General features: G+C 38.1%; 100 protein-coding genes, 2 tRNA genes and 1 pseudogene (1 of these 103 only partly in view). 62 read left to right on the top strand and 41 right to left on the bottom strand.

The features are described 5' to 3' along the window. On the top strand, positions 1-100 hold the final stretch of the coding sequence (locus IPO46_04315) for a TraB/GumN family protein (GenBank protein ID QQS63821.1). The gene continues 3,578 nt to the left of window position 1, outside the view; the window shows 100 of its 3,678 coding nt (coding positions 3,579-3,678); the start codon falls outside the window, past its left edge; its stop codon occupies positions 98-100. A gap of 10 nt (positions 101-110) precedes the next feature. Here IPO46_04315 and IPO46_04310 read toward each other — a convergent pair whose 3' ends face one another. Then, the gene (locus tag IPO46_04310) at positions 111-1,769 is read right to left on the bottom strand and encodes an ABC transporter ATP-binding protein (protein QQS63820.1); all 1,659 of its coding nucleotides are present in this window, start codon (positions 1,767-1,769) and stop codon (positions 111-113) included. A gap of 15 nt (positions 1,770-1,784) precedes the next feature. Then, positions 1,785-2,555, bottom strand: a complete 771-nt coding sequence (locus IPO46_04305) for an AMP nucleosidase (GenBank protein QQS63819.1) — start codon at positions 2,553-2,555, stop codon at positions 1,785-1,787. Between the two features lie 157 nt (positions 2,556-2,712). Between IPO46_04305 and IPO46_04300 the strand changes: the two genes are divergently transcribed. From IPO46_04300 to IPO46_04290, 3 genes are all read left to right on the top strand, one after another. Beyond that, entirely contained in the window at positions 2,713-4,254 is a 1,542-nt protein-coding gene (locus IPO46_04300) for a S8/S53 family peptidase (protein ID QQS63818.1), read from the top strand. 78 nt (positions 4,255-4,332) lie between these two features. Beyond that, positions 4,333-4,779 (top strand): type I restriction enzyme HsdR N-terminal domain-containing protein, encoded by a 447-nt coding sequence (locus IPO46_04295; protein ID QQS63817.1) that lies wholly within the window; start codon positions 4,333-4,335, stop codon positions 4,777-4,779. Between the two features lie 444 nt (positions 4,780-5,223). Beyond that, the gene (locus IPO46_04290) at positions 5,224-7,116 is read left to right on the top strand and encodes a T9SS type A sorting domain-containing protein (GenBank protein QQS63816.1); all 1,893 of its coding nucleotides are present in this window, start codon (positions 5,224-5,226) and stop codon (positions 7,114-7,116) included. 72 nt (positions 7,117-7,188) lie between these two features. Here the strand turns inward: IPO46_04290 and IPO46_04285 are convergent, their stop codons facing one another. The 3 genes from IPO46_04285 to rnr form a co-directional block, all read right to left on the bottom strand. Continuing rightward, positions 7,189-7,575, bottom strand: a complete 387-nt coding sequence (locus IPO46_04285; protein QQS63815.1) for an RNA-binding protein — start codon at positions 7,573-7,575, stop codon at positions 7,189-7,191. A gap of 332 nt (positions 7,576-7,907) precedes the next feature. Next, on the bottom strand, positions 7,908-8,873 hold the full coding sequence (locus IPO46_04280; protein ID QQS63814.1) for a polyprenyl synthetase family protein: 966 nt from the start codon (positions 8,871-8,873) through the stop codon (positions 7,908-7,910). Positions 8,874-8,911: 38 nt separating this feature from the next. Next, entirely contained in the window at positions 8,912-10,915 is a 2,004-nt protein-coding gene (gene rnr / locus IPO46_04275; protein ID QQS63813.1) for a ribonuclease R, read from the bottom strand. Between the two features lie 286 nt (positions 10,916-11,201). On the opposite strand from rnr, the gene aspS reads away from it, so the two are divergent. From aspS to IPO46_04235, 8 genes are all read left to right on the top strand, one after another. Continuing rightward, entirely contained in the window at positions 11,202-13,034 is a 1,833-nt protein-coding gene (gene aspS, locus IPO46_04270; protein QQS63812.1) for an aspartate--tRNA ligase, read from the top strand. Between the two features lie 179 nt (positions 13,035-13,213). Then, positions 13,214-14,413 carry a hypothetical protein gene (locus tag IPO46_04265; GenBank protein QQS63811.1) on the top strand — a complete coding sequence of 400 codons (1,200 nt, stop codon included), beginning with the start codon at positions 13,214-13,216 and terminating at the stop codon, positions 14,411-14,413. A 65-nt stretch (positions 14,414-14,478) separates the two neighbouring features. Further along, positions 14,479-15,741 (top strand): replication-associated recombination protein A, encoded by a 1,263-nt coding sequence (locus IPO46_04260; GenBank protein ID QQS63810.1) that lies wholly within the window; start codon positions 14,479-14,481, stop codon positions 15,739-15,741. 56 nt (positions 15,742-15,797) lie between these two features. After that, positions 15,798-16,247 carry a GNAT family N-acetyltransferase gene (locus IPO46_04255; protein QQS64317.1) on the top strand — a complete coding sequence of 150 codons (450 nt, stop codon included), beginning with the start codon at positions 15,798-15,800 and terminating at the stop codon, positions 16,245-16,247. Positions 16,248-16,356: 109 nt separating this feature from the next. Further along, positions 16,357-17,343 (top strand): hypothetical protein, encoded by a 987-nt coding sequence (locus IPO46_04250; protein ID QQS63809.1) that lies wholly within the window; start codon positions 16,357-16,359, stop codon positions 17,341-17,343. Positions 17,344-17,967: 624 nt separating this feature from the next. Beyond that, positions 17,968-18,816 (top strand): hypothetical protein, encoded by an 849-nt coding sequence (locus IPO46_04245; GenBank protein ID QQS63808.1) that lies wholly within the window; start codon positions 17,968-17,970, stop codon positions 18,814-18,816. Between the two features lie 10 nt (positions 18,817-18,826). After that, on the top strand, positions 18,827-19,651 hold the full coding sequence (locus tag IPO46_04240; protein ID QQS63807.1) for a hypothetical protein: 825 nt from the start codon (positions 18,827-18,829) through the stop codon (positions 19,649-19,651). A gap of 102 nt (positions 19,652-19,753) precedes the next feature. Then, entirely contained in the window at positions 19,754-19,969 is a 216-nt protein-coding gene (locus IPO46_04235; protein QQS63806.1) for a hypothetical protein, read from the top strand. A 118-nt stretch (positions 19,970-20,087) separates the two neighbouring features. On the opposite strand, the gene uvrA is transcribed toward IPO46_04235, so the two are convergent. Beyond that, complete coding sequence (gene uvrA / locus IPO46_04230; protein QQS63805.1) at positions 20,088-22,997, bottom strand: excinuclease ABC subunit UvrA; 2,910 nt, start codon at positions 22,995-22,997, stop codon at positions 20,088-20,090. Positions 22,998-23,246: 249 nt separating this feature from the next. On the opposite strand from uvrA, the gene rpsF reads away from it, so the two are divergent. The 8 genes from rpsF (at position 23,247) to IPO46_04190 (ending at position 30,337) form a co-directional block, all read left to right on the top strand. After that, the gene (rpsF, locus tag IPO46_04225; protein QQS63804.1) at positions 23,247-23,603 is read left to right on the top strand and encodes a 30S ribosomal protein S6; all 357 of its coding nucleotides are present in this window, start codon (positions 23,247-23,249) and stop codon (positions 23,601-23,603) included. A gap of 1 nt (position 23,604) precedes the next feature. Beyond that, positions 23,605-23,871 (top strand): 30S ribosomal protein S18, encoded by a 267-nt coding sequence (locus IPO46_04220; protein ID QQS63803.1) that lies wholly within the window; start codon positions 23,605-23,607, stop codon positions 23,869-23,871. Positions 23,872-23,954: 83 nt separating this feature from the next. Next, the gene (rplI, locus tag IPO46_04215) at positions 23,955-24,401 is read left to right on the top strand and encodes a 50S ribosomal protein L9 (GenBank protein ID QQS63802.1); all 447 of its coding nucleotides are present in this window, start codon (positions 23,955-23,957) and stop codon (positions 24,399-24,401) included. 146 nt (positions 24,402-24,547) lie between these two features. Further along, positions 24,548-26,314: an amino acid permease gene (locus IPO46_04210; protein ID QQS63801.1), complete on the top strand. Its 1,767-nt coding sequence runs from the start codon at positions 24,548-24,550 to the stop codon at positions 26,312-26,314. A 55-nt stretch (positions 26,315-26,369) separates the two neighbouring features. Continuing rightward, positions 26,370-27,389 carry a Smr/MutS family protein gene (locus tag IPO46_04205; protein QQS63800.1) on the top strand — a complete coding sequence of 340 codons (1,020 nt, stop codon included), beginning with the start codon at positions 26,370-26,372 and terminating at the stop codon, positions 27,387-27,389. 100 nt (positions 27,390-27,489) lie between these two features. Next, entirely contained in the window at positions 27,490-28,689 is a 1,200-nt protein-coding gene (locus tag IPO46_04200) for a hypothetical protein (GenBank protein ID QQS63799.1), read from the top strand. A 131-nt stretch (positions 28,690-28,820) separates the two neighbouring features. Then, on the top strand, positions 28,821-29,495 hold the full coding sequence (locus IPO46_04195) for a hypothetical protein (GenBank protein QQS63798.1): 675 nt from the start codon (positions 28,821-28,823) through the stop codon (positions 29,493-29,495). Positions 29,496-29,605: 110 nt separating this feature from the next. Next, positions 29,606-30,337 carry a hypothetical protein gene (locus IPO46_04190; GenBank protein QQS63797.1) on the top strand — a complete coding sequence of 244 codons (732 nt, stop codon included), beginning with the start codon at positions 29,606-29,608 and terminating at the stop codon, positions 30,335-30,337. Between the two features lie 136 nt (positions 30,338-30,473). On the opposite strand, the gene lon is transcribed toward IPO46_04190, so the two are convergent. After that, on the bottom strand, positions 30,474-32,870 hold the full coding sequence (lon, locus tag IPO46_04185; GenBank protein QQS63796.1) for an endopeptidase La: 2,397 nt from the start codon (positions 32,868-32,870) through the stop codon (positions 30,474-30,476). 123 nt (positions 32,871-32,993) lie between these two features. Next, positions 32,994-34,091 carry an Mrp/NBP35 family ATP-binding protein gene (locus IPO46_04180; protein QQS63795.1) on the bottom strand — a complete coding sequence of 366 codons (1,098 nt, stop codon included), beginning with the start codon at positions 34,089-34,091 and terminating at the stop codon, positions 32,994-32,996. A 162-nt stretch (positions 34,092-34,253) separates the two neighbouring features. Here IPO46_04180 and IPO46_04175 point away from each other — a divergent pair, with 162 nt between their 5' ends. After that, positions 34,254-34,895, top strand: coding sequence for a carboxypeptidase-like regulatory domain-containing protein (locus tag IPO46_04175; GenBank protein QQS63794.1), 642 nt, complete (start codon positions 34,254-34,256; stop codon positions 34,893-34,895). A 6-nt stretch (positions 34,896-34,901) separates the two neighbouring features. On the opposite strand, the gene IPO46_04170 is transcribed toward IPO46_04175, so the two are convergent. The 4 genes from IPO46_04170 to IPO46_04155 all read right to left on the bottom strand — a co-directional run bounded on the left by IPO46_04170 (position 34,902) and on the right by IPO46_04155 (position 39,416). After that, on the bottom strand, positions 34,902-35,402 hold the full coding sequence (locus IPO46_04170) for a GNAT family N-acetyltransferase (GenBank protein QQS63793.1): 501 nt from the start codon (positions 35,400-35,402) through the stop codon (positions 34,902-34,904). Beyond that, the gene (locus tag IPO46_04165) at positions 35,402-35,860 is read right to left on the bottom strand and encodes a hypothetical protein (GenBank protein QQS63792.1); all 459 of its coding nucleotides are present in this window, start codon (positions 35,858-35,860) and stop codon (positions 35,402-35,404) included. Before IPO46_04165 ends, IPO46_04170 begins: the two co-directional genes overlap by 1 nt. A 74-nt stretch (positions 35,861-35,934) precedes the next feature. After that, complete coding sequence (locus tag IPO46_04160; GenBank protein QQS63791.1) at positions 35,935-38,595, bottom strand: valine--tRNA ligase; 2,661 nt, start codon at positions 38,593-38,595, stop codon at positions 35,935-35,937. A gap of 59 nt (positions 38,596-38,654) precedes the next feature. Next, the gene (locus IPO46_04155; protein ID QQS63790.1) at positions 38,655-39,416 is read right to left on the bottom strand and encodes a YdcF family protein; all 762 of its coding nucleotides are present in this window, start codon (positions 39,414-39,416) and stop codon (positions 38,655-38,657) included. A gap of 65 nt (positions 39,417-39,481) precedes the next feature. On the opposite strand from IPO46_04155, the gene IPO46_04150 reads away from it, so the two are divergent. The 7 genes from IPO46_04150 (at position 39,482) to IPO46_04120 (ending at position 47,239) form a co-directional block, all read left to right on the top strand. Further along, entirely contained in the window at positions 39,482-40,921 is a 1,440-nt protein-coding gene (locus tag IPO46_04150) for an alpha-L-fucosidase (protein QQS63789.1), read from the top strand. Between the two features lie 84 nt (positions 40,922-41,005). Then, positions 41,006-42,364, top strand: coding sequence for a GIY-YIG nuclease family protein (locus IPO46_04145; GenBank protein ID QQS63788.1), 1,359 nt, complete (start codon positions 41,006-41,008; stop codon positions 42,362-42,364). Between the two features lie 108 nt (positions 42,365-42,472). Further along, on the top strand, positions 42,473-43,090 hold the full coding sequence (locus IPO46_04140) for an OmpH family outer membrane protein (protein ID QQS63787.1): 618 nt from the start codon (positions 42,473-42,475) through the stop codon (positions 43,088-43,090). A 76-nt stretch (positions 43,091-43,166) separates the two neighbouring features. Continuing rightward, positions 43,167-44,588 (top strand): amino acid permease, encoded by a 1,422-nt coding sequence (locus tag IPO46_04135; GenBank protein ID QQS63786.1) that lies wholly within the window; start codon positions 43,167-43,169, stop codon positions 44,586-44,588. After that, positions 44,588-45,583 (top strand): carbohydrate kinase, encoded by a 996-nt coding sequence (locus IPO46_04130; protein ID QQS63785.1) that lies wholly within the window; start codon positions 44,588-44,590, stop codon positions 45,581-45,583. Before IPO46_04135 ends, IPO46_04130 begins: the two co-directional genes overlap by 1 nt. Positions 45,584-45,613: 30 nt before the next feature. Further along, entirely contained in the window at positions 45,614-46,558 is a 945-nt protein-coding gene (locus IPO46_04125; protein QQS63784.1) for an isoaspartyl peptidase/L-asparaginase, read from the top strand. 12 nt (positions 46,559-46,570) lie between these two features. Beyond that, complete coding sequence (locus IPO46_04120; protein ID QQS63783.1) at positions 46,571-47,239, top strand: 2-C-methyl-D-erythritol 4-phosphate cytidylyltransferase; 669 nt, start codon at positions 46,571-46,573, stop codon at positions 47,237-47,239. An 11-nt stretch (positions 47,240-47,250) separates the two neighbouring features. On the opposite strand, the gene IPO46_04115 is transcribed toward IPO46_04120, so the two are convergent. The 8 genes from IPO46_04115 to IPO46_04080 form a co-directional block, all read right to left on the bottom strand. Beyond that, positions 47,251-48,141, bottom strand: a complete 891-nt coding sequence (locus IPO46_04115) for a hypothetical protein (protein ID QQS63782.1) — start codon at positions 48,139-48,141, stop codon at positions 47,251-47,253. 2 nt (positions 48,142-48,143) lie between these two features. Continuing rightward, complete coding sequence (locus IPO46_04110) at positions 48,144-48,764, bottom strand: hypothetical protein (GenBank protein QQS63781.1); 621 nt, start codon at positions 48,762-48,764, stop codon at positions 48,144-48,146. A 304-nt stretch (positions 48,765-49,068) separates the two neighbouring features. After that, positions 49,069-49,956, bottom strand: a complete 888-nt coding sequence (locus IPO46_04105) for a hypothetical protein (GenBank protein ID QQS63780.1) — start codon at positions 49,954-49,956, stop codon at positions 49,069-49,071. Continuing rightward, positions 49,893-50,891 carry a hypothetical protein gene (locus tag IPO46_04100; GenBank protein QQS63779.1) on the bottom strand — a complete coding sequence of 333 codons (999 nt, stop codon included), beginning with the start codon at positions 50,889-50,891 and terminating at the stop codon, positions 49,893-49,895. The genes IPO46_04105 and IPO46_04100 overlap by 64 nt, the downstream gene beginning before the upstream one ends. Before the next feature lie 54 nt (positions 50,892-50,945). After that, positions 50,946-51,905: a sugar transferase gene (locus tag IPO46_04095; GenBank protein ID QQS63778.1), complete on the bottom strand. Its 960-nt coding sequence runs from the start codon at positions 51,903-51,905 to the stop codon at positions 50,946-50,948. Then, positions 51,896-52,342 carry a hypothetical protein gene (locus tag IPO46_04090; protein QQS63777.1) on the bottom strand — a complete coding sequence of 149 codons (447 nt, stop codon included), beginning with the start codon at positions 52,340-52,342 and terminating at the stop codon, positions 51,896-51,898. The genes IPO46_04095 and IPO46_04090 overlap by 10 nt, the downstream gene beginning before the upstream one ends. A 27-nt stretch (positions 52,343-52,369) precedes the next feature. Next, a complete protein-coding gene (locus IPO46_04085) occupies positions 52,370-53,338 on the bottom strand; it encodes a Gfo/Idh/MocA family oxidoreductase (protein ID QQS63776.1) in 969 nt (322 codons plus the stop codon). 87 nt (positions 53,339-53,425) lie between these two features. Continuing rightward, positions 53,426-54,358 (bottom strand): acetyl-CoA carboxylase carboxyltransferase subunit alpha, encoded by a 933-nt coding sequence (locus IPO46_04080; GenBank protein QQS63775.1) that lies wholly within the window; start codon positions 54,356-54,358, stop codon positions 53,426-53,428. 271 nt (positions 54,359-54,629) lie between these two features. On the opposite strand from IPO46_04080, the gene IPO46_04075 reads away from it, so the two are divergent. After that, positions 54,630-54,703, top strand: a tRNA-Asp gene (locus IPO46_04075). A gap of 591 nt (positions 54,704-55,294) precedes the next feature. On the opposite strand, the gene IPO46_04070 is transcribed toward IPO46_04075, so the two are convergent. From IPO46_04070 to lpxB, 3 genes are all read right to left on the bottom strand, one after another. Then, positions 55,295-57,886, bottom strand: a complete 2,592-nt coding sequence (locus tag IPO46_04070; protein ID QQS63774.1) for a hypothetical protein — start codon at positions 57,884-57,886, stop codon at positions 55,295-55,297. A gap of 655 nt (positions 57,887-58,541) precedes the next feature. Continuing rightward, positions 58,542-59,015, bottom strand: coding sequence for a nucleoside deaminase (locus tag IPO46_04065; protein QQS63773.1), 474 nt, complete (start codon positions 59,013-59,015; stop codon positions 58,542-58,544). Positions 59,016-59,227: 212 nt separating this feature from the next. After that, a complete protein-coding gene (gene lpxB / locus IPO46_04060; GenBank protein QQS63772.1) occupies positions 59,228-60,361 on the bottom strand; it encodes a lipid-A-disaccharide synthase in 1,134 nt (377 codons plus the stop codon). A 184-nt stretch (positions 60,362-60,545) separates the two neighbouring features. Here lpxB and IPO46_04055 point away from each other — a divergent pair, with 184 nt between their 5' ends. The 4 genes from IPO46_04055 to IPO46_04040 all read left to right on the top strand — a co-directional run bounded on the left by IPO46_04055 (position 60,546) and on the right by IPO46_04040 (position 64,310). After that, positions 60,546-62,234: a L,D-transpeptidase family protein gene (locus IPO46_04055; GenBank protein ID QQS63771.1), complete on the top strand. Its 1,689-nt coding sequence runs from the start codon at positions 60,546-60,548 to the stop codon at positions 62,232-62,234. A gap of 22 nt (positions 62,235-62,256) precedes the next feature. Continuing rightward, complete coding sequence (locus tag IPO46_04050) at positions 62,257-62,694, top strand: septal ring lytic transglycosylase RlpA family protein (GenBank protein ID QQS63770.1); 438 nt, start codon at positions 62,257-62,259, stop codon at positions 62,692-62,694. 99 nt (positions 62,695-62,793) lie between these two features. Further along, entirely contained in the window at positions 62,794-64,119 is a 1,326-nt protein-coding gene (locus tag IPO46_04045) for an OmpA family protein (protein QQS63769.1), read from the top strand. Between the two features lie 117 nt (positions 64,120-64,236). After that, positions 64,237-64,310: transfer RNA gene (locus IPO46_04040), tRNA-Ala, on the top strand. Positions 64,311-64,602: 292 nt separating this feature from the next. On the opposite strand, the gene IPO46_04035 is transcribed toward IPO46_04040, so the two are convergent. Together IPO46_04035 and IPO46_04030 are read right to left on the bottom strand one after the other, a co-directional pair. Continuing rightward, positions 64,603-65,160 carry a DUF1573 domain-containing protein gene (locus tag IPO46_04035; protein QQS63768.1) on the bottom strand — a complete coding sequence of 186 codons (558 nt, stop codon included), beginning with the start codon at positions 65,158-65,160 and terminating at the stop codon, positions 64,603-64,605. A 31-nt stretch (positions 65,161-65,191) separates the two neighbouring features. Beyond that, positions 65,192-65,665, bottom strand: coding sequence for a DUF1573 domain-containing protein (locus IPO46_04030; protein ID QQS63767.1), 474 nt, complete (start codon positions 65,663-65,665; stop codon positions 65,192-65,194). Positions 65,666-65,789: 124 nt separating this feature from the next. On the opposite strand from IPO46_04030, the gene IPO46_04025 reads away from it, so the two are divergent. Then, positions 65,790-68,174 carry a transketolase gene (locus tag IPO46_04025; GenBank protein QQS63766.1) on the top strand — a complete coding sequence of 795 codons (2,385 nt, stop codon included), beginning with the start codon at positions 65,790-65,792 and terminating at the stop codon, positions 68,172-68,174. A gap of 58 nt (positions 68,175-68,232) precedes the next feature. Here the strand turns inward: IPO46_04025 and IPO46_04020 are convergent, their stop codons facing one another. Then, positions 68,233-69,489 (bottom strand): pyridoxal phosphate-dependent aminotransferase family protein, encoded by a 1,257-nt coding sequence (locus tag IPO46_04020; protein QQS63765.1) that lies wholly within the window; start codon positions 69,487-69,489, stop codon positions 68,233-68,235. 130 nt (positions 69,490-69,619) lie between these two features. On the opposite strand from IPO46_04020, the gene IPO46_04015 reads away from it, so the two are divergent. After that, the gene (locus IPO46_04015) at positions 69,620-71,251 is read left to right on the top strand and encodes an alkaline phosphatase family protein (GenBank protein ID QQS63764.1); all 1,632 of its coding nucleotides are present in this window, start codon (positions 69,620-69,622) and stop codon (positions 71,249-71,251) included. Positions 71,252-71,278: 27 nt separating this feature from the next. After that, positions 71,279-72,451, top strand: coding sequence for an amidohydrolase (locus IPO46_04010; GenBank protein QQS63763.1), 1,173 nt, complete (start codon positions 71,279-71,281; stop codon positions 72,449-72,451). A gap of 18 nt (positions 72,452-72,469) precedes the next feature. Here IPO46_04010 and IPO46_04005 read toward each other — a convergent pair whose 3' ends face one another. Continuing rightward, the gene (locus tag IPO46_04005; GenBank protein QQS63762.1) at positions 72,470-72,871 is read right to left on the bottom strand and encodes a hypothetical protein; all 402 of its coding nucleotides are present in this window, start codon (positions 72,869-72,871) and stop codon (positions 72,470-72,472) included. A 50-nt stretch (positions 72,872-72,921) separates the two neighbouring features. Further along, positions 72,922-73,398 (bottom strand): Lrp/AsnC family transcriptional regulator, encoded by a 477-nt coding sequence (locus IPO46_04000; protein QQS64316.1) that lies wholly within the window; start codon positions 73,396-73,398, stop codon positions 72,922-72,924. A 402-nt stretch (positions 73,399-73,800) separates the two neighbouring features. Here IPO46_04000 and IPO46_03995 point away from each other — a divergent pair, with 402 nt between their 5' ends. The 12 genes and pseudogenes from IPO46_03995 (at position 73,801) to IPO46_03940 (ending at position 85,606) form a co-directional block, all read left to right on the top strand. After that, positions 73,801-75,258: a CoA-acylating methylmalonate-semialdehyde dehydrogenase gene (locus IPO46_03995; protein QQS63761.1), complete on the top strand. Its 1,458-nt coding sequence runs from the start codon at positions 73,801-73,803 to the stop codon at positions 75,256-75,258. Positions 75,259-75,567: 309 nt separating this feature from the next. Continuing rightward, positions 75,568-76,911: an aminotransferase class III-fold pyridoxal phosphate-dependent enzyme gene (locus IPO46_03990; GenBank protein QQS63760.1), complete on the top strand. Its 1,344-nt coding sequence runs from the start codon at positions 75,568-75,570 to the stop codon at positions 76,909-76,911. A 57-nt stretch (positions 76,912-76,968) separates the two neighbouring features. After that, on the top strand, positions 76,969-78,414 hold the full coding sequence (locus IPO46_03985; GenBank protein QQS63759.1) for an NCS1 family nucleobase:cation symporter-1: 1,446 nt from the start codon (positions 76,969-76,971) through the stop codon (positions 78,412-78,414). A 78-nt stretch (positions 78,415-78,492) separates the two neighbouring features. After that, positions 78,493-79,872 carry a dihydropyrimidinase gene (hydA, locus tag IPO46_03980; GenBank protein ID QQS63758.1) on the top strand — a complete coding sequence of 460 codons (1,380 nt, stop codon included), beginning with the start codon at positions 78,493-78,495 and terminating at the stop codon, positions 79,870-79,872. Between the two features lie 78 nt (positions 79,873-79,950). Beyond that, a complete protein-coding gene (locus IPO46_03975; GenBank protein QQS63757.1) occupies positions 79,951-80,139 on the top strand; it encodes a four helix bundle protein in 189 nt (62 codons plus the stop codon). 178 nt (positions 80,140-80,317) lie between these two features. After that, positions 80,318-81,184, top strand: a complete 867-nt coding sequence (locus tag IPO46_03970) for an acyltransferase (protein QQS63756.1) — start codon at positions 80,318-80,320, stop codon at positions 81,182-81,184. Between the two features lie 81 nt (positions 81,185-81,265). Next, on the top strand, positions 81,266-82,615 hold the full coding sequence (locus IPO46_03965; protein QQS64315.1) for an NAD(P)-dependent oxidoreductase: 1,350 nt from the start codon (positions 81,266-81,268) through the stop codon (positions 82,613-82,615). Between the two features lie 19 nt (positions 82,616-82,634). Continuing rightward, a pseudogene (locus IPO46_03960) lies at positions 82,635-83,015 on the top strand (GxxExxY protein). 48 nt (positions 83,016-83,063) lie between these two features. Then, the gene (gene preA, locus IPO46_03955; protein QQS63755.1) at positions 83,064-84,332 is read left to right on the top strand and encodes an NAD-dependent dihydropyrimidine dehydrogenase subunit PreA; all 1,269 of its coding nucleotides are present in this window, start codon (positions 83,064-83,066) and stop codon (positions 84,330-84,332) included. A gap of 37 nt (positions 84,333-84,369) precedes the next feature. Continuing rightward, a complete protein-coding gene (locus tag IPO46_03950; protein QQS63754.1) occupies positions 84,370-84,951 on the top strand; it encodes a peptidylprolyl isomerase in 582 nt (193 codons plus the stop codon). Positions 84,952-84,962: 11 nt separating this feature from the next. Further along, a complete protein-coding gene (locus tag IPO46_03945; GenBank protein ID QQS63753.1) occupies positions 84,963-85,250 on the top strand; it encodes a DUF2752 domain-containing protein in 288 nt (95 codons plus the stop codon). Further along, positions 85,247-85,606: a TM2 domain-containing protein gene (locus IPO46_03940; GenBank protein ID QQS63752.1), complete on the top strand. Its 360-nt coding sequence runs from the start codon at positions 85,247-85,249 to the stop codon at positions 85,604-85,606. Before IPO46_03945 ends, IPO46_03940 begins: the two co-directional genes overlap by 4 nt. A 192-nt stretch (positions 85,607-85,798) precedes the next feature. Here the strand turns inward: IPO46_03940 and ftsY are convergent, their stop codons facing one another. The 4 genes from ftsY to rpmB form a co-directional block, all read right to left on the bottom strand. After that, a complete protein-coding gene (gene ftsY, locus IPO46_03935) occupies positions 85,799-86,761 on the bottom strand; it encodes a signal recognition particle-docking protein FtsY (protein QQS63751.1) in 963 nt (320 codons plus the stop codon). Between the two features lie 95 nt (positions 86,762-86,856). Continuing rightward, positions 86,857-87,027 carry a DUF4295 family protein gene (locus IPO46_03930; GenBank protein QQS63750.1) on the bottom strand — a complete coding sequence of 57 codons (171 nt, stop codon included), beginning with the start codon at positions 87,025-87,027 and terminating at the stop codon, positions 86,857-86,859. Between the two features lie 39 nt (positions 87,028-87,066). After that, positions 87,067-87,249, bottom strand: coding sequence for a 50S ribosomal protein L33 (gene rpmG / locus IPO46_03925; GenBank protein ID QQS63749.1), 183 nt, complete (start codon positions 87,247-87,249; stop codon positions 87,067-87,069). A 26-nt stretch (positions 87,250-87,275) separates the two neighbouring features. After that, the gene (gene rpmB / locus IPO46_03920) at positions 87,276-87,512 is read right to left on the bottom strand and encodes a 50S ribosomal protein L28 (protein ID QQS63748.1); all 237 of its coding nucleotides are present in this window, start codon (positions 87,510-87,512) and stop codon (positions 87,276-87,278) included. 124 nt (positions 87,513-87,636) lie between these two features. Between rpmB and IPO46_03915 the strand changes: the two genes are divergently transcribed. From IPO46_03915 to IPO46_03895, 5 genes are all read left to right on the top strand, one after another. After that, entirely contained in the window at positions 87,637-88,050 is a 414-nt protein-coding gene (locus IPO46_03915) for an OsmC family protein (GenBank protein ID QQS63747.1), read from the top strand. 88 nt (positions 88,051-88,138) lie between these two features. After that, a complete protein-coding gene (locus IPO46_03910; GenBank protein ID QQS63746.1) occupies positions 88,139-88,780 on the top strand; it encodes a TetR/AcrR family transcriptional regulator in 642 nt (213 codons plus the stop codon). Beyond that, a complete protein-coding gene (locus IPO46_03905) occupies positions 88,767-90,104 on the top strand; it encodes a TolC family protein (protein QQS63745.1) in 1,338 nt (445 codons plus the stop codon). Before IPO46_03910 ends, IPO46_03905 begins: the two co-directional genes overlap by 14 nt. 24 nt (positions 90,105-90,128) lie before the next feature. Then, positions 90,129-91,250 carry an HlyD family secretion protein gene (locus IPO46_03900; GenBank protein QQS63744.1) on the top strand — a complete coding sequence of 374 codons (1,122 nt, stop codon included), beginning with the start codon at positions 90,129-90,131 and terminating at the stop codon, positions 91,248-91,250. A 4-nt stretch (positions 91,251-91,254) separates the two neighbouring features. Next, positions 91,255-92,838, top strand: a complete 1,584-nt coding sequence (locus IPO46_03895; GenBank protein QQS63743.1) for a DHA2 family efflux MFS transporter permease subunit — start codon at positions 91,255-91,257, stop codon at positions 92,836-92,838. Positions 92,839-92,845: 7 nt separating this feature from the next. Here IPO46_03895 and IPO46_03890 read toward each other — a convergent pair whose 3' ends face one another. Next, positions 92,846-93,730: a DMT family transporter gene (locus IPO46_03890; GenBank protein QQS63742.1), complete on the bottom strand. Its 885-nt coding sequence runs from the start codon at positions 93,728-93,730 to the stop codon at positions 92,846-92,848. 126 nt (positions 93,731-93,856) lie between these two features. Between IPO46_03890 and IPO46_03885 the strand changes: the two genes are divergently transcribed. The 4 genes from IPO46_03885 to IPO46_03870 all read left to right on the top strand — a co-directional run bounded on the left by IPO46_03885 (position 93,857) and on the right by IPO46_03870 (position 99,781). Beyond that, positions 93,857-96,994, top strand: a complete 3,138-nt coding sequence (locus IPO46_03885; protein ID QQS63741.1) for a DUF2723 domain-containing protein — start codon at positions 93,857-93,859, stop codon at positions 96,992-96,994. 115 nt (positions 96,995-97,109) lie between these two features. After that, the gene (gene mltG, locus IPO46_03880; GenBank protein ID QQS63740.1) at positions 97,110-98,141 is read left to right on the top strand and encodes an endolytic transglycosylase MltG; all 1,032 of its coding nucleotides are present in this window, start codon (positions 97,110-97,112) and stop codon (positions 98,139-98,141) included. A gap of 2 nt (positions 98,142-98,143) precedes the next feature. After that, on the top strand, positions 98,144-99,085 hold the full coding sequence (locus tag IPO46_03875; protein ID QQS63739.1) for a YihY/virulence factor BrkB family protein: 942 nt from the start codon (positions 98,144-98,146) through the stop codon (positions 99,083-99,085). Positions 99,086-99,166: 81 nt separating this feature from the next. Further along, positions 99,167-99,781, top strand: coding sequence for a redoxin domain-containing protein (locus IPO46_03870; protein QQS63738.1), 615 nt, complete (start codon positions 99,167-99,169; stop codon positions 99,779-99,781). A gap of 54 nt (positions 99,782-99,835) precedes the next feature. Here the strand turns inward: IPO46_03870 and IPO46_03865 are convergent, their stop codons facing one another. Further along, the gene (locus IPO46_03865; GenBank protein ID QQS63737.1) at positions 99,836-100,582 is read right to left on the bottom strand and encodes an RNA methyltransferase; all 747 of its coding nucleotides are present in this window, start codon (positions 100,580-100,582) and stop codon (positions 99,836-99,838) included. Between the two features lie 13 nt (positions 100,583-100,595). Between IPO46_03865 and IPO46_03860 the strand changes: the two genes are divergently transcribed. Both IPO46_03860 and IPO46_03855 read left to right on the top strand, forming a co-directional pair. Next, a complete protein-coding gene (locus tag IPO46_03860; GenBank protein QQS63736.1) occupies positions 100,596-103,028 on the top strand; it encodes a BamA/TamA family outer membrane protein in 2,433 nt (810 codons plus the stop codon). A gap of 71 nt (positions 103,029-103,099) precedes the next feature. Continuing rightward, positions 103,100-103,810 carry a YebC/PmpR family DNA-binding transcriptional regulator gene (locus tag IPO46_03855; protein QQS63735.1) on the top strand — a complete coding sequence of 237 codons (711 nt, stop codon included), beginning with the start codon at positions 103,100-103,102 and terminating at the stop codon, positions 103,808-103,810. Between the two features lie 35 nt (positions 103,811-103,845). Here IPO46_03855 and IPO46_03850 read toward each other — a convergent pair whose 3' ends face one another. After that, positions 103,846-104,049: a dodecin domain-containing protein gene (locus IPO46_03850; protein ID QQS63734.1), complete on the bottom strand. Its 204-nt coding sequence runs from the start codon at positions 104,047-104,049 to the stop codon at positions 103,846-103,848. A 136-nt stretch (positions 104,050-104,185) separates the two neighbouring features. On the opposite strand from IPO46_03850, the gene nhaA reads away from it, so the two are divergent. Continuing rightward, a complete protein-coding gene (gene nhaA / locus IPO46_03845) occupies positions 104,186-105,331 on the top strand; it encodes a Na+/H+ antiporter NhaA (protein QQS64314.1) in 1,146 nt (381 codons plus the stop codon). Between the two features lie 62 nt (positions 105,332-105,393). On the opposite strand, the gene IPO46_03840 is transcribed toward nhaA, so the two are convergent. From IPO46_03840 to IPO46_03820, 5 genes are all read right to left on the bottom strand, one after another. Then, a complete protein-coding gene (locus IPO46_03840; protein ID QQS63733.1) occupies positions 105,394-106,017 on the bottom strand; it encodes a SprT-like domain-containing protein in 624 nt (207 codons plus the stop codon). Then, entirely contained in the window at positions 106,010-106,402 is a 393-nt protein-coding gene (locus IPO46_03835; protein ID QQS63732.1) for a hypothetical protein, read from the bottom strand. Before IPO46_03835 ends, IPO46_03840 begins: the two co-directional genes overlap by 8 nt. A gap of 4 nt (positions 106,403-106,406) precedes the next feature. Continuing rightward, entirely contained in the window at positions 106,407-106,616 is a 210-nt protein-coding gene (locus tag IPO46_03830) for a hypothetical protein (GenBank protein ID QQS63731.1), read from the bottom strand. Then, positions 106,609-107,013: a polymer-forming cytoskeletal protein gene (locus IPO46_03825; protein ID QQS63730.1), complete on the bottom strand. Its 405-nt coding sequence runs from the start codon at positions 107,011-107,013 to the stop codon at positions 106,609-106,611. Before IPO46_03825 ends, IPO46_03830 begins: the two co-directional genes overlap by 8 nt. 64 nt (positions 107,014-107,077) lie before the next feature. Further along, a complete protein-coding gene (locus IPO46_03820; GenBank protein ID QQS63729.1) occupies positions 107,078-107,467 on the bottom strand; it encodes a hypothetical protein in 390 nt (129 codons plus the stop codon). A 184-nt stretch (positions 107,468-107,651) separates the two neighbouring features. Between IPO46_03820 and IPO46_03815 the strand changes: the two genes are divergently transcribed. Together IPO46_03815 and IPO46_03810 are read left to right on the top strand one after the other, a co-directional pair. Then, the gene (locus IPO46_03815; GenBank protein ID QQS63728.1) at positions 107,652-110,672 is read left to right on the top strand and encodes a hypothetical protein; all 3,021 of its coding nucleotides are present in this window, start codon (positions 107,652-107,654) and stop codon (positions 110,670-110,672) included. Between the two features lie 99 nt (positions 110,673-110,771). After that, the gene (locus IPO46_03810; GenBank protein ID QQS63727.1) at positions 110,772-113,129 is read left to right on the top strand and encodes a transglycosylase domain-containing protein; all 2,358 of its coding nucleotides are present in this window, start codon (positions 110,772-110,774) and stop codon (positions 113,127-113,129) included. A 201-nt stretch (positions 113,130-113,330) separates the two neighbouring features. On the opposite strand, the gene rpsA is transcribed toward IPO46_03810, so the two are convergent. After that, the gene (gene rpsA / locus IPO46_03805) at positions 113,331-115,265 is read right to left on the bottom strand and encodes a 30S ribosomal protein S1 (protein ID QQS63726.1); all 1,935 of its coding nucleotides are present in this window, start codon (positions 115,263-115,265) and stop codon (positions 113,331-113,333) included. Positions 115,266-115,343 lie beyond the last annotated feature (78 nt).

The raw sequence follows: 115,343 nt of genomic DNA, 5'->3' as shown, positions 1-115,343 counted from the left end.
GTTAAGCAGGCAACTCCTGCAAAAGCTTTTTTCGCTAAGGAAAAGTTCTGCTGAATTTTTTATGGATGATGGCTATTATAATTACGACAGGGAAAGATAAAATGTACGGGTTACAAATTTTTTCCGGGTATGGCGTCTATCAATTGCCGGGTATATTCGTTTTTGGGATGATAAAAAATTTCATCTGCGGTTCCGGTTTCTACCATTTTTCCCTGGTTCATTACCATTATACTGTTGCTGATATAATGCACTACAGAAAGGTCATGAGAAATAAAAATGGAAGTAAATTGCTGTGAATTTTTAAGCTCATCTATCAGTTGCAGGATATGCATTTGTACACTTACATCAAGGGCCGAAACGCTTTCGTCAAAAATTATAAACGAAGGATCAACAGAAAGTGCACGTGCAATACAAATTCTCTGCCGCTGCCCGCCGCTAAACTGGTGTGGGTAGCGTTTTAAAAAATCGGCTTTTATGTTTACTTTTTCCATTAGCAAAACCGCCTTTTCTTCTCTTTGTCTTTTGCCGGATAAAAGGCCGTGTACAGCCATAGGTTCTGTAAGAGCTTCGGCAATAGTCAATCTTGGGTTTAGTGAGCCGTACGGATCCTGGAAAACCACCTGCAATTGTTTGCTTATAATTTTTTTGTCAGCATCTGTTAATGACATTAAATTTTTTCCATGTAAAAAAATTTCTCCTTTTTGTGGTTTAATCAGCCCAAGTATGGCCCGGCCAAGGGTGGTTTTGCCACAACCGCTTTCTCCAACCAGCCCCAGTGTTTCATTTTGTGCCACACAAAAACTTACCCCGTTTACCGCCGTTTTGTAATTTAAAGGCTTTCCCCAAATATTTTTTTTCTCCTTAAATTGTACAACTATGTTTCTTACTTCCAAAGCAGGTGCTTGGCTGGCGGCGATATGATGGCCGGAATTATTTCCTACGGCACTTTTTACGATATCCGGTTTAGGTTTTTTGGATTTTCCAGGCCTGCTTGAGAGCAATAATTTTGTGTAGTTATGTTGAGGGTAATGCAATACTTGCTGAGCATTACCATATTCTGCTATTTCACCCTTTTGCATTACTATTATTTCATCGGCTACATCGTTTACCAATCCCAGATCGTGTGTTATCAATAATACGGCCATTGAATTTTGTACCTGTAAATTTTTAATTAACGAAAGAATGTTTTTTTGTACGGTAACATCCAATGCTGTGGTGGGTTCATCGGCAATAAGCAGGGTCGGGTTGCAGCAAATGGCCATGGCTATCATGATCCTTTGCTTTTGTCCTCCACTTAACTGGTGCGGATAACGTTTTAATATTTGCTCAGGATTAGGCAAGCCGGTTTTTTCAAAAAGCTGTATGGTTATTTCCCTTGCTACTTTTGAGGAATACTTTTTATGTTTCACCAATACTTCTATCACCTGCCGGCCACAGGTTAATACAGGATTTAGCGAAGTCATGGGCTCCTGGAAAATCATGGAAATACTATTGCCCCGTATGGTATTGATTTTTTTTGAGCTTAAATGCAGAAGGTTGGTGCTGCTTTGGCAATTGCAAAAAAATATTTCACCGGTTGCATTTGCATTTGAGGGTAATAGTTTAAGAAGCGATAATGCTGTAATAGATTTCCCTGATCCGCTTTCGCCTACAAGCGCCGTAATTTTGCCTTTTTCAATGGCAAAATTAATATCTTTTACAACTGTATTTATTATACCATCGTTTGTAAAAGTTACCCTAAGGTTCTTTATGGTTAATAACGGCGGCAATTATTATTTACCGGGCTAAAATTTCAAATGTCTTACTGTTAACCCGTCATTGATAAGTTGCTTAAGCGAATCTATCCCGATTTTTAAATGTGTTTCCACAAAATTTGTGGTAACGGATTTGTCGCTATCTTCTGTTTTTACCCCTTCTGGAACCATGGGCGAATCGCTTACCAGCAGCAATGCACCGGTTGGAATTTTATTATGGAAACCTACGCTGAAAATGGTGGCGGTTTCCATATCAATGGCATAAGCCCTTATTTTTTGGAGGTATTCTTTAAAGTGGTCGTCATGTTCCCACACTCGCCTGTTGGTAGTATAGCACACGCCTGTCCAGTAATCCACTTCATAATCCCTAATGGTAGTGCTTATTGCCTTTTGAAGTGCAAATGCCGGTAATGCAGGCACTTCGGGTGGAAAGTAATCGTTGCTGGTGCCTTCGCCACGAATGGCAGCTATTGGCAGTATGAGGTCGCCTATTTTATTACGCCTTTTAAGGCCGCCGCATTTACCTAGAAACAATACAGCTTTGGGTTGTATAGCACTTAAAAGGTCCATAATAGTAGCGGCGCCTGGGCTTCCCATACCAAAGTTTATAATGGTAACTTCGCCGGCTGTTGCACATTGCATGGGTTTATCTTTTCCTATTACTTCCACTTTATTCCATTCTGCAAACAGGTTTACATAGTTGCTGAAATTGGTGAGCAATATATACTGCCCAAATCCATCTAATGCATTTCCTGTGTACCTTGGAAGCCAGTTTTCTACTATTTCTTCTTTTGTTTTCATTTTTATATTTTGTTGGCTTTGAGTAAAAATACAAAAAAAAATCTACGGCTGATTTGTGAGGGGTGTAAAGGCCATTGCAATCATCTTAATAAAATGTGCGGTAATTTTTAATATATACGGTAAAATATTATTAAATTCATTGCCAAATTAATTGCAAATGATAAAATTTATTGCCTTTCTATTTACCATCATCTTCTTTATTGTATCCTGTAAAAAAACTTCATTGAACCAGGGAGAAATTGCGGCTGAAGAAGATTTAATGACCACCACTCAAATAGATGCATTTATTAAAAGCCAGTGTAAAGATGCCGGCCATTTTGAATGGAATACAGCAAGTGATGTAATGGTTTGGAGCGCACTGCAACACAGCGACAATGTAATGGCCGTAGGCTATAAACCTGAAACAGAAGCTAATATTGACAACCGCATTCATTTAATTAATATCAACGATGCAGCATGGAAAGCAGTAAAAGAAAAGCTCCTTCAAATGATTTTGGCATCAGAGCAAAAGTTGGATAAATCCATAACAATGTCCCAAATTATACAATGGGAAGAAGATGTGCTACCGGTACTGGATGTAAATGTAAAAAACCTGGAAACTGTTAAAATGCTGAGGGCAAATAAAATGGTAAGGTATGCCGAGCCCATGGGTTACGAACCTAAAGAAGCAGCCGATATGGCAGCGAAGGAATTAAGTAGCAGTGGCTGTAGCAATTCACCACAAAGTGGTTTGGTGAATGGTTCAGATTACAGTACAATTTCCCCCAACGCAAAGCAATCCTGGAATTTGATCTATCACAATATCCCATCTGCATGGGCAAGAACGAGTGGGGCAGGCATTAAAGTTTTTGTAATAGATACCGGTTGTGAATTTGACCAGGAAAACCTGGGCTCAGCATTTAACCAGGGAAACTCTGGAGGAAGAACGGTTGAAAAATCGGTAACACTTCCCCGTAGTACAATATTTGGCATACCATATGGGCCAACGGAAACACCCGACGATGGTTGCGGGCATGGCACTGCAATGGCAGGAGCTTTGGCTGCTCCAAGAGGTATTGACGGTGCAGCTTGCGGTGTGGCATACAATTGTAATTTAGTTACCTGCCGTGCTGCAGAAGATGTTTTTTTAGATGCAAGCCGTGAGGCCAAAGGCGTTGCCAATGCGTATATTAATGCGGCAAACAGGACCGATGTGAAAATAATCAGTATGAGCATGGGTAGAATTACCAACAGTTCGCAGGTTGCCGATGCCATAAATTATGCTTATGGAAAAGGTAAATTAATGTTTTGTGCTGCAGGCACATCATTTAGCTGGGCTGCCGGTTGGTATGGCGTTGTTTTTCCTGCATGGCTATCTAATGTAAATGCAGTTACCGGCGTAAAAGAAAATAATGTAAACAGCACCTGTGAAACCTGCCATAGCGGTTCAGAAACCGATTTTACTGTGGTAATGGAAAAAGCCTCAACTAATTTGCACCAGCTGAGCCTTGCTATGCAGGGCGATGTACCAAGTACAGTAGGTGGCTCATCTGTTTCAACAGCAACCATGAGCGGCATTGCTGCATTGGTGTGGAGCAGGTTCCCCGGTTATACAAGAGACCAGGTATTGAATAAATTAATCCAAAGCAGTTCAAAATATCCCAATAAAAGCAGTTCACTTGGTTGGGGAAATGTAAATGCCGATGTAGCAACAAACTAACATACGATAATATTTTCGCTGCAAATAATTTGCCCATAGTATTTTTGCAGACTCTATTTACCAGGGCATTTGTGCAGAATGATTAAAATTAATTATCCCGATAGCAAACCGGCAATTCAGCAGGACAAAGGACGAGAAAAAATTTTTTGCATTATTCGTAAAACCTGGCTTGTACTTACGCCTGAAGAATGGGTACGTCAAAATTTTTTATTGTATTTAACTGAGGTATTGAATTATCCTCCAGCATTAATAGCAGTAGAAAAACAGGTAATGGTTGGCAGCCTTAAAAAGCGTTTTGATATTGTAGTGTACAGCAATGATATTTTCCCACAAATGGTAATAGAGTGCAAAAGCATGAACGAAACTTTAACCCTGCAGGTATTGAACCAGGTGTTGCGCTACAACCAAAGGTTACAAGCGCCGGTTTTTGTAATTACCAATGGTAAAAATTGTTTTGCCTTTGAAAGGAAAAATGAAAAATTTACGGCTTTAAAAAAATTACTTTCAGCAAAGGCAAAAAAATAGCCCCATTTGTATGAGGCATTTTTAGCTACAAAAAAGGGTAGCTTTAAGGGTTAACCAGTTTAGGGTTCAGGGCAAATAAATATTCCACTTTTTGCCGATTATAAAAAACTAATGTTAACTGCATTGCCGCTCAATGTTTTATTTTATCTAAAATAAATAAAAGAAAGGCTTTTAATGCTTTAACTCGTTATCAATCAAATAAAACAGGTGTTTTTGCAGGTGAAAAATTTGAAAAACAAATTCTCCTGTATATAGACGGATTGCATGCTTCAGAGGTTTCTTTTTTATAAAAAATAAGCAATATTCATTCTTAACCATTAACGTATAGCAGTTTATATGCAAGCAAAATCATCATTGATTTTACTACAATAAACTAAAAGAAATTTCGCACACCTTCGGCTTCATTTTTGCGTTATAAACGCAAACCAATATCTTAAAATTCTTATGAAAAAACAGCTTATTGCTTTTCTATCCTTACTCTTTGCGGTTTTATTTGTTAATGCCCAACCTTCCTTTAACGCCCAAACTCAGGTTAATTCCTATAATGGCCCTTTTAGATACGGTATAAACCTTGGCTGGTACGATGGGTCATGGGATGATTTTACAACTTCTAATATTGCTGCTGGCAATCCTTCTTTAAATATTCCTGGAATTGGCGTTACAACGCTAAGGCCCAAAGTGTATGAACAGTTTACAGAAACCTGGGGAATGAATATTCTGAATGGGCGCTTTCAACACTTTCAATCTATTGGGCTTGCAGAACACACCCTGTTTGTAGATTTACCTGTAGCAGCCGCACATGCAGATAATACAAAATACCAGGGTTGTTCAGAGAGCTCACGGCTTTATGCCAATATGTATGAACCTATTTGGGATGGAGGTGTAAATGGTACGCCGGTAAATGAAAATAATTATTACGCAGTATATATTTATAACCTTGCCCAAACTTATAAAAACTATGTAAGGTTTTGGGAAATAGTAAATGAACCCGATCAGGATTGGGGCATGTATGGCTGGAAAGACCAAACTTACACTGACAGTTGGTGGAACAATGCACCCACAGCCTGCCAGTTAAAAAATATTTATGTGCCCATTTATCAATATATACGGCTGCTGCGTATTAGTTACGAAGTAATAAAATCGGTTGATCCATCGGCTTATGTAACACCGGGTGGTATTGGCTATGCAAGTTTTTTAGATTGCCTCCTGCGCTATACTGATAATCCCACAGATGGCACAGTATCGGCCTCATATCCAAATTTTGGTGGCGCATATTTTGATGTATTGAGTTTCCATTCTTACCCACACCTTAATATGGGAAGTAGTAACCGGAACTCAGACAGAGCCAGCCAGATGTTTGGCGCTACAATTAATGAATTTGAAACTGTTTTAGCCAACCGGGGTTTTAATGGTATAACCTACCCCAAAAAATATTTGATTTGTACCGAAAATAATGCACCGGGCAAAAGCATTGGCGGCGAGTGGGGCGGCCTGGCAGAGCAACGGAACTATATCATAAAATCTTTTGTTACCAGCCATAAAAAAGGGTTGTTGCAAACACAATTATATTGCCTCGGCAACCTGGAACCCTATAATACGGCAACAAACTCATTTAGTGTAATGGGCATGTACCAGGATTTACATAATATTGGGCCGCTATGGAATGGCGGGGCATACCTGCAAAAAATTACCGATGCAGGTGTGGCTTATAAAACTACTTCGCAGTTATTATCTGGTTATACCTTTAACCAAACGCTTACCAATGCATTGAATTTACCGGCTACCATTGATGGCGCAGCTTATAAAAATAATGCTGGCGAAAACTTATATGTTTTATGGGCCAAAACAACAGCCAACAATTCCGAATCGGCATCGGCAACATTTAGCATACCGCTATCGGCCGATGTTACCGCTCATTTGTATAAATACGAATGGAATTTTTCTGCGTCAAATACAGTAACAGACCAATTGAAAGATAATATTGCCCTTACCGGCTCACCACTTTTTTTAAAAAACAATTACAGCATACTTGATTTGCCCGACGATACTACGGGTAATATAAATCCACAGCTGGAATTTACATACGCCGTTTTTCCTAATCCTGTTACCGATAAGGCAAACTTGCAGGTAACTGTAGAAAAAAGAACAGAAATCTCAATGCAGCTCTTTGATATAAGCGGAAAATTTTTAGGGGAAATAATTTCAAAAAGATATATTGACAGCGGCATGAACCAAATAAACCTTATTCTGCCACAGCAGTTGAGTAGAGGAATGTATATTTTTAAAATACAGGTAGGCTTCCGTTCTTATCCGGGAAAATTATTGATAAATAAATAAAACCAGTAAAGCTCGTTCTATAAAAAAAGCCTTTCGCAAGAAAGGCTTTTGTGTTTATATGGAATAACGTTATTAATAATCCCTTGATTCTCTACCGCCGCCATAACCGCCACGGTTTCCACCGCCGCCATAGCCACCACGGCTTCCACCACCACGGTTTCCACCACCAAATCCGCCACTGCGTTTTTTAAATCCACCACCACCACCTTCTCCGGCAGGGCGAGGCTGGCTTTGGTTAACAATAATCTTACGGCCCTGAATTTCAGTTTCGTTAAGATTAGCAATTGCATTATTGGCTTCTTCATCGGTTTCCATTTCTACGAAACCAAAACCTTTACTGCGACCGCTAACTTTGTCCTTAAGGATTTTTGCGCTTGTTACGCTTCCAAATTGAGTGAATAAATTGCTGAGGTCATCGTCTGACATTGACCAACTCAGGTTTCCAACATAAATGTTCATTGTAAAAAAACTTTTTTTTTAATAAATAAATTATAAATCCCTTAATGACTTAATGCTTTACAATGAACTGAAGGACTTAGAAAAAGCAATATCAGATAACAGTGTTAAAACCAAAACCATTAGAGCAGCGCAAAGATAAACTATTTTCTTAATAAATTAAAGAAAATCAGGGATTTAAATTTTTTTTGCTCCTATTGTAAACGGGTAAAGGGTTGTACAACTATTTTATGCTTTATAAAATATTGATGATAAAGGAGAAAGAAAATTATTTTTAAATATAGATTTAAAAATTAATATATAAATTGACTTTTAAAAATGTTGGCCGATTTCTTTTATTTTTCCCTGTTTAATAAAAATTCTGCCAAATTTTGCAGGGCTTTTTTTCTAGAACTAATAACGGCAACTTCTTCTAAATTTTGTAAAGCCTGCTTATAGTATTTTTCTTTTAATTGCCTTGCATAAATGTCGGCTCCACATGATTTATACAAAAGCAACATTTTGCCCACCTTTTCTTTATTGCTGGATTGAAGCAACGCGTTAAATTCATTTTTTTGCTGAGGGCCGATATTATCTCTTGTAAATAAAAGCAAAATTGTTTTTTTGTTCAATAAAATATCTCCGCCAACCTGCTTGCCAAATTTATCTGGGTTGCCAAATGCATCTAGGTAATCATCCTGTACCTGAAAGGCAATGCCGAGGTTTTTGCCAAACTCATACATCAATTGCTGGTTCCTTTTTCCTGCTCCTCCCAAAATAGCACCCAGTTGCATACTTGCCCCAAGCAATACCGAAGTTTTTAAAGCAATCATTTGCAGGTATTCTTCTATGCTTACATTTTGTTTTTGCTCAAAGTCCATATCCAGTTGCTGGCCTTCGCAAACTTCTTTAGTTGTTTTATTAAACAAGCTAAGAACTGGATGAATAAATTCATTAGAAACCCTTGAGATATAATCATAAGATTGTGCAAACATTACATCACCGGTAAGTATGGCTGTAGGCGTTCCATATTGTACATGCACTGTGGGTTTCCCCCTTCTTAAGGGTGCATTATCCATTATATCGTCATGTATCAAAGTAAAATTGTGGAATAGTTCTACGGCTAAGCCTGCGTTAAATGCATTAGGCCCCAATTCCCCAAATAACTCATTACCCATCAGTACACATACGGGTCTTATCCTTTTTCCGCCAATAGATAAAATATATTGCGCCGGGTTGTATAATGTTGCCGGCTCATTAGGGAAATGCCTGCAATTAAATTTTTCTTCAAACAGTTCAGATAGCTCAGCAAAAGTTCTCATGTTGTAATTTTAAACCCGGCTGTTGCAATGCACAATCGTTATTTTTTGCGTTTGGCAGGTATCTTTTTTATAGCTGCTTTATTACCGGTTTTTTTATTGTCCTGTAGCAATTCAAAATCCATTTGCCTTTTTTCCAGGTTGGTGGCTACTACTTTTATCTTTATTTTATCGCCCATGCGAAATTTTCTTTTTGTTTTTTGCCCCAGCAATGCATAGTCGGTTTCATCATGGCGAAATTCATCCATGAGGTTCAATTCCCTAATGCTTACAAAGCCTTCGCATTTATGTTCCAGGGTTTCTGCCCAAAACCCAAAAGGGGAAACGCCACTGATTACGGCATCAAACTCATCTCCCAGGAATTGCTGCATGAATTCTACCTGCTTGTATTTATTGGCACTGCGTTCACAATCCATGGCGCTACGTTCCCGCTCACTGCAATGTTTGCATTTTTCCTCCATGTGTTTATCCGTCTTTAAATCTTTATCGAGGCAATGCTGTAAAATTCGGTGCACCAATACATCGGGATATCGGCGAATGGGTGATGTAAAATGGCAGTAAAATTCAAAGCCCAGGCCATAATGCCCAATATTTTCTGAGGTATAAATGGCTTTGGCCATGGTACGTATGCCCAGTTGCTCCAGCACATGCTGCTCAGGTTTTCCATGTACTTCCTTCAATAATTTATTAAAAGAAAGTGCCACAGAACGTTCATCTTTTAAATCGAAATGGTAACCAAATTTTCGGGCAAAAGCCACAAAAGGTTTTAGTTTTTCTTCATCGGGCTTGTCGTGAACCCGGTAGGGAAAGGGTATGGGTTGTTTATTGATTTTTATTTTTGAAACATACTCGGCAACTGTTTTATTGGCCAGCAGCATAAACTCTTCAATAAGCTGGTGGGCTTCAAAACTTTCTTTAATTTCTATGCCCACAGGCTTGCCCGTTTCATCCAGTTTAAATTTTACTTCCTGCGATGAAAAATTTATGGCGCCTTTGCTCAGCCTTTCTTTACGCATACGCTGGGCAAGGTCGTTGAGCAATAGAAGCGCTTTAAAATGAAGGCCATCTTTGGTTTCAATAATTTGCTGCACTTCTTCATAAGTAAACCTGTGATTGCTGTGTATTAAAGTGCGGCCAATCCATTTATGTTTTATTTCGGCCTTGTTGGTAATTTGAAAAACGGCCGAAAAGCAGTATTTGTCTTCATTGGGCCTTAGGGAGCAAAGCTCATTGGATATTTTTTCCGGGAGCATGGGGTTTACCCTGTCGGGCAGGTACACGCTGGTTGCCCTTGCGTATGCCTCTTTATCCAATTCCGTATCGGGTTTTACAAAATGGCTGATGTCGGCAATATGTACACCTATTTCGTAGCAACCGTTATCCATATTGCGTATAGAAATAGCATCATCAAAATCTTTGGCATCTGCAGGGTCAATGGTAAAAGTGAGTATATCCCTAAAATCTTTACGCTTACGGGTTTCTTCACGTGTAATATCGGGTGATAACTTTTGGGATTCTTCAATTACCTTTTTATCAAATGAAAGCGAAAAATTATTGTTCAGCAACAGCTCTTTCATGGCAAGGTCGCTGGCATTTTGCGCATCTATTTTGGCTACTATTTCACCTTCGGGCTTTTTATCGGCCTTGTTCCATTTTATAAATTTGGCAACAACTTTATCGCCATTTTTTGCACCGCTTAATTTATGGGGTGGAATAAAAAAATCGGGCATGCCTTTATCGCCGCCGGCTATAAAAAATGCAATATTATTATTGATTTGCAGGCTGCCGGTAAAAACCAACTGCTTGCGCTGCAGCACATCGGTTATTACACCTTCCACCCTTTTTTCTTTAAAACCGCCTTTTTGCGGCACCTGTACACTCACTGTATCGCCATTAAAGGCCTTGCCCAGGTCGTGCGGTTTTACCATAATGTCTTTATCCAGCCCTGCTACACTTACAAATCCCATCCCGCTTTTGCTGATGTCCAATACACCTTGCAAAATATTGGATGCTGCGTTTTTTTTAGAACTTCCTTTTTTGCTCATATAATTATTTTGCAATTTAGTTAATTTTCGGCTAAGGCGTAAAGCTATTGTATTTGCCTGTTTTTTATTTACTACTTGTTGCCCTGGCCATATTTCATTTTATTATCTTTGCCGCCCAATTGCGCTGCATTAAACCGGTGCCGTTGAAGTGAGTGACACAACGATGCTGCCCAAAGTTGATAAAGCCGGTAACATAATGATTTTTATGTACCCGGCAGAAATAATACTATTGGGCTTCATTGGCGTCGCACTCTTATACATCAATTCATTATTCAACATATTTTTTATGTTTAGAACGCATACCTCTGGCGAATTAAGGATTACCGACTGCAAAAAAGAAGTAACCCTGGCCGGTTGGGTACAAACCATTCGCAAGTTTGGCAGTATTACATTTGTGGACCTAAGAGACCGCTATGGCATTACCCAATTATTGTTTTCTGAAGAGCTTAATGCCCAATTGGAAGCCCATCCTCTGGGGCGTGAATTTGTATTGCAGGCAACCGGCATTGTAAATGAACGCAGCAATAAAAATGCACAAATACCTACCGGCGATATTGAAATACTGGTTTCAAAATTTAATATACTTAATAAAAGCACTGTGCCGCCCTTTACCATACAAGATGATACTGATGGCGGCGACGACCTGCGTATGAAATACCGCTACCTCGATTTGAGACGCAATGCCGTTAAAAAAAATATGGAGCTGCGCTATGCCGTAAGCCGCAGCACACGAAACTATCTGCACCTAAAAGGGTTTATGGATATTGAAACACCTTTTCTTATAAAAAGTACACCCGAAGGTGCAAGGGATTTTGTGGTGCCAAGCCGCATGAACCCGGGCCAGTTTTATGCACTGCCACAAAGCCCGCAAACTTTTAAACAATTATTGATGGTGAGCGGCTACGACCGTTACTACCAAATTGTAAAATGCTTTAGAGATGAAGACCTGCGTGCCGACAGGCAACCTGAGTTTACACAAATAGATTGCGAAATGTGTTTTGTAGAGCAGGAAGACATTCTCCAAATGTTTGAAGGCCTGGTGAAACAAATTTTTAAGGATATAAAAAATATGGATTACCCCGAAGCCGTTCAGCGCATCACATGGGAACATGCCATGTGGACCTTTGGCAATGATAAGCCGGATATTAGGTTTGATATGAAATTATGCAACCTTAAATTTCCGGCACACAGTTTCCCAGGTAAAGAAAATATTGCTTCATTAATATCCGGAGCAGATTTTAAGGTATTTGATGAAGCCGAAACCGTAATTGCATTTGCCGTTACAGGCTGCAGTGAATACAGCCGCAAACAAACCGATGAACTAACCGAATGGGTAAAACGGCCGCAAATAGGTATGAAGGGCCTGGTATTTATTAAATGCAATGCCGATGGCAGCTTTAAAAGCAGCGTAGATAAATTTTACAGCGAAGAAAAATTAAAAGCAATTGCTGCAGCAGCCGGTGCAAATGCAGGCGATTTAATTTTAATAGTTGCCGGCGCCGAAGAGCGAACCCGTAAAGCCGCCAGCGAATTAAGGTTGCACATGGGCACACAACTGGGCATGCGCAAGCCCGATGAATTTAAATTGCTGTGGGTGCTGGATTTTCCATTATTTGAATATGCCGAAGAAGACAACCGCTGGGTAGCAAGGCACCATCCTTTTACTTCTCCCAAGCCTGCGGATATAAACGTTATGATCAATAACAACCCGGTTATAGAAAATGCAGCAGAATATTTAAAGCATCCTTATGCCAATATTAAAGCTAATGCTTACGATATGGTTTTAAACGGCAACGAAATTGGCGGAGGCTCCATTCGCATTTATCAAAAAGAATTGCAGCAAAAAATGTTTGCTGCATTGGGAATGGATGAAGCCGAACAGCAACATAAATTTAGCTTTTTACTGGGCGCATTTGAATATGGCGCACCACCGCATGGCGGCATTGCTTTTGGTTTCGACAGACTTTGCTCCATACTGGGCGGCAGCGAAAGTATAAGGGATTTTATAGCCTTTCCCAAAAACAACAGTGGGCGGGATGTAATGATTGATGCACCCGGTGAAATAGATACCAGGCAGTTTGATGAATTACAAATAAAACTCAACCTGCTACCCAAATAAATAACTGAATAATAAAAGAAAGAAATAAGATTTTGAATTATTTAACACAAAACCTTCCCATGTCTTTACTTACTAAGGTTAAATTTTATAGTATTGTGTTATTGCCTTAATGGTATTCAATGAAAAAATGGTTTGCAATTTTATTTTGTGCTTTTTGCTTGCAGGGCTTTTCCCAAACCATGACTTTGTACACGAAAAATGTATTGAAGAAAAACAGAGAAAAATTTTACCGTAACGTGGTAAACAATGTTATCCTCAAAAACCTGTCGGATAGCCTTACGGCAAATAATGAAGAAGCCTGGGCAAATGCCTTTGACGCAATAGCGCTCATTCAATATAAATCTGCATTTGTAAATACCCAAATTGATAAAGCGGTAGTTTTATTTCCCAACTTAAGTAGTAATTATCAGCGCTCGTTATTGGATTTGCTCAATGCACAATATCCCGTAAAATATATTGGCCCTGTAAAAAAATATTTAAACGTTATAAGCAACGATAAAGTTTTTGCTATGGCAGCAAACTATATTTTAAATAGCGGCAATGAAGACGATGCTGTGTATATTGAATATCTTACACAGGAGCGCATGAGTATGTACAAAGAAAACCCGTACTACCAGCAAATCTATTACCAGGCGTCTTTATACAATAAAAAAAATGCGGTTCCCGAATTGTCGGGCTTTTTTCAAAAAAATTATTTGCCTGGTAATGTTTTATTGATAAGCTTACAGCGCAAAAACCGGAATTATCCCGGCCTGGTTTTAATAAGAGATGCCAATGGGAATTTTGTACGGGACAGCAAGGGGAATATTTTTCATGTTCCACAACTGGCAAGGAGCATCAGCAATATGCCCGGCTATATTTCTAATGGAAACACACCCGAGGGAATTTTTCGGATGGATGGATTTGAGGTTTCCAATAATGCTTTTATTGGGCCATCGGTAAATGTACAAATGCAAATGCCATTTGAAGATAAGGCTTCGCATTTTTATAAAGAGGTAAATAAAGTAGATTCGGTTTGGGAAAAAGAAGATTATAAAAAACTGCTGCCGCAAAATTTTCAAAATTATTATCCGGTTTACCAGGCGTACTTTGCCGGTATGCTGGGCCGTACAGAAATTATTGCCCATGGCAGCACCGTAAACCCTCAATTTTATACCGGCGAAATATATTACCCGTTTACGCCTACTGCAGGTTGCCTGGTAACCAAAGAAACCTGGAGCGAAGAAACCGGTAAGCTGCAATACAGCGACCAATATAGCCTTGTAGAAATGCTGCGAAAAAGCGGAGGTGCAAAAGGCTATGCCATTGTAATTAATATTAATGATGAACAGCGGCCGGTTACATTACCTGATGTTTTACCATACCTGGAAAAAAATTAAAAGGAACCGGACAATTTGTACATAGCCGGTTGTTGCTCCCATCCTTAATTCTGTAACTTTACTGCATGACGATGCTTTCTCCACTTGCAGAACGGATGCGCCCACAAACGCTGGATGATTTGGCAGGACAGCAGCACCTTACCGGCAAAGGAAGTATTTTGCGTACAGCCATTGAAGCAGAAAAAATTCCTTCCCTAATTTTGTGGGGACCACCGGGAGTAGGTAAAACAACTATTGCCAATATTATTGCAAAAACAATACGCAAACCCTTTTTTCAACTCAGTGCAATTTCTGCAGGTGTAAAAGATATCAGGGAAGCCATAGACATGGCAAAAAAATCTACCGGCGCTATTTTGTTTATTGATGAAATTCACCGTTTCAACAAAGGGCAGCAGGATGCTTTGCTGGGTGCAGTGGAGAAAGGTATTATTACCCTCATTGGCGCTACTACCGAAAACCCATCTTTTGAGGTAAACAGCGCACTGTTGAGCAGGTGCCAGGTTTATGTGTTAAAGCCATTGGATAAAGAATCGCTTATTGCGTTGTTGCAAAAGGCAGTAGCAGGTGATGAAGCGCTAAAAACAATGAATATTAAAGTGCAGGAGCATGAAGCGCTCTTAAATATAAGCGGTGGAGATGCAAGAAAATTATTGAACCTGCTTGAGTTAACCACAGAAACTTTAGGAAAAAATGCGGTGATTAATGATGCAAGTGTGATGAAAGTTGCCCAGCAACGCATTGCCTTATACGACAAGCAAGGGGAGCAACACTACGATATTATTTCGGCCTTTATTAAAAGTATGCGGGGTAGCGACCCCAATGCAGCCGTTTACTGGCTTGCCCGGATGATTGAAGGAGGAGAAGATGTAAAATTTATAGCACGACGCATGGTAATATTTGCCAGCGAAGATATTGGCAATGCCAACCCTAATGCTTTGTTGCTTGCAGTAAATACTTTTCAGGCAGTAAATATGATTGGCTACCCCGAGGCGAATTTAATTTTGAGCCAGTGTGCCATTTACCTGGCTACTTCTGTAAAAAGTAATTCCTCAACAGTTGCCATTGCCAAAGCGCAGGAAGCAGTGGTAAAATATGGCGATCTTCCTGTTCCTTTGCATTTACGTAATGCTGCTACAAAATTGATGAAAACGATGGATTACGGAAAAGGATACGATTATCCGCATAACCACGATAATAATTTTACAGAAGCCCAATATTTGCCAGATAAAATAAATACTACTGCATTTTATGCACCGGGAAATAATATAAGGGAAGAAGAAATAAAAAAATTTTTAAAAGAAAGGTGGAAAGATAAATACGGTTATTAATAAATAAAAGCAGTAACCTATTTTGCTGGCAACGAAAAGTATAAAAAATTATTGTGATAAATGCCCAGTGGTTATACCAGAATTTTTCCACACTCACCGCTTATGAGTTGTATGAAATATTAAGGCTCCGCAACAGGGTTTTTGTGGTGGAGCAAAATTGCGTTTATCCCGATACCGATGAAAAGGATCTCAATAGCTGGCATTTGTGCTGCTGGCACAATAATCAATTAATTGCTTATGCCCGTATAATTCCGCCGGGTATAGCTTTTGCCGAAGCTAGTATTGGCAGGGTGGTTACAGCGCCTGAATACAGGCGCAAAGGCCTGGGCAAAGAATTAATGCAGGAGGCTATAAAAATAGTACTTGAAAATTTTAAAGTTCCCTCTATAAAAATTGGCGCACAGTTATACTTAAAAAATTTTTACGCCCAATTGGGTTTTATACCCTGCAGCGAAACCTATCTTGAAGATGGGATACCGCATATAGAAATGCTCCTCTCTGTATAATTCGTTTTTTACAACAATATTTTATTGCTGTTTGCCGTTAATACACATATATACGGGCAAATAATGCCCTCGGTTATTATCCAATACTTGAAAAACAAAATAATCAACCATGAAACCTGCTTTACATAGGTTATTTGTTAAATGCTTGGTGCTGGCACTTTTCCTTAACCTGCGAACTGCCGCAAATGCGCAACACATTTTACTGGGCAACTCACAAAAAGTGAGTGTAGAAGCCGGGCTTAATTTTGGCCCTACATTTTTTCTAGGCGACCTTGGCGGTAACAGGGGAAAAGGCACCTACTTTGTAAAAGATATAAACCTGGAGTTGACCAAAATGATGAAAGGGGCTTTTGTATCTATCTATCCCAACTCATGGATTGGTTTAAGGTTTGCGGCACAATACACTTACTTATCCGGCGAAGATTATACCATTAAACCCGAAGGCAGCCATGAATTGTGGAGGTTGGAAAGAAACCTCGATTTTAAGAGTAATGTTTGGGAAGCTTATTCGGCAATAGAGTTTTTTCCTTTAAACTATATGTATAGGAATTATGAAGATTACGATCCAAAATTTCGCCCCTATGTTTTTGGAGGCCTGGGCATATTTCACTTTGACCCCATGGGATCTATAAAAAACATTAATGGTGGAAGAACCTGGTACAAATTACATCCCTTGCGTACAGAAGGACAGGGAATGGAAGAATACCCCGAAAAGAAACCGTATAAACTTACCCAGTTGAACCTTCCTATGGGATTTGGCGTAAAAATAAAACTGAGCGACAGAGTATTTACCGGCACCGAACTTTTGTACCGGCATACTTTTACCGATTATGTGGATGATGTAAGTACCACTTATATTGATCCGAACTATTTCAGGCTTTATATGTCGCCGCAGGACGCAGCGCTTGCCGAGCAAATATCCGATAAGGTAAACGGCATTTTTAACGTGGGGCTCAACAGGTATCCTCCAGGCACCCAAAGAGGAAACCCCAATAAGAACGACGACTATTTTTCCTGTGTGATAAAACTCGGCATAAAACTTGGTAATAACGATAATATTTATACCAGGCAAACCAGGTGCCCGCACTTTTATTAAAAAGTACTAACCCAATATTACATAAACATTAAAATTTAAAAATTAAAACAACCCATTAAGTAAGCATAAGGTATATAATAGAAGTTAACCCCCGGAAAACGATGTGTATTCTTACACGTTGCAGCCCCTGAAACCACTTTATTTCATTAATATGCTTTAGCTTATTTTAAAAATTCCACAGCTTGCTGTGGTTTTTTTTGGCTAATACTGAAACTACTTTGCGAAATAAGGTTAAAGCCATTCTGCATAAATAAATTTTGTATTTTAAAAAATATTAGTAGCTTAGGTTATTAATTCACCTAAATTATTTGCTATGAAACGTAATTCCCCCCCCCTCTTAATTCCAGGTTTTTAGTTTCTGTAATTTTACTGCCTTTTGTTTTTTCTTTATTTAGTTGTAAAAAAGAAGCAATTGTAGAAAGTACTTTTAAAAATCCAATTGAAAAAAGCGAATGTGTAAATAGCATTGCCGGAAGAAATGGAGCTGCTGAAATAAGGAAGTGGCTGGAAGATCAAAAAAGAAAAATTGGGAGAGATAGTAACAATACCATTGATAAGATACAGGCAAGCGTAATGTATGATGAAATGTATATTGAGCCATACCGCAGAGAAAATTTTATTATTGTGCCTTTAGATAAGCGAATGCCCCTGACTAATAATATCAGAACAGATTTGAACGAACCGTTAAGATATTTATTACTGGTAGAAAATGAAAAAGGCAGAATATGGAAAGCTGATATAGTTTTGTTTTACCCGGCTGATTCTTTATTAAATGGGCTTCCAAATAATTCGTTTCATGATTTCTTTATCAAACAATCCATAAATGTGAGCGGTACATTTTGTAAGATTTCATTAAATGAAATTAGGCAATATGAAATGGATTTTGGGAATGGTGGATTGCCTATTGAGTTTAGGCTATGGTATGGAAGGCCAACTATTACAGAACCAGTTCCCGATCAGCCTTATTGTATAGATTGGTATCTTACTACAACAATTTATTATTCAGATGGGACAGTTCAAGTTTTTGAAGAATTTTTATACACTCAATGTTATGATGAAGCAAGTGGTGGTGTTAGCGACCTGCCTAATTATTCTGATCCTGAGTATAAAGAAATTGAAATTGAGTATGAAGTAGCCTCAAGGAATCAAGGTTATGAGAATTGGAAAATGTATGCAACTTATAAATTTTTTGGTTGGAGTTATCCGGGAAATAGTGCTTCAAATTCTTTTGATTCAAGCCCGGAATATCAAGGGTCAATAATTATGTTCGGTAATGGGTATCATTTGTACCCGCCTAACGAACCCTGGCATATTAATTTTTTAGTGGTAAGACATTTAGGTGGTTTAACTAATTCAAATACAGCATACACTGATTTTAAGGCTATTTTGGAATATACAAATCAACAGCCATATCCTAGAACAGAATTGCAGGGTATACCCAAGAGTTGGAATGCTTCAATCGTGTTACAATAAATAATTTGAAATGAAAAAAATATGCTTATTTTTCATACTAATTGCCTTGGGAGAGGTGCAATATTTATATGCACAAGATTCACTTTTGGCAAAGGAGGGTTTATTTTGTGTAACCTCTAATTACGGCCGAAAAGATAGTGTTTTTGTTAATTTGGTATGGTTTAGGGACAGTGTAGCAATACATGAAGGAAAGATGTTTATTCATGCAGATTTTGATTCGTTTCAGCTTGAAGGGTATGAATTATATAAGTATAGTTTTAATAATTTAAGAAATTCGATTTGTCAGGACTATCATAGTTTTACCGATACCGCTTCAGTAATTTGTTCGTACCAATTAAAGCCTGGGGATGCAACTGGGTGGTACACATATACAGGCAGGGACAATAGGCCTATAGAGAACTTTCAGGTAATTTCAGATACCATAATTGATGGTAATCTTTATAAAAGGGTAAAATATACATCAAAAATAGAGTCTTCCAATTATTTGTCAGAGGAATATTATTACCTAAGTAATAAAATGCTAAAAAGTAATTTATTTAAAGTACATCGTGGAATTGAAGCTATGTTACCTGGTTATACAATCTGTCGTGTCGTATTAAATTTAGTAAGACCAGATACAATTCTCCAAACAACTGATTTTAAAATTTTACGAAATTGGCTAACGGTTGAAGAAAGAAAAATTTTTGAAAAATGGGGAGCAAATGCGTTGGAGACAAAATTACCATTGAGTTCTTTAAGCGAAGTAAATTCAATGCCGTCTATACCTATTAAGTATAAAGATGTATTTATAAAGTGGTATAGTACTTTTGATTTAAAGGGAAAAGCAAACCCTTAAAAGAGAACTATTTTTAAAATTATACTACTATTACTATGAGGTAAAGGTAACATTGATAAAAAAATATCCGATTTTAATTCATTAAACAAAATTAGAGGAGCTGTGTTTCCCGATAAGGATTATTGTGTTGCAGCCTTTAATGCTTATACTTATAAAAATCATGATGGGGTTGTACAGGAGATTGATTCTCTAAGAAATTTAACTCAAAAAGAAATAGCCATTTGCAAAAGCATGATTGAAAATAGTAAATTGGCGGTAATAGACACTATTACAGGATTTACAAAAAAGGAGCAATACCTTATAAATAGAAAGGAATGATTATTTTGGGTTGTTTTTGATTTTTAGAGGAGTTTTTTGAAAAGAAAAAGCTCCTTTAAAAATTAAGCCTCATTGAAGAAAGGAAATATTGTTTGGACTAAGAAGGAGTATCTTTTCTTCAACTCCGCTTCAATTCTTCCGCCACATATTTTGCCGTAATGCTTCTTTTTGCGGTTTTTATTTCTTCCGGGCTGCCTTCAAATAATATTTCTCCTCCGCCACTACCACCTTCGGGGCCAATATCAATAATATGGTCGGCAACTTTTATTATGTCGAGGTTGTGCTCAATTACCAAAACGGTATTGCCCCTGTCCACCAATTTATTCAAAACATCCAGCAGGTGCTGTATATCCTGAAAGTGGAGGCCGGTTGTGGGTTCATCTAAAATATAAAAGGTTTTGCCGGTGTCTCTTTTACCCAGCTCAGTAGATAGCTTTACCCTTTGGGCTTCGCCACCGCTGAGGGTTACAGCGCTTTGGCCAAGGCTGATATAGCCAAGGCCTACTTCCTGCAATACTTTTATTTTGCGGTAGATATACGGCACAGCGCTAAAAAATTCCACGGCTTCATCTACCGTCATGTTTAATACATCGCTTATAGATTTTCCTTTGTAGCGAATTTCTAAAGTTTCCCGGTTGTATCGTTTGCCATTGCATTTTTCGCAATGCACATATACATCGGGCAAAAAGTTCATTTCTATTACCCTCATTCCGCCGCCTTCACAAGCATCGCACCGGCCGCTTTTTACATTAAAAGAAAAACGACCTGCATTATAACCCCGTATTTTAGCTTCGGGAACGCTGGCAAATAAAGTACGTATATCAGTAAAAAATCCACAGTAAGTTGCCGGGTTGCTCCTGGGGGTACGGCCAATGGGGCTTTGGTCTATCTCCAGCACTTTATCAATATTTTCCAGGCCTTTTATGGATTTATGCGGCAAGGCAACGGCTTTGGAGGAATAGCAATAACTACTCAGCAAAGGATAAAGGGTTTCATTAATAAGCGTAGATTTTCCACTGCCGCTTACGCCGGTTACGGCAATAAATTTTGCCAGTGGAAATTTTACCGATACATTTTTTAAATTATTTCCAGCAGCGCCTTTGAGTTCAATAAATTTTCCATTGCCTTTTCTTCTTTGAGCCGGCACGGCAATATTTTTTTTGCCGCTTAAATATTGTGCCGTTTCGGTATTGGCCTTTAACACCTGCGCTGGCGTGCCTTGTGCTACAATACTGCCGCCATACTTACCGGCCCTTGGGCCAATATCCACCAAAAAATCTGCGGCAAGCATTATTTCTTTATCATGCTCTACCACCAAAATGCTGTTGCCAATATCCCGTAGGTTTTGTAAAGCACCAATAAGCCGCTGGTTATCCCGCTGGTGAAGGCCAATGCTGGGTTCATCTAATATATAGGTGATGCCCTGCAACTGGGAACCTATTTGCGTTGCAAGCCTTATGCGCTGGTATTCGCCGCCGCTTAAGCTTTTAGATGGCCGGTTGATGGTGAGGTAGGTGAGGCCCACATTCAATAAAAATTGCAGCCGCTCCCTTATTTCTTTTAAAATATCTTTTGCAATAGCATTTTGTTTTTGGCTAAGCCTTAGTTCAAGGCCGTCAAACCAGGCATATAAATAATCCAGGTCAATTGTGCTGAGCTCAGCAATATTTTTTTCATCTATTTTAAACCAAAGGCTCTCTTTACGCAGCCTTGTGCCTTTGCATTCTTCGCAGGGTTTTAAACTCATATAGCTTTCTACCCAATCTCTTAAAGATTCGGTAGTGTTAGTGCCGGCAAACCATCGTTTTATCATATTGATGATGCCTTCATATTCGGTGGTATAATACACGGCGCCATCGCCGGCAATTTCCTGCTCTTCAATGGTAATATCTGCTACTTCTTCTTTACCATACAATAATATGTTGAGTGATTTTTTGGGCAGGTCTTTTAAAGGTTTGTCTAAATTTATTTTATGTTTTTTGGCAATTTCTTTTACCTGTTTAAAAACATAGGCTTCTCTTTCTTCGCCCAGTGGTTTTATGGCGCCGTTGTTTACGCTAATACTTTCATCGGGCATTACAGCTTGCATATTTACATGGTAAGTGGTGCCCAGGCCTTTACAAACGGGGCATGCGCCATACGGCGAATTAAATGAAAACGAATTTGGAGAAGGCTCTTCGTAAGAAATGCCCGTATCCACACACATGAGCTGTTTGCTGAAAACTGCTTCGGTAATTTGTGCCGAAGTAAAAAGGTTTTTTGCCGCAGGCTTTGCATTTTTGTATTCCTGTGGCGCAATAAACAATAAATCTTTACCTATTTGCAATGCTTTTTGTACACTTTGGCTTAAACGGTATTGCATATCATCGGTTACTTCTACACGGTCTATCACCACTTCTATATCGTGTATTTTATAGCGGTCCACCTGCATGCGTTCTTTGAGGTCGGTTATTGCGCCATCTACCCTTACTTTTAAAAACCCTTTTTTGCGGATGTCTTCAAACAGCTCCCGGTAATGGCCTTTGCGCCCACGCACCAATGGAGCAAGGATATTTATTTTTTGCCCGTAATATTTTTCAAAAATGGCCTGTACAATTTCTTCTTCGCTGAACTTTACCATTTTTTTGCCCGTATTGTAGCTGTATGCCTCGCCGGCACGGGCAAAAAGCAAGCGCATAAAATCGTAAATTTCGGTGATGGTGCCTACGGTACTGCGTGGGTTTTTATTAGTGGTTTTTTGCTCAATGGAAATTACGGGGCTTAGGCCGGTAATTTTATCAACATCGGGCCGCTCCATATCACCAATAAACTGGCGGGCATATGCGCTAAAACTTTCCATATAACGGCGCTGGCCTTCGTTATAAATTGTATCAAAAGCCAGCGACGATTTACCGCTGCCGCTTACACCGGTAAATACCACCAGTTTATTTTTTGGAATAGTTATATCAATATTCTTCAGGTTGTGCTCCCTTGCGCCACTTACTTCTATATTATCTGTAGGTAAAGTTGAATTTTCTGCCGGTTTCATAAAAAAGAGGGTAAAGGTACAAATAAAATTTGCTAAAAAATTTATCAAATTTAATATTTCAAAGCTGATTTTTATACCATTAAGGCTATTATAACCAGTAGATACATCGCATGCTGTAAATGTGTAATGTAATAATTCCCCTTTAAAAATAACCCACATACTTTACCCATAATTTCCATATTTCCCTTACCTTTGCAGCCCGTTTTTAAACGGTAAACAAAATATTATTTATTAACAAAACAAGGGAAAATGAACAATTACGAATTGATGGTGATTTTTACCCCTGTGCTATCTGAGGAAGGATTTAAAACTACCCGGAGCAAATACGAGCAACTCATTAAAGAAAATGGCGGCTCGGTTGTGCACAGCAATCCCTGGGGATTAAAATCACTGGCGTATCCCATAGCCAAAAAAACCACCGGTATTTATTGGGTATTGGAATATAGTGCGCCATCCAGCTTCAATGAAAAGTTGAAAATTCAACTTTTGCGTGACGAAAATGTAATGCGTCACATGTTTACTGTGCTCGACAAATACGCCGTTGAGTACAATTCAAAAAAGAAAAGTGGCGTAGCATCTTCTTCACCAGAAAAAGCGGAGGTATAACATGGCAAAAGCAAATGAAATAAAATACCTTACGGCTATTAAAGCCGATAAGCGCCCAAAAAAATACTGCCGCTTTAAAAAATTGGGTATCCATTATATTGATTATAAGGATGCAGATTTTTTAAAAAAATTCCTGAACGAACAAGGTAAACTATTGCCTCGCCGCATTACCGGTAACTCTTTAAAATACCAGCGTAAAGTGAGCCAGGCAATTAAAAAGGCCCGTCAAATGGCTATTTTACCTTACGTAACGGATTTATTTAAATAAACTATTTTTTTCACCACCCTAATTTGCTTTATGGCAGAGAAAGTACCGGAAGAAATTTCTGTATTGGGTAAAAATGCACAATCATGCAGGTAATATTAATTCAGGATGTAAACAACCTGGGAAGCGCAAATGAACTGGTAGCCGTAAAAAACGGTTATGGCAGAAACTACCTTATTCCACAAAAGTATGCCATAGAAGCCAGCCCTTCTAACCTAAAACAACTGGAAGAAAAAATGAAGCAACTTGCTAAAAAAGAAGCAAAACTGCTTGCAGAAATCAACAGTGTAATTAGGGTATTACAGGATGGCACTTTAAAAATTGGCGCTAAAACAGGTACCAGCGGAAAAATATTTGGTAGCGTAACTACGGTTCAAATAGCCAGGGCTATAAGGGAACAAAAAGGCTACGAAATAGACCGCAGGCGCATCCACATTATTGACGAAATTAAAGAATTAGGCACTTACAAATCAAAGGTTGATTTTGGTAACGGCAACGAAACCGAAGTTGAACTGGAAGTTGTAGCCGAATAATTTTTTGGTTTAAATTTTATTTGCCGCTCCTCTACGGGAGCGGCTTTTTTATTATTTGCTGTTGTGGCTGCTTAAGATTATCTCTATAAGCAATGCTATTTTTCTAAAATATTTCCCTTACTTTAGAAAATATAAATACACTGGCTATGTCTAATTCATTGTTTCGTACAAAAAAAATTGCAAATATTTTAGCCGAAGGAAGTGATGACCCTCATGCAAGTGGTGGATTAAAAAGGGTGCTTACTGTAAGAGACCTTACTTTTTTTGGCATAGCTGCAATTTTAGGTGCAGGCAGCTTCAGCAGCCTTGGCTATGCGGTATTTCATGGTGGCCCCGGTGTGGTGGTATTATTTGTAATTACAGGTATTGCTTGTGCGTTTACCGCTTTATGTTATTCAGAATTTGCCAGCCGCATACCCGTTGCCGGTAGCGCTTACACTTATGCGTATGCAAGTTTTGGTGAGTTATTTGCCTGGGTAATTGGCTGGGCGCTTATTATGGAATATTCAATTGGGAATATTTATGTTGCTTATAGCTGGAGCGATTATTTTACATCTTTCATTGATAAATTGGGTCAGGGCTTACATATCAACCTTCATATCCCTGAATATTTTTCAACCAGTTATATGGAGGCCAAACATGCCATAGAACGGGGAAGCGCCAATGCAGATGAAATTGCCGCCTGGAACAATGCCCCGGTTGTGGGTGGACTAAGAATGATTTTGGACATTCCGGCTTTGGTTATTAATTTCCTCATCACATACCTGGTTTTTCGTGGCATTAAGGAAAGCCGAAATTTTAGCAATGTGATGGTGGTATTAAAAATTGCTGTAGTTGCCCTCATTATTATTGTGGGTGGGTACCTTGTTTTTTCTAATGGGCTTACCGCAAACTGGCTACCGCAAAACGATGAAGGTACCCGATCATTTATGCCTAATGGGTTTGGAGGAGTAATGCTTGCTGTTTCCAGTGTGTTCTTTGCCTATATTGGTTTTGATGCAGTGAGTGTACTGGCCGAGGAAAGTAAAAATCCACAAAGAGATTTGCCCCGGGGAATGATTTTATCGCTGGTGATTTGTACCGTTATTTATATTTTATTGAGCCTTGTATTGACTGGAGCAGTTAATTATAAAAATTTTGATGGAGTAGGAGATCCGCTGGCTTTTATATTTGAACCACAAAACCTTAATTTGGGCTGGATGCAGTTTGTAGTTGCCATTGTTGCGGTAATTGCCATGACGAGTGTGCTGCTCGTTTTTCAAATGGGGCAGCCACGTATTTGGATGAGCATGAGCAGGGATGGTTTAATGCCGCCAATGTTTCAAAAAATACATCCTAAATACAAAACACCTTCTTTTGCAACTATAGTTACAGGCCTTGTTGTGGGCATTCCTATTTTGTTTACCGACAAAACATTTGTACTCGATTTTACAAGCATTGCAACCCTTTTTGCATTTGTATTGGTTTGCGGTGGCGTGTTGCTGATACCACGAAAAGAAAAAATCGGCGGACGTTTTCATTTGCCTTATATCAATGCCCAATTCATTTTCCCATTAGTTGTGCTTGGCGCTATACTTATGGCACATGCATTATCCAAAACTTATTTTACCGATATGTTTAAATTTGATTTTAGTGCCAATGCAGATTATGTGGCTGGTAAAAAAACATTTATGGACCTGGCTACACCTAATATTTCATTAATCATATTTTGGATAAGCGCAGTTTTGCTGGCAATTGCTGCATTCATAAAAAAATATTCACTTATACCGCTAATGGGTGTAATAACCTGTATGTATCTGCTTACGGGTATGAGTAAAAGCAACTGGCAATGGTTTATTGGATGGCTCCTGCTGGGTGTTGCCATTTATTTTTTATACGGCCACCGCAATAGTAAATTAAATACTAAATCCTAGCAGGATTGTACCTTAGTTTTTTATTTCTTTCCCATTGGGAGAAAAATTGTTTTAGATGAAATACGAGGTTGGCGATAAAATTTTACTGCTCCAAACAGATGAAGAAGGCATTGTGGTAGACATTATGAATGAAAAAATGCTTATGATAAAAGTTGGAGACGTAACCTTTCCTGTTTTTACTGACCAGGTGGATTTTCCTTATTTTAAAATGTTTACCCAAAAAAAGCCTTCTGAAAAAACCAGGTTGTATGTAGATGATGTATACAAAGAAAAAAAAGACCAGGCAAAAGAAGGTAAAAAAGTAAAAGACGGAGTGTACCTCAATTTTATTCCGGTTTATGATAAAGATATTTTTGATGATGATATTGTAGAAAAAATGAAGCTGTACTTAGTGAACCAAAATGAAGAAGCATATCGGTTCAGCTACCAATTATATTATACCGGCAAAAGTGAATTTCAGTTGAAAAACAATATTGACCCGTTAAGCGAATTTTACCTGCATGATGTGTTGTTTGAAGATATGAACGATAGCCCTAGATTTGGGTTTGAGTTTTCTTTGGCTGCTGACAACAAAAAGAAAGCGCCAATTTTTGAAGTTTCGCTTAAGCCAAAAGCAAAGCAATTGTTTAAAAAAATTGAGGAACTGCAATTAAAAAACGAGCCTTCATTTGCTTATGAACTTTTTATAAATTATCCTGACAGGGAAGAGCCTGAGCCGGTAGATTTAACCAAATTGGGTAATGCAGGCTATAAAATTTACGATGCCAAACATATACGGCAAAACCTGCCGCCTGCCCTTGATGTAATTGACCTGCATATTGATAAACTTATCAGCGATTTTAAAGGGTTAAGTAATTTTGAAATATTGCAACTGCAATTAAAAGAATTTGAAAAATATTTTGAACTCTCCATTGCTCATATAAAGCCCACGCTTACCGTAATACATGGTGTAGGGGAAGGGGTTTTAAAAAATGAAATACACAGTATTTTAAAAACAAAGGATAATGTAGCTTCTTTCTCAGATGATTATCACCCGTTGTACGGAAATGGTGCTACACTAATTAAGTTTAAATAGGATTAAGTGAAGCGGGTAATTATACTATAAAAAGAATAATTTTTGGTTATTGAAAAGTATCGTAGCTTAGGCTAATAATTCACCCAAAATTTAATCGGTTATGAAACGTAATTCCCTTTTCACACACACACACACACACACACGATTTTTTAATTTTCGTTCTTTAGTTTCGGTATTTTTAATGGCGGTTATTTTTTCTTTTTGGAGTTGCAAAAAAATAAGTGTTTCAGATGCTGGTTTAAGCAACCCTGAAGAAAAGATTGAAAATACCTCCATGTTTTCACGGCACAATGGAGCAGATGAAATAAGGCAGTGGCTTGAAGAACAAAAGCGAATAATAGGAAGAGATAGCAATAGAACTATAGATAAAATTTTAAGTAGCATGATGTTAGACAGAATGTACAGAGAAAATTATGAAAAAGAGACTTTTCTTATTGTTCCATTGGAAAGGAATGCAGATTTATCTCAAAACATTCGTAGAGATTTAAATAATCCATTAAGGTTTTTACTACTGGTTGAAGATACATCCGGCCGGATACGCAAGGGTGCAGTTGCTCTTTTTTATCCTTTAGAAAATAATGTATCCGTTTTACCCGAAAATTCATTTCATAATTATTTTATCAATCAAATGATAAGATTAGAAGGAACTTTTTCTATGATTTCCCTGATGGATATAAAACAATATGAAATGGACTTTGATAATAATGGCAACCGGAAAGAATACAGGTTGTGGTATGGCAAGCAAACAATTTTGGAGCCATTGCCCCAGTTGCCTGTTTGTATAGATTGGTATCTTACTACAACAATATTTTTCTCTGATGGCACCACCTACTATAACGAAGAGTATTTATACACCCAATGTTACGAAAATCCCGAAAGTGGAGGAGGTGGCGGTATCTATAGCCCTGCCTCAAACCAGCCAGGTGAAACTTTTACAAAACAAGTTCAAAATGTGGTTGTTCAAACAATATATTATGAAGTTATATTTATCTATACGCTGCAAGGAATGAAATTTACAAATTCCAGTAATAATTATTACAGTTCAATAAGCGGTGATAATGGAGATAATGGTGGCTTAGGATTAACAGGTTTGGCAATTGAACCAAGCCATCATAATCATTGTTTCTGGCATCAATTAGAAAGTACATATGAAATGGGACCTTATATTTCAGGAGTGAATTATTATGGTTCTAAATCAGCATCTGCAAGAGTACGAGGAACTCTTACTTTCCCTAATAAAGATAACTATGTACAATATTTTGATAAACCAATTTCCTGGCAAGCATCAAGCACATTCTAATTATTTCTATGAAATATATAGTTTTTCTTTTTTTAATTTTTTGTTTTTTTAACTGTAGCAATAAACATTTTTTAAAAAAGGGAGTTTTTAATATTCACCACTATTTTATCAATTATGACAGCACTAAACCAATGCCCTTACCAATTAATCATAAGGTAGACAGTATATGGTATAACGATAGTTGTGTTATTATTGTAAGAAATGTTATAACAAGCCGAAGTGATTTTACTTCACAAGGAGAAATTGTAAGTAATAGCTATAATTTTATGTGTTACACATATATAAATATGCAGACTAAACAAAGTCAGGATTATCTTAATTTTTCAGACACAGCTCAGCCAGTTTCTAATTTTTTTGTGGATTATCATTCCTTTGGCAATGGAAACTTACTGGCAGAAAAAAGAGACTCTGATTGGAAAGGAAATATTAGCTGGTTGCCTGATACTGTAGAAAACAATATACGATACAAAAGGTTGCATATGATAAATAAATACAAGGATGGTCCTGCAGAATTTATATATTACCTGGATTGTAAATCGCCCAAAACTGTATTTCATTTAAGCCGTGCAGTGGATGAAAAATATCCCCAATGCCAGGCGGTAAAATTTATAAATTGGAGTCATACTTCATTTGTTAATTCAGGTAAACCCCTTATATGGGTACACGAAATTAACTTAGTCAACAAAAAGCTTTCTCAAAAAGAAATTAAAATATTTAAGCAATGGAAAAGAAATTCACAGCTTACAAAGTTGCCAATAATTAGCAATGAAAGCGCCACTAAAGCTGCTTTTCAAAGAATGCCTTAGTTATCCGAATATTAATGAGTATATATTTTGTGTTTTTGAACTGATAAATAAATTTTTTAAATATTAATAACAAGGTTAGCATTTTATTTTTTTGTAGCATTATAGCTATCTTGATTAGTTGTAAATCATCTGAAACAGCTTATTATTCTTATAATGTAAAAACTTATAGAATAAATACATCAAAAACTGTATTGTACACCCATTGCCTGATTACTTTTGGAGATTATTTGTTTGAATTTAATCCAGGCATTTATCTAAATGGCAAATTAAATGAGCAGGCAAATACCATAGATGCAACAATTAGAATTGATACGACAAGTGTTTATTTAATGCAGTTTAGCCATTTATTTTACCAGGAATTTGACACTTTTGATTTGCCCAGTAATATGATAAGAACAGGAAAGCTTTGGAAAAAATTTGATGGGTTTCATTTTGACAGTGCAGAAGTGGTTCAAAAACTACCTTCGCCCTATATAGAACCCATTGATACGGTAATCAATAATATTCAATGTTATTATTTTACAGTGCATAAACCGGATATAAAAGCCGGAGATTTCAATGAAATAAAAGTAATACTAATTAAAAAGCCAGGATTTACTTCCTTAAATAAAATTGGTGGGTCGGTTTTTCCTGACAAAGATTATTGTGTTGTAGGTATAAACGCATATTCTTATAAAAATAAAGATGGGTTTGTACAGGAGCTTGATTCTCTAAGGCCATTGGCCCGAAAAGAAATACATATTTGTAAAGACATGAGTGCAAAGAGTAAAACAGCAGTTTTAGATACGATCAATGGGTTTACAGCAATAAAGGAACTGGAAAAAAAGAGAAATTTAAATTAAAGCGTAGCTTAAAAAAGAAAAATCCTCCTGTTACGGAGGATTTTTCTTTTTAACCCTTAAAACAACCAACATGAAATGTGCTGGTATTGTAATTACGTTTATTTTTTGTAATTGAGTTGCTTTTTAAAGATGAAAATTATGTTAAAGCAATATCCAGCACTTGCTGCAAGGTTTTTACATAATGAAATTTTATTCCTTTAATAAATTGCTGGTTAATCTCTTGCACATCTTTTTCGTTTTGCCAGCACATAATAATTTCTTTTATGCCCAATCGTTTTGCCGCCAATACTTTTTCTTTAATTCCGCCAACGGGCAACACCTGCCCACGCAGGGTTATCTCACCCGTCATAGCTAAGTAGGGTTTTACTTTGCGGCCGGTAAAAGCGCTTGCCAAAGCAGTCATCATGGTAATGCCGGCGCTTGGCCCGTCTTTGGGAGTGGCACCTTCGGGTATATGTATATGGGCATCTTTATTGCTAAAAACTTCAGCTGCAATATTTAATTTTTTAAAGTTGGCTTCCAGCCAGGTATAAGCTGTGCTTGCACTTTCTTTCATTACATTGCCCAGGTTGCCGGTGAGTTTTAACTCTCCCTTGCCTTCGCTAAGCTGTGTTTCTATAAATAAAATATCTCCGCCTACATAAGTCCAGGCAAGGCCTACGGCTACGCCGGGAATATTGGCGGTTTTATATAATTCATTACTGTACCTTGGTTTTCCCAAAACTTTTTCTACATCGTTATTGGTAACGGTAGGTTTTAATTTTCCTTTAAGCACCAGTTCTTTTGCCTGGTAGCGCATAATGCTGGCCAGTTGCCTGTCCAGTTCCCTTACGCCGCTTTCACGGGTGTAGTCGGCAATAATTTTTTCCAGTACGGTTTCGCTCAGCTTAAATTCTGCTTTTTTTAACCCATGCATTTCTTTTTGTTTGGGAAGAAGATGTTGTTTGGCAATTTGAATTTTTTCTTCAATGGCATAGCCACTAAGGTCAATTATTTCCAGCCTGTCCCTAAGCGCAGGTTGAATGCCAGCAAGATTATTTGCCGTTGCAATAAACAAAACTTTACTAAGGTCGTATTCCAGTTCTAAATAATTATCGTAAAAATTATTATTTTGTTCGGGGTCCAGCACTTCCAGCAATGCCGATGATGGGTCGCCACGGTGGTCGCTGCCTACTTTATCTATTTCATCTAAAATCATTACTGGGTTGCCGGCTTTAGCTTTGCGTATGCTTTGTAAAATACGGCCGGGCATGGCGCCAATATAGGTTTTACGGTGGCCACGTATTTCACTTTCATCATGCAGGCCGCCAAGGCTTACCCTAATATATTTTCTGTTGATGGCAGCAGCGATACTTTTTCCGAGGCTGGTTTTACCTATTCCCGGAGGGCCTACAAAGCAGAGTATCGGGCTTTTCATATCACCCTTTAATTTTAGTACGGCAAGATATTCGAGGATGCGTTCCTTAATTTTGTCCATGCCGTAATGGTCTTTGTCCAATATTTTTTTTGCTTTCTTTAGGTCGTATTCATCTTGTGTATATTCTTCCCAGGGCAAGTCGAGCATGAGGTCGAGGTGGTTGTACACTACGGAATAATCCGGTGTGCTGGGATGCATACGGTCTAATTTTTCTACGCCTTTATCAAACATTTCTTTTGCAGCCTTGGTCCATTTTTTGTTTTCTGCTTTCTTCATCATGTCCTTTACCTCGGCGCTGTTTTCGCCGCCCAATTCATCTTTAATGGCCTTCATCTGCTGTTGCAGAAAATATTCCCGCTGTTGTTTATCCAGTTCGGCACGGGTTTTACTGGTTACCTTATTTTTAAGTTCGGCATATTGCAACTCGGTTTGCATAAGGCTAAGCAATAATTCTGCCCTCGCTTTTGGGTTGCTTATTTCCAGTAAACTTTGTTTTTGTTTAATATCGCTATTAAGGTTACTGCTTACAAAATGAATGAGAAATGAAGGGTTTTCGATATTTTTTAAAATAATGGAAGCTTCGCTGGGAAGGTTTGGGCTAAGGCCTATGATTTGCCCGGCAAGGTCTTTGATACTGCTGATCATAGCATCAAAATCGCTATCGTTTTTTATAGTTTCTTCCTCAATTGGAATTACTTTAGCTTTAAAATAAGGGTCTTCCTGGGTAAGGCCTGCCAGTTGTATCCTTTTTTTACCTTGTATAATAATGGTTGTGCCACCATCGGGCATTTTTATAAGTTTTACCATTTTTGCAACCGTGCCTGTATTTTCAAGGTCGGCGTAAGCTGGCTCTTCTATATTACTGTCTTTTTGCGCTACAACGGCTATCAATTTGTCAGCCTTATAAGCATCGGTTACTGCTTTTATGCTTTTATCCCTGCCTACGGTAATGGGTATTACAATGCCGGGAAAAAGCACGGTATTCCTAAGCGGTAAAAGCGGTAATTCTTCAGGGATGTCTTTATCATCGGTGTTTCCTTCTTCTTCATTTAATGGAATAATGGGCATAAACTCCATTTCATCTTCCTGCCCGGGATTAAAATATCTGTTATTCATTATGTTTTATTAGTTCGCCAAAATGGCAAAGTTAACCCTTTAAAAAGCTATTTTTTTGCTGGATACTTAGTAAGTCAATATTAATGCCAGATAACTGGCTTAGTGCTTTATTTGCAGTGCGTATCAGGTAAGTATTTCCTGTATTTCTGTGGCAGGCAAATTGGCGTTACGCATGGCAATTCCCCTTGCAGCATTTCCGGCAAATTGCAAAAAGGCTTTTTTAGATATTTCATCATCGCCTACCATTAAAGGCACTCCAATATCGCCGCCTTCTCTTATGCTTTGCACCAATGGAATTTGCCCAAGCAATGGAATATTAAAATCCTCGCAAAGATTTTTTCCGCCATCTTTTCCAAAAATATAATATTTATTATCGGGCAATTCTGCAGGTGTAAAATAGCTCATGTTTTCTACCAACCCAATTACCGGAACTTTTAACTGTGCCTGGCTAAACATGGCCACACCTTTTTTAGCATCGGCAATTGCTACGGTTTGCGGTGTGGTAACAACTATTACGCCGGTTACCGGTACGTTTTGTACCATCGTTAAATGTATATCGCCTGTGCCCGGAGGCATATCTATTACGAGGTAATCCAATTCGCCCCAATCCACATCATTTACAAATTGTTTAATAGCGCTACTCACCATTGGGCCACGCCAAATTACTGCCTGTTTTTCATCTATGAGCAAACCAATACTCATGAGTTTAATGCCAAATTTTTCCAGCGGAATTATTTGTCCTTTGCCACTTCCATCATCTTTCATTAACGGCCTTTCTCCCCTTAAGCCAAACATAATATGCTGGCTGGGCCCATAAATATCGGCATCCATTAAACCTACTTTTGCACCTTTTTCGGCAAAGGCAAGGGCAAGGTTTGCGGCAATGGTGCTTTTGCCTACGCCACCTTTTCCACTTACCACACAAATAATATTTTTAACTGCTTTGAGTACATTTTTTGCATCGAGCCTGTTGCTACTGGTATTGCTGGTAAAATGGATATGTATATCGGCATTTTTATTCACCAGCAGTTTTATGGCATTTTCACTTGCGGTACGCATCATATCTTTTAGCGGGCAGGCTGGTGTTGTAAGTACTATTGTAAAAGAAACTTTATTGCCATCAATAGCAATATCCTGTACCATATTTAATGTTACCAGGTCTTTCCCCAGGTCAGGCTCTTGTACATTACTTAATGCTTTTAGTATATCTTCTTTGGTCATCGTTCAATTATTTGTTAAAATAAAACTTAAGCTGCAAAAATAATCATTGATGCCTTTACTTTGTTTGCTTTAATGGGAATTTGAATGAATAGTTAGAGTTAGTTTTTTTGTTGAGAAAGATTAATTTTGCACTAATTTTTAAAACTTTTCCAAATTTTTTGGATGAATAAATTTTTACAATACGGGTTACTGCTTTTTATACTTTTTCCGGTTGCCGCAAAGGCACAGTTTGAAAGTTTTAAAGATTCTGTGGTACAATTGTATGGCGTAGTGATGACGGCAGACAGCCTGCAGGGCATACCTGCTGTGAGCATAATGCTGAAAGGGCAAAACCGGGGAACGGTTACCAATAATGGCGGCGTTTTTAGCATTGCTGTATTAAAAGGCGACCAGGTGGAATTTACTAGTATTGGCTTTAAACCCGTTTTAGCAAAAATACCGGCAAACCTGGAGGGGAACCAATATAGTTTAATACAATTAATGGTGAACGATACTATTTTTTTACCGGCAACTATATTAAAACCCAGGCCTACAAAGGAGCAGTTTGAAAGGGATTTTATAAATGCAAAAGTGCCCGATGATGAAATTGCGGTTGCCAGGAATAATAACAATAAAGCAACCCGGCAATTTTTAATGGCAGCCTTGCCCAAAGACGGAAAAGAAGCCAGCAACCTGTATTTGAAACAAAGCGCTACAAAACTCACTTATGCCGGGCAGTTGCCGCCTCAAAATATTTTTAACCCAGCTGCATGGATGGAATTTATTAAAGCCTGGAAGCGTGGGGATTTTAAAAAGAAAAATTAATTAAGGTTATAATTTTTTCTGCATCACATAATCGTTCATAAAATAGCCGCTGCCAATATCTATATCTTCTTCTTTTATAGTTATAAAATCATTTTTAAAGTAAAAGTTTAGGGCACTTTGATTATGGCGGTTTACATTTAATTCTATAAAACCAGCCCCGGATTTTTTTGCTTCTTCAATAATAAAATTGAGTAATAACCTGCCTGCTCCTTTGTGCTGCTGCTGCGGCAACACATATAATTTGTGCAGCTTTGCCAATTTATGGTTTAATTGGTTTTGCATAGAAAAAGAAGCAAAGCCAATGGGGTTACCGTAAAGAAGTATTATATAAAATTGATGCTGGAGGTTTTGTATTTGATGTTCTATTGCAGGCTGGCTGTACATTTGCGCCAGCATATAATTTATTTGTTGCGGGCAAAGTATGCTGGCATAAGCCTGTGGCCATATTTGATGCGCAAGTTGATGAACCAACAAAATATCATCTAAGCCTGACCTGCGTACCTGCATTATTTAATAGTAAGTTTCAGATTGCTGGAATACATTACCCTTCCTTTTTCATCTTTAGCCACTACTTCAAAAAAATAAAGTTCATCGCCGCTTTTTATTTGTGCCCTAATAGTTTTTATCCAAATTGGAGAAACGGGAGTTTCGGTAAAAAGCTGGTAGGATAGGGTAGATGTAGGAATGAGTTTACCGGTAATTTCATCTTCACGGATACCTGTTTTTTTATAGGCCAGCTGATAGTTGGCAACCGAATAAGTTTTTTTGGCAGCGTCATATATCTTTAATGGCAAGCCAATAATTTGAGCTGCCGTTTCTTTGGTAATGCCTGTGGAGTCTTTAAATTCACCCAGCATGGTGGTGAGCTTTGGCGGTTTAAATTTTGCAACAGGTTTTGTTTGGGCATTTGCCTGCAAAGAAAAAAGGCAAAATAATACAGCGGTAAAAAATTGAGTATGCTTCATGTAAATTGTTTGTAATGGTTGCGCTATCGAAGCTAACAAAACAAAAGTTAAAGCTGCGTAAAATTTATAGAAATTTATAGAGTTGCCAGGCTTTCTTCTATAATTTTTATTTTCATTTCTGCATCTGCTTTTTTCTTTTTTTCCAGGGCAATTACTTCGGGCTTGGCGTTTTGTACAAATTTTTCATTGCCCAATTTTTTGTCTACCGTAGCCAGGAAGCCTTTATGGTGCAGCAGTTCTTTTTCCAGGTCGGCTTTTTGTTTTTCGGTATTTAAAGGCTGTTCAGTTTCCAGGTAAAATTTATCTTTTCCAATTACGCAGGTTATGGTATTGTTTATTGCCGCTTGGGTGAAAAGAATTGATTTGGCATTAACCTGTTTTGCCAATATGGGTACAATGGCTTTAAATACGGCTTCATTTGCTGTTTGAATATGCAGTGTAATGGCATCTTTGGGTTTTAGCTGTTGCTTGTTCCGTACATCTCTTAAACCGGTGATGCTGGTTTTTAGCAGTATGCCATTTTGCAATACTTGTTGATTTATTTTTTCCGGAGATGGGTATTGGGTAACACATAAGTCGCCTTTTTGTGTAGTAAGCTGCTGGTAAATTTCTTCTGTAATAAACGGCATAAACGGGTGCAGGAGTTGCATTAGTTCAGAAAAGTATCCAATGGTTTTTTCATAAACCGGGGTTTCCATAGGTTGCTCAAAAGCAGGCTTTACCCATTCCAGGTACCAGCTGCAAAAGTCGTCCCAAATTAACGAGTAAATAGTTTTTAAAGCTTCGCTTAGCCTGAATTGTTTTATTAAATTATCTACTTCTGTTTTGGCTTCATTTAAGCGGCCAGCAAACCATTCCGTAGCAAACTCATTTTTTACTTCAACGGGTTGTGTTGTTTTTCTTGTTTCCCACATTTTTACCAGCTTCAGTGCATTCCACATTTTATTATTGAAGTTGCGCCCTTGCTCCAAAGCGCTTTCATCAAACAATAAATCGTTTCCGGCAGGCGCCGAAATTAAAATACCAAACCGCACTGCATCTGCGCCATATTGATCAATCAACCTCAGTAAATCTGGCGAATTGCCCAACTGCTTGCTCATTTTTCTTCCCTGCTTATCCCTCACCATCCCGGTAAAATATACATCTTTAAAAGGCGGTTGGTTTTCGTATTCATAACCTGCCATAATCATTCGGGCCACCCAAAAAAAGATAATATCCTGGCCGGTTACTAAAGTGGTGGTAGGGTAATAATAATTTGCATCTGCATTGCCTTTTTGGCTGATGCCTTTAAATACTTCAATTGGCCAAAGCCAGGAGGAAAACCAGGTGTCCAGCACATCTTCATCCTGGGTAATTTTTGAATTTTGAATATTAAAAGTTGAAAACTTTTCGGCAAATAATTTTTTAGCTTCGCCTTCTGTGCCGGCTACCATGCAATTGCCCTGCTCATCGTACCATGCAGGTATACGCTGCCCCCACCATAGCTGCCGGCTGATGCACCAGTCTTTAATATTTTCCAGCCAGTATTTGTAGGTATTCTTCAGTTTTGCCGGGTGAAAATTAATTTCATCGCTGAGCACGCTACTCAATACCTGTGGGTTTTTTTCCATAAATTTTTTCATGTCAATAAACCATTGCAGCGATAATTTATTTTCAATTACTGCGCCTGTTCTTTCGCTGGTGCCTATTTGGCCTATGTATTCCTCTGTTTTTTGCAGCAGGCCAAGGGCTTCAATATCTTTTGCAATTTTAGTTCTTAGTTCAAACCGGTCCATACCCACATAGTCCAATATTTGTTGCGATGGCGATTCATCCAGTAATTCTTCAGCGGTAAATTTTCCGTTTAAATCCAATGTGTCAATAGATTTAAGCTTGTATTTATTACCAATAAGGTTATCGTTTTTGTCGTGTGCAGGAGTAATTTTTAATACGCCGGTTCCAAAATCGGCAGTTACATATTCATCGGCAATAATGGGCACTTTCCGATTGATGATGGGTACAAGTACTTTTTTTCCTATAAGAGATTTGTACCGTTCATCCAAAGGATTTACACAAATGGCCACATCGCCTAAAATAGTTTCAGGCCTGGTGGTGGCTACGGTTATACTTCCATCGCTTTCTGCAAACTTATAAATAACGTAATAAAGCTTTGATTGGGTTTCTTTAAAAATTACTTCTTCATCACTCAATGCGGTTAAACTTACGGGATCCCAGTTTACCATTCTTTTTCCCCGGTAAATAAGGCCTTTATGGTATAAATCAATAAATACTTTAATTACGGCTTTGTAATAATCTTCATCCATGGTAAAACTGGTGCGGCTCCAATCGAAACTGCAACCCAGTTTCTTGAGTTGCTGTAAAATAATACCGCCATATTTTTCTTTCCATTCCCAGGCATATTGTAAAAACTCTTCCCTGGTTAACGATGATTTTGTAATGCCTTTTTCCCTGAGCATGGCCACTACTTTAGCTTCGGTGGCAATGCTGGCATGGTCAGTTCCGGGAACCCAGCATGCATTTTGGCCATTCATTCTTGCATAACGTATAAGGATATCCTGTATGGTATTGTTTAAGCAATGGCCCATGTGCAATACGCCGGTAACATTGGGTGGCGGAATTACAATAGTGTAGGGTTCCCTGCCATCGGGTGTGCTGTTAAAATATTGTTTATCCAGCCAGTGCTGGTACCACTTTTGCTCTAAAGCATTCGGCTCAAAATTTTTTGAAAGTTCCATTCTTACAGTCCTGATTTTAGGATGGCAAAAGTACAAAAAGCAGTCGGATTTTTTTGAGATTATGCTTTGCCGGTGAATTTATAAACCCAAAGCCCAATAACTTCTTTTAATAACAAATCCCAGCCCGTAAAAGCGCTTGCAGCAGGCATCAATACCGAAGCAAAAGTTGGCGGGTTGTCCAGGGCAATAAAATTGGCCGGATAGGGCACGCAATTCATGCCTGCTTTAGAAAATGCCTGCAGGGAGCGCTTCATGTGTAATGCAGAGGTGATGAGTAAATATGGTTGTGGAATTTTTAAGGAATCGAGTATTTTTTTAGTATATACGGCATTTTCAAAAGTGTTTTTACTTTGATTTTCTGCAATAATATCCTGCGCTGGTATGCCTTGTTCCAAAAATTGTTCTTTCACAAAATCGGCTTCTTTATACTGTTGTCTCCAGATGCTTCCGCTGCCACCAGTAATTACAATTTTTTTTATATGGCCAAGTTTGTACAACCTTAAAGCCTGTATAAAACGGTCGGCTGCCTGGCCGTAATAGCCCTGGTTATCTTTATAATTAAAACTAATAAAACCTGCAAGTACAATCCCTGAAGAATAATTTTCATTTTGCGCCAACACTTTCCTGGGTTGTTGCCAGGCTAAGGTAAGTTTATGGATAATAAAAGGATTTGTAAAGAAAACCAACCAGCAAATGCTGATTATCGCAAACCTTTTCTTTCTTATTGCATTTTTGCCAAATAATGACATAGCAATAAAAAACAAAAGCCAGTAAAACGGCGAAATTAAAAAGTTGAGCAGTTTTGAAAGGATGAAAAACATGCTGCAATTTAATAGTTTTTACTGCTTCATAACTTTGATATCTTTAAGGGAAATAAAATACCAGCATGAAAGTTTTATTGATTTCATTATCCATATTAATTTCCTTTTCAGTTAAGGCTCAGGAAAAACAATATTACCCTGACACAACTGCAGGTATTTCCCAAAGGCTTGAAGACTGGCAGGATCTCAAGTTTGGCCTGCTCATGCACTGGGGCACTTATAGCCAGTGGGGCATTGTGGAAAGCTGGAGCATTTGCCCCGAAGATTTGAGCTGGGCAACTGGTGGAAGAAAACCAGGAGTTGCCGATGATTATTTTTCTTATGTGCAAAACTATGAGGCGCTCCAAAAATCTTTTAACCCCGTAAATTTTAATCCGCAAAAATGGGCCAAAGCTGCTCAATATGCAGGGATGAAATATGTTGTTTTTACTACCAAGCACCACGATGGTTTTTGCATGTTTGATACCAAAGAAACAGGATATAAAGTAACGGATAATGCTTGCGCTTTTTCCAAAAACACTAAAAGTAATATTGCCAAAGAAATATTTGATGCATTTAGAAAAGAAAATTTTTGGACTGGCGCTTACTTTTCAAAACCCGACTGGCACTCGGATTTTTACTGGTGGAAAAAATTTCCTCCGTGTGACCGAAACGCAAACTATTCAATACAAAAATATCCCCAGCAATGGCAAAAATTTGTGCAGTACACCCACAATCAGGTAAACGAACTAATGAGTGATTACGGCAAAATAGATATCCTTTGGTTGGATGGTGGATGGGTAAGAAAAACAACGGATGAAGAAGTTAAAAATTATCTTGCCGAAGTTTTTGAATGTAGCCGATGGGCACGTAATCCGCAAAGCCAGGATATAGATATGGCAAGGCTTGTAGCCAATTCAAGAAAAAAACAACCTGGCCTTATTGTGGTAGACAGGGCTGTGCCGGGCACCTATCAAAATTACCTTACACCAGAGCAGCACATCCCCAATAAAGGCCTGCCTTATCCTTGGGAAACCTGCATGACTATGGCCAATAGCTGGAGCTATGTACCCAACGATGTGTACAAGCCAACTGATGAGCTTATTGAAAAATTAGTGGACGTTGTGAGCAAGGGTGGAAATTTTTTACTGAATATTGGCCCCGACCCGTTGGGTGAATTTGACTCTGCAGCTTATAACCGCTTAAAAGCCATAGGTGACTGGATGAATTTAAATGGAGAAGCTATTTATAACTCAAGAAAATACTCTTCGTTTAGCGAAGGCGATTACATACGCTACACACAAAGCAAAGACGGAAAAACAGTGTATGTATTTTTTTTCAATGAACCCAACCCGGTTGTTACTCTTACAAACCTCCCTTTTCAAAAAGGCATGAAAGCAGTTATGCTGGGTAGTAGTAAGGCAAAATTGCAATTGAGTAATATTGAACTGGGCACCAAAGTAATTATTCCCAAAGGGGCTGCAGAAAAATTGAAAAATGTGTGGGTGATAAAAGTAGTTAAATAGGTAGTTGATTTATTTAACTAAAAAAATTAGTATTTTTGAGTGCTCATCTAAAAACAAATTTTTTCAGTACCTGATTTTTTATAAATGTACGCAATTGTTGATATAGAAACCACCGGCGGCCACGCTTCGGGCAATGGTATTACCGAAATTGCCATTTATATTTTTGATGGGGAAAAACTACTCGATCATTTTCACAGCCTCATTAACCCGTTTCAAAAAATCCCTGTTTATATTACAGCACTCACGGGCATTAATGATGCTATGGTGGCGGTGGCCCCGGGCTTTGAAGAAGTTGCTGGGAAAGTGTTTCATTTATTAAGCAATAAGGTTTTTGTAGCGCACAACGTAAATTTTGATTATTCATTTATTAAGCAACAGCTCAATAATTGCGGTTACGAACTCAATGTAAAAAAACTATGTACAGTAAGGATGGGCCGTAAAATTTTTCCGGGCCTGCCTTCATACAGCCTTGGTAATTTTTGTCGCAACATGGGCATTATCATGCAAAACCGCCACCGTGCCGATGCAGATGCAAGGGCAACTGTTGAACTTTTTTGTATAATGCTTTTACAGGATGGCGCAAAGGGAATCATCAGTAAAATGCTCAAAAAAACTTCGGCAGAGCAATGGCTTCCCACCTATCTCGACAAAAATGTAATTGATAATTTACCGGCCAGGCCAGGCGTGTATTATTTTCACGATAAAAAAAATAAAGTTATTTATGTGGGTAAAGCTATCAATATAAAAAAGCGGGTGAGCAGCCACTTTACGCATAATGATACAGATAAAAGGCGCCAGCATTTCTTACGTTTTGTGGCATCGGTTTCTTTTACCGTTTGTGCAAGTGAGCTACATGCCCTGGTGTTGGAAAGCACTGAAATAAAAAGGCTTTGGCCAAAATATAATAACAGCCAAAAAAGGCCGGTGCAGCAATTTGGGTTATATAGTTTTGAAGATGCCAAAGGTTATTTGCGCCTGGCCATTGACAGAAAAAAGAAAAACCTGAAAGCCCATTACCAGTTTAACCTGTTAACAGAAGGTAATACCCTTTTAAGAAAAATGGCCGATGAATTTGAACTGAGTTATAAACTTTGCTTTATTGATAAAAGTCCAATGGAGCAAAAAGACTGGGATTTTTTGGATGCGCCAAAAAAGTATAATAATAAAGTGCAGGCAGCATTAACGCAGTTGCAAATTCAATTACCCAGTTTTATATTGGTAGATGAAGGGCTGAATGCAAATGAAAAATTGTGTATGCTGGTTGAGAAAGGCAGTTTTTGGGGAATGGGGTTTATTCAGGATAACGAACAAACACAAAGTCTCTCTGCTCTAAAAGACCTGTTAATTCCCTATGCCGATAACGATTATATACGGAATTCAATTTATGCTTATGTAGCAATTCATCCCGAAAAGAAAATTGTAGTGAAGCCCATTGCATCCTAATTTTTTTCAGCATTTTTTAAGTTTCCGTTAACCCTTTCCTAAATAAAAATTAAGATTATGGGTAAATAATGCTTTGTGCTTATCTTGCCGACTTAAAATTAAAATTGAATGAAGAATATTTCCACTCTGTTAAATATTGTTCTTTTGCTTGCCCTGGGTTTTTTGTATTATAAAGTGTATAACGATAAAAAACCTGCAGGAAAACTGTCTGCTCCCGGTATTTCTCAACCAGCAGTATCATCTGCAATTAATGGACCCGTGAGGGCTTTAATAGCCTATGTAGAGCTGGATTCTTTAAACGATCAGATTAGTTATATTAAAAACCGGAGAACGCAACTGGAAGCAGAACAAAAAGCCATTGAAAACGAATGGCAAAACGGGTACAAGAGCCTTGAAGCCAAAAAGGATAATTTTATTAAAGTAAAAGGCCAGAATATGACGCAGGAAGAAGCCGAAAAATTTCAGATTGATTTAATGCAGCAACAGCAGGCTATTGACAGCCGTAAACAAACCCAGCTCCAAAGCCTCAGCGAAAGGAGTTATAAGTTTATGGAAGATATCCAAAAAAAGCTAAAAGAATTTTTGGCAGGCTATAACAAAGAAAAAAACTTTCAATACATCCTCACTACCGGTACAGGGCTCGATTACCTGATTTTTAAAGATTCTACACTTAATATCACCGCCGATGTTGTAACCGGTATGAACAAAGTGTTTTCAAAAAATTAAAAACATTGGTTTTTAGGCAAATCCCGGTATTTCTGTATCGGGATTTTTTGTTACTTTACCAATTAATAAATTTTAAATGACAGAAACTGTACACGGTTATAAGCCATCGCTCAAATTGATAGATGCCACCATGATAGTTGCCGGTTCTATGATTGGTTCCGGTATTTTTATTGTAAGTGCAGATATTACAAGAAATGTAGGCAGCGCCGGATGGCTTATTGCTGTATGGTTGCTTACCGGTTTTATGACGCTGGTTGCTGCCATGAGTTATGGTGAGCTGAGTTCTATGTTTCCCAAGGCCGGTGGCCAATATGTTTATTTAAAAGAGGCCTACAACCCTTTAGCAGGTTTTTTATATGGCTGGAGTTCTTTTATGGTTATTCAAACCGCTACAATTGCAGCAGTAGGTGTGGCATTTTCTAAATTTTTGGGAACCTTTGTGCCTGCATTGGATATTAATGATGAAAACCTCATAACGCAAATTGGCATTTTTAAAATTTATCCTGCACAGTTTGTTTCTATTGCCATTATTGTATTACTTACTTTCATTAATACCAGAGGTGTAAAAGAAGGAAAGTGGATACAAACCAGTTTAACTACAATAAAATTGTTGTCGTTATTTGGATTGATCATCCTGGGCTTTTTTCTTGCTGCAAAATCAGAAGTTTGGGATGCCAATTGGACGGATGCCTGGAGCATGACCAGCCGCAACAACACTGGCGAAATAACCGGTAAAGTGTTTGGCAGTGCAATTCTTGGCGCTATTGCAGCCGCTATGGTAGGCTCCATTTTTAGTAGCGATGCATGGAATAATGTAACCTTTATTGCCGGTGAAGTGCATAACCCAAAGCGTAATGTTGGGCTGAGCCTTTTTTTAGGCACGCTGCTGGTAACCCTTATTTATGTGGCCGTAAACATAATGTACATAAGTGTAATGCCTTTACAGGAAATTGCTTCTGCTCCGCAGGATCGTGTGGCCGTTGCGGCAAGTAAGGTAATTTGGGGCGATGCCGGTGCTGCCATTATTGCTGTAATGATTATGATTTCTACTTTTGGCTGCAACAACGGATTGATACTCTCCGGCGCAAGGGTGTATAATACCATGGCCAACGATGGGCTGTTTTTTACGGCTGCCGCAAAACTCAATAAAAACGATGTGCCCGAAGTGGCATTGTGGCTGCAATGCATTGTGGCATCTGCGCTTTGCCTCAGCGGGCAATACGGTAACCTGCTGGATATGATATCGTTTGTGGTGGTAATTTTTTATGCTATCACCATTGCCGGTATTTTTATTTTACGTAAAAAAAGGCCCAATGCAGAAAGGCCATATAAAGCTTTTGGATATCCTGTGCTACCAGCCATTTACATTGTTATGGCTTTGGCATTTTGTATTTTACTTATTATTTATAAACCTGCGTTTACATGGCCGGGATTAATTATAGTTTTGCTGGGCATACCCGTTTATTATATTGCCGTAGCTAAAAAAAATAATAGCTGATGAACTTTGATGAATTATTTGATTCATTTAAAAAAATAAAAGTAGCTGTACTGGGAGATGTAATGCTCGACACTTACTGGTGGGGAAAAACCGAACGCATTTCCCCAGAAGCGCCTGTGCCCATTGTGTCTGTTTCAAAAAATGAATATAGAATTGGCGGTGCCGGGAATGTAGCTTTAAACCTGGCTTCTTTAAAAGTAAATAAAGTAAGCCTTATTAGTATTTATGGAAACGATAATGAAGCAGTGCTATTACAAAACCTGCTACAGGATAGCGGTATAGACACATCCTATTGCATAAGCAGCGCTAACAGGGTAACTACAAATAAAATACGTATTATTAGCCGCAACCAGCAAATGATGCGGCTGGATGCTGAAATTACTTCGGCTTTGCAGCACAAAGATGAAGATTCGTTGATTAAGAATATTGAAGCTTATATTGAAGCCGAAAAGCCTTCCATTATTGTCCTTGAAGACTATAATAAAGGCGTGCTCACCGAAAAAGTAATTGCTGAGGCAATTGCATTATGCAAAAAGCACAATGTACTAACCGCCGTTGACCCGAAACGGTTGAATTTTTTTGCTTATAAAAAGGTGGATATTTTTAAGCCCAATCTTAAAGAAGCATTGGAAGCTTTGAATATTGTTGGCAATAACCTTTCCGAAGGCTTGTTAAAGAAAATACACGCAGCGTTATACAATACGCTGGGGCACCGGGCATCTTTTATTACATTATCCGAAAACGGTGTGTATTATCAAAGCGATAAAGAAAGCGGCTGGATACCTACACATGTACGCAGCATTGCCGATGTGAGTGGGGCAGGCGATACGGTAATTGCTGTTGCTTCTCTTGTATATGCGGCAACAAAAAGTTTTAAGCTAATGGCGGAAATAGCCAATATTGCCGGCGGAATGGTGTGTGAAGAAGTAGGTACGGCGGCTATTCATAATGAAAAACTTCTGGCAGAATGTAAGCTGCTGTTGAAGTGTAACTAATTTACTTAACCTTATATTCTAATTGATTTAATGCATACTTTTTCTATTGCAATACATGGCGGAGCTGGTACAATTTTAAAATCGGAAATTACCCCGGAGTTGGAAGAGGCGTACCATACTGGCTTAAAAGAAGCTCTACATGCAGGTTATACAGTATTGGAAAAAAAGGGATCTGCATTGGAAGCAGTAAAAGCTGCGGTAATAAAACTGGAAGACAACGTCTTGTTTAATGCCGGTAAAGGATCAGTTTTTACAAAAAAAGGCAAACACGAAATGGATGCATCCATTATGGATGGAAAAACCCTTGATGCCGGCGCAGTAGCTTCAGTAAAAAATATCCGAAACCCGGTTTTGCTTGCAGAGGCAGTAATGAAATGCAGTAACCATGTATTATTGAGTGGCGAAGGGGCGATGGATTTTGCCAAAGAACAAAAAATTACCACAGAACCCGACGATTATTTCTATTCTCAGTTTCGCTATAAACAATGGCAGCAATTACAATCAGGTGATGCCGTTGCACTGGACCATTCTGCACAGGCACAGCTTGGCTCTTCCAATAAAATGGGCACAGTTGGCGCAGTGGCTTGCGATAAATATGGAAATGTTGCAGCAGCTACAAGCACAGGCGGAATGACCAATAAAAATTATGGACGCATTGGCGATACGCCAATAATTGGTGCGGGCACCTATGCCGATAATAAAACAGCCGCTATCAGTTGTACCGGCCATGGAGAGCCATTTATAAAAGCAGTAGCAGCATTTTCCGTAATAGGTTTAATGGAACATAAAAATTATTCCCTGCATGAAGCAATGAAAGAAATTGTGCATCAAAAACTTATTAAATTTGATGGCGAAGGAGGAATGATAGGAGTAGATGCACAGGGCAATGTAGCCATGCAGTTTAACAGCGAAGGAATGTACCGTGCCATGAAAAGCAGTGCAGGAAATGAAGAAATAAAAATTTATAAAGATTAACTTTTTGCAGCAATGAAAAAGTATGCATTAATTGTAGCCGGTGGTACAGGAAGCAGAATGAACAGTACATTACCCAAGCAGTTTATGCATATTAACAACAAGCCGGTTTTGTATTATAGCATCAATAGTTTTTACCGGGCTTTTGATGATATGCAAATTGTTCTTGTACTCCCTGAGGCTTATATTGCCAGCGGCCAGGAAGTAATTGATGCATGGTTTGATTATAACCGTATAAAAATTTGTGTAGGGGGCGAAACAAGGTTTCATTCCGTTAAAAACGGGCTTCAATTGGTGGAAGAAGAAAGTATTGTTTTTGTGCATGATGCAGTACGTTGCCTTGTTTCGGAAAACTTAATTCAAAAATGCTTTGTAACGGCAATGGAACAAGGTTCCGCTATCCCGGTTATTCAATGTAAAGACAGCCTTCGAATGCTTAAAGAAGATAACAGTAACGAAGCGGTGGACAGGAGCAGCATAAGAATAGTGCAAACGCCACAAGTTTTTCACAGCAAGGTTTTATTGCCGGCTTTTGCCATAGATTTTAAAGAAAAATTTACTGATGAAGCCACTGTAGTGGAGGCTTTTGGGATGAAAGTTACACTGGTTGAAGGCGAAGAAAATAATATTAAAATTACCCATCCGCTCGACCTTGCCCTTGCCCGGCAAATACTGGAAAGCTAATAGAGACAAGTTTATTTTTTTAAAAATTTTACTATGGCCGGTAAATTATTCCATTTTATAAATGGATAGGGTTGGTTTATAGTGCCAAATTTTTTGTAAAAATCAGCAATACCTTTTATGTCGGATCCTTCAAAATCAAAAATCAATCCCGATCCTGAAAATTCTTCAATAATTTTATCATAAATAAAATAATTGGCTTGCCTGCTCCTGCCAAAGTCTGTACTGCAGGATATTACATTGTACAACCTGTTTTTATCTTTTAGCATTAGTACCAATGCTGCAAGTTGGTTGTTTTGCGCTGTTGCTGTTCTTAGTACAAGGTTATCGCTTGTGTAAAGTTGCGAACAAAGGATTTTAAAATTTGTGTAATCTTCAGCGGTAACCGATGACAATTTTTTTCCATAAAGTGATTGAAATAAATCAATGGCTTCATAATACCCGTTACCTGCGGAATAATTTAGTTCAAATTTTTGCAGCCAGTTTAAATTAGATTTTAATGAACTGCTGTAACCTGCTTTTATGTTTTTATAAGCCGCCGATAGGTTTAAAATAAAATTATTGCAGGGCTTAAATATTTTGCCCGTACTATTATTATGGTTCAATGCAATTTCTGCAAATGGATATTTTTGTGAAACTATTTCCAGTGCGGCATCGGTTTCTACATTTCCTATTATGCCCAGCTGTTGCGTAAAAGCAGGTTGGTATAAATAATTTATTTTCCATTTTTTCCTGTTGGGCAGCGGCATTAAAGCCTCGTAATCTCCTACAACCAGTGCATCCCACTTGCACATGGCATCAAGGTAAAAAGATTGGGAGTAAATTAAACTGCAGGGAAAGTTTAAAAGGCTATCATCCCATTTTTTGCGGTCAATTTCTTCATTGCTGATTATGCGTGCATTCATCTTTAAAGTGGAATTTGCGGATGAACCATTCTTGGCGACAATTGTTTAAAGCTAATGGAGAAAGTAATTTTCTTAAAAAATTTATTTTCTTCCGGATCAGTTTTTAGTGTATTCCTAAAATCTTTACTCATCAATAAAGGGGCAGAAACCGTTAAAATATCTTTAAACAAACTTACCTGTAAGCCTGCCGTATATAAAAACCTCCCGGTACTGTGGTCTTTGTTCCATGCTTCGGCATAGGTGCCAATATCCAAAAAAACATATAAAGGCAATTTTATGGGAAAAAGTTTAGCCGGTAGGGTGCTCCTAAAGTTTAGCGCTGCTATCCAATTGTCAGACTGGCCTTGTAAGAAAGGATATTTATCCATTCTTAATTTTAATCCGCCGGTATTATCCACTATAATTTGCCTTGCTGCCAAGCCTTTGTTGAATACAGGAAAATCGGCATTGGCGCTTGATGCGCTTCTCCCTATAAAGTAATGGGCATAAGTATAATCATCATAGCCCGAACCACCCAGCAATTTTGGTTGGTAGATATACGTGTAATAGTTTTTTTGGCCTATATAACCAAATTTTGCAGCAAAAAACCTTGCATTTAAACCACCGCCTTTTGCATAATTCAAAAAGTAATCGAGTGTGGCATTTGCCCTGTAAAACCCTTTACCTTGCTGTATTTGCAGTTGATAATGGTAAGGATATAATTTCCGGTAGTCTTGTTTTGAAAAGGTAATTTGGTTTATGTACCGGTCATTGGCAACATGGCCTGCCGGATAACTGTTTAAACTGTCGCTTCCTGAAATATAATAGTAGCCTGAAAAATTATTTTCCCTAATGAAGTAAGTTTTAAATTCTAGCCATTTACTGCTGCTGCTTTGTGGTTTTTCTAAAAAATAAAAACGTATTGCCGGGGCAATTTTTGAAAAACGTTCATACGTTTTTTTTAAGCAGGGTATCTTTTGATTGCCGGGATGAAAAGTTTTCCCAACTGGCGCTTAAAACTACTTTCTCAAATAATTTTGTAGGATAAATAGCATAGCCAATGCGGCCGATGCTGTTTATTTTACTGCTTCCAAAGCCATACAAAGTTGTAGCAATAAATTGTAATTTTTGCGGAGGTAAAGAATAATTGTGGAGCAATACTCCGGCCATAAATTTATCGTATTGGTTAAAACCTAATGCCGGCATAATGGAAATATAATGGTATTTATCGGTTTCTTTAAGGTTGAAAAATGAAGTGAGTTTTAATTTTTTTGGTTTGGAGGAATCAAGGCTCCCTTTTTTATGCAGCAAACTAAAAATAGCATCAAGGTTGCTGTTGCTTGCTTCTTCAATGCTTTGTTTAAAATCTTCAGGCTGTGGGTGTTTAAACTTCCACTTGTTATAATATTCCTGCATGGCTTTGTCAAACAAACCGACACCCAGTTTATCTTCAAGCATTTTCATCCATTTGCCTGCTTTGCCATATGCCATAAGGCCATAATTAATTGTTGAAAAATCCCCCGAACTTGTTTCAATTGGCTGGTCTTTTTTTATAGCTGCCATTGTACCAATTCCCAAGGCAGAGAAATCATCGGGAAAGCGTTTCTTTAAAAATGAAGATTGGTAATTTAAATAAGAAATATTGCTATTATAATATTGATCTAAATACCTGTTGTCGTAATAGGTGTTCATGCCTTCATCCATCCATGGAAACGCTCTTTCGTTGCTGCCAATTATGGCATAAAACCAATTGTGCCCTACTTCATGGTTGATTAAAAAGTCAAGATGTTTTTCATTTTCCGGGGTTGAAACAAGGGTAATGGTTGGGTACTCCATCCCACCATCGCTGCTTCCTTTTTAGCTACAACAGAAACATTGTTGTAGGGATATTCTCCCAGCCAGCCTGATTTTGAGAGGATTGCCCTTTTAATATGCCGGATACTGTTTTGCCAAATTTTTTCATCTTTCTTATAATAATAGGCAAATACATTTATGAGTTTTGAGGGTAGTTGTAACGTATCCTGTTGTACCAAAAAATCTTTTGAGGCAAACCAGGCAAAATCATGCGTATTATTTAGAGTGTAGGTAGTTGTCTTAATATTGTTGCTGATAGTTTCCCGGGTTTTTTCACCCGATGCGGCAATAATCAAATCTTCAGGCGCTGAAATATCAACGGTAAAATTCCCAAATTCGCTGTAAAATTCTCCCAACTCAAGGTAAGGCATTTCGTGCCATCCTTTTTTATCGTACACAGCAGGTTTGGGGTACCATTGTGTAATTTGATAGCTGTTTTCCACTACGCCGCTCCGGGAAAATTGTTTGGGTAATTTAACATGAAATGCTGTTTGGATATTTATTTTGCCATTAGGTATCAGCGGATGAGGAAGTAAAAGCTTAACAATATCCTGGTGTTTTGGATGGTCAGTTGTTGCAGTGGAAATATTATCTACCGTAAAATTTAGCCTGTTGATATAACCCCTTTCTTCTGAATTGGAAAAATAAAAACCAGTATTACCTATTTGTAGTTGTTGTTCAGAAAAAGCGGTGCGGTCATTTTTATAAGCATTGGGCCACAAATGTATCCAAATGAAATGTAAGGTATCCGGTGAGTTATTGTAGTATTTCATTTTCACCGAGCCATCAAGTGTATTTGCTGCCGTATTAAGTGTTACAGAGATATCGTAATTTACTTGTTGCTGCCAATATGCCTGCTGACAAAAAGATATTTTACTTAATAAAAGAAGTGCAATACCGGGCAGTAAGTTTTTCAATACTGATTATTTTTTCAAAAATAGCAAATAATATTTGCTGAAGTATCGTTCTGTTTATTTTCCTTTTCCTGATACAATTATTTTTACGGAGTGAAGCAGGATGGTAAAATCGAGCGAAAGTGAAATATTTTCCACATAAAGTAAATCAAAAGGCATTCGTAAAACAATTTCATCAATGCTTGAAGCGTAGCCGAATTTTACCATGCCCCAACTGGTAATGCCTGGTTTTACTTTAAAAAGGTATTTATATTCCGGGTGCAGGGCTACCACCTGGTCCACATAAAATTTTCTTTCCGGCCTTGGACCTACAAGGCTCATTTCACCTTTAATAATATTCCAAAGTTGTGGTAGTTCATCCAGTCGCCACTTTCTCATTACTCTTCCCCAGGCTGTAATGCGTTCATCATTTTCGCTACTCAATTGAGGTCCGTTATCTTCTGCATTTACGTACATACTGCGAAGCTTGTACATAGTAAATGGTTTGCCTTTAAATCCTAGTCTTTCCTGTTTGTAAAATACAGGGCCTGCAGAGGAAAATTTGGTGCGTATCATGGCAAAAAGCAGCAAAGGCGAAATAATTACAAGGCCGGTTAATGCAACAGTAATATCAGCAAACCGCTTTAAGTTTTGTTGCCAACCAGGTAACTGTCCGCTGTGTATATCTATTAATGGTACGCCTAAAATATTTGTAGTTTGAAGAGCACCAGTAAGGATATCAATCATATCAGGCGATATTTTTACATTAACCTCTTTATCGCTTAACAGGTTGAGTATTTCACCTATGAGCAGTCTTTCTTTTTTTTCTACCGCAATAATTACTTCTTCAATGGCATTTTTATTTATGGCTTCATCCAAATATTCAAGTCCGTTATACGTTTGCAGTTGATTTAATGCAGGGTCGCTGCATGGCCCGTTTACATTTAGAAAAGAGGTTAAAATATAGCCGGAATTATCTTTTGCATTTGTAAAGGAATCATATAACTGTTTGGTTTTATTTTCAGATCCTACCAGCAAAACATTAAAATATACTGTTTTTTACGCAACTGTTTTTTTGTGTAATTAAGTATTAAGCTGCAGGCAAATAACGATAGTATTATAAAAGGTAACAGTAGGCTTAAAAATTCCACATAATAACGCATGTTATCTACCTGCGGATTTTTTAAAATAAAGAAAAATAAAAGTATTGTACAACCTAAAACGCTTGCAAAAATAATTTTTAACGCTTCACCAATCCTGGATTTAAGGTATAGGGAAGCATAAGCACCACTCAAAAAGTGCAAAGAAACCCATCCGGCTGTATATAAGAAAAGTCCAAGGTAAAAGCCCGGTGGAACAGAAAATTCATAATCATAAATCCGGGTGCGTAAATAATAGAATAATAGCCAGGTTGCCGCACATACTACCAGGTCTGCCAGGATATACCAACTGATATGTAAACGGGGTTGATTCAAATTGATAATTGTTTGGGGTTTGTTGCATCAGGCCTTACCTTGATTGATTTTCTCCAAAATTTGGTGGGCCACTTCCATTGCAGCAAATCCATCCAAAATAGTTACAGGTGTTTCGGTATTGTTGATGATGGCATTTTTGAAAGTTTCTAATTCCATTTTTATGGCATTTGTATCTTTAACAGGTGGATTTGCAATAGCAATTGTTTTTTTACCGTTGCTTGTTTCAATATCAAATGTAAAAACATTTTTTGCTCCCTGCTCATTGAGTTTTATAACTTCGGTTTTCTTTTCCAGGAAATCAATACCAATATAAGCGTCTTTCTGAAATAAGCGCATTTTTCTCATTTTTTTCATGGAAATGCGGCTGCTGGTAAGGTTGGCTACACAACCGTTACTAAATTCAATACGCACATTGGCAATATCCGGTGTGTCACTCATTACTGCAACTCCATTTGCCGAAATATAACTTACCTGGCTTTTTACCAGGTGCAGGATAATATCAATATCATGAATCATCAGGTCGAGTATAACACTTACATCTGTGCCTCTGGGATTAAACTGTGCAAGGCGGTGTACTTCAATAAACATTGGGTTTAACGCACTTTCCTGTAGGGCAAGAAAAGCGGGATTGAACCTTTCTACATGGCCTACCTGAAATTTTACATTGGATTCTTTGGCAAGTTTTACCAACGTCCTTGCTTCATCCATTGTATTGGCCAGGGGTTTTTCTACAAAAACATGTTTGCCCAATCTCATTGCCTGTGAGCAAAGTTCGTTATGGTAAATTGTTGGGGCTACTATATCTACAGCATCACAATCCTGCATGAGCATTTCGGCAGTTGCATATCTTTTTATCTGGTATTTTTCTTCAATTAATTTTGCATGGGTTTCATCGGGGTCAAAAAAACCGACAACTGTTACCTGCTCAATTTCTTTCCAGTTGTTTAAATGAAATTTTCCCAGGTGACCAACTCCAAATATTCCAATCCTTAACATAAAAGTTTATGGGCGGCTATCAGGCATTGTGATTAATAACCCCGGGTTCGGATGTTTCTTCCCAAAATCCCATACGGTTAAATTTTGTTACACGTTCCTGAAAGCGTTGCTCGGGGGTTTTTGCTTTAACTGATGTATTTGTTCAAGTAAATAATTTTTTAAAATAAAGGCGGCTTCATCATAATCCCAATGGGCGCCGCCCAAAGGTTCGGGAATTACATCGTCTACAAGGCCAAATTTCATCATGTCATCTCCGGTAAGGCGAAGTTGCTCTGCTGCAATTTCTTTTTTATCCCAAGTGCGCCATAAAATGCTGCTGCAGCTTTCTGGTGAAATAACGCTATACCATGTATTTTCGAGCATTACTACTTTATCGCCTACGCCAATTCCTAATGCGCCACCACTTGCACCTTCGCCAATAATGGCACAAATAACCGGAACTTTCAGGCTAAGCATTTCATATATATTTCGGGCAATGGCTTCTCCCTGCCCACGTTCTTCGGCTTCAAGGCCAGGGTATGCACCCGGGGTATCAATTAATGTAATTACGGGTTTATTAAATTTTTCGGCAAGTTTCATAAGCCGCAAAGCTTTACGGTAACCTTCGGGGTTGGCCATGCCAAAATTTCGTATTTGACGAGTTTTAGTATTGTGGCCTTTTTGCTGCCCAATAATCATAACCGTTTCATCGCCCAGTAATGCAAAACCACCTACCATTGCTTTATCATCTTTTACGTTCCTGTCTCCATGCAGTTCAACAAAATTGCTGCACATTTTCTCAATATACTTTAAGGTATATGGCCTGTCGGGGTGGCGGCTTAGTTGTACTTTTTGCCAGGGAGATAAATTGTCGGTAAGCTGTTTTTTGGCTTCTAATATTTTTGTTTCAAGCGCCGAAATGCCTGAACTAAGGTCGGTTTTGCTTTTTTCCTGGGTAATTTTAAGTTGTTCAACCTGATCAAACAGGTCTTTAATGGGTTTTTCAAAATCCAGGAACTGGCGGTTTTCTAATTTTGGCATATTGAGTTATTTCAATAATTATTGACTTTACTTTTAGAGCCGAAGTGTAAAAATAGGGTAACCATAGCTTTTTTTAAAAGTTTTGTTTTGAGATTATAAATTTACCTATCTTTGCCGTCCCCAAAAAACAAGGGAATATAGTGTTTAAAAAAAATGTTTTTTGGAATGGTAGTTTCCCAAAATTTCCGGGTTAGAAAGCTGCCCTGTCACGGTCTCGGCTGAGCCGGGAGGGGTTCGATAAAAAAGATTTTTTTTATTTATAAAAGTAGTTGGATCGGTAGTTCAGTTGGTTAGAATGCTGCCCTGTCACGGCAGAGGTCGCGGGTTCGAGTCCCGTCCGGTCCGCAAGTTATCCCGAAGTTTTCGGGATTTTTTATGCCCTTTTTTGTTTATATTATTAAATGCCTTCAGGATGGAACCTATTACAAAGGTTCTATCGAAAATTATTTGCAAAGACTTAATTACCAAAATGCAGGCAAAAGCAGGTACATATCTGCCAAAGTTCCTTGGAAATTAATTTATGATGAAGAAAAGCCTGATAAATAGGAGATGCTTATTAGAGAAAAAAAATTGAAGCGGCGTAAAGCTGGATTCTTTGAGTGGCTTTGCTTACTGCCACAAAATTTACTCAATAAAGAATAATGCCCTGTAACGGTCCTGGCTGAGCCGAGACGGGTTCGAGTCCTGGTTCGTAAATAAATCCGATGGTTACGAGATTTTTTTTTGTAAATCTTAAATACATTTATTGAGGAGAATGGGGCACGCCAATGCATCACTTTTTTAAATCTCAAAATGTAAAATAAAAAGAAACTGCCAGTTTAGATAGCTTCGGTTTCATCTTGCATTCTATGCGCTTTATAAAATATGGTTAAGTGCAATAATAGTAGTGGTTACAAATTATTACAAACCTTACTATCTGAAGCTGCCTGTCTTATATTATTTGTAATTTATCATTACAACTTTTGATGCAGACCTTATTCCATCTTTGTCAACCTGAACGATACGAACAAATAACTTTTTGCCAGTATCATCTGCAGACAAATCCATCTTTTTACAACCACTATTAAAAATAAAAAGACCACTGAAAATTACCGTAGCTCCAACAATGTATTTCCTCGATTTATTTTTAAACATCGGTAAAAGCAATAAAGTAAACATGCCCCCCAATCCCAAAAGCAGGATTTTATTTAGTGGCATAGAACAAGTATATTTTAATGGAGAAGAAGAATAACCAGCTGGGGCTTTTGATAACACGGTACCTGCTTTTTTGAAATTTTTACCATCGGCGGAAATTTCAATATCAAAATAGCTATTGTTATTTTCAGTATTTGTTGTCCAGGATACAAACAATTGGCCATTTGAAATTGAGGCGGTGAAATCCTTCATTGTTACGGGTACAACAATATTATCGTCAATTGCAGCTAAATGATTTCGTGCTGCTCCATTAACAATTTTAAAATTTCCTCCTGCATAAACTATATGGTTATCCACTCCAAGTGCTTCAACAATGTCGTTAAGTAATGGATTCCATGATGTAGCGTTGCCACTGGTTGGGTCAAGTGCAGCGATGTAATTTCTGGTTTGACCGCCAATAGTTAAAAACTGCCCACCTGCATAAACCATGCTGCTATTAAAACCAAAGGTATATACCGAGTTACTTGCATTGGGGTCCCAAGCAGTAAGCATTCCTGTAGTTACATCAAATGCTGCAATATTATTTCTTGTTTGACTATTGATGGTATTAAAGTGTCCACCAATATATAAGGTATTGCCATTTACATCCAGGCAATAGATATTTTCATTTGTACCCACACCGGGATTCCAGGAAGTAGCCAACCCTGTGTTTAAATCAACGGCACCAATATGATACCTGGAATCGGAACCTATAGAAGTAAAATATCCCCCGATATAGGCCGTATTGTCTTTTATTGCAATGGCATCTACCTGTGAGCTTGGATTAGGATTCCAGGTAGTAGCATTACCTGTTGTTGGATCGAGTGCTGCCAGGTTATTTTTGGATTGCCCACCTATACTGGTAAAATTTCCACCAACATAAATTAGATTATTGGCCGCAACAATGTCTCCAATATGGGCGAAGGCAGATGGATTTGGATTAAAAGTAGTGGCATTACCATTGGTTGTGTTTAATCCTGCAATTCTGTTTCTACTTTGGCCGCCAATGCTGGAAAAATTGCCTCCGGCATAAACAGTATTATTAAAGAAAGCAAGTTCCTCAACAATATTACTTGCTTCCGGCGCCCATGAGGTTACCTGTCCGGTTGTAGCATTAAATGCTGCAATGAATTTTCGCTTTGACCAACCAACGGAAATAAAATCTCCGCCTGCATAGATATTCCCACTACCATCCGTAGCTAAACAAATTACACCACCACCACCAATGCTCGGATCCCATGAATTGGCAAGCCCGGTAGTTAAATCTAATGCAACCAAATTAAGCCGGGGCTGCCCACCAATAAATCCAAAATAACCTCCAGTATACAATAAACCACCAGAAACCACTAAAGATTCCACAATACCTCCTGTAGGGCCAAGAGCATTCCAGGATGTAGCATTTCCTGTACTAAGGCTAAGTGCAGCAATACCGCCGTCTCTTGATGCTCCGCCTATAGTTGTAAATTCACCACCCACATACAACGTGGTGCCTGAAATTGCCATAGTAATGACGAGTTCATCTGCATCCGGATCCCATGAAGTAGCAAATCCGGTAGTTGTGCTTATAGCTCCTATATTATTTCTAGCCTGGCCGCCCAGTAAAGTAAATGACCCTCCCACATACGCAACACCTCCATTTATCAGTATTTTAGTAACCCCTCCATCTGCATCGGGCGCCCATGTGGTAACGCTTCCTGTTGAAGCATCAAGTGCAGCAATATTATATCTGAATTCAGAACCAATCATTGAAAAATTTCCTCCAAAATAAACCTTGCCTCCGTCTATAGCAATGGTAGTGATATCGCCATTCGGCGCATCGGGATTCCAGGAATTTAATGCACCTGTAGTGGTATTAAATGAAGCTAAACTGTTTCTGGGCTGCCCTCCAATATTTGAAAAATTTCCTCCTACATACAAGGTATTTCCGCTCAATGCCAATGTATTGATATATCCATCGGCTCCGGGATTCCAACTATTCAGGCTGCCATCTGCATTAATTTTGGCTATATAGTTTCTGGCAACAGCACCAACTTGTGTAAACTCCCCACCAATATACCAGCCACCGGCACCATCAGAAACTACCGTATTCACATAATCATTGGGTTTTACATAATTAAGGTTCGGCAACCCTGTTGTTGTGCTTATTGAAGAACCCTTAGGAACATTTGGACCTAGCCCGGTAAAATTTCCTCCAATGTAAATTGTATTCCCATCTCGTACCAGCGATGATACCCGGCCATTTGTTACTGGTATATTTTCATGTGCCATTTGGGCAATGCATAATTGAAAACACAAAACAGAAAGTATAAATGGCAATAACCGGCTTATGGAGAGCATGGTAAATAAGGATTTCATTATATTAGTTTATTTAAGTGATGAATGTTTTACCGCTATAATCTTGAAATAAATTTCTAACTAACTATTTAAATACAATTTTTTGCAAACTAAATTGAAGTACTTTCCTGGCAGCACAGTTTCTCTTCGAAAAGGATGAGAATTTTCCTTAAAGTTTTTTGCAAAAACAAGGGCTGTGCAAAGACCAAAGGTTATGAAGAGAAAAAAAAAATTCAACAGCTGTAATTTATTGCACTAAATTAATGTCTCCTCTACGCCGGAAAAATACTTCTTTTGGATTATGCATTACAATTAATTTATATTGAAATATTCTTTTCTCAACCCGTTTTATTCGCTCAAAACGTATAAACCCTGGATTGTGGCGTACGAAATAATACAATAAATTTTACCACAGTTTTTAATGTTTTAGGCTTAGATTGAGTAGCATACGAAGAGAAATAATCAAATGTCACTTTACAAACTGCCCGGCAAAATAGAGCATCACTATATGCTTTACAGTTCCTTAAGTAATGTTTTTGATTACTGGGTTATCTCAAGTGCAAAAAATAGACAAAGAAAGGAGGAGATTGTGGAAGCGCTGCTAAAAATTTTATAGGAATAGGAAAAATCTTTGGGCCTAGTAAAATTACAATTAGCCAGATAAATTGTTTGCTTTTTAATAGGCGGTTTTATCTTCCTTATTTTTCCACTCAGTAAAAATTTTTATAGCTTCTTTTCTTAATAGCGGAATGATGGGTATTTTTCTATGTTTAATATCTGCCGATATTTCATCATAAATCATGGAGTCGTCAAAGCCAATTTCTGCGGCATCCTGCCGGTTGTTGGCATAATAAATTACTTTTGGCCTGGCCCAGTAAATTGCGCCAAGGCACATTGGGCATGGTTCGCAGGATGTATAAACTTCACATTCATCTAATTGAAAAGTTCCCAGGTTTTTGCAGGCATCTCTAATGGCCACAACTTCAGCATGGGCAGTTGGGTCGTTGGTGCTGGTAACTTTATTATTTCCCCGGCCTACAATTTTATCATCTTTTACAATAATGCATCCAAAAGGGCCGCCTTCATCATTTTGCACTCCTTTTTGTGATAAGGCAATTGCTTCCTGCATAAATTTTTCTTCTTTTGTCATAGCTATTAAGTTGAGTGCCTGTAAATATAATCTAATTTGTAATTTTGCTCAAATCTTTCCGCATGCGTTTTTTAAGACAAATTGCCGAATATCTTTTTTTAAAAAAGCCCGATCCAAACGATAAGCTAACAAAATGGATGGGTTATATGCATGGCATTAACCGTATTTCAATTTTGCTTTTTTTGCTGGCCATGATAATACTTGTTGTTAAATTATGCAGGCGGTAATGGGCTTTTACAAAAAGCAACAATAATTTTTGCGGCATTGCAGGAAGCAGGGCCAGCTTCGGTTAAAATACCCTTCAGTTCTTTATAATCTTCTTTTATGGCTTTTAATTTGGCTGTAGTATTCAAAAGTTCACCCAGCTCAAATGCAAGGTTTTTTTCTGTAAGGTTATTTTGAATGAGTTCTTTTACCACTTCTTTATCCATAATAAGGTTTACCAGGCCTATATATTTTATTTTTACCAGCCTTTTGGCAATTTGATAAGATATATTTCCGCCTTTGTAGCAAATAATTTGCGGCACCTCAAATAGTGCTGTTTCTAAAGTAGCTGTTCCGCTGGTTACCAGTGCAGCTTTTGCAGAGCATAGCAAATTATAGGTTTTCCCCGAAACCGTACTTACATTCCTATATTGCCCCAGCATTTTAGTATAGAAACTTTCTTCGGTACCCGGTGCTTTTGCCACAATAAAACGGTAATCCGGAAACTGTGCTGCCACTTTTAGCATAATGGGCAGTTTTTGAACTATTTCCTGTTTCCTGCTTCCGGGCAACAGGGCTATAATATTTTTATCTTCTGGCTGCTTGTCAGTAAAATTTTTTTCCTGCGATTGAATAAAATCGCTAATCACTTCTACCAAAGGGTGACCCACATAATCAACTGCATAATTCCATTTTTGATAAAAGGCTTTTTCAAATGGTAAAATAACCAGCATTTTATCCACGTATCGCTTAATTGTTTTTACCCTGTTTTCCTTCCAGGCCCATACTTGTGGAGAAATATAATAAACTACTTTAAACCCTTGTTGTTTTGCCCATTTGGCGATCCTAAGGTTAAATCCCGGGTAATCTATTAAAATCAGAACATCTGGCTCAAATGAAACCATATCCCTTTTGCAAAAACTTAAATTCCGTAAGATAGCCGGTAAATTTTTTACAACTTCAGCAAAACCCATAAAAGCAAGCTGGCGGTAATGTTTTACTAAATAGGCTCCATTTTGTTCCATTTTTTCGCCACCCCAGCAACGAAATTCAGCTTGGGCATCTAACCGTTTAATTTCTTTTATCAGGTTACTGCCATGCAAGTCGCCACTTGCTTCACCTGCTATTAAATAATATTTCACAATAAACTTTGATTGAATCTAAAAAGCAAAATTAGTGGCAATAGGCAAATTTTAAGTGTTCGCCGCCATTTATTGTTTTAATCTAATAAAACAAGCTAAATAGAAAGATTCCTTTACTGGTATTTACTTGTTATGAATATCTTTATTATTATTGTACTCAATAAAAGATAAAATTACCCACCGTATGTCATGGAGGGCCTTATATCAACCTGTTCTTGTACTCCTAATTGCAACTATATTTTTTTCCTGCAAAAGAAAAGATAAGCACAATACTGCAAATAGCGACATCTACATAAAAGAAGACGACCGGCCCCTGGATAAAAAAATTGCTGAAGCCCTTAGCTTGAAATTGCAGCATCCCAAGCCTGCTGAGAATATCAACCCCGGGCTTTTTAGCCTTTTAAGATATTATTATGCTCAAAACGGTAATTTGCCTGTGTGGAGCAAAGAAGGAACATGGAATAAGCAAAGTGATGAATTACTAAGGTATTTAGATACCTGTATTTACGAAGGCCTTTTTAAGAACGATTATCATTATTATGGCCTTTCTGAATTAAAAAATAAACTCTTCACCGATTCTTTAAAAAAAATGAAACCGACTGATTGGGCAAAAGCAGATATTGGCTTTTCTGCAGCATTCATGCAGGTTTTACAGGATCTTGCACAAGGCAGGTTATATGGCATTAAACAACTATGGTACTCCGATTCAAGTAAATACGAAAGCTTTTTTGTAAAGTATATCAATCAGTTTTTGAAAGCAGGAAATTTATTGGTTATTACCCAATCCATCCAACCCGCTCATTTGGGGTATATCAACTTAAAAATTGGGATAAAGAAATTTACCGATAGTATGGATAAAACTATGTATACTTATTTACGCTTCCCTTATAGTTCTAAAGATTCACTTTTTTTTGTTAAATCATTTAAAAAGCGCCTTGCGGAAAGTGGTATTATTTTCAACAACAATTTGCCGGATAGTACCGTTATGCAGGAAGCCATTAAAAAATACCAGGCAAAAAAACTGGTTAAGCAAGATGGTAAAATATCTACTGCACTGGTAAGAATGATGAATAATACCGATAAGGAAAAACTTATACGCATTGCCATCACCTTAGACAAATACAAGCAATTGCCAGAAAAATTTCCCGATAAATATATTTGGGTAAACCTGCCTTCATTTTATTTGCAGTTGATGAGCCACGATACAGTGTTGATGCAATCCAAAATAATTTGTGGTAAATCGGCAACGCCTACGCCGGAAATCACTTCTTTTGTTGACAACCTCGTAACTTTTCCTACCTGGACAGTTCCTTCAAGTATTATTGAAAAGGAAATCCTTCCCGGGTTAAAGAAAAATCCCGGATATTTGGCCCGTAAAGGGTTGGCCTTATATAAGCATGATGGAACGCCGGTAAACCCCTATGGTATCAATTGGGCAAAATATTCTAAAGGCATCCCGTTTAAAGTAATGCAAAGCAGCGGAGATGAAAATGCATTGGGCGTAATGAAATTTAATTTTAAAAATGCACACGATGTGTACCTGCATGATACCAACCAACGGTACTTATTTAAAAAAAATGTACGCAACCTCAGTCATGGTTGTGTAAGGGTACAGGATTGGGAGCAACTTGCCTTTTACATTGCCAGGAACGATAGTATTTTATACCAGCCCAAAGACACATTGCGCTATAATACCGATTCCATTACTACCTGGATACGCAATGAAGAAATGCATAAAATTGCCATAAAAAATAAATTTCCCATATTTATCCGTTATTTTAGCTGTGATTTTTCCGGTAATAATATCAAATTTTATGATGATATTTATGGAAACGATGTGAAGTTGAGAGAAAAGTATTTTGCTTTAAAATAATTTCCTCATCATATACTTTTTTATGAAGCAACTCCTTGCTCTGGTTTTTATTTTTTTCATTTTGCCTTTGAATTCTATTTCACAGGTAAAAACCGGTGCAGCCAATACTGATGTAAAGCCCTCTCAAAAACAACATACGGTTATATACGGGCAGGCAAGTTATTATGCCAGTAAATTTCATGGCCGAAAAACAGCCAACGGTGAAATATTTGATCATAAAAAAATGACGGCAGCCTGTAATACTTTGCCCCTGGGTACCTGGGTTTTAATTACGAATTTAAGAAATGGCAAAACTATTAAAGTAAAAATAAACGACAGGTTGCATCACAAAACCCGTAGGTTAGTAGATCTCACAAAAGCCGGGGCTCAAAAGCTGGGGTTTATAAAACAAGGTTTAACCAGGGTTAAGGTAGAAGTGGTACAATATCCGCCAAAAAGAAAATCCAGAAAGAAAGTTTAAAGTTTTATTTATTTTTAAGGTTATTATACTGTTTTTATTAATATTTTATCATTTGAATTGAACCGAGTATTTTTGTAAGGATTAACGAAATCATAATTTATGAAGAAATCTATTTTACTGCTTGTAAGCCTGGTTTGCATCACTACTGCATTTAGCCAGAATTATACAAAACCCAATGGTTTTGCAATTCATTTTATTTTAAATGATTTTCCTACCGCAAAAGAAATAAGGACCAATGGTATTGGCGAAACCATAAACCAAAAAATGTGGTATAAAACAAGAAGGATGAACGCCGGTATTGGCGTAAGTTACATCAAAGGGTTAAGTGAACATGTTGATTTTGCCGGTACACTTGCCGGAAGCTTCCTGAAATATCCCATACCGGACCGTGTAAGCAACTCTGCCGACCAAAAATTATTATTGGAAGGCGTTGTAACCCTTAACTTAAAATTACTGCCCGATAATTTCTTTGCTGTACCTTATTTTACGGCAGGTATTGGCGCTTCGCAATACGACGGGTTCTATTCCGCAATACTTCCAATAGGTGTTGGTTTACAATTTAAGCTAGGCCCGGATGTATTCTTTTTACTCAATTCGCAATACCGCATACCGGTAACCAGCAGTGCAGAATATCATTTATACCATAGCTTTGGAATGGCCAAAACATTTCCCAAAAAAATTGAAGCACCGGTAGCAGAAGTTGTTGTACCCGTGGTTTTGGATAAAGATGGCGATGGAGTGTTAGATGCAGACGACCGTTGCCCTGATGTTCCGGGTATTGCAGCGTTGCAAGGCTGCCCCGATAAGGATGGAGACGGAATAGCCGATGCAGAAGACAAATGCCCTGATGAAGCCGGAATAGCCAAATACCAGGGTTGCCCAATACCCGATACTGATGGAGATGGTATTAATGATGAAGAAGATAAATGCCCTTCGGTAAAAGGGGTTGCACGTTACCAGGGTTGCCCTGTGCCCGATACCGATGGAGATGGCATTAATGATGAAGAAGACAAATGCCCATCAAGGCCAGGCGTAGCAGAAAACGCAGGTTGCCCGGTAATTGCAAAAGAAGTAATAGAAAAAATAAACTTTGCGGCTAAAAATGTTTTCTTTAATTCAGGAAGCTTTAAGTTGATGCCTAAATCTTATAAATCATTGAACAATGTGGTGGCGATACTTAAAGCAGATGAAAGCCTGTTTCTTGATATAGATGGCCATACTGATGCATCAGGCGCTGATGATAAAAACCAGGTATTGTCAGAAAACAGGGCAAAAGCGGTTAAAGATTATCTTATTAGCAAAGGCATTGCAGAGAGCAGGCTTACCTTCACCGGCTATGGAGAAGCAAAACCTGTGGCCGATAATGCAACAGCAGCAGGACGTGCTAAAAACCGCAGAACAGAAATGACGGCCAGGAACTATTAACATTGATTTTCTAAAAATAGAATAATAATTGCCCGGCTTAGGCCGGGCTTTTTAGTTTATGCTGTTCATTAAGTATTCCAAAAACTTTTCTATATTTGCCACCCGATAATTTTGAATGGGGGATTAGCTCAGTTGGCTAGAGCGCTTGCATGGCATGCAAGAGGCCACCAGTTCGAATCTGGTATTCTCCACAAAGGCTGCAATTTGCAGCCTTTTTTGGTAATACACAGAATAATAATTGTTGATCTGCTGATTTAAATTGCTGTAATTGTTTAAGTCAACCGATATAAAAAACAAGCGCTCGTTTTGCTAAAACTTTAACCATTTTGAATTACATACGGTTTATCTGGTATTTTTTTGTTTAGGATTCCTTTTTTATTGCATTAATCTAAGTGCTGGTTGAATATTTTTTTGTTCAATACTTTATGCGTAGCGGCAAAAAAAACCTCCCAGTGGGAGGCTTTTATATTAATTAATTAGAAATTAATTGCTATGGGCAACTGAAGTAGCCGAAGTTTTTTTAACGGCTTTCTTCATTGAATGTTTGTCTGATGCTGCATCTTTTTTTACAGGAGCAGGAGTTGCATTTTGCAATTTTGGTGCAACTGTATTTGTAGCTGCAGGTGTGCCGGAGTTTGAACCATTTAATTTTGCATATTCTTCTTTGGTTAAAACATCGCCTTTAATAGTAATACTTTTCATATCATCTGCACCAGCAAATTTTACCGTAAGGCGTTTTTCAAAATGACCAACACCTACTGCATTATAGGTAGCTTTAATTTCACCGTTTTGTCCCGGGGCAATGGGAGATTTGGTATAATCACCAATGGTGCAACCACAGGTTGGGTTAGCTTGTTCAATAATTAAAGGCGTATTGCCAATATTGGCAACTGTAAAAATAGCAGTAGTAGGTGTACCTTGCTGTAATTTACCCATATCAATTGTTTCTGATTTGAATTTACCCAGTTCATCGGCCTTTTTTTGGGCATAAGAAAATGCTACAAAAGAAAATGCTGCAACAGTAAAAAGTAATTTTTTCATGTTCTTATTTTTATTTTTAATTTATTTGATATTAATTCAGGTCGTTAAGTGATTCATTGGCCGGTGCGCTGCTTGCGGGGGTTTTCCATACCTCACCTTTTATTTGAAAAGCGCTGTTTTGATTGACATTATAAGTAACCGTAATTGTTTTAGTAAAAGGGCCTTCTGCAGCAGCATTGTAACCAACGGTAATTATAGATTTTTCTCCGGGGGCAAGGGTTTTATCTTTGTCCCAAACCGGGGTGGTACAACCGCAACTTGCCTGTACATGATCTATTTTATAGGAAGCATTACTGCTGTTCACCACTTCAAAAATGTGGGTTACAGGCTTACCCTGTGGAATTTTTCCAAAATCAAATTCCCGCTCCTTAATCTGAATACCGTCAACTGTAGCTTTGGAGGTTTCCTGTGTGGCTCCATGGTTATGGCCACTATGGTCATCCTTTTGGGCAAAGGCAAAACTACCTGTGGCGCAAATAATAGCGATGAGTAAAATTTTTTTCATCTAAGTGTTTTAAGGAATCAAAGATAATAAATGCACTTAAAATTTACTAATTTGTAAGCCAGTTAGCAGATTTTTAACAAAAGCCGACAATTAAGTAAATTTGTACATAAATTCTTGAAAGCGTATGGGAAACAGTATAGAAAATGGCAACTCAATAATTGAAAAATTAAGTTTTGATAAATTTCGCAACGAAGTGCTGGATGATTATAGATTGGCTTGTATTAGCCGGGAAACCAGCCTGTTAGGCAGGAAAGAAGTATTAACTGGCAAGGCTAAATTTGGCATTTTTGGAGATGGAAAAGAAATTGCCCAGGTAGCTATGGCCAAGTTTTTTAAACCTGGAGATTTTCGTAGTGGTTACTACCGTGACCAAACTTTTATGTTTGCCAGTGGCCTTGCTACAGTGGAGCAGTTTTTTGCTCAATTGTATGCCGACCCTGATGTAAACAACGACACCTTTAGTGCTGGCAGGCAAATGAATGCCCATTTTGCAACAAAATTTGTTGATGAAAATGGCCAATGGCTGCCTCTTGCAAATTTAAAAAATGTATCATCTGATATTGCACCTACTGCTGGGCAAATGGCACGTGGCCTGGGTTTGGCTTTTGCTTCAAAAGCCTTTCGTAATATACCGGAACTTGAGCAATACGGCACTTTAAGCAATAATGGTAACGAAGTTTGCTTTTGTACCATTGGCGATGCTTCTACAAGTGAAGGGCATTTTTGGGAAACCATAAATGCTGCAGGTGTTCTTAAAATTCCCATTGCTGTATTTATATGGGATGATGGTTATGGGATTTCGGTTCCAAAAAAATTTCAAACAACAAAAAGTTCTATTTCTGATGCCCTTGCAGGTATGCAAAAAAATCCAGATACCAACGGCCTGGATATCTACAAGTTAAAAGGCTGGGACTATGCAGGCATGTGTGAGGTATTGGAAGCGGCAATTCAAAAAATAAGAGAAACACATACGCCTGCACTTTTTCATGTAGAAGAAATAACCCAACCGCAAGGCCACTCTACATCAGGCAGCCATGAACGTTATAAAACCACCGAAAGGCTGGCCTGGGAAAAAGAATGGGATTGTATAAAACAAATGAAAGATTGGTTGCTGGCCAACGCACTTTCATCGGAAGACGAATTAAAGCAAATTGAAGAAGTAGCAAAGCAACAGGTAAAAGATAGCAGGCATAGCGCCTGGGAAAAATATATTGCTCCCGTAAAACAAATGCTGGATGAAGCCGTTCAACAAATTCAATCTTCTTCAACTGGGATTGAACAAATCCAAAATATTATTTCTGAACTCAGGGCATTAAAAGAGCCATTAAGAAGAGATATCCTAAAAGCGCTGGCAACCTGCGTACATCTTCACGAAATAAATGGTACCATTCAACCACAGTTAATAAATTATTATCAAAACTTGTTGCATAAAACAGCAGGTATTTACGATAGCCATTTATACAACCAGGGCGAAAAATCGGCCTTAAAAGTGAAAGCTGTTTTGGCAGAATATGCTGAAGATGCACCGGTAATTAACGGCTTTGAAGTATTAAATAAATATTTTGATGCTTTGTTTGCCAGTAATAATAAGGTATTGGCTTTTGGTGAAGACCTCGGTATGATTGGCGACGTAAACCAGGGATTTAGCGGCTTGCAGGAAAAATATGGCAAGCGCCGCATTTTTGATACGGGCATCAGGGAGCTTACTATTATTGGCCAGGGCATTGGCCTTGCTTTAAGGGGTTTGAGGCCAATTGCCGAAATTCAATACCTGGATTATTTGCTTTACGGCCTGCAGCCTTTAAGTGACGATGTGGCCACAACCCATTTTAGAACAGCAGGGCAACAAAGTGTACCCTTAATTGTGCGAACCCGTGGCCACAGGCTGGAGGGAATTTGGCATAGCGGCAGCCCAATGGGTGTTGTAATAAACGCACTAAGAGGAATGTATGTGTGTGTGCCCAGAAACATGGTTCAGGCGGTAGGCATGTATAATACTTTATTACAAAGCAACGATCCCGGAATAATTGTAGAATGTTTAAACGGCTATCGCTTAAAAGAAAAACTGCCGGCTAATTTATTGAATTTTAAAGTGGCGCTTGGTGTACCTGAAATTTTAAGCCCCGGTGATGATATTACGATGGTAAGTTATGGCTCCACTTTGCGTATTGTTGAAGAAGCTGCAAATACGCTCCTTGAAGCAGGTATTAGTTGCGAACTAATAGACGTACAAACACTATTGCCTTTTGACATTAACCATAATATTGTTTCTTCGCTTAAAAAAACTAACCGTATTGTATTTATTGATGAAGATGTACCCGGAGGAGCTGCAGCATTTATGTTCAATAAAGTAATGGAAGAGCAGGGTGGATACAGGCATTTGGATGTAAGCCCACGCACCATTACGGCAAAAGCACACCGGCCCGGCTACGGAAGCGACGGAGATTATTTTGGCAAGCCAAACACGGAAGACATTGTACGTGTGGTAAAAGAAATGATGGCAGAATAATTTTAAATTAAGGCTATTGTATTTTTGCTCACTTTAATAAAAGTTTAAAAATACTTTACTAGCCTTTCTCAGCCATATCCGGTATTTTTTCTGCTTTATATGCACCGGCATCCAATTTTTTCTTTGTGGCTTCAAAAGCTTTTAAGGTAAGTTCAATATCTTCATCGCTATGCGCTGCAGTAGGTATAATGCGGTAAATTATATCTCCTTTTGGAATTACTGGATATACAACTATAGAACAAAATATATGATAGTTTTCCCTGAGGTCCATTACCATTTGTGTAGCCTCCGGCACATCACCTTTCATATAAATAGGTGTTACAGGGCTGTTGGTATTGCCAATATCAAAACCCCGTTCTTTAAGCCCGGCCTGGAGTTTAGTTACATTACTCCATAGTTTTTCCCTTAGCTCAGGCATAGTTTTTAACATTTCCATTCGCTTAAGCATTCCATCTACAATAATAAGGGGCAGGCTCTTTGCAAAAATTTGCGACCGTACATTATACCGCAAATACATCAAAATATTTTTTGGCCCGGCAATAAATGCGCCAATACTTCCCATGCTTTTTACAAAAGTGGAAAAATATAAATCCACTCCTTCCTGGCAACCTTGTGCTTCATCTGCACCTGCGCCTGTAGGCCCCATATAACCAAAGCCATGTGCATCATCTATTAATAACCTAAACGGGTAATTCTTTTTTAAAGCAACAATTTCTTTTAAAATTCCCTGCTCGCCATCCATGCCAAATACGCCTTCTGTTATCAGCAAAATTCCTCCACCGGTTTTTTCTGTCATTTTTACGGCACGTTGTAATTGCTTTTCGCAATCGGCAATATTGTTATGTTTAAAAGCATAAGTTTGGCCCATGTGAAGGCGAATGCCATCTACAAGGCAGGCATGGCTTTCGGCATCATATACAATTACATCACGCCTGTTGGAGAGGGCATCAATACAACTCATAATGCCCTGGTAACCGAAGTTTAGTAACATGGCATCTTCTCTTTTTACAAAACGGCTGATCACTTTTTCCAACCCTTCATGCAAAGCAGTATTGCCACTCATCATTCTTGCGCCCATTGGGTTGCCCATCCCATATTTTGCTGCAGCTTCCGTATCTGCTTTTCTCACTTCGGGGTGGTTTACCAGGCCTAAATAATTGTTCAGGCTCCATACAATCATTTCTTTTCCCCTAAAATTCATTCTTGGCCCCAATTCCCCTTCCAATTTGGGAAATGCAAAATATCCATGTGCCCTTTCCATGTGCTGACCAATTGGTCCGCTGTTCTGTATCAGTTTTTCAAATATATCTGCCATATTATATAATTATTAAAATATGTGAAGTAGAAAATTGTTGCAAAATTAGGGAATTGCTTCCAAGCGGTTTAGTGAATCCATTATTTTTCCATGCACATTCAATTAACTTTGCCATAAAACAGGAGTTTATATGGTTAAAAATATTTTACTATTTATTGTTTGCTTTAATTTTTTCTTTAAAAATGCAAACGCCCAAAATGCAGAAGATAACCCAAAATTAGTTGTAGGTATTGTAATAGACCAAATGCGATGGGATTACCTTTACCGGTTTGGTAATAACTACAGCAATGATGGGTTTAAAAGAATGCTTAATAATGGCTATAGTTTTGAAAATACCTATATACCTTATTTGCCCACTTATACAGCAGTGGGGCATACCAGCGTATATACAGGAAGCGTGCCTGCCATTCATGGAATTGCTGGTAATAACTGGTATGAGCGCAGTATAAGTAAAAAAGTTTATTGCACCGATGATTCAACTGTAACCACTGTAGGCTCCAATACCAGCCAGGGAAAAATGAGCCCGGTAAATATGTGGGTAACCACAGTTTCCGATGAACTAAGGCTTAGTACCAATTTTAAAAGTAAAGTAATTGGGGTGTCCATTAAAGACAGAGGAAGTATATTGCCCGCAGGCCATAGCGCCAATGCCGCTTATTGGTACGATGATAAAGAAGGCAAATGGATTTCGAGCAGTTATTACATGAACGAACTGCCGGCATGGGTTAAAAAAATAAATAATGCCGATGAAGTTGCTCAATATATGAGCAAAGACTGGAACCTCCTGCTCGATAAACAAAAGTATTTGCAAAGCGATAACGATGCCAACGATTTTGAAGGCACTTATCACGGGCAAAAAAATAATAGTTTTCCGTATGATTTAAATGCAATAGAAAAAAAAGAAAAATATGCTGCATTTAAAACCACACCATTTGCGGCTACCTATACCTTTAATTTTGCCGAAGCCGCTATTGAAAATGAAAAACTCGGGCAAAACACAGTACCCGATTTTTTAGCGGTAAGCATTTCTTCCACCGATTATATTGGCCATAGAAACGGCCCCAATTCATTGGAAATTGAGGATGCCTATTTGCGACTCGACAGGGATATTGCCCATTTTTTACAATTTCTGGATGCTAAAATTGGAAAAGAAAAATACCTGATCTTTCTCACTGCCGACCATGCCGTAAACCACATACCAGCTTATTTAAATGCACACAAACTGCCCGGTGCAGTATTTGATAATAAAAGCTTTGTAAATCAAATAAATGATGCAGTTGAAGCTGCGTTTGGCATTAAAAAAATTATCCTCAACTCCGATAATTACCAGCTTTATCTCGATAGGAAAGCAATAAGCCATTCAGGTAAAGATGCCAATTTGGTAAAAGAAAAAATAATGGAAGAAGTAAGGAAATTTCCATTTGTTACAGATGTTTTTGAAACCCAAAAAATTTTGGTAACTACAATACCTGAACCACTGCATACAAGGTTAATAAACGGGTATAATGCTTTAAGAAGCGGCGATATTCACTATATAATAAAGCCAGGTTATTTTTCCGGCAGCTCAAAAGGTACAACTCATGGTATGTGGAACCCTTATGATTCGCATATTCCCTTAATTTGGTATGGCTGGCACATAAAGCCCGGCGCCACACATAAAGAAGTATATATGACCGATATTGCGCCAACGGTGGCCGCTTTGCTCAAAATTCAAATGCCCAGCGGATGCGTAGGAAAAGTATTGCAAGAAATAGTAAATTAAACTTACTGTTTCAATTAACTTCGATACATGATTGATGAAATAAAATTGCTGGCAAAAGAGTTTAAAAATGACCTGGTAAAATTCAGGAGGTATTTGCATGAAAATCCTGAGCTAAGTTTCAGGGAATTTGAAACATCAAAATATATTCAACAGCAATTAAAAGATATTGGTATAGAATATACCGTAATGGCTACCACAGGAGTTGTGGCAATTATAAAAGGTAAAAACCCGGCTTCAAGGGTAATTGCTTTAAGGGCAGATATGGATGCATTACCCATTACGGAGCAAAATGAAGTTGATTATAAATCAAAAAACATTGGGGTTATGCATGCCTGCGGCCACGATGTGCACAGCGCCTGCCTGCTTGGCGCAGCAAAAATTTTGCAGCATACAAAAGATAAATGGGACGGAACGGTTAAGTGTATTTTTCAACCCGGCGAAGAAAAAAACCCGGGTGGTGCTAGCATAATGATAAAGGAAGGTGTTTTGGAAAATCCTGCCCCGCAAAAAATTTTCGCAATGCATGTTCATACCGTTATTGAAGCAGGGGAGTTTAGCTTTAGGGGCGGGATAGTAATGGCCAGTGCCGATGAAATTTACATTACGCTAAAAGGAAGGGGTGGCCATGCTGCTTCACCACAGCTCACCGCCGATCCTATTTTCATAGCTGCGCATATTGTTACCGGTTTACAGCAAATCATCAGCCGCAATAACAATCCCTTTAATCCATCGGTGTTATCTATTACCTCATTCCAGGGTGGCACAACAACCAATGTAATACCATCCGAAGTTAAATTGATGGGCACTTTCAGGGCTATGAATGAAGAATGGAGATTTGCGGCACATAATATCATAAAAAAGTATGTGGTTGAAACCGCAGCATCTATGGGTGCTGTGGCAGATATTACTATTGATGTGGGTTATCCTGCCGTATTTAATGATGAAATGCTGAGCCAAAAAGCAAGGGAACAAGCTGAATTATTTGCCGGCAAAGAAAAAGTATTTGAAACCGAGTTGAGAATGGGCGCTGAAGATTTTGCTTTTTACGCTCAAAAAATACCGGCTTGTTTTTTCAGGCTAGGTACTGCCAACAAATCAAAAGGAATTACCAGCGGTGTGCACACCCCAACGTTTAATGTAGATGAAGCTGCTATTGAACACGGTATTGGAATGATGGCCTGGCTTGCAGTGAGTTGTTAGCTTTAGGTTTTATAAAAATCATGGCTTCCACACCTTACCATAAATTGTTTTTTTTACTTCACAGTCGGTTTTACTGGTATTAAATGGCAAAGCTATATTACTGTAGTTAGTATAATCGGGTATTATACTTAGCATTTGCTTTAACGAAATAAAGATTGTTGTATCGCAAACTTGTATTATCCTAAGGCTGTCCCCTTTTTTTGTTTTAATTATGGTTATTGATGCAGTGGAAATATTGCCGCAGGCAAATGGCGCTTTTTCAAAATAGATTACCGAACCTGTAATAGTGTCTTTTACAAAAGTATAATCCCATTTTTCTTTACAATGTTCATAAGTAGGTATAATAATATTCTGCGGATCTTTTTTTTGGGCAAATGATTGCAGGCCGAAGATGAGGAAAATTAAAATGAGAAATTGCATCCGCATACGAAAAGAACGGGCAAAAAATAAAAATATTGCAGGGGAAATACTTAAGGTTTCAGCAATTTCAAATCGGGCTGTGCATATTTGTACACTTTAAAATAAATGGTGGTTTTGGTTTGGTTTACCCCTTCTACTTTGCTTATATCATCTACAAAGTTTACCAGGTGGTTGTTGTCCCGGCACATCACATCCACTTCAAGGTCGTAATCGCCACTGGTCATTGCTAAAAAGCTCACCTCAGGGAGTTTGGCAATTTTTTGGGCAACTTTTTCTTTAAGCGTGGCGGGCCGCACAAAAACGGCAATATGGGCATAACACATAAATCCCACTTTATCCGGGTTAACCCTGCCAATAATATTCACCGTTTCATCTGCAATTAATTTATTTAACCTTGTTCTAATGGTGCCAACGGAAACACTAAGGTTATCTGCCATATCGGTAAATGACATTCTCCCGTCTTTCTGAAGTTCTGAAAGAATTTTAAAATCCAACTCATCCAGGCTGTTCTCGTCATTTTTGCTCATGATGTGGTAATTGTCAGGGAAAATAAGCATAATCTTTTATTTTATTGCAAAAAATGCAGTATTTTTAATTTTAGTTTATATATTCTTTAAATTATTTATTATTATTTTATTTTTTTGCAAAATCAATAGCTATTGTTCTTTATTTATGTAATCAAACACATTTCATTTTTGATAAATTGCAGGTAGAAATAAACAAATTTTCATTTAATGAGGCATAAAATTTCATAAGCGCCAGTACTGTAAGGCAAAAACTTATTTGCCAACCGGCAATGAGAAATTTTTTTACGAAATTTATGTAACAAAAAAAATAAAAGGTTACTAGTACAATGCTCTATTTACAAGCATCATAGGATTTTAAATTTTGACAAAACAAGCGACTATTTAAAAAAATAATAACAACAAATGAAATATCCCCCATTAAAAAATTACATTAACGGAAAACCTACAGCAGCTTCTACTGCAAAAGCATTAGAGGTTATTTCGCCAATAGATGGCACCCTGCTTTCAACCGTACCCATGAGTACGGCAAAAGATTTAAACGATGCCGTAATGGTGGCACAAAAAGCTTTTGTAAGCTGGAGCAGAAAGCCCATAAAAGAAAGGGTGCAGGTTTTTTTTAAATTTAAAACTTTACTGGAAAGGGATTTAAATATACTAGCCGCATTGGTGCAGGAAGAAAATGGTAAAACCCTCGGCGAAGCGGTTGCCGAAGTAGAAAAATGTATAGAGCTTACCGAGTTTGCCACTTCATTGCCGCAGCTCATCTCCGGAGAAGTATTGGAAGTAAGCAAAGGTGTAGAATGCCGTACAGAGCATGTTCCATTAGGTATTGTTGCCTCAATTGTTCCTTTTAATTTTCCGGCAATGGTGCCCAACTGGACCATTCCCAACGCCATAGCACTGGGCAATTGCATGATTATGAAACCTTCGGAAAAAGTACCGATGAGTTGTATGAAAATAGCAGAACTGTTGCAGGAAGCTGGCTTGCCCGATGGCGTATTTAATATTGTAAATGGCGATGTGGAAATTGTAAATGCCATTTGCGATCACCCGGCAATAGAAGCGGTATCTTTTGTAGGTTCTACCAAAGTAGCTAAAATTGTGTACCAAAGGGCAACGCATAATTATAAAAGAGCGTTGGCATTAGGTGGAGCCAAAAATCACTTAATGGTTTTGCCCGATGCAAAAGAAGATATGACCGCTGCCAATGTGGTGGCCAGCATGAGCGGATGTGCAGGGCAGCGTTGCATGGCAGCAAGCGCAATGGTAGGCGTAGGAAAAATAGACCACATTATTGAAAAAATTGTTGCCGAAGCTAAAAAAGTTGTTCCCGGTCAAAACCTTGGCGCAGTAATTAATAAAGAAAGTAAAGAGAGAATAGAAAGGTATATTGACCAAGCAGAAAAAGACGGGGCAAAAATTTTGGTAGATGGCCGTGGCGCAATTGTTAAGGGCAAAGAAAACGGCACTTATGTGGGCCCCACCGTAATTGATTATGTAAAGCCCGAAATGAGTGTGGCCAAAGAAGAAATATTTGGCCCGGTAATTTCCATTATGCGTACCAACACTATTGATGAAGCACTGGAAATTGAAAATGCAAACCCTTACGGAAATGCAGCAAGCGTGTTTACGCAAAATGGCGGGCTTGCCCGCTACATCATAGATCATGCAAGCGCAGGTATGATTGGCGTAAACGTGGGCGTGCCCGTACCCAGGGAGCCTTTTAGCTTTGGCGGATGGAACGAAAGCAAGTTTGGCGTTGGCGATATTACCGGCAAAAGCTCTGTTGAATTTTGGACAAAACTAAAAAAGAGCACCACAAAGTGGAATCCGGAGGCAGGCGTAAACTGGATGAGTTAAAAATAAAAATTGAAAGCCGAAATTTTTTTTGTTACAAGCGGTGGTACTGCTATTAAGTATTGTTGTGTCACTCACTTGTACTTTTTGTACTTTGTTCATCAGGTAAAATTAAACAGGCAAAAGTCACAAATAAAATTTGGCCAGGGTTACTGCTCAATAACATTTTACCGTATGAAGCAATCATCAATAAGAATTATCTCATCAGGGAGCAAAAGTTTTGAAATGATCAATAAAGATTTTTTGGTAAAAGGGTGCGACGCAAGGCCGATGCCATAAAAAATAAGAGCCGGTAACAAAAAATATAAAATTATGAGTACAAAAACAATTTCCGAAGCAACAGACATTATAAACGATGCCCAGGAGTTTACATTATTTAGCTGGAGCAGGCAAAAAGGTACCAATCCCATTGCAGTGAAACATGCCGAAGGCGTTTACCTTTATGATTATGACGGCAACCGCATCCTCGATTTTTCCAGCGGGCTTATCAATCTTAATATTGGCCACGGAAACCAGCGCATTACAGAAGCCGTTGTAAAACAAATGCAGCAGGTGGCTTATGTATCGCCAAGCTGCGTTACCAAAGTAAGGGCCGATTTAGGAAAAAAGCTGGCCGAAATTTGCCCAGGCGATTTAAATAAATCATTTTTTACGCTTTGTGGCGCTACAGCAAATGAAAATGCCATAAAGCTGGCAAGGCTTTATACCGGAAGGCATAAAATCATCACCCGTTATCAATCCTATCATGGCGCAACTATGGGTGCTATTTCTGCAGGTGGCGACCCAAGGCGCATTCCCGTAGATGTAAACCAGGCGCCTAACTTTGTGCATTTTGATTTACCGTATTTGTATCGCTGGGAGTATGGGGAAGAAAATTTGCTGAAAGAATCTGTAGCACAACTGGAACGTATTATTGCTTACGAAGGCCCCAATACCATTGCAGCCATTTTGCTCGAAGGAGAATCTGGCACTTCCGGATGCTTAAAATATCCCGATGGTTTTTTAAAAGCAGTAAGAGAAATTACAAGGCAACATGGTATATTACTTATTATGGACGAAGTAATGAGTGGCTTTGGCCGCACCGGAAAATGGTTTGGTTTTCAAAACCACGGTATTGTTCCCGATATGATTGCTATGGCAAAAGGATTAACCTGCGGTTATTTGCCTTTTGGCTGTTTACAGGTAAGCGAAAAAATTGCAGAAAAATATAACGATGCTGTTTTGCCTTTGGGCTTAACTTATTCGGCACACCCGGTTTGCTGTGCGGCGGCTTTGGAAACAATTAAAGTATATGAAGAAGAAAACTTAATTGAAAGGGCTGCGGAAATGGGAAAATATCTGGAACAAAAAGTGGATGAGCTTAAAATGAAGCATCCTTCCATTGGCGATTTTAGGAATACCGGTTTATTGGGATGTATTGAGTTGGTGAAAAACAAGAAAACAAAAGAACCCATAGCGCCATTTAATGCCAATGCCAATGAAATGACAGTAATGAACAAAGTAGCGGCAAAAATTAAAGAACTGGGCATGTACACATTTGTAAGGTGGAATTTTATTTTTGTTGCCCCTCCTTTAATTGTTACAAAAAGCCAAATAGATGAAGGCCTTGCAATAATTAGCGAAGCGATACAAATTGCTGATGAAAATGTTGTTTAATTGTTTTGAATAGTACATTTTAAATTTTGAGCAAATTTTTTTATTTAAAATAATTTCATGACGGAGCACCAAGACTTCACTAACTCTTCTCTCATAAACGAAGACCTTGCACCGGTTGCTGCCAGCAATCGCAAGTGGGGAACATGGAACTATGCTGCCTTATGGATTAGCATGAGTTTATGCATCCCTACTTATATGCTGGCAAGTTCTTTAATAGATGGTGGAATGAATTGGTGGCAGGCGGTACTTACCATTTTTTTGGGCAATTGCATTGTATTAATTCCAATGATACTCAATGGCCATGCAGGCGCAAAATATGGAATTCCTTTTCCGGTTTTTGTGAGGGCAAGTTTTGGAACAAAGGGCGCAAATATACCGGCAATGCTCAGGGCAATTGTTGCCTGTGGATGGTTTGGCATACAAACCTGGATTGGTGGCGCTTCTTTATACAATATTTTCCGGGTATGGTTCCCTTCACTTGCAGGGATAGATAATACAACATTAATTCCGCAGGCTTTCCCCATGGTTTGTTTTTTTGTTTTTTGGGTGTTAAATATGTACATCATTTATCTTGGTGTGGACAGCATTAAAAAACTTTTGGTTTTTAAAGCCATATTTTTACCTGCTGCTGCTTTGGCATTATTAATTTGGGCAATTGTTGCCGCAAAAGGCCTTGGCCCCATTTTAAGCCAACCAAGTAAATTTTCAAACAACCAGGAGTTTTTTACATTTTTTTTTCCGGCCTTAACCGGTATGGTGGGTTTTTGGGCAACACTTTCTTTAAATATCCCCGATTTTACAAGATATGCCAGGTCGCAAAAAGCACAGGTAAACGGCCAAATAATCGGCCTGCCACCATCAATGACATTTTTTGCTTTTGTAGGAGTAATTGTTACTTCGGCCACTGCAATTATTTATGGAAATACCGAATGGGATATTGTAAAGCTTGCCGGAAAATTCGATAATAAAATTATGGCTACTGCTGCCATGATTGGTATTATTATTTCTACACTTGCAACCAATATTGCCGCAAATATTGTAAGCCCTGCCAACGATTTTTCTAACCTGTCGCCTAAAAAAATTAATTTCAGAACAGGTGGGTACATCACTGGTATTATTGGTGTGCTTATTTTTCCCTGGAAATTAATTGCTGACCCCAATGGATATATTTTTACCTGGCTTATTGCTTACTCAAGCTTGCTTGGGCCCGTGGGCGGAATAATGATTGTGGATTATTTTTTTATAAGAAAAAAAGAGCTGCAATTGGATGAATTGTATAAAACATCCGGTGCTTATTCTTATAGCAAGGGTTTTAACCAAAAAGCCATTGTAGCGTTGGTATTAGGGATACTGCCCAACTTGCCGGGGTTTTTACTGCAAATAAAATTAATTGGGGCAAATGTTTTTCCGGGTTGGATAAGCCAGCTATATAACTATGCATGGTTTGTAGGTTTTGTAGTAAGCGCACTGCTGTATTATATTTTAATGAAACAAAAGAAATAGCTATTTTAATCTTTGAATTTTTCGTGTTGCATTATGCCACTCATTTAAAATTCAAAATTCATTATTTAAACTAATAAGATGAGTGTTTTAATTAAAAACGGCCGTATAATAACTGCAGATGCAGATTACAAAGCCGACATCTTTATTGAAGGAGAAACCATTGCAACCATTGGTAAAAATTTAAACATAAGAGCAGATAAGATTATTGATGCAAGCGGTAAGCTGGTAATGCCCGGCGGCATAGACCCTCACGTGCACCTTGACATGCCATTTATGGGTACCTACAGCAGTGATAACTATGAAACAGGAACCCGTGCAGCTTTGTTTGGCGGTACCACAATGGTAATAGATTTTATTTTACAAAAGCAAGGCAACTCATTAAAAGCAGCTTTGGATGAATGGCGGGGAAGGAGCAATGGCAATTGTGTTGGCGATTATAGTTTTCATATGGCCGTAACCGATTTTAATGATGATACAAAAAAAGAGATCAGACATTTTATAGAAATTGAAGGTATTACTTCATTTAAAACCTTTATGGCCTATAAAGGCGCTTTAATGATTGACGACAGGCAAATGATAGGATTAATGGAAGAAGTAAAAAAATGCGGTGGCCTCATTAATGTACACGCCACAAATGGCGATATGATTGATTACCTTGTTCAAAAACACCGAAGCGAAGGCAAACTTTCTCCATTGTATCATTATTTGTCGCAACCCGAAGTTACCGAAGCAGAAGCGGCGGAACGATTTGCCGATATGGCCAATTATACAGGATGCCCGGGTTATATTGTTCACCTAACGTGTGAGGGTGCATTAAATGCCGTTCGTAATGCCACCAAAAGAAACCAAAATTTATTTGTAGAAACCTGCATCCAATATTTAATTATTGATGCATCGCTTTATAAAAAGGAAGATGGTGCCAAATGGGTAATGAGCCCTCCGCTAAGGGAAAAGAAAGACCAGGCAACATTGTGGGCAGGCATTAACCAGGGTTTGGTGCAGGTAGTGGCAACAGATCACTGCCCATTTATGTGGGAGCAAAAGCTGATGGGTAAAGATGACTTTAGCAAAATTCCCAACGGCCACCCAGCCATTGAAAACAGGATGGAACTATTATTTAGTGAAGGCGTAAGTAAAGGAAAAATTACCTTAAACAAATTTGTAGAAATATCCTCCACCAATGCAGCAAAAATATTTGGTATGTTTCCACAAAAAGGAACCATTGCCATAGGCTGCGATGCGGATATTATACTCCTCGACCCAGTTGAAAAACATAAACTCTCGGCCAAAACGCATCACATGAATGTTGATTATAGCGGTTACGAAGGCTGGGACTGTACCGGTAAAATAAAAACGGTTTTGTTAAGGGGTGAAGTTGTTATTGATGATAATAAATGCTTAGTTCAAAAAGGTTTTGGTAAATTTATAAAAAGAAGTAAAGTAGCGCAGGTAATTTAAAATTATGAATTAAGGGTTATAAATAGTAGTAAAGTAAAATTGCAATGTGTTATTTGTATAAAATCTTATTCATTTGCTATGGAAGCAATAAAAGGGTATAAATTTTTAGTTAACGAAAAGAAGGCGTTTGTACTGTCAAAGGGGTTATTGCGTGCGGGTACTCCATTTGGGGCAAATATAAGCGAAGCAGTATCAGGACAATCAAAAAGAGATTTTGTTAATAACTTAAGCATTACTATAAAAAACGCCCGGAAAACACTTTATTAGTTGAAAATTTTAAAAAATTCAGTAAATGTGGAAAAAAATTATTTTCATAACAAAGGCGAAAGTTGCGAAGAAAAAGATAGCATATTAAGTAGTATTTTTTGACAACAAAAGAAAAATATTTTTCAAATTCTTAAGCTATAACGCATAGTTCACAATTCATAACTCTAAACTATATTAAATGCCACGTAAAATTAAATCAGGTCTTATTCAGCTTTCGTTACCTAAAACAGAAGGGGAAGGAAGTATTGAAGAAATAAAAGATGCCATGATGCAAAAGCATATTCCTTACATTGAAGAAGCCGGCAAAAAAGGGGTGCAAATCCTTTGCTTCCAGGAAATTTTTAATACACCCTATTTCTGCCCCGGGCAGGATAAAGCTTGGTACGAAAGTGCAGAAACTGTTCCCGGCCCTACAATTGAACGGATGCAGGAGTATGCCAAAAAGTACAGTATGGTAATTGTAGTGCCGGTGTATGAAAAAGAACAGGCCGGTGTTTTATACAATACGGCAGCCGTAATAGATGCCGATGGAAAGTATTTGGGCAAGTATAGAAAAAATCATATACCACATACCTCTGGCTTTTGGGAAAAATTTTTCTTTAAACCCGGCAACCTTGGTTACCCGGTTTTTGAAACTCGTTATGCAAAAGTGGGTGTGTATATATGTTACGACCGCCATTTTCCCGATGGTGCGAGGATACTCGGATTAAACGGAGCAGAAATTGTGTACAATCCCTCGGCAACCGTAGCCGGACTTTCTCAATATTTATGGAAGCTGGAACAGCCTGCACATGCGGCCGCCAATGGATATTTTATGGGCTGTATCAACCGGGTAGGCCAGGAAAAACCCTGGAACCTCGGCAAGTTTTATGGCAGTAGTTATTTTGTAGATCCACGTGGGCAAATTTTTGCACAGGCCAGCGAAGACAATGATGAACTGCTCATTGCCGATTTTGATTTGGATATGATTGAAGAAGTAAGGTCAACCTGGCAATTTTTTAGAGATAGGAGGCCGGAAACTTACGGGAGGTTAACCGAACTGTAGGGTATTTTAATTTTTGGATTATAAATTTTAAATGAGTATTCATTGAAATCATAATTCAAAATTCAAAATTTAAAATTCAAAATAATGATTCAAAACAATAGGCTTACTAAAGAGGAATATACAAAAAATTTCAGCGATGTGCATCCACCATTTGAAACGTTGAATGCAGCATTGGTTGAGGCCAATCGTTGCCTTTTTTGCTACGATGCACCTTGTACAAAAAGTTGCCCTACAAGTATAGATGTTCCCAAGTTTATAAAACAAATTACTACCGGTAATATTAAAGGCTCTGCACATACTATTCTAAGCAGCAATATTGTGGGCGCAGGTTGCAGCAGGGTTTGCCCGGTAGAAAAACTTTGCGAAGGTGCCTGCGTATTTAACCTTATGGAAGAAAAGCCTATTCCCATTGCCAGGCTGCAACGGTTTTCTACAGATGCAGCTATAAAAAATCAATGGCAATTATTTGAAAGAAAAAAACCAACGGGTAAAAAAGTAGCCATTGTTGGCGCTGGACCGGCGGGCCTTAGTTGTGCCCACAATCTCAGTTGCCAGGGTGTTGATGTAACCATATTTGAGAAAGAACAAAAAGGCGGCGGGTTAATGACCTATGGCATAGCAGCATATAAAGTATCGCCACAGTTTTGTGACGATGAAGTAAACTTTATTACTGCTATTGGCGGTATTACAATAAAATATAAAAAAGAATTAGGAAAAGATTTCACACTTGAAGAACTTCAAAAAAATTACGATGCCGTTTACCTGGCCATCGGCGTAGGTTTGGCCCGCCAACTTAATATTCCCGGAGAAAATGCACAAGGGGTTGAAGACGCAATAAGTTTTATTTATACTTTAAGAAATAACGGCTTTTCATCGGTTGCAGTAGGTAATAATGTTGCTGTAATTGGATTGGGGATGACAGCAATTGATGCTGCCACCCAGGCAAAACGACTCGGCGCCCAAAAAGTAACCATCATTTACCGGCGTACCGAAAATGAAAAACCCTGCACTCAGGTAGAATTAGATTTGGCTTTATTAGATGGCTGTGAAATTATATGGCTGGCAGCGCCAAAAGAAGTATTAACGGAAGCTGGAAAAGTAAAGGCGCTTGTATGCAGTAAAATGCAATTGGGTGAGCCTGATACAAGCGGCAGACGTTCGCCAATTGAAACGGGTGAAACTTTTACCCTGCAAGCAGATATGATAATTAAAGCAGCAGGGCAAATGCCTTTTGAAAATTTGATAAGTCAATACAATATTTCCAATGCAAAAGGTAAAATAAAGATTGATGAAAATAGTTCAACAAGCATTAAAGGAGTATTTGCCGGTGGCGATGCCGTAAATGGTGGTAAAGAAGTAGTAGATGCAGTGCAGGCCGGAAAAGATGGAGCAAAAGCAATTTTGCATTATATTTTTCACGCAAAGGCGTAAAGCTAAATAGCCGCTATAAATGCCAACTGAAACCGAAATATCAAAACTAGTTGTTGATCTATACTTTAAATTACATACACAATACGGGTTAAGTTTATTTAAATCAGTTTACGAAGAAATATTTTGGTATAAATAGTAAAAAAATGGGACACAATTTTTACGAAAGCAACCATTATCATTAGTTCACAAAGGAATAAAAATGGATGCTGGCTTTAGGGTAGATTTTTTAATTGATACCAAAGCAATAATAGAATTAAAATCAATGAAAGTTTTGGCTTCAGTTTATTTTAAGCAAGTTCAAACATATTTTAAAGTAACGGGCTTTAAGCTTAGATTATTAATCAATTTTAATGTAAGTCTTATTAAAGATAGTATTCATCGAAATGTAAATAAACTATAAAACCTTTGCATCTTCGCTCCTTTGCGGCTTTGCTTAAAAAAAAAAATTATGGCAGACATCAGTTCAAACTTCTTAGGCATTAAATCTCCCAATCCATTTTGGCTGGCCAGCGCTCCGCCTACAGATAAAAAGTATAATGTGCTCCGGGCTTTTGAAGCCGGCTGGGGTGGTGTGGTATGGAAAACCCTGGGTTCGCAGGTAAAAAATGTATCCAGCCGTTACTCGGCTGTAGATTACAACGGCACAAGAATGATGGGCTTGAATAATATTGAACTAATTAGTGACAGACCTTTGGAAATTAACTTAAAAGAAATAAAAGAATGTATTAAATTATTTCCTGACAGGGCAATGGTTGTTTCTTTAATGGCCGATAATAACCGAAATGCCTGGCATGAACTTATTAAAAAAGTAGAAGATACAGGCGCTCATGGTTTTGAACTCAACTTTGGCTGCCCTCATGGAATGACAGAAAGAGGTATGGGAGCTGCCGTGGGCCAGGATCCTGAAATTGCTTGCATGGTTGTGGAATGGGTAATGGAAAAAGCAACTATTCCCGTTATCACAAAACTCACACCCAATGTTCACTCGGTAGTGCCTACCGGCCGCTCTGTTGTAAAGGCCGGCTCAAATGGCTTATCGTTAATAAATACCATTCAATCTGTTACCGGTGTTGACCTGGATAGTTTTGTTCCCAATCCTTATGTTGGCGGCAAATCTGTTTTTGGCGGTTATTGCGGTCCGGCCGTAAAACCTATTGCTTTAAAAATGCTCACCACAATTGCACAGGATGACCTCACATCAAAAGTGCCAATAAGCGGCATTGGAGGTGTAAGTACATGGAAAGATGCAGTAGAATTTATGCTGCTTGGTGCAAGTAATGTACAGGTTTGTACCGCAGCTATGCATCATGGTTTTCGCATTGTGGAAGATATGGCAGAAGGCTTAAATAATTGGATGAATGAAAAGGGTTTTAAAAAACTAACTGACTTTATTGGAAAATCTGTTCCCACTGTTACGCATTGGGAAGACTTAGATATTAACTACCATCATGTTGCCCAAATTAACCAGGAAAAATGTATCCATTGCGGGCTTTGTTATATCGCCTGTGAAGATACCTCTCATCAATCCATTAACCTGGAAAAAGGAATGCCTTACAATACCTATACAATAAAGGAAGAAGAATGCGTAGGTTGCAACCTTTGTCAATTGGTGTGCCCGGTAGATAACTGCATAACTATGGAAGAACGCCGTGTTGCCCCTGAATATATTAACTGGGTTGAATGGCAAAAACGGGGCCTTCCACTAAATAACCATTGAGATTTTTTTAAGGGTATATTTGTACAAAATCATCGCCTTGAAAAATTTGCTTTTTGTTTTCCTCGTTGTGTTGTTTTCATGCAGCATTAAAAAGTACGATAATCCGCATATTATAATTTATACCGACTATGGAAAAATTGAAGCAGAGCTTTATCCTAAGCAAGCGCCTAAAACCGTAGCTGCATTTCTTTCATATATAGATAGAGGGCTTTATAATAACGGCAGCTTTTACCGTGTTATGAAAGATGAAACCCTTAGTGAAGAATATAATTCCGGCTTTATACAAGGAGGAATCATAAAAACCAATCCCGGATTGCAACAAACGATTCCCGGCATAGAAATGGAATCCCCAAAAACAACAAGCCTTTCCAATACAAGCGGCGCTTTATCTTTTGCCCGGGTTAACAACGGCAGGGCCACATCTGAATTTTTTATTTGCATTGGCGATCAAAAACAGTTGGATGGGAACGAGCCTTCGCCCAATAACGATGGGCAAGGATATGCTGTATTTGGTAAAGTGGTTAAAGGCATGAAAACCGTAATAAAAATTCAAAGTATTAAAAGCACGGGAGATGCTCTTGCTTTCCCGGCTGTAATTCAAAATATTAAAAAGCTTTAGTAGATTTTTTCATGAATAAAATTTTCAGTTTAAAACTTACGGCTTTAAAACCGGAACTTGTATTTTGGGTTGTAGCCTTGTTTTTGCTGTTTATTATACAGCCCGGTAATAACGGGCATAGCCTGTGTTTGTTAAAGTTCCTGAATTATTCTTATTGCCCGGGTTGTGGTATTGGCAGCGCTATACATTATGCATTGTTTCTGGATTTTTCAACATCATGGCAAAATCATTATTTTGGCATTCCGGCATTATGCATAATTTTACACCGTATTTATTCACTTTTAAGAAATAAGCCATGAACAACAATCAACTTTTCCTGAGCCAAATACCCTCTTTGGATGCACAGGAATTAAATTATCTTTTGGCATTTACCAAAGACCTGCCACAGGATAAGCTCCAAACCTTTATAGCCATTTATAACAGCCGAAGAAAAAAACCCGATATTATCTTAATTACCTGTTTACTGGGTTTTGTTGGTTTTGCAGGGGTACACCGTTTTTTAATGAATCAATGGGGAATGGGGATACTCTATTTTTTAACAGGCGGATTGTGCCTCATTGGTACTATTGTGGATATTATCAATCATAAGCAATTGGCGTTTGACAATAACCAATCAGCAGCTGTAGAAACAATGACCATGGTTGGCGGGGTATAGTAAAAAAGCCATTAAGTATACAGTAAATAAATTTTTGCAATAATGTAACCAGTCTTTAGCGAAACCTTAACACCATAAACCTCATTTTCGTCCGACATTTGTGTTGCAAGTTAAAATGAAGAATTTCTCATAAGCAGTTAGTTTTGGTAAACGAGGCTCCTATTCTTAGGAGCCTTTCCATTTAATACACTATTAAATATGGAACAAACCGTTTACAAACTGGTCTTTATCAAATACCAATAAATCTTCTGCTTTTTCCCCCACACCAATAAATTTTACCGGTATTTTAAATTGATTGGCAATAGCTAATACTACACCGCCTTTTGCTGTGCCATCCAATTTTGTAATGGTAAGGGCAGTTACCTCTGTTGCAGCAGTAAAATGCTTTGCCTGTTCCAATGCATTTTGCCCGGTACTGCCATCCAATACCAGCATTACTTCATGTGGCGCCTCGGGTATTACTTTTTGTATTACTTTTTTAATTTTTGCAAGCTCATCCATTAAATGGGCTTTGTTATGGAGCCTTCCCGCAGTGTCAATAAGCACCACATCTACATTTTTGGCCAGTCCGCTTTTTACGGTATCAAATGCAACAGATGCCGGATCGCTACCCATTTCTTTTTTTACAATGGGTACCTTGGTACGCTCACTCCAAATGGTGAGTTGATCTACCGCTGCAGCTCTAAAAGTATCGGCTGCACCCAATAATACCGATTTGCCTGCTAAGCTAAAATTATGCGCCAACTTACCAATAGTAGTAGTTTTGCCCACACCATTAACGCCAACAACTAAAATGATATGTGGTTTATGGCCTTGGGGTAATGCATAATTATTGTAGCTGCTGTCTTCCGGCGCAGCCACCAATATTTTCTTAATTTCATCTTTAAGAATCGCATTAAGTTCTGCCGTATTGAGGTATTTGTCTTTTGCAACACGGGCTTCCAGGGCATCAATAATTTTTACGGTGGTATCAACTCCAATATCTGCCGTAACCAGGGCATCTTCTACCCGGTCCAGTACTTCTTCATCAACCGTGCTTTTTCCGGCAATAGCTCGGGAGATTTTTCCTAAAAAACCTTCCCGTGTTTTTTGCAGGCCATGGTCCACTGTTTCCTGCTGTTGCTTTTTCCCAAATATTTTATCAAAAAAACCCATATTATTTGTTGGTTTAAGAAATGAGCTAATGGCTTAAAATAAAGAAAGCCTCCGGAAATCAATCAGGAAGCTTTTATGAAAAAGTTTGGGCATAATTATTTAGCCAAAAATTCTTTGATTTTGTCCTTATGAACAATGGATTCTTTAAACGTGTAAGCGCCAGTTTTTGGGCTACGAACCGTTTTAATTACTTTGCTCCAGTTTTTTGCTTCTGCGGCGGCTTTCTGGTCTTTGGTTTTTATCGCCGTTTTTGCTGCTTTTGCCATAACAATATATTTAACCCGAAATTATATCGGAAGGTGAATTTATTTAATTTCTTTGTGAACGGTTGTTTTTTTCAAAATGGGATTGAATTTTTTCAATTCCAAACGGTCGGGTGTATTTTTTTTGTTCTTTGTAGTAATATAACGACTAGTTCCGGGCTTACCGCTGGTTTTATGCTCGGTGCACTCTAATATTACCTGAACCCTGTTACCTTTCTTTGCCATTGCAATATTTTATTAGTTGTAAATAATTAAATTTTTTCGCCTGCTGCACGCATTTCTTTTACTACGGTATATAAACCGTTTTTATTAATGGTACGTATCGCTTCAGCCGATACTTTTAGCGTTACCCATTTATCTTCTTCTGCAAGAAAATAACGCTTAGTTTGCAGGTTGGGTAAAAACCTGCGTTTTGTTTTAATATTCGAATGTGATACCTTATTTCCTGTAACCGGCTTCTTACCGGTTACTTGACATACTCTAGCCATTTCCTAAAATTTTGGACGGCAAAGGTAGGTAAAATTGACTAAATACAGAGATAGAAATTTCGATATTTTTAATATTTTTATAGAAATAGCTTTATTTAATAGTAAAAGCACAAAAAATTAAAATATGAACCATTTCATGAATGCCAAACATAAGGAAAATATGCAATTTAGCGCTCTTATTGACGGGCATGATCTAAATATGGACACCAGTACGGCTGACGGCGGCAATAATAGCGCCGCAAGCCCTAAAAAGCTGATGCTGGCTGCGCTTACGGGCTGTACCGGTGTAGATATTGTAAGTATATTAAATAAAATGAAAGTACCTTTTTCTGACTTGTCTATAGAGGCAGATGCCGAACTTACCGGAGAGTATACCAAAGTTTATTCAAAGGTTACTGTTATATATAACATTAAAATTTCCCCGGAAAACCGCCCTAAAATGCAAAAAGCCGTCAATTTATCTGCTGAAAAATATTGCGGAGTTATGGATATGTTCCGGTCTTTTGCCCAAATCAAAACCGTAATTAATTACCGGTAAACTAGTCTATTACAGCTTAAGAATAATTAAATAATAATAAAATTAAACAAACGTTTAATTAATTTAAACAAATGTTTAATTTTGTCCCATGAATACTCGGGTAAAATCTTTAGCAAAACCGGAGTTGATTTTAGCAAAAGCAGAAAAATTAATTGCCCTTAAAGGGTTTACGGCAACATCAATAAGGGAAATAGCCAAAGAAGCAGGCGTTAATATTGCCATGATATCGTATTATTTCGGCTCTAAAGAAAAACTCCTCGAAAATTTGCTCCAAACAAGAATGGAGGAAAAACAAGAATACGTAAAGCAAATTATTAGCGACCCTAAAATTAACGAATGGCAAAAATTTGAAAAAATTATTGACGGCTATGTTGAGAATGTGAAAAATAACCAGGACTTTTTTCACATCATGGTTTCTCTGCAGCTAACTACCAAAAATAAGCGTATCCTTTCTTTTATCCGCAATTTCAGGTTTGTTTATTTAAATCTTTTTGAATCTTTAATTGTTGCAGGCAACCGTAATAAAATTTTTACCAAACATCCAGATGTAGTTATGCTGCAGGCTACTCTTACGGGAACTATTTTTTTTGCATTGAAAAGTAAAGCCCTGTATAAACTTTACAAAAAAAACTACCAGCCCGAGCAGGAATATGATGAAGTATATTTTAGCGATATAAAAAAAAATTTAAAATCTATAATGAAAGCCCTGGTAGGTTATGAAGCTCAATAAATTTATTACCCTGTTTATTTTACTGCTCATGGCATTTGCACAATTGCCTGCCCAGTACGTAAAGAAAATTACCCTGGAAGAAGCAATACAAATGGGCCTGCAACACAGTAGGTATTTACAAATTGATAAGGCAAAAGTTGAAGAAGCCAATGCAGAGTTATTAGCTGCAAAAAATAAAAGCCTCCCTGATTTTAAGTTCAATACTAGTTATATGCGACTTACCAATGCCCAAATTGACATGAAAAGTAAACCAGGTAATGGTGGGAGCAGCAATAACGAACAGGGGCCCTCTGTAAACCAGGCAATGTTGGGTATGGCAAACTTTTCTTTACCAATTTATGCAGGCAAAAGAATAAAATACGGCATTGCTTCTGCTAAGCTACTTGTACAAGTGGCCAAACTTACTGCAGAAAGCGATCAAAATAAAATTGCTTACAACATTGCCAATGCCTTTACTAATTTATTTAAAACCGCAAAAACTATTGATGTTTTAACAGAAAACCTTGCTGCATCGCAGCAAAGAGATAAGATGTTTCTGCGGCTGGAAGAAAACGGAATTATGGCCAAAAACGACCGGCTTAAAGCCCAACTACAAACTGCCAATATTGAATTGCAATTATTGGATGCCAATAATAATTACGCCACCGCAATGCTTTCTATGAATTTATTGCTGGGCTTGCCCAGCCTAACTACAGTGCAACCCGATTCTTCATTTATCCATTTAGACCTGCAGAATATGCCTTTTTCTAATTTTGAAGCTGCAGCTATTTCAAACCGGAAAGACCTGCAATCCTTAAAGCTGCAACAAAAAGCTGCAGCGTATGCTACCCGGTCCGCAAAAGCAGAAAACATACCGGTGCTGGCGCTTAACGGTGGATATGTTGCGGCAAATGTGCCACATTTTATTTCGGTTTATAATGCGGTAAACCTGGGTATTGGTATTCAATATAACCTGGCAAACCTCTGGAAAAAAAATGCCGGGCTTCTTCAAGCCTGTGCAAAAGAAAAACAACTCAATGCAGTTAATGATGAATTGAATGACAATATTAAATTAACGCTGCACAAAAATTACCAGGATGCAATGTATGCGGCCAAAAAAACGCTGGTATATCAAAGGGCGTTGGAACAAAGCACAGAAAACTTACGCATTACAAAAAACAAATACAACAATAGCCTGGCAACAATTACCGATTTGCTGGAAGCAGATGCTGCATTGCTTGCAGCAAAAATCAATATTATAAATTCCCGGGCAGATGCTTCCCTGGCCTATTATAAATTGCTGGAATCAGCAGGTTTATTGCCGCTTAAAAAACTAAATAACTAATAAAATATTTTAGAAAAGTTTATAATGGAAAATAATACAACTGAAAATAATAAAGATGTAAAGGCAAGTATCCTGAAGAAAAAAAGGAGCCCGGTTTTTGCAATTATTTTGGGCATATTACTAGTAGCCGGAATTTATTTTGGGTACAACCGATGGCAGTATAGCCGCATGTATGAAGCAACAGATGATGCACAGGTAGCTTCAAATTTAAGCCCTTTAATATCAAAAATATCCGGGTATATCAAAGAAGTAAAAGTAAAAGACAACCAGTTTGTGCATAAAGGCGATACTTTAATTATTTTAGATAACCGGGACCAGCTGATGCATTTAAAACAAGCGCTTGCCGCTTTGCAAACGGCCAAAAGCAATGTATCTTCTGCTGTAGCCGGAACAAATGTATCTGTACAAAATGTATCAACTTCAAAGGCCGCAGTTGCCACCATTGCAGCACAAATTGAAGTAGCTAAAATAAACTCATGGCGCACAGGTGAAGATTTAAAACGGTATGAAAACCTCGTTAAAGACCATTCAATTACCCAACAACAATATGAGCAGGTGCTGGCTGCAAAACAATCTGCCGATAAGCAATTGCAGGTGTTGGTACAGCAGCAAAAGCAGGCAATGCAACAAACCGGAGCCGTAGCCTCACAGTCGGTTGTAACATCGCAAAATATTGGCATCGCCAATGCTGTTGTTCAGCAGCGGGAGGCAGATGTGAACAATGCACAACTCAATTTATCTTATACTATAATTATTGCGCAGGTGAGCGGCTATGTTTCAAAAGTGCCGGTTCAGCCAGGCCAGTATATACAGGCAGGCGCACAACTTTTTAGTATTGTATTGGATAACAGTAAATGGGTAATAGCCAATTTTAAAGAAACCCAGGTGGAGAGAATGACCGAAGGACAAAAAGTAAAAATTGAAATAGATGCATTTCCAAAACATAGGTTTGAAGGCGTTATTAGTTCTTTTTCACCGGCTACAGGCGCAACTTTTGCCTTGCTTCCGCCAGATAATGCAAGTGGCAACTTTGTAAAAGTTGTTCAAAGGCTGCCTGTAAAAATTGATTTTTCCAATTTATCAGACAGCCTCATTAGTAAAGTGCGTACCGGCATGAATGTAAAAGTGGAAGTAAGTTTAAACTAAAAAAATGCAGGAAGATTCGCTGGTTGAATATGGCGCAAGACGAACAGTAATTACCCTTACGGCAATTTTATGTGCTTTACTGGAAATTGTAGATACCACAATTGTAAATGTGGCGCTTAATGATATGAGGGGCAATCTTGGGGCAACACTTTCTGAAGTGGGCTGGGTAATTACGGCTTATGCAATAGGTAATGTAATTATTGTGCCCATGACGAGTTGGCTTTCGCAACAATTTGGCCGTAGAAATTATTTTGCAGCATCCATAATTATTTTTACCATTTTTTCATTCTTATGCGGTAATTCCACCAGCATTTGGGAACTGGTTACATTCCGTTTTTTACAGGGCATTGGCGGAGGTGCACTTTTAGTAACCTCACAAACAATTATTACCGAGAGTTACCCTGTTGAAAAAAGGGCAATGGCCCAGGCTATATATGGCCTTGGCGTAATTATAGGCCCCACGCTTGGCCCGCCACTTGGTGGTTTTATTGTAGATAATTACAACTGGCCCAATATTTTTTTTATTAATATCCCCATTGGTATTGCAGCAACATTGCTTACGCTGCAATTTGTGAAAAGCCCAAAGTACAGCGAAAAAAAATCAATTAAACAGGTAGATTGGATGGGAATTTTTTTGTTGAGTATTACCGTAGGTTCGCTGCAATATATTTTAGAAAAAGGGCACGAAGACGATTGGTTCGAAAGCAGCCTGATTCTTTTGTTAACGGTTACTTCCATTTTTGGTTTGTTCTTTTTTATATGGCGCCAATTCACTTATAAATATCCTATTGTAGAACTGAGGGTTTTAAAAAACGGCAATTTGCGCATTGGTACTTTTATGTCTTTTATCCTGGGATTTGGTTTATATGGTTCTACTTTTATTATTCCTTTATATACGCAAAGTATTTTGGGGTGGACCGCCATGCAATCCGGCATGCTGATGATACCGGCAGCGCTTACTACTGCTTTTATGATGCCGATAATAGGTAAACTTTTGAGCAAGGGCGTTAAACACCAGTTGTTAGTTGCCATTGGTTTGTTTATATTTTTTATTTATAGTTTTTGGGGTTATAAAATCCTTACTCCACAAACCAGCGCCGATAATTTCTTTTGGATGCTTATAGCAAGGGGCGCAGGGCTAGGGTTGCTGTTTATACCCATCACTACACTGGCCTTAAGTACTTTAAAAGGCCAGCAAATTGGCCAGGGCGCAGCATTTACAGGAATGATGCGGCAGTTGGGCGGATCTTTTGGCGTAGCCTGTATCACTACATTTATTGCCAACAGGAGCATGATGTACCGGGGTGATATGGTTTCTATGTTGAATGTAAATGATGCCGCTGTGCAACAAAGAATTGACCTGTTGAAAAATAATTTTTTGAGTAAAGGCTTTTCTACAGATGCGGCACAGCAATCTGCCTACAAAGTGTTGGATGGCATGGTAACGAAGCAATCGGCAATACTGGCATATATGGATGTATTTTTATACCTCGGCTTTGCCTTCCTGGTTTGTATCCCTTTTATTTTACTCGTTCGCCAAAAAAAAGATAAGCAGCAAATGAAGGGCTTGAGCGAAGCCTTGCATTGACGGGCATTTACAAAGCGGAGAGTTTTTTTCTTTCTTTAAGGATTAAAAAGCTGTGCAAAACAATAGATAAAATAATTAACGATAAGCCAATGTAAAATTGAGAATGAAAAAGTTTATTTTCATTAAAAAATATAAAAGCCATCAGTAAACCATATACCGGTTCTAAGTTATAAGTGAGGTTTACGGTAAATGCTGAAATTTTTTTTAGCGCTAGCAATTGCAAATGAAACATTACCACGGTACACAATATGCTCAATATGAGCAACCATAGAAAATCTGTTTTTGTTGGGATATAATAGCCGGGTTTGGTTACAGATACATATAAGGGCATTATCATACTCAGCACAATTATACCCCCAATAAATTCATAAAGGGTGAGTATCCTGGGTGCAAATTGTTTTAAGAGTTCTTTGTTGAAAATTGGAAACAGTGCGCTGCCCACAGCCGCCACAATTCCATATATGATGCCTGTTTTAAACGCCGGGTAAAAATCAAAAATAATGTAGATGCCGGCAATAACCAGCAAGCCCAAAAATACTTCGGTATAATTTATTTTTTTTCGCAGTATTAAAGGTTCAAGTAATGCCGTAAAAAAACCAGTTGCCGAAAAGCATACTAATGCAACGGAAACATTTGCATATTTTATGCTGCCGTAAAAGGCTACCCAATGAAAAACTACCACCGCACCTACGCCAGCAATTTTAAAAAAATCTTTAACGGAAATTTTTACGGGCTCTTTTTTATGCCACATCCAAAGCGCTAAAACCGAAAGGGCAATTAAAAGCCGCCACCAAACCAGTAAGCTTTCATTGAGCATTATCAGTTTACCTAAAATAGCCGTAAACCCCGCCAGTAACACGGCTATGTGTAATTGTAAAAATACTTTTTTCATATAAAGAATTATCAAAGATAAAGGAGTCATTCATTCGCAAAAATTCAAAAAATTCATAAATAATGTAATCAAATAGCACAAAAAGCCAAACATGATTATATTTGCCCACCTATAATACAAGGAAACATGAATTTTAAACGGATCAACAACATTACCGGTTGGGTAGTATGCTTTATTGCCTGTACGGTTTATATTATGACAATGGAAGCCAGTGGCAGCCTTTGGGATTGTGGCGAATTTGCATCCAGCGCTTATAAATTGCAAATTCCGCATCCGCCGGGAGCCCCTTTATTTGTATTGATTGGCAGGTTATTTATGGCGCCATTTGGCCCGGCTCATGCTGCAACCGGCATTAATCTTATGAGTGCCCTGGCAAGCGGCTTCACTATTTTATTTTTGTTTTGGAGTATCACTCACTTTGCCCGTAAAATTGTTTCTGCCGATGATAAGGAATTAACACAGGACAATATTTTTAGCATTATGGCTGCCGGGGTTGTGGGTGCATTGGCTTATACCTTTTCCGATTCGTTTTGGTTTAGTGCAGTAGAAGGCGAAGTGTATGCTTTGAGCTCTTTTTTTACTGCCATTGTTTTTTGGGCAATGCTCAAATGGGAGCATAATGTTACCGAAGAACAGAAAAACGGTATTAAAGGGCATTTTACAAAAGCAGACAGGTGGATCATCCTCATTTTTTATCTTATGGGCCTTTCCATTGGGGTACACTTATTGAATCTGTTGGCAATTCCTGCTTTGGTGCTTATTTATTACTATAAAAGATACAAGGTTACCAAATGGGGTGCCTTTTGGGCTTTTGTAATTGGCTGTGGTATTACTGGCCTGGTACAAAAAGCAGTAATTCAATGGAGCATTAAGGGCGCTGGAAACCTTGATATATTTTTTGTAAACAGTTTTAAACTTCCATTTTTTAGTGGCTTTGCTTTCTTCTTTGTATTGATGGCAGCGCTGGCTTATTTTGGTTTTAAAATGGCCAATAAAAATGGCTGGAACTTTTTAAAACTCGGCCTATGGAGTTTTTTATTTATGCTCCTGGGTTATTCAACTTATTTTACAACCCTGGTACGCAGCAGCGCAAACCCTTCGGTAGATATGTTTAATGTAGATAACCCGGTAAACCTGGTAGGTTATGTAAGCCGTGAGCAATACGGCGACTGGCCCATTTTATACGGCCAGGATTTTACCGCAGAAATACAGGACACAAAAATTACCGAAACCTATATTAAAACCGATAACGGTTATGAAAAAAACGGTCGTAAAGTAGAGTATGTTTTTGCGCCACAGGATAAGCATATTTTTCCACGAATGTGGGATATGAGCAACGACCAGCAACATGCCGATTACTATGCCTCCTGGGCCGGAATAAATAAAGACGAACAGGGAAGATGGGACAGATCCCCAACCATGGCAGAAAACATTGGCTTTTTTATGAGTTACCAGGTAAACTGGATGTACTGGCGCTACTTCCTTTGGAATTTTGCCGGTAAGCAAAATGATGTACAAGGCGTAAATATGGGCAACGTAAGAGACGGTAACTGGAAAACCGGTATTGGCTTTTTTGATAAAATAAGATTGGGCGATCAAAATAAATTACCCGATACTTTAAAGAATAACAAAGCCAATAATAAGTTGTTTGCTTTACCATTTATTTTAGGTATCCTCGGCCTTATGTACCAGGTTAAAAAAGATAAACGGGATGCATTTGTTACAGGCCTGCTCTTTTTCTTTACCGGTTTTGCCATTGTTATTTACCTCAACCAGGCAGGTAATCAACCCCGTGAAAGGGATTATGCATTTGTAGGTTCGTTTTATGCCTTTGCCATTTGGATTGGTCTCGGTGTATTTTATGTAAGAGACCTAATAATGCCTTATATCAAAAATATTAAAACCAGTAATATAATTGCCGGGCTTTTATGCCTGCTTGCTGTTCCGGTATTAATGGCATCGCAGGAGTGGAACGACCACGACAGGAGCAAAAAACTTTTGGCTCCCGACCTTGCTACCGATTACCTTGAAAGTTGCGCACCCAACGCAATTGTTATTTCTTTTGGCGATAATGATACTTATCCTTTATGGTTTGCACAGGAAGTGCTGGGCGTAAGAAAAGACATAAGGGTAATTAACAGCAGCCTTTTGGGAACAGACTGGTATATAAATCAACTTCGCTATAAAATAAACGATAGCAATCCCATAGACCCTATTTGGAGCAAGGAGCAAATTCAGGGCTCAAGCCGTGATGTTATTTATGAAGCATCAAGGGTATTTGGTGGTAATGCCGGTATGGCAAATCAGTTTTTGCAACAAGCTGGTATCACAGATCCATCTCAACCCATGGACCTTTATACCATGATGAAAGATTTTGCAGGAAGCGATAGCCCCAATAAAACACAGGCATCGCAGGATGGAACGGCAATTAATATTTTTCCAACAAGAAAAGTAAGCATCCCGGTAGATGTAAACCTGGTTCGCCAAAACAAAACCGTAAATGCCGACGACTCCGTGCTAAGCAGCATACAGTTTGAAATACCTAAATCAATTTTGTATAAAAATGATGCGGCTATTTTAAATATTATTGCTGCCAATAAATGGAAAAGGCCAATTTATTTTACCTCACCCTATGGCGAGTTAGGTTTTGGAAATTTCTTAAGGCAGGATGGACTTACCTATCGCCTGGTACCTGTTGCCAATAATAAAGAAGTGAACCGGGATTGGGTGGTAGATAAAATGGGCAGCAAATTCAAGTTTGGTAATGCCAATGTACAAGGTGTTTATTTTGATGAAGAGAACAGGAGGCACCTTAATACCATTCGCCTGGCCTATGCTTCGGCTGCCAGGAACCTTGCAGAGAACGGCCGTAAGGAAGATGCCCGCAAATTGCTGAATAAATGCGACCAGGGGATGTTACAATCGAACATGCCTTACGGTATGGTAAGCCGTGGGCAGCAGCAAAACCAAATTTCGTTGCAAATGGCCCTTGCAGCTTATATAGCCGAGGATACGGTGCTGGCAACAAAAATTACCAATGCATTGCAAAAAGATATGGAGCAGCAGCAGGCCTACTATGAGTCGTTGCCAGTGAATAAGCGGGATGCCCTTTCATTTGAAGAAGAAAGAAACGCAGGATTACTCAACGCTTTGCATAGCCTTAAACAACAATTTGCAGCACCGGTAAAAGCGCCTGCCGAAACAACGGCGCCGCTTACCACACAGCCCGTTGCACCTAAGCCTGTAGATTCACCAAAAAAATAATAAAGGCTTAAATTAAGTTTAAAATAAACCCGGTTAATCACCGGGTTATTTTATTTTGTTTATTTGCAGTAGAACTGTAAATAATCATTATCCTATTAAATATAATACCGTAGTAATGAAAAAAATATTAGCATTTTTATTTTTATGTATGCTGGGCTTTGGTGCATATATTGGCTGGAACCTTTATGGGCCATCGGTTTCTTCACCCGAAGGAAAATATTTTTATATTAAAACCGGCGCATCTTATGATGAGGTTAAACAGGCCTTACTGGATAAAAAAATTATTAAAACCGCATTTTGGTTCAATAAAGTTTCCAAAAGGGTAAATTATGCCAAAAATATAAAACCCGGCCGCTACGAAATTAAAAATGGCAGCAACTTAATTAACCTTTTAAAAACACTTAAACGTGGCTGGCAGGCGCCGGTAAATTTTGTAATTACAAAATTACGTACCAAAGAAGACCTTGCCGCAAGAGTGGCCCGTTATTTTGAAACCGATTCTACAACCGCCATCCGGTTTTTATTAAGCAACGATTCTTTGGCAAAATTTCATTTAGATACCAATACAGTGATGACTGCCATAATACCCAATACCTACAGCATAAAATGGAATACCCCTTTCAATAAAATTTTTCAACGCCTGAAATCAGAGGAAGATAAATTTTGGACGGAGGAGCGAAGGCAAAAAGCAAAAAATAAAAATCTAAGCCCTCAACAGGTATATACCATTGCCAGTATTGTAGAAGAAGAAACTAATAAACAGGAAGATAAAGGCCTTATTGCAAGCGTATATATAAACAGGGTTGCCAAAAATATGCGGCTTGAAGCCGACCCAACCGTAAAATTTGCGATGCGAAATTTTGCATTAAAAAGGGTGTTGCATAAGCACCTGGATTATCTCTCTCCTTATAATACTTATCGCAATAGCGGTTTTCCGCCGGGGCCAATTTGTACAGCGTCTGCATCTACAATTGATGCCGTGCTCAATGCGCCGGAAACCAATTACATTTTTTTTGTTGCCAGGCCCGATTTTAGCGGCTACAGCAATTTTGCCGAAACCTACCAGCAACATTTAATTTATGCAAAGGCTTATCAAAAAGCATTGGATAGTTTATTTTTGAGCAAACAAAATAAACCTGCTCAATAACTTTGCTCCGCATACAACGCATATTACTCAACTTAACACCCATTCCCTGGTTGTTGCAAAAAAGTAAAAACTGGTACCCGCCGGGCTTTGAAGGTGTAGCGCTATATGATGTACTTAACTTTTTTCGCAGGCAACTTACCCATTACAATATTATGGAAAGGGCATCTGCGGTTTCTTTCAATTTTGTAATGTCGCTTCCGCCATCGTTACTTTTTTTACTTACCCTGTTGCCCAATTTGCCTTTTATATCCAAACGGGTTATTAAAATCCAGCTGCACAGGTTGATACGAGATATCATTCCATCCTATACTTACAATAAAGGAGTAATAGAATTTGTAGATAGTTTTTTGGCGGCAAATAAATTCGGCCTTATTTCTTTTGGTCTTTTGCTCTCTTTATTTTTTGCATCAAATGGAATGATGGGCGTATTGCGGTCGTTTAATAAAAACACTTATATGGGCTTTAGTAAAAGAAAAGGCCTGCACAACAGGATTATTGCCATAAGGTTAACTTTTGTGTTATTTGGATTATTGCTTGCATATTTTTTATTGCTCATACTACAAGGCCAGTTGCTCAACCTGCTGGTTAAAAATGTTCACCTTAAAAATATAATTATTTATAGCCGATGGACCTTTATCATCATCTTATTGTTTTTAGCCATCGGGTTTATTTTTAGGTATGCGCCGGCCATAAAAAAAAGATGGAAATTTATTTCTCCCGGCGTAATATTTTCTACCAGCCTTTGCCTTTTGGCTACCCTGGGTTTTTCTTATTTTGTTTCGCACTTTGCCGCTTATAATGCCTTGTATGGTTCCATAGGTACCATAATGATGGTGATGGCTTTAATTTTTATTAATTCCCTGGCTTTATTGCTGGGTTTTGAGCTCAATGTAAGTATCAATTCCTTAAAAGAAATATCAGCAAAAAGGGTAGTAAATACCTGATTTACAATGTTTTTACAATAAATTTACCGGTAATATTTTTTTTGTTAACTTTATCCCTCTTTTACTAATAAACTGTTTATAATGAAAAAAATATTTTTTATACTTGCTCCTTTGGCTTTAGTATTTTCTTTTGCTTTTGTTACCAGTGAAACATTGCCTATTGGCGCAAGATTACCAATGGCCGATTACCAAATGGCCAATGTGAAAACCGGCTATTTTACATCGGTAAAACAAGAGGCCAGAGAAAATGGCGTTTTGGTAATGTTCAGCAGTAACAATTGTTTAGCTGTAGAAAAAATTAAAAGCCGCACTTTGGATGCAGCAGAGTTTGCCCAAAAAAATAATATAGGTGTAGTATTTGTAAACAGTAATGAAGCCCAAAGAAATGGTACTGAAAGTTATGATGCTATGAAAGCTTACTTTAATGCCAATAAATACGATTGGAGTTATGTTTTAGATGCAAAAAATGCTTTGGCCAATGCATTTGGCGCCAACTTTACACCGGAGATTTTTCTCTTTGATAAAAATATGACCCTGGTTTACCATGGTGCAATTGATAACAATTTGAATGAATCTGGCGCTGTAACACATAAGCATCTTTTGGAGGCGCTTTCAGCAGTTTCTGCCAACAAGCCGGTTTCTGTTACCGAAAGCCCGGTTACAGGTTGTGCCATTAACCGGTTAATGAGCAATTAATAATTATCAAAAAAAAATTTGAAACCCTGGAAGTTTTCCGGGGTTTTTATTTTTTTACTTATGGAGCAGCCGGTACAAAATAATTGCTGCTGATACCGCTGCGTTAAGCGATTCTGCACTACCTGTGCGCTCTATGGTGATTTGTTTATCACATAAGCTTAAAATTTCATTGCTTATGCCTTTAGATTCATTACCCACGATAATTATGCCTTCCTGTATTGGTTTTATTTGTTGCAAGGGCTGACCATTTAATACCGTGGCATATTTTTTAACAGGAGATTTTTTTAAAAAATCAACTAAACTGGTATAAATAATATTCACCCTTCCAAGGCTTGCCATGGTACTTTGTACAACTTTGGGGTTGTACATATCTGCTGAATGTTGTGAACAAATGATATTTCTAATGCCAAACCAATCGGCAGTGCGGATAATCGTTCCCAGGTTTCCCGGATCCTGTATTTCATCTAAAGCCAAAGAAATTTTTTGCGTAAGATCAGGGTTTTCATTGCTGGAAACTTTTTCAAAAACGGCTAAAACCTGGTTGGGTGCAGGCATTGCCGAAATTTTTTCCAGCTCAAATGCTTCAATAATGGTTATGCTCCCGGCGCTTTTAAAACCCGGTTTTCCGGCATTTTCATCAACCCAGTTTTGCAGGGCAAAAACCGATGTACATGTAAAATTATTTTCATTTAAAAATTCTGCAACCAGTTTTGGGCCTTCCGCCACAAAGCAGCCCGTTTCATCTCTAAATTTTTTGTGCTGTAAACTTTGAATATATTTGGCAGTGCTTTTGCTTAACATTTGTAATAATTGTATGAAATTAAAGGAGTATCCTTTTAAAATAATCGCCAGGTTAAATTTTTTTTTACTTGTTGCTGTATTGCTTTTCTCCTGCACTATCACCCGTTACAAAAAACTGCCTTTAAATAAACCCTTTGTTGCCAAAAATACCATTAAAGTTTCGGATGATAAATTAACAAAAGGCGAAAAAGAGTTTATTGAAGAAAAGTTATACACCCAGTTAGATGACAGCGCACAGGTAAAAATAAAATCACCTATTTTTTTTCTTGATATAATTTCTGCACCGCCGGCTTATGATACTATCTACTCTTCCCTGTCGGCAAATAACATGGAAGCATCGCTTTTTCACTTAGGCTTTTACGATGCACAGGCAGCTTATAAAGCTGATACCTCCGGTAGAAAAGTAAAGGTTCATTATACCATTAATGCCGGTAAAAGAACTTTAATAGATACTATTGGGTACCAGCTGCAATTGCCGGAGTTACAACAGTTTGCAATGGCATCTAAGCCCAATAGTTTATTGGCAAAGGGGTTACCCATTACAAAATCGGCTGTAATGGGCGAAATTAACCGGCTGGTAGATACTTTTAGAAATAACGGGTATTATAAATTTACCGCAGCAGAATTAAAAGTAAGGGGAGACACCACAATTGCAGCATTAACTACTGTAAGCGATGACCCTTTTGAGCAACTGGAATTGCTGGCCCAGGCACAGGCATTGAAAGACTCTCCTAAAATTAAACTTGCCCTTATTTTAAATCCGCCTGAAGACAGCAGCAAACTTGAAAAATATTTTATAGATAAAATTTTTCTTTTAATAGATTATGTACCTGGCGATAATTTAATCGATACAGTAAATATTAACCAGCGAACCACCGCTTCGGGCAACTTTATTTTGCGCTATCACCAGCAATTTTTACGTATAGGGTTTATTGCCCGAAATATTTTATTCAAACGGGGAGAAGTGTTTCGCCAAAATGACTATTACCAAACATTGACCAACCTGGCAAAAGCCGGTATGTGGCAAAGTGTAAATATCCAAATTGTGGAACATCCACAATCCAATAAATTAGATTTAATTGTAGAGCTCATCCCCATAAAAAAATTTGGTTTTGAAGCTACATTGGAAACCAGTTACTCTGCCGTTACCAACCAGGCCAATGCAATAGGCGGTAGCCAGTTTGGCTTATCGGGTAACTTATCTTTTGTAAACAGAAATATTGCCAGGGAAGCCATACACATGACGCATAGCCTCCACTCCGGTGTGGAGTTTAATAACAATGCCAGGAGCAATACCACCAATCTCATCAACTCCAATGAATTTCGTTACAGCAATAGCATCATCATACCCAGGATAATAAATTTATTTCCATCAAAAGATAAAAATATTACTGGCAGAAGAGGAAGGTATAAAGCCGGTGAAACTTTTTTCAACACTTCTATAGCTTATGCCAACAGGTTGCAATTGTTCAACCTGCAATCGGTTGATTTAAGCATTGGTACCAGCAAAATAAATAAAGAGGGTGCAAAATGGGTTTTCAGGCCGGTAATTGCAGAATTTAATTACCTGTTTAATGAAAGTGATAGTTTCAGGAATATTTTAAAAGACAACCCTTTTTTACGTTACTCATATAATACAGCATTTGCAGGCGGCATGGGCCTTAGCTGGTCAAAATCTTTTTTTAATCCACGGCATTTGCGTAGCACAGGTAAAGAAAGAACAATTAAATGGAACGTTGAAGAATCTGGTCTTACCTGGGGCTTATTGCCCTTTCTTAATAAATACAAGAAAAAATATATTAAAACCGATGTGGAATATCATTACACGGTTAGTTACAAAAAAACGGTTTTGGCATTTCACTTTTTTGGTGGCGTGGGCATTCCCTTGTCAAAAAAAGATACTACACTGCCCTTTTTCAAACAATATTTTGGCGGCGGAAGCACCAGTTTAAGGGGCTGGCCGGTAAGGGGAGTTGGGTTGGGTTCGCAGCCTTTAAAACCATATCAAAAAAATATTTTTAACGAACGTACAGGAGATATAAAGCTTGAGGCCAATGTAGAATACCGGTATGATATTGCAAAAATAATTCCCAATACACTTATACTCCGTGGTGCTGTATTTGCCGATGCAGGCAATATATGGAACTGGAGACCCTCTGTAAATAATGGAATTACATCGGATACCGGACAGTTTAAACTTAAAAACCTGTACAGGGAAATAGGTTTGTCGGCTGGTACGGGTTTGCGCCTCGATTTTAATTATGTGGTGCTGCGTCTCGATTTTGGTTTTAGAGTGAAACGCCCGGAAACAAGCTATTTCAATGATGGATGGAAGTTGCCTTCACTCAGTTTTAATGATATAATCCCAAAACTTTTTTCCGGAAAGTACCGGCAATGGCGGTATGAAAATTTTAATTTTTCCATTGGTATCAATTATGCCTTTTAATGATATTGCACTTTGTTACATACATTCATTTTTTGTAAATTTGCTACCCTCACATCAATCTAAATTTAATTATGGGAAGGATATTTGAAGTAAGAAAAGGCGCCATGTTTGCCCGATGGGACAAAATGGCCAAAGATTTTACCCGTATTGGAAAAGAAATTGCCATTGCTGTAAAAGCCAGTGGCCCCGACCCGGATAATAACCCTGCATTAAGAAGATGCTACCTTAATGCCAAAGCTTGTAATATGCCCAAAGACAGGGTAGAAGCGGCTATTAAAAGGGCAATGGGTAAAGATACCAGCAATTATGAAGAAATAACTTATGAAGGTTACGCACCGCATGGCGTAGCACTTATGATAGAAACAGCTACCGACAACCCTACTAGAACCGTTGCTAATGTGCGGATGCATTTTACAAAAGGAAATGGCTCATTGGGAACAAGCGGAAGCGTAGCTTATACGTTTAACCGTATGGGCGAATTTAAAATTAAAAATTCAGGACAAAATATTGAAGAGCTTGAACTGGAATTAATTGATTATGGCCTGGAAGAAATTGGCGAAAACAGCGAAGGGAATATTATTATCCGCACGGCTTATAATGAATTTGGCCACATGAATAAAGCACTTGAAGAAAAAAATATTGAAGTAATAACTGCCGAGCTTACCCGGATACCGGTAAATACTGTAGAACTGAGCGAAGAAGGTTCTAATGAAGTATTAAAACTGGTAGATAAATTAGAGCAGGATGAAGATGTACAAAAAGTTTACCATAACCTTAAATAAAAAAACCCGGTTTTTCCTGGGCTTTTTATTTATCCTTATTCATCTACACGAAAAGAAATTTTGCATACCACTCCAAAAGTGGTAACCTTACCATCTTTTACGTGTGCTTTAATATCTTTTACATAAACAGAGTCTATGTTCCTGATGGTTTTTGAAGCTTCTTTTACTGCAATTTGAATTGCATCATCAACCCCTTTACTGGACGATGAAATTACTTCTACAACTTTTACAATAGCCATAATCTAGATTTTTTGGGTAAAAAATTTTATAAATATATTGCATATATTATGCCGAATTAAAGATAACCCCTTTTTTGCTTTAATTTTTTTTGTAGTTTTTCAGTTTATTGGGTAATAATAAAAATAAATTTAATTGATAAAGCCAACCCGGTTATTTAAAGAGTTTTTTAATAGTGAAAAAGCCGGTGGGCTGCTGATTATTTTTTGTACCATTATTTCACTGCTTATAGCCAACAGCAGTATGGGCAATGCCTATCATAATTTTTGGCAAATGCCTTTTGCCGGGCATAATATAGAATATTGGGTGAACGACGGCTTAATGACCGTTTTCTTTTTATTGATTGGCCTTGAGCTGGAGCGAGAAGTTTACAAGGGCGAATTATCGAATTATAAAAATGCCATGTTGCCTGTATTTGGTGCTATTGGCGGCATGATTGTACCTGCGGCATTTTTTTTATTTTTTAACTACGGTACAGAAACCCAGGCAGGTGCTGGTATTCCCATGGCTACCGATATTGCATTTGCGCTTGGTGTGCTCTCTTTATTGGGAAACAAGGTGCCCACATCATTAAAAATTTTTTTAACAGCTCTTGCCGTAATTGATGATATTGGTGCAATTTTAGTAATTGCATTTTTTTACAGTAAAACTATTTCATTGGTTAACCTGTTGCTGGCATTGGGCATTTTTGGTTCACTTTTAATAATGAACCGTTTAAAAATACGCAACCTTGTTCCTTATTTAATTGGTGGCGTGGCCATGTGGTATTTTATGCTCAATTCTGGCGTACATGCAACTATTGCCGGAATTTTACTTGCTTTTGCAATACCTTTTGGAAATGGTAAGCCACAATCCAGCTCTTATATTTTGCAACATTTTTTGCATAAACCTGTGGCTTTTTTCATTGTACCTATTTTTGTACTTGCCAATACGGCAATTGTACTAAAGGGTAGTATTGCAAACCTTTTTACTTTGGATTATAGCATAGGTATAGCTGCCGGCTTACTATTGGGTAAACCCGTTGGTATTTTTTTGTTGAGTGTTATTGCAGTAAAATCCGGTATAGGTAAAATGCCGAAGGACCTGAATTGGAAAAGTATTTTTGGCGCTGGCATTTTAGGCGGCATTGGTTTTACCATGTCTATTTTTATTACGCTACTGGCATTTGATAACGTGGAAATAGTCAACAAAGCTAAATTGGCTATTTTAATAAGCTCCCTCGTTGCAGGCGTTTTAGGATATTTAATGCTGCAATTTATTTTGAGGCACAAAGCAAAAAATTAATTTACTGTAGTGGTAATTCGAAGAAAATATTTGACAGGGAAAAGGAAATTGTAAAAAGCACGTCAGGCCTCAACAATTTTTACTTCATAAACGGCGCTAAATAAATAGTATTTTTTTGTAGCAGGTTCAAAACATTTATATCTTGTTCGTATCCTTGGCCCTTTTTGAAAAATCCGTTTGTCGCTGGTGGTAAATAATGCATTATTGGGCAGTTGCTCCACAAAAAAATGATTGTCTTTTTTTATATCGTATTTATTTAATACACGCATCAGGTGGGTATCAGCGCAACTGCTGGCAGCTGGGTTGTGCTGCGATTGTAAAAGGGCACTTTCAATTTCTTCCGGAAAAAATTTTTGTTGAATAAATTCGGATAAAATATTCCTAAATTCATTTTTCCATTCTTTACCATGCGAAGCAACCCGGTTGCCGTAGCGCTCAAAAGTAAACAGGTGCGCAAGCTCATGCAATATGGTTATGAGAAATGAATAGCTGTTCAAATTGCCGTTTACACTTATACGGTGGCCTTTATGGTTTGTTGCGTGGCGGTAATCGCCAAGTATGGTTTTGCGGCTTTTGGTAATAGTAAGTTGCACTTTGTATTGGGTAATATAATGCATTACCATATTAAAACTGCCCTGGGGCAGGTAAGATGCCAGCGCAGAAAATGGATGCTCTTCTTTAGGCATTGGGTTTGCGGTTCAATTTCAGTAAGGTTTTTATTTCTGCAAAAAGATAAAAAAGGTACATCAGCATGGCTGCAACTACGGAAAGGCTGCTGAATTTTTCGGTTACAAAATAATAAACCAGTATTGCAGCAACGGTTAAAAACATTTTCAACATCATACCCGTAATGGTGCTGCGTATAAATTGATGGGGATTTGGGGCATGAAGGCTTTTCTTCTGGATAAAAAATACCAGTAAGGATAAAATCAGGAAAAATACATTGGCAAGTATTAAAATATTTTTCTGCAAGCCCCATTTTTCAATTGAGCCCCAAAGAAAAAATATGAGCAGGGTAAAAAAAGAAAATACAATTAAAAAAGGTAAAAAAATCCGCTTTCTGAAATCCATTTTATTATTTTTTGGGTGCTGTATCTTTTATTACTTTATAAATTAAAAGGGTAATAATGAACAAAGGTAGCACCCAAACGGCTAATGGCATTTTAAAATTTAGCCAATGGTCTATTTTTAAACCAAAATAAACTGCAGCGCCAAGGGCCACAATAATTTGTGTGCCCAGGCTTAAATATTTCCACAATAAAGCGTTATTGTTTTTTTTATTCATTTACGGCCACAGGTAAGCCTGTTGACGAATTTAGTTCTACCACATTGGCGCCCATTTTGCACTGTCCATTGAAACTTACCGTATGTTCCATTTGTAATTTACCGGTATTAATGTCGCCATCAATTATGGCCAGGTTTTTTAATTGCAGCAATTCAGCAATATTTAAATTGCCTTTTACATGGCCAAAAATATCGGCATCTTTGCTATGCACATTTCCTTCAACTAATGCATTGGCGCCAATAATAATCCTTGCTTTGCTGCGTATATTGCCTTTAATTAAACCATCAAGCCTTATATCGCCATTGCTTTCAATATCCCCTGTAATTATGGTTCCCTGTGCAATAATGCTGCAACCTGCATTTTCTTCCGGCGAAGATTTTGATTTTGAGGTAAACATAGTAAATATTGGTAGTTTTAAAGTGATAGAATAAATTGTTAACGTTGCCGTTTCAATTTTATTCTTAATCGTCGGAATTTTCCACTTTAGGCAAGGCTAATTTATTGGTATCCAGCTTAATATCTTTTCCACTTAATACTTTTTGAAGATCTTCAAGGTACTGGTGCTGTAGCTTTAGCGATTGTTCCATAGAATCGGTACGCATCTTTAGCTCCCTGTATTCTTTAATTTGTTTTGCATTGCCCAGGCCTACGCCGGGTAAATAGTATTTTAACGGCGTAAAAATAATAAGGGCAGTAGTTAATGCCACCAAAAGCACAAATATTACGCTTAGGGCTGTATAAACACTCCAGCGGGATAATTTAAATTTAACTACTTCTTCATAAGTATCCTCGTTCATAATTATCAAACGGTACTTATTTCTTAGTCTTTTTAATGTAGTGTTGGTATCCATAGTTTTATAAATCAGCTTAAAATTAATCAATTGCTATGGTAATGCGGAATATTCAAACAAGCTGTCTCTTTGTTTTTAACATATTTTAGCCCGGCAAACTAATGATTTTCATACATTAGAGCTTAATTTTGGCTATTCTTATTTTTAAGCCGATATTTAAGGTTATATCTAACCGTAATTAAACATGTTGAAACCATTGAGCCGTATTTTTTGTTCCCTTTGTTTTGCTTTTTTATGGCATCTTTCCATTGCACAACCCGGTTGGACAATTGACCCCTTTGGCAAAGAAAAAAAGCCAGAAGAATATGAAAACAAAAAATTGGGCTCTGAAAAAACTGCCGATAAGAAATTTACTGTAACCCGGCGCATTATACAAAATACTGTTTCTCATTTTAATTATTATTTTAATGCCAATAATAAATTAAATGCGGTGATAGACCAGGCCAAATACGGCCATAAAGATGATTATGCCAGGTTGCTTCCTTTTTATCCTTACAGCCTCGATGTTACTGCACAACAAAAAACCGAACTGGATTCGGTAATTTATAAATGCACCGCAGGCATTTTATTGCATGATTTAAGAACAGATTGGGTTGATAATTTTTATTTGCTAATGGGCAAATCTTATTTTCTTAAAAAAGATTTTGACTCGGCTACCAAGGTGTTCCAGTTTATTAATTACAACCTCTTTCCCCGTAAAAAGAAAAACGATGATGATACCAAAGTTATTGGCACCAATAATACGCCGGGTATGGGGCTTAGTATTGCCGATAAGGAAAAACGCAATGTAATTCAGCGGGCATTTACACTGCCGCCAAGCAGAAACGATGCTTTAATATGGCTGGTGCGTACTTACACCGAGGCTGGAGAATACGGAGATGCAGCAGGGCTTATAAATATTTTACAAAACGATAAAAATCTGCCCGCCCGGTTAAAGAACAACCTGGAAGAAGTTACTGCTTACTGGTTTTTTGCACAGGAAAATTATGATAGTGCAGCCAACCATCTTTCATTGGCATTATCCAATGCCGATACCAGGCAGGATAAAAGCCGCTGGGAATATTTACTGGCACAGTTGTACGAAATGAAGGGAAGTTTTGATTTGGCAAAAAATTTTTATGCAAAAGCATCCAGGCATACCACCAATCCTGTAATGGATATTTATGCCCAATTGAACAGCGCTAAAATGCTCGAGAAAAAGGGCGATTTTAAAGAACTGAATAATGTAATTGCCAATTTAGTAAGAATGACCAGGAAAGATAAGTATGCAAATTACCGGGATATCCTTTTCTATTCAGCAGCCGTACTCGCCATGCAAAAGCCAGATACGGCAAATGCTATTACTTTGTTTGAAAAAGGAACAAAGTTTTCGCCCGAAGACAGGCTAGCCTATAAAAATAAATCTTTTCTTTCGTTGGGCGATATTGCTTACAGCCAAAAACGTTACCGGGATGCATCGGGTTATTACGACAGCCTTCAACTAAGCGACCCGGATATGGCCGATGTAGCAGTGGATATTGAAGCCAAAAGAAAAGTTTTGCATAAGCTGGTACAGTATTATACCACAATGGAAAGGGAAGATAGCTTAATGAAAATAGCCTCCTTGCCAGAAAAAGAAAGAGATGATTTTGTAAAGGAACTGGCTAAAAAGTACCGCAAACTCCAGGGGAAAAAATACGTAGAAGAAAATGTTGCCTTTACGCCTATCGAATTTAAAAATGATAAGGATAAACAGGGCGATATGTTTGAAAAAGACAGGAAAGACAAAAGCGCCAAAGACGGAGCTACCTGGTACTTTTCAGATGCAAGTGCAAAAAGCCGGGGATCATCTGAGTTTAAATCGCTTTGGGGAAAAAGGGAAAACGTAGATAACTGGAGAAGAAAAGCAGCTATTGAATTGTTAGCCAAGCAAAAATTGGCTGCTCAAAATAATAACAATCCCGATGAACCGCTGCCCCCGGGAAGTGAAGATGAAGTAACGATACAGGCAGCAAAAGAAGCGAATTATAGTTACGAAGGCATGATGGCCAGCCTTCCGCTAAGCCAGGCCCAAAAAGATACCAGCAACAGTATTATTGCTTCAAATCTTTTGGCTATTGCTACTATTTTTCAAAATGAATTGATGGATTATGAACAAGCGGTAATTGCCTATATCGAGTTCCTGGAAAGGTTTAAAAATAATGATAAGGAAGCAGATGCTTATTTTGGTTTATACTATTGCTATACCAAATTGGGTATGACCAGTAAGGCAGAATATTACAAAAATATAATTACCAATAAATATGCAGCTACAAAGTATAACACTATTATCCAAAACCCACAATCATTAAACCCCGATTATAAAGAACCGGCCGTAACTGCTTTGTATGAAAATATTTACAGTTTGTATATCGAAGGTAAGTTTGATAGTGCAGCTTTAGCTAAGCAAAAAGCAGATAGCTTGTATGGAAATAATTATTGGACACCCCAATTATTATACATTGAAGCGGTACAACTCATACAACAAAAAAAAGACAGCGCTGCTATTGCCGTGTTAACCGATCTGCAGAATTTATACCGTACATCACCCTTGTCACTTAAAGCTGCCAACCTTATAGAAGTGCTGGGCCGTAGGGCACAAATTGAAACATATCTTACCAATCTTGAAGTAACCCGGGCAAACGAAGAAAAAATTATAGTAGGTGATGAAACGGCACAGCCTGTTGAAACTAAAAAGCCATTTCAGCAGGTTGCGGTTGTACCTGTAAAAACTATTGCATCCACCACTATTAAACCCCAAACATCCGATTCTTTAATAAAAATATTACCACAATTTAAAAGTGGGGCATTTGCACTTGAGCCAGAAAAACCACAAATGGTAATTATGATAATGGATAAGGTAGACCCTGTTTATGTAAACGAAGCTAAAAATGCCATGAACCGTTATAACCGGGGAAATTATAATTACCGGAATATTACAGTAAATAAAGATGCCCTGGATGCCGATAAAGCATTATTGGTATTTTCCTCATTTAATAATGCTGCAGAAGCCATAGCCTATTACGATAAAGTAAAAAAAGCCGCACCTTCTGAAATTTCCTGGTTACAACCTTCCAAATATTATTTTTTAATAATTTCAGATGCCAATTTAACTGTTTTAAAAATTAATAAAGATATACCTGCATATAGAAATTTACTCAATACCAATTTTGGGAACAAATTTTGATGATACTAATGCCGTACTAAACATTAAGTAGCTGAAGGAAAAGTGCCATTAAATTTTTGGGCGGGTTCCAGGTAACAAGAGATACAATAAAATTAATACATGAAAAATTCGGTTAAGTTTTTGTGGCGCTTCTTTTTTTGGGGGTTGCTATTTGCAATCTTCATATTTTCCCTAGCCTATTTTGGGGTTTTTGGAAAAATGCCCTCATTAAAAGAACTGGAAAACCCCGAAGCCGACCTAGCTAGTGAAATCATAAGTGCTGATGGCCTGCTTATGGGAAAGTATTATGCCGAAAACCGCAGCGAAGTAAAATACAATGAAATTTCACCCAATATTATTCATGCATTAATTGCCACAGAAGACCAGAATTTTTATGACCATTCCGGTATTGATGCAAAGGCAGTAGCCCGGGCTGTATTTAAATTAGGTACAGATGGAGGCGGAAGCCCAATTACCCAACAGTTGGCTAAAATGATACTGAAGCAGGGAAGAGGAAATGTAGTAGAGAGAGTAATTGATAAAATGAAAGAATGGATTGTGGCCGTAAGATTGGAACGAAATTTTACCAAAGAAGAAATAGTAACACTTTACCTCAACAGGGCGCCATGGGGAAATTTATACGGTATAAGAAATGCCAGCAGGACCTATTTTCAAAAGGAACCTTCTGCATTAAAATTAGAAGAGGCCGCCGTACTCGTAGGTATGTTAAAGGGGTTTATTTATAACCCAATATCCCGGCCCGATGCTGCACTCAACAGGAGAAACACAGTAATACAACGGATGGTTGATGCAAAACAACATTACCTCCCTCAAGCCGATGCCGATAAGCTTAAATCCAGGCCACTTATTACCAATTATAAACCCATTGATGAAGCTATAGGAATTGCCCCTTATTATCGCAGAGCTTTAATTGATGTAATAAAAAAATGGTGTAAAGAACATACCAACCCAAAAACCGGGGAGCCTTATGATTTATACCGGGATGGCTTAAAATTTTATACCACTATAGATACCCGAATGCAGAAATATGCCGAAGAAGCCGTATTACAACACATGCCGGTACTGCAAAAAAAACTCAACGGCTTTCTCAAAGCAAGAATCAGCAAATTATGGGATAAGCATCACGAAGTTATGGAAAACGGTATTAAATATTCTGAGCGCAGGAAAAATATGCTTGAAGCCGGGTTAAGTGAAGAACAAATCCGCAAATCATTTGATAAGCCCGTACGCATGAAAATATTTACCTGGGATAACCCAAAGCATGAAAAAGATACTGTGATGACGCCTCTGGATTCTATAAAATATCATAAGCAATTAATGCAGGTAAGTTTTGTGGCAATGGATCCCAAAACCGGTGAAATAAAAGCTTATGTGGGAGGGTTCGATTACAAATGGTTTAAGTACGACAATGCTTCGGCCATGCGCCAGGTGGGCTCTACATTTAAGCCATTGCTTTATACACTTGCCGTTACCGATGCCGGCTACACGCCGGAAACGGTAATACCGGGTGGTGCATTAACCTTAAACGGCAAAACTATTTCCGGAGGAGGAGGTACAATGGCCTATTGCCTGGCCCAATCAAAGAATGCTGCTGCATGGAGGCTCATGTCTGTAATAGGAGTAAAGCGTACTTTAGAGTTTGCTCAGCAATGCGGTATTAAAACTAAGCTTCCGCCTTATCCATCCATTGCTTTAGGTTCTGCAGAAATACCCATGGTAGAAATGTTGCAATCTTATACCATGTTCCCTAATAGGGGTTACAATACCGAGCCTGTTTACTTAACCCGGATTGAAGACAAAAACGGCAACCTGATTTTTGAATTTCCCCTTGCTCAAAGCAAGCAGGTGATAGGTGAAGTAGATGATTATACCATGGTTAAATTAATGGAAGGAGTTGTAAAATCGGGTACGGCACGCTCTTTAAACAGCTACAATATACCGGTGGCAAAGGCTGGCAAAACCGGTACAACCAATAATTATACCGATGGCTGGTTTATAGGATATACACCTGATTTGCTGGCCGGAACCTGGGTTGGCTGTGCCGATCCTTTTATTCCAATTTATTCCAACAATGTTGGCGGTGCAGAAATGAGCGCCCCACGCTGGGGAATTTTTATGAGTAAAGTAGCAGCGGATAAAAAACTGGACTATAATAAAAAGAAAGATTTTGATGAACCGCCGGAAATGAAAATGGATCCTATTTATGCTGATAACAGCAGGTTTGCAGAATTATTGAACCAGGGCGACAGTCTTACTGTGGACTCAGGCGTAAATGATGGAGGCGACTTTTTTAATGAAGAACCCATTGATGAAACACAAGGCACTAATGACATAAATTCCCCGAAGCAGGATACAATTAAAATGCCTGCCGGTAAAGATCCGGCAAAAGGGAACGAAAGTAAAAAGCAGGAAAAAGTAGTACCTAAAAAGCCCGAAGAAAAAGGGAATGACTATTGATTCTTCTAAATAATTTATGATTTAAGGCTGAACTGTTTCAGCCTTTTTTAATGACAAATACCCCGAGGGAGACCGAATAATTGTAATTGAATTTTTTTCACTAATTCTTTTTCAATTTAAGCAGTTGTTTTATTTAAAAATAGTGCTTAAAAAAGCGGATGAAAAACTTCATCCGCTATCCTTAAAATTTTAATGCACTTACTATGCTTCTTTATTATCTTCTGCTGAAGCAGGTGATTCATTATCTAACTTTGCTTTAATATCTGCTAAAGCGCTAAGGTCACCAAGCGTAGCTTTTTCTACTTTATTTTGGATATTTTTAACCACTTTTTTAGTTACTTCAGCTTCGGCTTTCTTTTCTTTAATGTGGGCTTGTTTTTCTTCTTCTTTTTCCTGCTCCCACAAGCGGCTATGGCTAAGTACTATGCGTTTGTCTGCTTTTTCAAATTCTAAAACCATAAAGTTGGCTATTTCATCCATGCCTATAGATTTACCATCTTCTTTCATTAAATGACGGGCCGGTGTATAACCTTCGAGACCGTATGGTAACAATACCATAGCGCCTTTATCGTCTTTTTTAATTACAGTGCCTTCATGTACAGAACCAATAGTGAAGATTTCCTGCAAACCTACCCAGGGATCTTCTTCAATTTGTTTATGGCCCAATTGTAATTTGCGTCCTTCTTTATCAATGCTAAGGATGATGCTTTCAATTTCATTACCCACTTTGGTATATTCGTTAGGGTTGTTAAAACGTTTCAGCCAGCTTAAATCGCTAATGTGAATCATTCCGCCAATACCTGTTGCTAATTCAACAAATACACCATAGGGTGTAATATTTTTTACAATGCCTTTGTGTTTACTTCCTTCGGGGAACCTGTTTTCTATAGTGCTCCATGGGTCTTCTGTCAATTGCTTAATAGAAAGGCTCATTTTACGGGTTTCTTTATCGAGGGTTACTACTTTAGCTTCGTATTCATCACCTATTTTAAAGAATTCTTTAGCATTAATTGGTGTATTTGCCCAGGTAATTTCACTTACGTGTACCAGGCCTTCAACGCCGGGGTTAATTTCAAGAAAAGCGCCGTAATCTTCAATATTTACCACTTTGCCTTTTATAATTTCACCTTCTTTAAGGTTTTCTGCCAAAGTATCCCATGGGTGAGGAGTGAGTTGTTTTAAACCAAGGCTGATGCGTTTTTTATCATCATCAAAATCCAATACCACCACATTTAATTTCTGGTCCATCTTTAGCACTTCTGCAGGATGGATAATTCTTCCCCAAGAAATATCAGTAATGTATAGCAAGCCATCTAAGCCGCCAAGGTCAAGAAACGCACCAAAGTCGGTAATGTTTTTGATAGTTCCTTCAAGTACCTGCCCTTTTTCAAGCTTACCAATAATTTCTGCCCTTTGTGCTTCAATATCGCTTTCTATAAGCGCTTTATGGCTCACTACTGCGTTCTTAATGGCTTCATTAATTTTTACAACTTTAAATTCCATAGTTTTACCCACAAACTGATCGTAATCGGTTACAGGTTTTACATCTATTTGAGAACCGGGAAGAAAAGTTTCTAAACCAAATACATCCACAATAAGCCCGCCTTTGGTTTTGCTGGTAACGCAACCAGTAACAATTTCGCCGGTTTTGTTTACTTCCACAATTCTTTCCCAAGCACGGGTAATACGGGCCGATTTACGGCTAAGGTTTAAGTTACCATCCCTGTCTTCTTTTTCTACAACCATTACTTCTACTACTTCTCCTACCTTTACACCACCTGGTATATCTCTGAATTCATTAAGGGAAATTAAACCATCGCTTTTAAACCCAATATTTACTACAGCATCGGTTTTGGTTAATGATTCAATGGTTGCCATAATCATTTCACCATCGTTAATTTGTCTGAAAGTAGACTCATAAACTTTGTCGTACTTTTCTTTTTCATCCTGCGAATAAGCAGAAACATTTCTTTTATCCCTGCTCCAGTCAAAGTCATCATGGGCAGTTTCTGGTGTTGCTTCTGTTGTAGTGGTTTCCTGAACAAGCTCATTTGTTGACGCAGTAGCTTCAGCATTTTCGGCAGCTTTTGGCTCCTGTTCTTCTGCGTTTAATTGTTTAATAATATTGAATGACATAATATATCCCCGTGTTTTTTAATCGGGGCAGCAAAGGTACAGGTTTTTAGGGTCAAATCAAACAGGAAATCAATCTTT

The sequence above is a fragment of the Chitinophagaceae bacterium genome (assembly GCA_016699815.1).
Lineage (GTDB): Bacteria > Bacteroidota > Bacteroidia > Chitinophagales > Chitinophagaceae > Ferruginibacter.
Note: the sequence above shows the minus strand (reverse complement) of the source record. Positions and strands in the feature narration are given on the sequence as shown.

Bases quoted from the DNA above. Each gene is read 5' to 3' on its own strand.
- rpsA (QQS63726.1), bottom strand. From the start codon at position 115,265: ATGTCATTCAATATTATTAAACAATTAAACGCAGAAGAACAGGAGCCA.
- IPO46_04055 (QQS63771.1), top strand. From the start codon at position 60,546: ATGTCATGGAGGGCCTTATATCAACCTGTTCTTGTACTCCTAATTGCA.
- IPO46_03900 (QQS63744.1), top strand. From the start codon at position 90,129: ATGGAAAATAATACAACTGAAAATAATAAAGATGTAAAGGCAAGTATC.
- IPO46_04305 (QQS63819.1), bottom strand. From the start codon at position 2,555: ATGAAAACAAAAGAAGAAATAGTAGAAAACTGGCTTCCAAGGTACACA.
- IPO46_04050 (QQS63770.1), top strand. From the start codon at position 62,257: ATGAAGCAACTCCTTGCTCTGGTTTTTATTTTTTTCATTTTGCCTTTG.
- ftsY (QQS63751.1), bottom strand. From the start codon at position 86,761: ATGGGTTTTTTTGATAAAATATTTGGGAAAAAGCAACAGCAGGAAACA.
- aspS (QQS63812.1), top strand. From the start codon at position 11,202: ATGTTTAGAACGCATACCTCTGGCGAATTAAGGATTACCGACTGCAAA.
- IPO46_03995 (QQS63761.1), top strand. From the start codon at position 73,801: ATGAAATATCCCCCATTAAAAAATTACATTAACGGAAAACCTACAGCA.
- IPO46_03825 (QQS63730.1), bottom strand. From the start codon at position 107,013: ATGTTTACCTCAAAATCAAAATCTTCGCCGGAAGAAAATGCAGGTTGC.
- IPO46_04000 (QQS64316.1), bottom strand. From the start codon at position 73,398: ATGAGCAAAAATGACGAGAACAGCCTGGATGAGTTGGATTTTAAAATT.
- IPO46_04175 (QQS63794.1), top strand. From the start codon at position 34,254: ATGAATAAATTTTTACAATACGGGTTACTGCTTTTTATACTTTTTCCG.
- IPO46_03865 (QQS63737.1), bottom strand. From the start codon at position 100,582: ATGTTAAGCAAAAGCACTGCCAAATATATTCAAAGTTTACAGCACAAA.
- IPO46_04290 (QQS63816.1), top strand. From the start codon at position 5,224: ATGAAAAAACAGCTTATTGCTTTTCTATCCTTACTCTTTGCGGTTTTA.
- IPO46_04015 (QQS63764.1), top strand. From the start codon at position 69,620: ATGGTTAAAAATATTTTACTATTTATTGTTTGCTTTAATTTTTTCTTT.
- IPO46_03860 (QQS63736.1), top strand. From the start codon at position 100,596: ATGAAATTAAAGGAGTATCCTTTTAAAATAATCGCCAGGTTAAATTTT.
- preA (QQS63755.1), top strand. From the start codon at position 83,064: ATGGCAGACATCAGTTCAAACTTCTTAGGCATTAAATCTCCCAATCCA.
- IPO46_03985 (QQS63759.1), top strand. From the start codon at position 76,969: ATGACGGAGCACCAAGACTTCACTAACTCTTCTCTCATAAACGAAGAC.
- IPO46_04280 (QQS63814.1), bottom strand. From the start codon at position 8,873: ATGAGAACTTTTGCTGAGCTATCTGAACTGTTTGAAGAAAAATTTAAT.
- IPO46_04125 (QQS63784.1), top strand. From the start codon at position 45,614: ATGCATACTTTTTCTATTGCAATACATGGCGGAGCTGGTACAATTTTA.
- IPO46_04250 (QQS63809.1), top strand. From the start codon at position 16,357: ATGAAACCTGCTTTACATAGGTTATTTGTTAAATGCTTGGTGCTGGCA.
- IPO46_04210 (QQS63801.1), top strand. From the start codon at position 24,548: ATGTCTAATTCATTGTTTCGTACAAAAAAAATTGCAAATATTTTAGCC.
- IPO46_03870 (QQS63738.1), top strand. From the start codon at position 99,167: ATGAAAAAAATATTTTTTATACTTGCTCCTTTGGCTTTAGTATTTTCT.
- IPO46_04130 (QQS63785.1), top strand. From the start codon at position 44,588: ATGAACTTTGATGAATTATTTGATTCATTTAAAAAAATAAAAGTAGCT.
- IPO46_03945 (QQS63753.1), top strand. From the start codon at position 84,963: ATGAATAAAATTTTCAGTTTAAAACTTACGGCTTTAAAACCGGAACTT.
- IPO46_03810 (QQS63727.1), top strand. From the start codon at position 110,772: ATGAAAAATTCGGTTAAGTTTTTGTGGCGCTTCTTTTTTTGGGGGTTG.
- IPO46_04150 (QQS63789.1), top strand. From the start codon at position 39,482: ATGAAAGTTTTATTGATTTCATTATCCATATTAATTTCCTTTTCAGTT.
- IPO46_04030 (QQS63767.1), bottom strand. From the start codon at position 65,665: ATGAAAAAAATTTTACTCATCGCTATTATTTGCGCCACAGGTAGTTTT.
- IPO46_04105 (QQS63780.1), bottom strand. From the start codon at position 49,956: ATGGAGTACCCAACCATTACCCTTGTTTCAACCCCGGAAAATGAAAAA.
- IPO46_04285 (QQS63815.1), bottom strand. From the start codon at position 7,575: ATGAACATTTATGTTGGAAACCTGAGTTGGTCAATGTCAGACGATGAC.
- IPO46_04140 (QQS63787.1), top strand. From the start codon at position 42,473: ATGAAGAATATTTCCACTCTGTTAAATATTGTTCTTTTGCTTGCCCTG.
- IPO46_04295 (QQS63817.1), top strand. From the start codon at position 4,333: ATGATTAAAATTAATTATCCCGATAGCAAACCGGCAATTCAGCAGGAC.
- IPO46_04020 (QQS63765.1), bottom strand. From the start codon at position 69,489: ATGGCAGATATATTTGAAAAACTGATACAGAACAGCGGACCAATTGGT.
- IPO46_04145 (QQS63788.1), top strand. From the start codon at position 41,006: ATGTACGCAATTGTTGATATAGAAACCACCGGCGGCCACGCTTCGGGC.
- IPO46_04200 (QQS63799.1), top strand. From the start codon at position 27,490: ATGAAACGTAATTCCCTTTTCACACACACACACACACACACACGATTT.
- IPO46_04300 (QQS63818.1), top strand. From the start codon at position 2,713: ATGATAAAATTTATTGCCTTTCTATTTACCATCATCTTCTTTATTGTA.
- IPO46_04085 (QQS63776.1), bottom strand. From the start codon at position 53,338: ATGTTAAGGATTGGAATATTTGGAGTTGGTCACCTGGGAAAATTTCAT.
- IPO46_03885 (QQS63741.1), top strand. From the start codon at position 93,857: ATGAATTTTAAACGGATCAACAACATTACCGGTTGGGTAGTATGCTTT.
- IPO46_04065 (QQS63773.1), bottom strand. From the start codon at position 59,015: ATGACAAAAGAAGAAAAATTTATGCAGGAAGCAATTGCCTTATCACAA.
- IPO46_04045 (QQS63769.1), top strand. From the start codon at position 62,794: ATGAAGAAATCTATTTTACTGCTTGTAAGCCTGGTTTGCATCACTACT.
- IPO46_04170 (QQS63793.1), bottom strand. From the start codon at position 35,402: ATGCAGGTACGCAGGTCAGGCTTAGATGATATTTTGTTGGTTCATCAA.
- IPO46_03910 (QQS63746.1), top strand. From the start codon at position 88,139: ATGAATACTCGGGTAAAATCTTTAGCAAAACCGGAGTTGATTTTAGCA.
- IPO46_03915 (QQS63747.1), top strand. From the start codon at position 87,637: ATGAACCATTTCATGAATGCCAAACATAAGGAAAATATGCAATTTAGC.
- IPO46_04005 (QQS63762.1), bottom strand. From the start codon at position 72,871: ATGCAATTTCTCATTTTAATTTTCCTCATCTTCGGCCTGCAATCATTT.
- IPO46_04120 (QQS63783.1), top strand. From the start codon at position 46,571: ATGAAAAAGTATGCATTAATTGTAGCCGGTGGTACAGGAAGCAGAATG.
- rpsF (QQS63804.1), top strand. From the start codon at position 23,247: ATGAACAATTACGAATTGATGGTGATTTTTACCCCTGTGCTATCTGAG.
- IPO46_03815 (QQS63728.1), top strand. From the start codon at position 107,652: ATGTTGAAACCATTGAGCCGTATTTTTTGTTCCCTTTGTTTTGCTTTT.
- IPO46_03975 (QQS63757.1), top strand. From the start codon at position 79,951: ATGGAAGCAATAAAAGGGTATAAATTTTTAGTTAACGAAAAGAAGGCG.
- IPO46_03890 (QQS63742.1), bottom strand. From the start codon at position 93,730: ATGAAAAAAGTATTTTTACAATTACACATAGCCGTGTTACTGGCGGGG.
- IPO46_04205 (QQS63800.1), top strand. From the start codon at position 26,370: ATGAAATACGAGGTTGGCGATAAAATTTTACTGCTCCAAACAGATGAA.
- IPO46_04135 (QQS63786.1), top strand. From the start codon at position 43,167: ATGACAGAAACTGTACACGGTTATAAGCCATCGCTCAAATTGATAGAT.
- IPO46_03895 (QQS63743.1), top strand. From the start codon at position 91,255: ATGCAGGAAGATTCGCTGGTTGAATATGGCGCAAGACGAACAGTAATT.
- rpmG (QQS63749.1), bottom strand. From the start codon at position 87,249: ATGGCAAAGAAAGGTAACAGGGTTCAGGTAATATTAGAGTGCACCGAG.
- IPO46_03830 (QQS63731.1), bottom strand. From the start codon at position 106,616: ATGAATAAAAAAAACAATAACGCTTTATTGTGGAAATATTTAAGCCTG.
- IPO46_04240 (QQS63807.1), top strand. From the start codon at position 18,827: ATGAAAAAAATATGCTTATTTTTCATACTAATTGCCTTGGGAGAGGTG.
- IPO46_04035 (QQS63768.1), bottom strand. From the start codon at position 65,160: ATGAAAAAATTACTTTTTACTGTTGCAGCATTTTCTTTTGTAGCATTT.
- IPO46_04160 (QQS63791.1), bottom strand. From the start codon at position 38,595: ATGGAACTTTCAAAAAATTTTGAGCCGAATGCTTTAGAGCAAAAGTGG.
- hydA (QQS63758.1), top strand. From the start codon at position 78,493: ATGAGTGTTTTAATTAAAAACGGCCGTATAATAACTGCAGATGCAGAT.
- IPO46_04080 (QQS63775.1), bottom strand. From the start codon at position 54,358: ATGCCAAAATTAGAAAACCGCCAGTTCCTGGATTTTGAAAAACCCATT.
- IPO46_04115 (QQS63782.1), bottom strand. From the start codon at position 48,141: ATGAATGCACGCATAATCAGCAATGAAGAAATTGACCGCAAAAAATGG.
- IPO46_03970 (QQS63756.1), top strand. From the start codon at position 80,318: ATGCCACGTAAAATTAAATCAGGTCTTATTCAGCTTTCGTTACCTAAA.
- IPO46_03930 (QQS63750.1), bottom strand. From the start codon at position 87,027: ATGGCAAAAGCAGCAAAAACGGCGATAAAAACCAAAGACCAGAAAGCC.
- IPO46_03835 (QQS63732.1), bottom strand. From the start codon at position 106,402: ATGGATTTCAGAAAGCGGATTTTTTTACCTTTTTTAATTGTATTTTCT.
- rplI (QQS63802.1), top strand. From the start codon at position 23,955: ATGCAGGTAATATTAATTCAGGATGTAAACAACCTGGGAAGCGCAAAT.
- mltG (QQS63740.1), top strand. From the start codon at position 97,110: ATGAAAAAAATATTAGCATTTTTATTTTTATGTATGCTGGGCTTTGGT.
- lon (QQS63796.1), bottom strand. From the start codon at position 32,870: ATGAATAACAGATATTTTAATCCCGGGCAGGAAGATGAAATGGAGTTT.
- rpmB (QQS63748.1), bottom strand. From the start codon at position 87,512: ATGGCTAGAGTATGTCAAGTAACCGGTAAGAAGCCGGTTACAGGAAAT.
- IPO46_04070 (QQS63774.1), bottom strand. From the start codon at position 57,886: ATGAAATCCTTATTTACCATGCTCTCCATAAGCCGGTTATTGCCATTT.
- IPO46_03940 (QQS63752.1), top strand. From the start codon at position 85,247: ATGAACAACAATCAACTTTTCCTGAGCCAAATACCCTCTTTGGATGCA.
- IPO46_04265 (QQS63811.1), top strand. From the start codon at position 13,214: ATGACTTTGTACACGAAAAATGTATTGAAGAAAAACAGAGAAAAATTT.
- IPO46_03855 (QQS63735.1), top strand. From the start codon at position 103,100: ATGGGAAGGATATTTGAAGTAAGAAAAGGCGCCATGTTTGCCCGATGG.
- rnr (QQS63813.1), bottom strand. From the start codon at position 10,915: ATGAGCAAAAAAGGAAGTTCTAAAAAAAACGCAGCATCCAATATTTTG.
- IPO46_03840 (QQS63733.1), bottom strand. From the start codon at position 106,017: ATGCCTAAAGAAGAGCATCCATTTTCTGCGCTGGCATCTTACCTGCCC.
- IPO46_04165 (QQS63792.1), bottom strand. From the start codon at position 35,860: ATGAAGCATACTCAATTTTTTACCGCTGTATTATTTTGCCTTTTTTCT.
- IPO46_03990 (QQS63760.1), top strand. From the start codon at position 75,568: ATGAGTACAAAAACAATTTCCGAAGCAACAGACATTATAAACGATGCC.
- IPO46_03905 (QQS63745.1), top strand. From the start codon at position 88,767: ATGAAGCTCAATAAATTTATTACCCTGTTTATTTTACTGCTCATGGCA.
- IPO46_03850 (QQS63734.1), bottom strand. From the start codon at position 104,049: ATGGCTATTGTAAAAGTTGTAGAAGTAATTTCATCGTCCAGTAAAGGG.
- IPO46_04260 (QQS63810.1), top strand. From the start codon at position 14,479: ATGACGATGCTTTCTCCACTTGCAGAACGGATGCGCCCACAAACGCTG.
- IPO46_04025 (QQS63766.1), top strand. From the start codon at position 65,790: ATGGGAAACAGTATAGAAAATGGCAACTCAATAATTGAAAAATTAAGT.
- IPO46_04195 (QQS63798.1), top strand. From the start codon at position 28,821: ATGCCCTTACCAATTAATCATAAGGTAGACAGTATATGGTATAACGAT.
- IPO46_03820 (QQS63729.1), bottom strand. From the start codon at position 107,467: ATGGATACCAACACTACATTAAAAAGACTAAGAAATAAGTACCGTTTG.
- IPO46_04155 (QQS63790.1), bottom strand. From the start codon at position 39,416: ATGTTTTTCATCCTTTCAAAACTGCTCAACTTTTTAATTTCGCCGTTT.
- IPO46_04010 (QQS63763.1), top strand. From the start codon at position 71,279: ATGATTGATGAAATAAAATTGCTGGCAAAAGAGTTTAAAAATGACCTG.
- IPO46_04220 (QQS63803.1), top strand. From the start codon at position 23,605: ATGGCAAAAGCAAATGAAATAAAATACCTTACGGCTATTAAAGCCGAT.
- IPO46_04180 (QQS63795.1), bottom strand. From the start codon at position 34,091: ATGACCAAAGAAGATATACTAAAAGCATTAAGTAATGTACAAGAGCCT.
- uvrA (QQS63805.1), bottom strand. From the start codon at position 22,997: ATGAAACCGGCAGAAAATTCAACTTTACCTACAGATAATATAGAAGTA.